Origin of the sequence: Bacillus sp. OK048 (assembly GCF_900103525.1) — a bacterium.
GTDB lineage: Bacteria > Bacillota > Bacilli > Bacillales > Cytobacillaceae > Neobacillus.
This window is the reverse complement of record NZ_FNHN01000003.1, coordinates 346029-461371: the sequence shown is the minus strand read 5'-3', so window position 1 is coordinate 461371 and position 115343 is coordinate 346029. Positions and strand designations below refer to the sequence as shown.

Here is a 115343-nt window from a genome sequence, read left to right as displayed (position 1 = left end):
CAGCATCAGGAAACTGCCTGAACCGATTGTTACGAAACAACTAATCGTTGAAGTACCGGAACGCATTGATTATAAGGGGTCTGTAATTGTTCATCTAGATGAGGCGAAAGCACGAGAAGCTGTAAGAAGCCTTGTCGAACAAGGAGTAGAAGCAATAGCAGTAAGTCTACTTTGGTCTTTTGCCAATCCAGTTCACGAACAATTAATAAAAAAAATTGTGAAAGAAGAAGCACCAAATATTTTTCTTTCTATTTCTTCTGAAACTGCTCCCGTATTAGGAGAATATGAACGTACGGCAACGACAGCCATTAATGCTTATTTAGGACCAAGTATTGACTCTTACGTTACGAATTTAGAAGAGAAATTAAAAGCAAAAGGCTTCCGTGGTATTTTTACAATTATGAATTCAAATGGGGGCGTTATTCCAGCAGACGAAGCACGTGAGGCAGCTGTATCTTTGTTAACATCTGGTCCAGCTGGTGGGGTTTTAGCATCCGCACAGTTAGCAAATCAACTAGGATACCCAAATGTTATCACATCTGATATGGGTGGTACGAGTTTTGATGTAGGCTTGATTATTGATGGAAAGCCAGTAGTTAGCACTAGCTCAGAGGTTGAAAGTTTTCATATCGTACAGCCAATGGTAAAAGTCACAGCAATCGGTGCTGGTGGTGGAAGCATTGCCTATGTTGAAAACGGTTACTTGTATGTAGGACCGCAAAGTGCCGGTTCTGTTCCTGGACCAGTTTGTTATGACCAAGGTGGATCGGAGCCAACGATTACCGATGCAGATGTTGTGTTAGGAATTATTGACCCAGACCACTTCTTAGGTGGGAAAATGAAATTGAATAAACAAAAGGCAGAAGAAGCGATTCGAAAGAAGATTGCAGAACCATTAGGAATGACGGTTATTGAAGCTGCAGCTGGAATTCGAGCGATTTCTGACAATCGAATGGCTGACTTATTAAGACAAGCTACAATTAGTCAAGGCCACGATCCTCGAGAATTTGTACTTTTTGCATATGGAGGAGCCGGACCAGCACATAGTTACAGCTTTGGGGCAGAAAGTGGTGTGAAGTCCATTGTTGTTCCATACACAGCAACAGTTCACTCTGCATACGGAACAGGTACATCGGATATTCTTCGTTCATTTTATATTTCTAAGCGAATGCAAACACCGGCAATGTTCCAAGTGGCATCTGACCATCTTTCAACAGCAGAATTTAATGAAGTAATCCAAGGGTTGGAGGAGACATGTGAAACGGCTTTACTAAATGAGTTTGTTACGAAAGAAAATATACATTTTAGTCGTTTAGTCGATTTACGATATAGAGGTCAATTCAATCAGGTTTCCATAGAAATTCATGGTGGTACATTGACTGCAGACCATATTGATGATTTGATTGCTCGTTTCGAACAAAAATATGAGGACCAATACGGACAAGGGACAGGTTATCGCGAGGCAGGAATAGAAATTACAGGTTTCCGGGTCCATGGAAAGTCTCCTGTTCCAAAAGCAACCATTGCTAAATCCATAAACCAATCTATTAGAAATGCAACACCACGAAGTGAAAGAAAAGTATATTTCCATGAAGTCAATGATTTTGTGACCACTTATATCTATAACGAAGAAGATTTACAGCCAGACATGGAAATAAAAGGTCCATCCATTATTGAACATCCAGGGACAACGATTGTCATTGGTCCAAAACAAACAGCGACAATTGATGAATATTTAAACACGATCATTGTATCCGAAGCAGATCGACTTCAAAAGGAGCAAGTCCAAAAAGAAGGAGAAATCGCACGATGACAAATACGTTGGAAAATAAGGTACAAAGTGTTCATGTTGATCCTGTAACTTTTGAGGTATTACGAAATCGATTGACGGCCATTACGGAAGAAATGTCTATTACATTACGTGCAGTTTCCGGATCTCCTGTCGTTGTTGACGCAGCAGACTTTAATGTTGGAATCTTTACTAAAAATGGAAATATAGTAACGATGGGTAAGACGGTAATCGCCCACACTGGATCTTTGGTCAAAATGCTGGAGCATATAATAGCAGATTGCGGTGAAGATCCAGGAATTGAAGAAGGAGATATGTTTGTAGTTAACAGTCCGTATAAAGGTGCTCTACACGCTCCTGATATGGGCGTTCTCGCTCCTATCTTTTATGAAGGGAAACATATCGGCTGGTCTGGAGCATGTTTACATCAATTAGATGTTGGAGGTATGGTTTTTGGTAGTATGGCTTCTTCCGCGACTGAAGTCTATCAAGAATCAATGATTATCCCTCCAGTAAAAATTATCGAACGTGGTAAGTTGAGAAAAGACGTTTGGAACATGATTTCTGGTATGTCACGATTACCAAGAAGTTTCAGTTTGGATTTTCGAGCGATGACAGGTGCAAATAAAGTAGCAATCAAACAAGTATTGCAGCTAATTAACCGCTATAGTTTGCCAACCATTCATACTGTATTTGAAGAAATCATTCAGATGACAAAGGTAAAAGTCGCATCTCGATTAAGGGAACTGCCAGACGGGGAATATCGTGCTCGAAATTATATTGATCATGATGGTCAAAGCAATAAATTATATCATATTTCACTAAAACTAACCAAAATAGGGGATAAATTGACTTTTGATTTTAGCGAATCTTCTGAACAAAGTCCCGGTTTTGTTAACTGTACAGAAAGTGGGTTAATAGGCGGTATTTTTTCAGGTCTGCTTCCATTACTTGCTTATGATATTCCATGGAATGATGGTGTACTTGATCCTGTTGAAGTGATTGCTCCTGATGGAATTATTTGTAATGCGAAATGGCCTGCAGCAGTTGGACATGCAACATTAAGTGTGATGTGGCTTGTCGAAACGGTTGTTGTCGAGGCAGTTTCAAAAATGCTTGCATGCTCGAATGAATATATATCAGAAGCACAATCGTCTCATAATGGTGGGGCAGATGTATTACATGTTAGCGGATTAAATCAGTATAAAGAGGGGTTTGGAAATACTTTTACAGAACAAATTGCTTCCGGCGGTGGAGCATATATGAATCGGGACGGAATTGATGCGGCCGGATGCCGTCATATTCCTGCATTAAAGATTCCAAATGTTGAATCAATGGAAAGTGGTACACCTGTTTTATATTTGTATCGAAGTTATATAGAGGATACTGCAGGTGCAGGCCGCAATCGCGGAGGTAGGAGTTTGGGTTCTGCTTTTGCGTTGCATGATGCTCCTTTCATGATGGGCATACCGATGGCTCATGGTTTTGAGGTGCCAAATGCGTTTGGATTATGGGGGGGGCAACCAGGATCATGTAATCGTCGCTTTATGTATCGTAAAACCGATATCCAAGAAAATTTCAGCAATCAAGAATGGATTACTGATCCAGGTAAATTAAATGGACAAAAAGAAGAATTATCTGCAAAGCCAGGACCGATTAAGTTTGAACCAGGTGATGTCTTTGAATGGACATGGCAGGGTGGCGGAGGATGGGGTGACCCATTAGAACGCAATCCTGAACAAGTTTTAGTTGATATCCATAATGAAGTCTATCAAAAAGAAACGGCAGAAAGATTGTTCCAGGTTATTATTTCTGATGGCAAAGTGGATCACGAGGCTACTGAAAAAGCACGTGATGAAAAACGACGTCAACGTAGAGAATATTCACCTGCTAAGAGACTATCAAGTTCTTTACTGAATAAAAAGAAGGAAGTACTAGGTCCTATGGGGGATCAAATAGAGCGAGTGCGAGTGGAGGAGGAAGTGTATATTCAATGCGAGTGTCAGACTCTCCTTGCTCCAGCAAATGAGAATATTAAGAATTATCTAGGTGTGAAGCAAATCCACCCAGAAGATATCGGTACAAAGGTGAAGCTTCATGAGGAGTTAGAAATGCATGAATATATGTGTCCTAATTGTGGAAAGAGCCATTTTACAGAAGTAAAACGTAAAGGTACACAGCCATTGCATGATATTAACTTATTTTAATCATGATAAAGGAGGCAATTAGAAATGGATAGTGTATGGGTAGATTTTCTTGGAGGACAAATCAACTATTACAATGCTGGTGGAGTACAAACTCGCTGCTTAGAAGCAGGGCAAGGAGAAACGCTCTTCTTGCTGCACGGCGGTGGCGGTCATGTTGAAGCGTACATTAAAAATGTAGTGCCATTGTCTGAACATTATCATGTTGTTGCGGTTGATATGCTTGGACATGGTTTAACCGAAAAACCAGATGGTGCCTATGAAATTGCGGATTATGTGAAACATATGAAAGATTTAATGAAAGCAATGGGAGTTGAAAAAGCTCATTTTCTAGGAGAGTCGCTTGGTGGATGGGTAGCTTTTTGGCTGGCATACGAGAACCCAGAGTTAGTTTCATCTTTCATTTCGGCAACAGGAGCAGGACTATTAGTGGACGATTTTGATGTGACTCGATCTGATGCCTTGAAAAGCCTTCGAAATTTAAGTAAACGTTCAACAACAGAAGTGACACGTGATTCCGTAAGAGCTCGCTTAAATTGGCTTTTTTATGAACCAGAAAAGTCGATTACAGAAGAGCTGGTAGAAATTCGTTATCGCATTTACTCCAACCCAGATTGGAAGCGGATTGAACCGAATGTTCAGTCTATGATGAGACCAGAAGAAGCAACCAAATGGTATATCAAGCCAGAACACCTTCAAAAATTAAGTGTCCCAACCTTTGTCTTATGGACACGCCATAATCCAAGTACACCATGGCAAACAGGTGAACGTGCAAGCAAGTATATAAAAGGGGCAAAATTCCATGTGATGGAAGATTGTGGACATTGGCCACAATGGGAGAAACCAGAAGAATTTAATGGTTTGGTTCACGAATATATTCAAAGTGTAAAATCTATCGAAGTTCTTTAATACTAAAAAATGTAGACCCCTCGATTAGTAGATTTCTATTTTCCTATTCCGAGGGGTTTTCTAATGAATACTAATACCATTCCGAGGGAGTAGTGGATAGATGGAGAAACGTAAACTTGGGAAATATGAGAACAAACTTTTATTTATTTTGTTTTTAACTTTCGGATTCGTCTTTTTTGATCGACTAGCTATTACTTATTTAATTCCTTTCATTCAGAAAGATATTCCATTGTCAAACACTCAAATTGGACTTTTAATGTCGGGGCTTGCTTTAACCTGGGGAATTTCCAGCCAAATTGTTGGATTTCTATCAGATAAGATAGGAAAGAAACGAATTTTCCTTATTTCCGCCGTTATTTTGTTTTCCATATCCTCTTTTTCAACAGGGCTACCATCGACTTTTATTAGTTTACTAGCCATTCGTATGTTCATGGGGATTTGGGAGGGACCTGTACTTCCACTTACATTATCGATTATGGCAGTGGAGTCTTCAGAAAACCGTCGTGGTTTTAATATGGGTATTTTACAAAATGCTTCGATTGGATTCTGGGGTATGTTGGTAGCACCGATTGTGGTTGTAGCGTTGGCAAATGCATTTGGCTGGCGGCTTGCTTTTTACAGTACGGTTATTCCAGGATTGATCATTGCTCTATTAATCTATAAGTTTGTAAGAGAGCCAAAGACTGTTTCTGAAGATGCTTCAGGCAAAAAAATACCGGTTCGACTTAAGGATGTCTTCAAGTTTCGAAATGTGGTGATATCGATTTTTGCTGGTACATTATTTAATGGTTGGTATATGATGCTTATTGCCTTTGCACCAATGTTTTTAGTTACACAAAAACAGTTTTCTCCAAGCCTGATGAGTATAGCGATGAGTGCTATCGGAGTTGGTGCTGTGTTAAGTTTCTTATTTACAAGTCTTTCTGACCGCTTAGGAAGAAAACCGATTGTACTTTCGATGGCTGTAGTAAACGTAATTTCTCCTTTGCTTCTAGTGTATACGACACCTTCGCTACCAATCATCGTACTAATTTCATTATTATTTGGTTTAGGACTAGGTGCATTTCCTTTAATGCTTTCTGCTATTCCAGCAGAGTCCGTACCAGCCATTTATATTGCCTCTGCAATCGGCATCATTAACGGGATAGCTGAAATTTTTGGCGGGGTAATAACCCCAACGGTAGCTGGAATATTTGCAGACCAATTTGGATTGTCATTCCCAATGTATCTTTGTGCAGCATTTGCCTTTTTAGGTTTGCTTATTAGTTTGATGTATAAAGAAACAGCACCGATAAAATGGAAAAAACAAGAAGGCATTAGTCAAATATTATAGCAAGTTTTCGAAAAAGTGGGATAATGGGTTTAGGTACTTTGATTAAAAATAGGAGGTACAACTCATTGCTAGTATATTTAAATCAACTATCCGAGTCAGATTTCTCCTGTTTAGAAATGATTAAGAAAGAAGGAACGGTTTCCTGCTATTCCAAAAATTCTGTTCTTTTTCAACAAGAAGATTTTGGGGATTGTGCTTACGTTCCCATTAAAGGGATAGCAAAAGTTGGTTTAACATCTATAGCAGGTCAGATGCGAACAATATCTTACTTAACACCTGGTATATTTTTCGGTCAGTCAGCAGCATTTTTAGGTTTTGCTATTCCAAGTTCGTTGACGGTTATGGCTGTAACAGACTTAGAAGTTTTATCTGTACCTAAAGATACTATTTTAGATCTCATGCATCAGTCAACCGACTTTGCAGCTTATATGTTAAAATGCTCAGGTTTAATGATATCTAATCTGCAAAACCATATTGAAGTTATGTCTTTTGGTGATGCTAATTTCCAAGTAGCAACATTATTAAACTCCTTACCGAAACAACTGAAAAAAGGGAAAGAATACGTCAGTATATCCCAAGAAGAAATAGCCTCCATAATAGGTAAATCAAGAGTTACGGTTGGCAATACCATAAAAAGATTACAAGATTTGAAGATAATCAGTTTGGTTGGATATAAAACGATTGTCATTGAAAATAAAGAAGAATTAACTTATTTAGCCAGCGAATTGCAGGCTTCAAACGAATAAATTCTATGTAACTTTGGAAAAAGGCCAAAAACCAGTATGATATGGTTTTTGGTCTTTTTTTAATTCCTAAGATCGGAGAAGATTGTTAAACTTTTAATTGAAAATATTTGTAAAATTTTAATAATTTTTATAAATGTGCAAAGTCCTTTACAGATTTTATTGTCAATGTTCTTTATTATGAGGTTAAGGTTCCAACAGAATTCAAACGATGAAGCCGATTAATATTTTTATCATTATTTTTAATTATAAGGAGGAAATTAGAAATGAATAGTGTATGGGTAGATTTTCTTGGAGGACAAATCAATTATTATAATGCTGGAGGAGTACAAACTCGCTGCTTAGAAGCTGGTCAAGGAGAAACTCTCTTCTTGCTGCACGGTGGTGGCGGTCATGCAGAAGCGTATATTAAAAACGTGGTGCCGTTGTCTAAACATTATCGTGTTGTTGCCGTTGATATGCTTGGTCATGGTTTAACAGAAAAACCAGATGGTGCCTATGAAATTGCGGATTATGTGCAACATTTGAAAGATTTAATGAAAGCAATGGGAATTGAAAAAGCTCATTTTCTAGGAGAGTCCCTTGGTGGATGGGTAGGTTTTTGGCTGGCATACGAGAACCCAGAGTTAGTTTCATCTTTCATTTCTGCAACAGGAGCTGGGCTATTAGTGGACGATTTTGATGTGACTCGATCAGACGCCTTAAAAAACCTTCGTAAATTAAGTAAACGTTCAACAACAGAAGTGACTCGTGATTCCGTAAGAGCTCGCTTAAATTGGCTTTTTTATGAACCAGAAAAATCGATTACAGAAGAGTTGGTAGAAATCCGTTATCGCATTTACTCCAACCCAGATTGGAAGCGGATTGAACCGAATGTCCAGTCGATGATGAGACCAGAAGAAGCAACCAAATGGTATATCAAGCCAGAACACCTTCAAAAATTAAGTGTCCCAACCTTTGTCTTATGGACACGCCATAATCCAAGTACACCATGGCAAACAGGTGAACGTGCAAGCAAGTATATAAAAGGGGCAAAATTCCATGTGATGGAAGATTGTGGACATTGGCCACAATGGGAGAAACCAGAAGAATTTAATGGTTTGGTTCACGAATATATTCAAAGGTAAAATCAATCGAAGTTCAATAATCAAAAGGGGGAATTACGATGGCTCAAATTGTAGCAGCAACAGCAGTGGCACATACTGCGTTCATGATCAGAGCGAAGGACAAAGCGCCAAAAGAAATGGCTGACAACGTTTTTTCCGCCTTTGAAGAAATGGGAAGGCGCCTTAAGGAGCAGAATGTGGACACTATCATTGTTGTCTCATCTGATCATGTAAAAACATTTTTTGATGATAATATGCCTTCGATTTGTGTAGGCATAGGTGATAAGGGAATAGGTTGGGGTGAAGCAGGTGTACCTGCCTATGAGGTACCAATGGATCAATCATTAGCGAAACATCTAGTAAACTATGGTTTAAATAATGATTTTGATCTTTCCTATTCTTATGAGATGAAACTGGATCATGGATTTATCGTTCCACTTCATTATTTACTGCCACAAATGGATATTCCCATTGTTCCAATATTTGTTAACGCGGCATCCATGCCATTATCTCCAATGACAAGGATGTATCGTTTCGGTGAAATGATTTCGCAAGCCGTGAATGAATGGGATTCTGATAAAAGAGTTGCCTTGATTGCAACTGGTGGATTGTCTCATTGGGTGGCTGTACCTCGGATGGGTGATGTAGCCGAAGAATTTGATCGTCTTTTTTTAGAAAAGTTAATCCAGCATCAAGACCAAGAAATCATCCATCAGTGGGGGAATGAGAAGATATTAGCAGAAGGCGGTAACGGAGCATTGGAACTTCGCGCCTGGATGGCTGTTGCAGGTGCCGTATCGAAAAATAATCGTGAAGTTCTTTGCTATGAGCCGATGCATGAATGGTCAACGGGTATCGCCATTGTGGACCTTATGAGGGGTGAATCCTAAATGTATGCCTATCGTATTAATAAATTCCTTTTCGAAATGTTAAAGGATAAAGAAAAGGAAAAAAGATTTATAGAAGGGGATCCCACACTGTTTGAAAACTTTGAGTTGACACAAGAGGAAAGGGAAGCAGTGCAATCTTGCCGGGTCACCAAGCTAAATGAATCAGGCGTTCAACCTTTGCTCTTGATGGGGCTAACTCTTGTTCTAAAAAAAGATATTCGTGAGCTGTATAAGAATGGAATTTAAGTTTTCATTCAAAGATGTGTGAGTGGTCAAGGAAATGATGCAAGACCTCATCTTAGAAAAGTCCATCTATTATTTTAGGTGGGCTTAGCCATTTTTCATACTGCAATTTCGAAAAAATTCAAAAGAAACGTGGAAAAAATTGGTTGGGCGTAAAGGCATATTCGACAATAACCAAGCTCAAAATGTTCAAATAGGCTGTAGCATTTATATGGGCATTTCCATATGTTGGGGGTGAATTAGCCTGATGGAATTAGAAAGTTTCTGTCCAGAATTTGATGTGGCGATTGTTGGTTATGGCCCTATAGGAGCAGCATTTGCCAATTTGCTTGGCCAAGAGGGGTTAAAAGTGGCTATTTTTGAACGTGAAAAATCCGTATATCATATGCCTCGTGCTAGTCATTTGGATGGGGAGTCTATGCGGATTATCCAAGCCATGAACTTAGGTGAAGAATTAGAAGAAGTCATGATAGGTGCCAAAGGCTATGAATATATCAATTCAGAAGGGAAACTTTTACTAGAATTAAAACGGTCCGGGGACAAAGGTCCTCAAGGGTGGAATCAACATTACCGGTTCTATCAGCCAGATTTTGAGAAAGTCCTTCGTACTGGAGTGAAGAGGTTTAGCAATGTTCACGTATTTCTTTTTCATGATGTAATCGGGGTACAAGAATCAAAGGATATGGCTACTCTTAAAGTGGAGAATAAAACAGAAGAAAAGGTATTTAATGTAACCGCTTCTTACGTTATCGGATGTGATGGTGCTAAATCGTTGGTCCGAGAAGTGATGGGTACACCATTGGAAGATCTAGGCCTGCATCAGCCTTGGTTAGTTGTTGATGCAAAGCTAAAACAACCAGTTGATATGCCTAAGAATGGAATTCAATTCTGTAACCCAGCTCGTCCAATTACGTATGTCCCTCAAATTGGCGACTATGATCGCTATCGTTGGGAAATTCGGGTATTGCCTGGAGAAGAAAAAGAAGAGATGGAACGTCCAGAGAAAGTGTGGGATTTCCTTCGTCCATGGATTACACCTGAAAATGCAGAAATAGAGCGTGCTACCGTCTATATTTTCCATTCTTTAATCGCAAGGGGATGGAGGAAAGGAAGATTACTGCTAGCGGGAGATGCAGCACATATGACACCACCTTTTCTTGGGCAAGGATTGTGTGCTGGACTACGAGATGCGGCCAATTTAACATGGAAGTTAAAAATGGTGATCCAGGATGGAGCTAATTCGTCGCTCCTAGATACGTACGAGACGGAAAGGTATCAGCATGTGAAGGAATATATTAAAATGGCGGTTGAATTAGGAAAGATCATTGCAACCCTTGATCCTGTTGAATCTGAAAAAATACATCGTAAGCTGTTGGAATCTCCTCCGTCCATGGAAGAACCTTGTCCGCCATTAGGAGAAGGGCTACATGGGGAATTGCCTTCACCAGCGGGAAATCTATTTCTTCAGCCCAGAATGGATGATGGAAGCCTACTAGATGACAACTTAGGATATAGATTTGCTGTTATTGGTGACCCGAAAGTATTAGAAGCAGTCAAGGAGGAAACAAAGAGACGGTGGGAGAGCATAGGAGTTGTAGTTGTAAGTGACCCTGGCATTGAGATGAATCAATGGCTGAAGGACCAGCATTTATCCGCTATCCTCTTGAGACCGGATCGTTATCTTCTAGGTGCAGCCAGCAACTCTTCTGAGTTAGACGTTGTAAGTCAACATTTGCCATTAGAATTTAGTGAAGTTATATAAAAAAAGAATCATGGAGAGTGACAGATGAAAATAGTTACGTATTCAAAAAATGGGAGTGACCTGCGTTTAGGTATTTTGCTAGATGAGAAGACAATTATCGACCCCCAACAAGCATATGTAGAAAAATTAAATGCCAATGGACAATTGCGATCCGAAGAAATTGCCAAAGCATTACTGCCAGAAGACCCTACAGAATTCCTAGCAAATGGGGAGGTTGCTTTTACAAAAGCGGAAGAAGCAATCGAGTATGGGACTGCTGCCAAAAACACGTCTTCTATTTATAAAATAGAAGACGTGTATATCGGTGCACCCATCCTTAATCCAAAGAAAATCATTTGCGTAGGCTTGAACTATCATGACCATATTAAGGAAATGAATAGAGAGGTTCCGAAGCATCCTGTTATTTTTGCCAAATTTGCGACAGCTATCACAGGACCAAACGATGATTTTCCATTATCAGAGGAATTGACGAAAAAATTAGATTACGAAGCAGAGTTTGCATTTGTCATCGGGAAAAGAGGTAAAAACATTTCCCAAGAAGACGCCCTAGATTATGTGGCAGGTTATACCGTTGTCAATGACATTACGGCAAGAGATATGCAAAAAAGAACTATTCAATGGCTGCAAGGTAAAACGTTAGATAAAAGTCTTCCAATGGGTCCGTATTTAGCTACCAAAGATGAAGTCCCAAATATCGATAACGCTGCGATTACTTCTAAAATAAATGGAGAAATTAGACAGCAATCAAATATCAATCAACTTGTGTTTACAGTTCCATATCTTGTGGAATTCTTGTCCCATATTATGACGTTAGAACCAGGGGATATTATCTGCACCGGTACGCCGGGTGGAGTAGGAGAAGCGCAGAATAAATTCCTAAAAGCTGGGGATGTTGTTCGCGTTGAGATTGAAGGAATTGGAGCAATAGAAAATAAAATTGTAAAAGAATTAGTAAAAGAAACTGTTAATTAAGGAGGAAGAATAAATGGCAGAGAATAGAATGGAATTTACGAAAGATTTAGAGGAATTTCATGAGGAATTAGATAGTGTCAATCTGGGACCATTATGGGCACATATCAATTATCATAATTCAATTGAACCAAGAGCCAAAGCGATTCCATATCTTTGGAAAAGCGAATTAATCCACAATTATTTAAATCGTGCCGAGAAATTGATGCAGGTTGGCATGGGGTCAGCAGAACGGCGCGCGGTGTACTTGGTTAATCCAGGTATGAAGCATTTAAAACCAGTGGCATGGGGTGGTGCCACACAAACTCTTTATGCAGCAGTTCAGGCAGTAAAACCTGGTGAGATTGCTCCTCCGCATCGTCACACTGCAACGGCATTACGCTTTGTCATGGAAGGAAAAGGGGGGTATGGCAGGGTAGATGGCGAGAAGCTAACTTTCAACCCTGGTGATTATTTGATAACGCCTAGCTGGTCCTGGCATGACCATACCAATCTGGGAGATGAAACCGTTTATTGGATGGATTGTCTTGATACCCCCTTCATGATGGCAATGGATGTATCCTTTACGGAATTCCATCCGGATAAGCAGCAACCATTGCTTGTGCCTGATGATTACAGTACGATTCGGTATGCAGGTGGGATGGTAAGACCCATTACGGATCGTCAGCCAAAATCGGTTGCACTAGGACGTTATAAATGGGAGTTATCAAAAAATAGTTTAGATGGTATGTCTATGTTTGAACCGGACCCAAATGACGGGTACACGATTGAATATATTAATCCTTCCAATGGAAAGGATGCTAATAACCGAATCGGTGCACGGATGACAAAGATTCCTCCTAAGTTCCACGGTAGAGCACATCGACATGTTCATAGCAATGTATACCATGTGTATAAAGGAAACGGATACACTGTGATGAACGGCGTTCGTTTCGATTGGTCAGAAGGTGACTTTTTCGTGGTTCCACCTTGGGCTTGGCATGAGCATGTGAATACTTCAGAAAACGAGGAAGTCTATTTGTTCTCGACAAACGATCTTCCAATAATGGAAGTTTTTGATTTCGAACGTAAAGAAGAATACTTGTTAAATGATGGCCATCAGGAGATTACAGACGTTTTTAAACCCATCATGGTGAAAAAATTAGTTTCTGAAAATTGATGGTGGTGAATTAGTTTAATGGATAATTATGTGCTTAAAAAGATTACTAGACCTGAACAGCATATAATCGAAGAGTTTGAAAGATTAGATGTTTCAACAGTTTACGAAGCTCAAGGGAAAGTTGGTCTTATGAATTATCATTTAAGGCCAATCATCAAAGGAAGTTTGATTTGCGGCCCGGCAGTTACTGTCATATGCCCTGCAGGTGATAATTTAATGATTCATGCAGCAGTGGAAGTGTGTCAACCCGGTGATATTCTTGTGATTACAACCATTGGCGATGGAATATCGGGGATGATTGGAGAATTGATTGTTACCGCATTAATGAAACGCGGAGTTAAAGGAGTTATTATAGATTCTGGCATTCGTGATGTAGCCAGAATTCGAGAGCTTGGATTCCCGATATGGACAAAAGCTATATTTTCTCAAGGGAATACAAAGGTCAAAGGTGGCAGTGTGAATGCCCCAGCTGTTTGCGGAGGTGTTACTGTTTATCCCGGCGACATTATTAAGGCCGATGATGACGGTGTCGTTGTTGTGAGAAAAGAAGATACTCAGTTTGCCATTGAAACATCTAAGAAAAGAATGCTAAAAGAAGAAGGAACGAAAGAAAAAATCGAAAATGGTGAAATTAGTATTGATTTTTACAATTTAAGACCTGTTTTAGAATCGCAAAATGTTCATTACTATGAGAACGAAGAGGCAATGCCATAATAGAAAGGCCGGCACGTGTGCCAGCCTTTCTTAACGATGATCTTTATAAACATTAGCTTTTGATAATTTTTTTATGAAAGAAAGTTCTTCTTTTGTTAGCGTTTTGCTAGTAACAGCACGGGCATTGCTTCTTACTTGTTCCGGACTGCTGGCACCTGCAATGACCGAGGCAACAGCAGGATGGGCCAAATTATATTGGAGCGCAATTTCGGTAAACGAGCGGTCCGATGCCAGCTTGTCTTTCAGTACCGGTAATACTTCAAGCAACTCTTTTTGACTATAGTCCTGGTACCCTTTTTGAAACACCTTTTCTAGCATTTTATCACTTAGTAGCCCTTTTGCGAGCGGACCGCGGGTCACCACGCTAATTCCATGCTCATGTAGCAAGGGCAATGCTTCTTCTTCTGGGCGTCTGTCTAAAATACTGTATTGCATCATCACAGAATCAATATTAGACTTCTTTACATATTCACGAATAACATTAGGTCGAATCGATGAAATTCCATAACAGCGGATATAGCCTGCTGACTTTAATTCCTCAAAGGCTTCTATCGTTTCATCGATATGATCCTCGATTGTCCCGCCATGCAGCTGATAAAGGTCAATATAATCTGTTCCGAGTCGTTTCAGGCTTTGTTTGACTGCTTCCATTATATGCGATTTGGATGGATCCCAAGACCACCCTGTTTTATCGGGCATCCAACGGTTACCTACCTTTGTGGCAAGAATGACCTGTTCACGGACTTCCTTCAATGCAACCCCGACAATTTTTTCATTCACACCAAAATCATACAAATCTGCTGTATCAAAATAATTGATTCCCTCATCCAATGCAGTCTCAATAATCTCTCTTGCTGCTTTCTCCTCTGTGCCAATCGACATACAGCCTAAACCTAACTCTGTCACCCATAAATCTGAATTTCCCAGTTTTCTTTTTTTCAAAACAAATCACCCCGTCCTTTCCTATAATTTTACGAGAGTCCGGGGAAGACTACAAATGGAAAGACTATTTCGGGGCGATTTTTTCTACCCATTCGGATACGGTAGAATATTCTTTAGTGTATTCTTTTAGTTTTTGAGTAATCTCCCAACCCTTACCTACAAGGATAATTCCTTTATCATGAACGTACACCTTCATCCATACCCCTCCAAATCATGTATGGTAAAATGTATGAGGTGCACTTGCCGAATTAGAACAGGAGTTGACATAGATGAGTAATCTTAATGAAAAAACGATACATAGTGAAGAAATTTTTTCAGGTAAAGTAATCAGCCTTCACCTTCAGGACGTTGAACTTCCAAATGGAAAACAGTCAAAAAGGGAAATTATTAAACATCCAGGTGCAGTCGCTATTTTGGCGATTACTGATAACAATAAAATTGTGATGGTCGAGCAATTTCGTAAAGCACTAGAAAGGACGATTGTTGAAATACCAGCAGGTAAGCTTGAAAAAGGCGAAGAGCCTGCTCTTTGTGCACGTCGGGAATTAGAGGAAGAGACAGGATATGAATGTGAGAGTCTAGAGCTACTCGTCTCGTTTTATACATCACCTGGATTTGCAGATGAGATTGTTCATTTATTTGTCGCTAAAGGACTAACAAAGAAGGAAAATGCTGCTGCACTAGATGAAGATGAGTTTGTAAACATCGAAGAATTAACACTTGATGAAGCAGTACAATATATTAAGGAACAAAAAATCTATGATGCCAAAACTGCCTATGCAGTTCAATACTTGCAACTAAAAGAGGCGTTAGCAAAAAAATGAAACGATATTATGTAGATCTACACATCCATATTGGTAGAACATGGACGGGAAAGCCTGTGAAAATAACAGGTGCCAAATCTTTAACGTTTACCAATATTATTGAGCATGCACGGCATGAAAAAGGGCTGAATATGGTTGGAATTATTGATAGCCACTCACCAGAAGTAATCCTAGAAATGGAAAGTCTCGTTTCGAGTGGTGACATTGTTGAACATCCAGATGGCGGCTTGGCATTCGGTGATTTAACGGTTATTCCCGGTTCCGAGTTAGAAATCTATGATGAACAATGTAAAGGACCGATTCATGTCCTATGTTATTTTCCAACTATAGCGGTTATGAGAGTGTTCTCTAATTGGTTATCTGGTCATTTAAAAAATGTTCAATTGAGTTCGCAGCGGATATATGCATCAGGTCTAGAATTGCAAAGAAAAGTGAAAGGACTTGGCGGATTATTTATTCCTGCCCACGTGTTTACGCCTTTTAAAAGTCTTTATGGGAAAGGTGTCCATACATCGTTAACTGAAGTATTTGATCCTGATTTGATCGATGGGATTGAGCTTGGGTTGAGTTCTGATACATCAATGGCAGACCAAATAAAGGAATTGCACGACTATACATTTGTGACGAATTCTGATGCTCACTCGTTAGCGAAAATTGCCCGTGAATATCAGGTAATATCGATGAAGGAACCTTCATTTAAAGAATTGGGAAAAGCATTAAAAAAGGAAGATGGCAGGCAGATTGTCGCAAACTATGGTCTCGATCCACTTCTGGGGAAATACCACAAAACTGTCTGTGCAGACTGTTTGCATCCTGCTGGCGAGGAAGACCAAATTTGCAGTCAGTGTGGTCACAAAAAGATTATTAAAGGTGTTGCCGATCGAATCCTTGAATTGAAGACAGTCGATCAGAGTCCAGAAGGACGTCCACCTTATGTCCATCAAGTCCCGCTTGAATTTATCCCAGGATTAGGACCAAAAGTGCTTGATAAGCTAGTTAATCATTTTGGATCAGAAATGGCGATATTGCATGAAGTTCCAGGTGAGGCATTGCACGAAGTAGTTCCACCTAAGATTGCTGACATGATTATGAAAGCCCGAGAAGGAAAAGTTACGTTATCGGCTGGTGGCGGCGGAAAATACGGAAAAATAGCCGACTAATTAAATATTTCTATTGAAAAAACTGACGGATTCTCTAATGCTGTCAGTTTTTTTATTCCTATTTGGCAAATTTTGACCAGAAAATAAATATATCTGCGTTAAATGGAATATATCTGCGATAAACCAAATATATCTGCGTAAATGGAATTATATCTGCGATAAATCAAATATATCTGCGATGGCCTAATTCTCCCTCATTTAAAATTCAATTCTACTAATTTATCGTCATAGAAATACTAGAAAGGCATAAAATGTATTAACTGATTAGGAGAAATAGGAGGAACCGCAGATGAAGAAACGATTGTACCAGACCGATGCCGCCAGTTATTTCCGTGAACATTCCTCAATTTTTTTATTTATTGTTATTTTATTTTTAATGGGTGTTATTTTTGGAGCTATTGTTGTGAATAGCATGAGTATCACCCAAAAGGAAGATTTATTTTACTACCTATCACAATTCTTTGGTCAAATTCTAAATGGAAAAGTGGCAGAAAATAGTGATTTATTTGCACAAAGCTTTCTTCATAATAGCAAGTTTATCGGGCTGATTTGGATCTTAGGAATCTCAATCATTGGCCTGCCGGTAATTCTCATTGTATTATTCATAAAAGGTTTGGTGGTTGGTTTTACTGTAGGTTTTCTAGTTAGCCAATTAGGTATTAAAGGATTTTTGCTTGCAATTGTGTCGATTTTGCCACAAAATTTGATTATCATTCCCGTTTTCATTATGATGGCTGCTTTATCCGTTATATTCTCATTGAGAATGATAAAAAAGCAATTTTTGAAGAAATATGGACAACCTATTCTGCCATTTTTTAAAAACTATATCATAACCTTCATTATAGCTGTAGTTCTTATTTCTGCTGCTTCTGGAGTTGAGGCATACGTATCTCCGTGGTTAATGAAAACAATGATGGGCTCACTTAATTTATAATAAGAATTAAGTGATATTAATTATAATCACTTGTTTATAATAATTTTATTTTGACACCTCTTTCTCATCTGTTATAATGAGAATAGCAGCGGCGAGGGAGGGACTTCGGGATGGAAACTAGAATTGAGAGAATTAAAAAGCAGTTGCATTCATCAAGCTATAAGCTAACACCTCAACGTGAAGCAACCGTTCGGGTATTGTTAGAGCATGAAGAGGATCATTTAAGTGCAGAAGATGTATACCTCCTGGTTAAGGAAAAATCGCCTGAAATCGGATTAGCAACTGTGTATCGTACACTTGAATTACTAACAGAATTGAAAATTGTTGATAAAATTAACTTTGGTGATGGAGTATCTCGTTATGACCTTCGGCAAGAAGGAGCAGCACATTTTCATCATCACCTCGTATGTATTGAATGCGGGGCAGTTGATGAAATTCAAGAGGATCTTCTTGAAGATGTTGAGGCAACAGTTGAACGCAGATGGAATTTCATAATTAAAGATCACCGCCTGACATTCCATGGCATTTGTTATCGATGCAAAGATAAAGGAAAAGTTGAAGAATAGTAATAAGTCCTTTTTAAGTAAAAGGGCTTTTTCTATTTCTAGCTTCCCTTAAAAATTTATTCTCCTAAAACAGGTACGTTAGGTATAAAAATTGGACAAATTGGCATATCTTTAAGTAGGAAAACTGTTTGGGGGAAGGTAAATGTTCTCTTTTATTAAAGTAATACTGCAAACCTTAAAGGTTTTTATTCTATTCACTGGATGCACGGTCCTCTTTTATTATGGTATTATGTGGGTAAATGAGGAGTATCAAAATTATCATCGCTATGATTCACCAGAAGGGTCTGCTTTAAAGGTTGCCAATTTAAATAAGGATGAGGGCCCAGCTTGGATGGATCGGTTGATTTTGTTTTACTTAAATGGGGAGTAATCGTAAATGGATGATTATTTAGAAAAGTTTATCGAGTTTTTAATGATAGAAAAAAGAATGGCAAAAAATACGTTGCTTTCCTATGAACGCGATTTGAAAAGCTATCTTCAATATATTAAACATGTTGAAGCAATCGAATCATTGGATCAGGTACAGCGGGTTCATATTGTCCAATTCTTGTTCTTCTTAAAGGAGCAAGGGAAATCCGCGAAAACGATAGCAAGGCACGTTGCTTCTATTCGCGCTTTTCATCAATATTTATTACGTGAGCATGCAACTAATCAGGATCCGACTGTCCTAATTGAACCACCTAAATCAGAAAGATCAATACCTGCTGTATTAAGCTTAGAGGAAGTAGAAAAACTTTTAGATATATCCTATGGACAAGGACATTTTGGTTTAAGGGATAAGGCGATGCTGGAACTTCTTTATGCAACCGGTATTCGAGTAAGTGAACTTATTCAATTCAATATCGAGCATATAAATTTAACAATGGGATTTGTCCATGTCTTCGGGAAAAAGAATAAAGAGCGAATTATTCCGATTGGAAAAACAGCAGCAGAATCATTAAAACGATACATAGAAGATGGTAGAATAAATTTTATTGCAAAAAATCATACTTCCGACGCCTTATTTTTAAACCATCAAGGAAAGAGACTAACACGACAAGGTTTTTGGAAAATCCTGAAAAAGCTGGCAATAGAAGCTGGAATTGAGAATGAATTAACTCCTCATACATTACGGCACTCATTTGCAACACATCTCTTGGAAAATGGGGCTGACTTAAAGGCGGTTCAAGAAATGCTTGGACATGCTGACATCTCTACCACCCAAATATATACACATGTAACGAAGTCGAGGTTGAAGGATGTCTATAGTAAATTCCATCCGAGAGCTTAATAGGATGATAGTTTTTATGAGAATTAGGTAAATGTCGAAAAGCTGCCCCATTTATGGGAAGCTTTTTCTTGTAATTCTATCAGAATTTAGTAAAATAAAGAAGTCAGACTTCTGACGTTAGAAATAATATATTTGTTCATAATCCTAATTATAAAAGGGCAATCTATTTTTAAGAATATATGTAATTAAAGGAGGAAAAACAATGGCATTACCTACATATAAACGTATATTTTTAGTCGTTATGGATTCAGTAGGAATTGGAGAATCACCTGATGCAGAAAAGTTTGGTGACAAAGGTGCAGATACGCTTGGACATATTGCTGAAAGAATGAACGGGCTAAACATGCCAAATATGGGGAAATTGGGTTTGAGTAATATTCGCGAAATTAAGGGAATCGAAAAAGCAGAAAAACCATTGGCATACTATACAAAAATGATGGAAGCGTCAAACGGTAAGGATACGATGACAGGTCACTGGGAAATCATGGGTTTGAATATTCAAACACCTTTTCGTGTTTTCCCTGAAGGATTCCCAGATGAACTTCTTTCTGTAATAGAGGAACGCACAGGAAGAAAGATTATAGGCAATAAACCCGCTAGTGGAACAGAAATACTTGATGAACTAGGGGAAGAGCATTTGAAAACCGGTGCATTGATTGTTTATACATCTGCAGATTCTGTACTTCAAATTGCAGCACATGAAGAAATTGTCCCACTGGATGAACTATATAAGATTTGTAAAATTGCACGCGAGTTAACTCTTGATGAAAAATACATGGTTGGCCGTGTGATTGCTCGACCATTCTTGGGTGAACCAGGTAATTTTAAAAGAACATCAAACCGTCATGACTATGCATTAAAACCTTTTGATAGAACGGTTATGAGTGAGATGAAAGACGCTGGATTAGATGTCATTGCAATTGGAAAAATTTCCGATATATACGATGGTGAAGGAGTAACCCAGTCGCTAAGAACGGTTTCTAATATGGACGGCATGGATAAACTTGTCCAAACTCTTGATATGGACTTTACCGGTATGAGTTTCTTAAATTTGGTTGATTTTGATGCGCTTTACGGACACCGCCGCGACCCAGAGGGATATGGTAAAGCACTTGAAGAATATGATGCACGTTTACCAGAAGTTTTCGCAAAAATGAAGGAAGATGATTTGTTAATTATTACGGCTGATCATGGAAATGACCCAGTTGCACCAGGTACCGACCACACACGTGAATATGTACCGTTAGTTGTTTATTCTAAGAACTTGCCAGCAGGTAAAGAATTGCCAATAAGAGAAACATTTGCAGATATTGGAGCAACGGTTGCAGAGAACTTCAATGTAAAAAAGCCTAACTTCGGAACAAGCTTTTTAAATGAACTATCCTAAAGGGGAATGACTATGGACATCAATAAAATTCAAAATGCTTCAGATTTTTTAAAACAGAAATATGCTAAGACGCCAAAGATCGGACTCATATTAGGCTCTGGTCTTGGTGTTCTAGCCGATGAAATTGAAAATCCTGTCAAAATCCCTTATAATGAGATCCCTGAATTTCCAATTTCAACAGTAGAAGGGCATGCTGGCCAATTGGTTTTTGGAATTTTAGAGGGAGTAGAAGTGGTAGCTATGCAAGGTCGTTTCCACTTTTATGAAGGGTACGGTATGGACAAAGTAACCTTCCCAGTACGTGTTATGAAAGAATTAGGGGTTGACTTGTTAATCGTAACAAATGCGGCTGGCGGAGTGAATGAAAGCTTCGTAGCCGGAGATCTGATGATTATTACTGATCATATTAATTTTACAGGTACAAATCCATTGATTGGTCCGAATGATTCGAAATTTGGTCCGAGGTTCCCAGATATGTCAGAAGCCTATTCAAAAGATTTAAGGATTGCTGCGAAAGAAATTGCCGCCCGCTTAAAAATTGATGTAAAAGAAGGAGTCTATTTTGGTTTTTCGGGACCAGTTTATGAAACTCCTGCTGAAATTAGAATGGTTCGAACACTTGGCGGAGATGCTGTAGGGATGTCAACAGTCCCTGAAGTAATTGTGGCTCGACATAGTGGTTTGAAGGTTCTTGGAATTTCATGTATTACCAATATGGCTGCAGGGATTCTTGACCAGCCTTTATCACATGAAGAAGTAATCGAAACAACGGAAAGAGTAAAAGCAAATTTCCTTTCCTATATAAAAGAAATTGTTAAAACGATAGGAAAATAACCAGCAATGGTAATCTAAGTAAAGTGGTGATATCGATGAGAATGGTTGACTTAATAGAGAAAAAAAGAGACGGTAATGAACTGACTGCAGAAGAAATAAAATTTATTATTAATGGGTACACAGATGGTTCGATTCCTGATTACCAAGTAAGTGCATTTGCGATGGCTGTCTTTTTTCAAGGAATGACCGAAAAAGAACGAGCAGATTTAACGATGGCAATGGTCGAATCAGGCGATCAAATAGATTTATCGGCAATAGAAGGTATAAAGGTAGATAAGCATTCTACTGGCGGAGTTGGGGATACCACAACGCTAGTGCTTGGTCCGCTTGTTGCGGCACTTGATGTTCCTGTTGCAAAGATGTCAGGACGCGGTTTAGGTCATACTGGTGGTACTATTGACAAATTAGAAGCTGTAAAAGGCTTCCATGTGGAAATTGAGAACGAAGAATTTATTGAGCTGGTAAACAAAAATAAGATTGCTGTAATTGGTCAAAGTGGTAATCTTACTCCTGCTGATAAAAAATTATATTCATTACGTGATGTAACGGCGACTGTAAATAGTATTCCATTAATTGCTAGCTCGATCATGAGTAAGAAAATTGCCGCTGGTGCTGATGCTATTGTCTTAGATGTTAAAACCGGCGCTGGAGCATTCATGAAGACAATTGATGACTCACGTGAATTGGCAAAAGCAATGGTAGGGATCGGAAACAATGTTGGCAGAAGAACGATGGCAGTTATTTCTGACATGAGTCAGCCGCTCGGGTTTGCAATTGGAAATGCACTTGAAGTGAAGGAAGCGATTGATACCCTAAAAGGGGAAGGTCCAGAGGACTTAACCGAGCTTTGTTTGACTCTCGGAAGTCATATGGTTTACCTAGCTGAAAAAGCTAGTTCATTATCGGAAGCCCGCACAATGCTCGAGAATGTCATTAAAGATGGCTCTGCACTTGAAAAGTTTAAGGTCTTCCTGAGCTCACAAGGTGGAGATGCATCGATTGTTGATGATCCTTCTAAAATGCCTCAAGCTCAATTTACATTCGAGCTAGAAGCCAAAGAAGATGGTTATGTTTCTGAAATTGTTGCAGATGAAGTAGGGACGGCTGCAATGAAATTAGGAGCAGGAAGAGCGACAAAAGAGTCCGTAATTGATTTAGCTGTAGGGCTTGTCTTAAGAAAGAAAATCGGCGATCAAGTGAAAAAAGGCGAATCATTAGTAACGATTTACAGTAATTTTGAAAATGTAAGTGAAGTAAAAACAATGCTTTATGAAAATATTATCGTTTCGTCTGAAAAAGTGGAGGCGCCAATCCTAATTCATGAAGAAATAACAGAATAGTTATTGAAACTTAAAGTTCAGGAATAGTTCCTGGACTTTTTTTTATTTTATATCAGGAAAATACTGTATAAAGTTGTTGAATTTGGAAAAAATGGAATCTATATAAAGAATGGAGGGTTATGCGTATGAAACGATATATTTCTTTACTCGTAATAGTCTTGTTATTAACAAGTTTATGGATACCATCCGTATCTGCAGAAGAAAAAACGAGTACTGATATCACAGAAAATGTAAGATCAGCGATTTTAATTGAGCGTGATACAGGTCAGATTCTTTACGAGAAAAATAGTAATGAGGAGCTGCCACCAGCAAGCATGACAAAAATTATGACCATGCTGCTGATTATGGAAGCAATGGACCAAGGAAAACTAAAATGGGATGAAAAAGTTCGAACCAGTGAGTATGCTGCCTCCATGGGCGGTTCGCAAATCTTCCTTGAAGCTGGAGAAGAAATGACGGTAAAGCAAATGCTCCAAGGGATTGCGATTGGTTCTGGAAATGATGCTTCTGTAGCGATGGCTGAGAAAATTGCCGGGTCAGAAGAAGCCTTTGTTGACATGATGAATAACAAAGTAAAAGAACTTGGGCTAAAGAATACAATCTTTAAAAACACTACAGGTCTACCAGGAAGCGGTCATTATAGTTCCGCACATGATATGGCGATAATGGCCAAGGAACTATTAAAATATGAAGACATAACAAAGTTTACTGGAATGTATGAAGCGTATCTCCGTGAGAATACAGATAAAAAGTTCTGGCTTGTTAATACCAATAAATTAGTTCGCTTTTACCCAGGAGTGGATGGACTTAAAACAGGCTTTACCGCGGAGGCGAAGTATTGTTTAACCGCAACTGCACAAAAGGATGGAATGCGTGTAATTGCTGTCGTTTTTGGGGCACCAACTTCAAAAGAAAGAAATGCCCAAGTTACAAAAATGCTTAATTATGCGTTCGCCCAATATCAAACGCACCCAATGTTCAAGCGAAATCAAGTAATTGGCAATGCTCATGTTAATAAGGGAAAAGACAAGAAAGTCGAAGCAGTAACTAGTGAACCTCTTTCTTTACTCACCAAGAAAGGTGAAAAAACAGAGGATGTAAAACAAAAAATTTCTCTAGATAAAAATCTTGATGCTCCAATTAAAAAAGGAGAAAAAGTTGGGACCATAAAACTAGTGAAAGATGGAAAAGTAGTCCTTGAAAGTGAATTAGTTGCGAAAAACGATGTAAAAGAAGCAACCTGGTGGACACTTTATAAACGTTCATTCGGAATGTTTACAAAGGCAGGTAAATAGTATTGATGTCTAGCTGCAGCGCCTAGGGGCTCGGGATCATAAGCCAATCCGTCAAGAAGGTTAAAGGGCAACCTTCATGCCGGCTCGTCTTATGCCTGTCGCCCCTGCCCAAGGCGCTTCCGCTTTTCGTTGTCGAATTCCAACTTTTTTTAGCAAAAATCAACTAGTTTTGTCTTGATAGAAGGAGATTACTCTAACGATAACGAATTGACTCACTATACCAGATGAAGGAGGCTAGGGATAGTGAGTCTTAACATTGAAATGGAAATAAAACATGATGTTTTATGCTTGCGATTAAGTGGTGAACTTGATCATCATACGGCGGACGAATTACGAGAACAAGCTACTAAAGCAATTGAAAAGAATGATATTCGTCATATAGTTTTAAATCTAGAACAGCTTTCTTTTATGGATAGCTCTGGATTAGGTGTCATTTTAGGGCGATATAAGCAAATAAAGCAGGTGCATGGTGAAATGGTCGTATGTGCGATTTCCCCTGCAATACAACGATTATTCGATATGTCGGGGATCTTCAAAATCATTAAACTGGAACCGACTGAAGAGTTTGCATTGCAAAGATTGGGGGTGGCCTAAAGATGAAGAATCAGATGAATCTTCAATTTAGTGCTTTAAGTCAAAATGAATCATTTGCACGCGTCACTGTTGCTGCTTTTATCGCGCAGCTTGACCCCACTATGGATGAATTGACTGAAATTAAAACTGTTGTTTCAGAAGCTGTAACCAACTCCATCATACATGGTTATGAAAATGACCCAAATGGAATTGTTTATATTCAGGTAACCATTGAAGAAAATATGGTAGACATTTCGATTAAAGATATCGGACTAGGAATTGTAGATGTGGAAGAAGCTCGACAACCATTATTTACAACGAAACCAGATTTGGAGAGATCTGGTATGGGATTCACAATCATGGAAAATTTCATGGATGAGGTTGAGGTTCTCACACAGCCAGGTAAAGGAACCGAAGTAAGATTAAAAAAGCATTTACAGACAAGCAAAATGCTATGCAATTAAGGAGACTTGCCAATGGATGTGGAGGTCAAAAAAGATAAAGCGCAAACGTATTTAAAGGACCATGAAGTGAAGGAACTTATTAAGAAAAGCCAAGACGGAGACCAAGCAGCAAGAGACCTTATTGCTGAAAAAAATATGCGTCTTGTTTGGTCCGTTGTCCAGCGGTTTCTTAACAGGGGATATGATCCAGATGATCTTTTCCAAATTGGATGTATCGGACTGCTTAAATCTGTAGATAAGTTTGATCTTTCCTATGATGTGAAATTTTCTACCTATGCGGTACCAATGATCATTGGTGAAATCCAAAGATTCATTCGTGATGACGGAACAGTAAAGGTTAGCCGTTCATTAAAGGAAATGGGTAACAAAATTAGAAAAGCAAAGGATGAATTATCAAAGAACTTTGGAAGGATTCCAACTGTTAATGAAATTTCAGAGCATCTACAGCTATCCCCAGAGGATGTAATTCTTGCACAAGATGCAAGCAGAACGCCTTCTTCCATTCATGAAACAGTTTATGAAAATGATGGCGACCCTATTACATTATTAGATCAAATTGATGATGGAAATGAAGGTAAATGGTTTGATAAAATTGCTTTAAAAGAAGCAATCCGTGAATTGGATGAACGTGAGCGGCTAATTGTTTATTTGCGTTACTATAAGGATCAAACTCAATCAGAAGTAGCATTGAGGCTGGGAATATCACAGGTTCAAGTTTCGAGACTTGAGAAAAAAATACTATCACAAATGAAAGACCGCATGGATCCATGATCTATGCGGTCTTTTTTTGCATTATTAAAGGTATTGATGAAGTATCAAAATTAAAGTTTACCAGCTTTTTTTAGTAAAGTAAGAAATTTTGCTCATACTATTTATACAAAGAAATTAATGTGTGGGGAGTGAGTGTTTTGGAAAAAACAGTCTACATCCGCATGCGGAATCGTGTTCTAGCGAAACCGGAAGAAAGTATCTATTTAATGGATATTGCACAAATTATTGCTCCAGAATCAGTAATCCCTGAATTGAAAAAATTGAAAGTGTACCAAATAACGGAAAGGGACAAAAATATTATTGTCATTGATGTGATGAAAATAATTAGGTTGATTTCAGGTTTGATCGAGGATGCAGAAGTCCAAACCATTGGACCAGCACAAACCATTATAGAAGTGATTTTGAAGAAAAAGCAAATGTCGAAGCCTTTGTTTATTTTAATTTGGTTTTTGTTATTTTTTGGTTCAGCTATGGCCATTATGAACTTTCATGACGATGTCAGTATGCGGAGTGTTCAGGAAAAGATGTACAGAATCATTACTGGAGTCGAAGATTCAAAACCTTGGATTTTTCAAATTCCCTATTCTATTGGTTTAGGCTTAGGGATGATCTTATTCTTCAATCATGTTTTTCAAAAAAGGATCAACGAAGAACCTAGTCCCCTGGAAGTGGAGATGTTTAACTATCAATTGGATTTAGATAACTATGTGATTATTCATGAGAATAAGGAAAGTATGAAAGATACAGATGACGATTAAAGTAATTGCTGTCATGTTTATTGGTCTTGCAGGTGGATTAGCCGTTGGTTCAGGTTTTGTAGCTTTTCTAACAGTCCTGGGTATTATCCCTAGACTTACGCAGCTGACAAAAACAATGAAGATGATTCGACATTATGAATGGGCTGTAGTTATGGGTGCTTTAACAGGAGTAGTGGGGAGTCTTAGAGACCCGATACTAGGGATTTCCCCCTATTTTATGCTGCCCCTTGGTCTATGCGGTGGTGTCTTTGTTGGAATGTTAGCAGCTGGGCTTACAGAGGCATTAAATGTATTTCCTGTCCTCGCAAAAAGACTAGGGATTGATGGGAAAATTATTATCTTAATTATGGCGATTGTCTTAGGAAAAATTGTTGGATCAATATTTCAATGGGTCTATTATGTTCATCTTTAAAGTCAGCCTAGAAAGGACAACCTAATATGAGTAATCGGAGGCGGGTTATATTAATTACTGATGGTGATGAGTATGCAAAGAGGGCAATCGAACATGTCGCCCATGAAGTAGGAGGGCGATGTATTTCGCTGTCTCAAGGAAACCCCTCCCTTCTTACAGGGGAGGAGCTCGTAAAATTAATTAAAAAGGCTGCTAATGATCCAGTATTTGTAATGTTTGATGACAGTGGACTTGTTGGTGAAGGTGCAGGTGAAAGGGCATTAAAGTATGTTGCCACACATAAGGAAATTGAAGTCTTAGGAATTATTGCGGTTGCAGCAAAGACCCATCAGGCCGAGTGGACAAGAATTGATGTCAGTATCGATCGTGATGGTGAATTAACGCCTTATGGTGTAGACAAACACGGTATCCCCGAGCTTGAAATAGGAAGATTAAATGGAGATACCGTATACTGCCTCGATGAATTAGATGTTCCAATCATTGTTGGAATCGGAGATGTGGGAAAAATGGCACGCCGTGACCACTATGAGCGAGGGGCGCCAATTACGAAAAAAGCGGTTGAGCTAATTCTCGAAAGGAGTGGGTTTCGTGACGAAAGAGAACGAACAAATATGGCCGATACCTGAGTCGCTGCAAGAAATTGAACACTACATGAAACAGCGTGTCGGTTTAGGAGTAAGTTTTGACTTCGGTGTCAGAAAGTTAAAAATTCTGAAAAGAGAAGTACACTTTTACTGGGTAACTGGTTTATGTGATACTGGTTTTATTACAGATATAGTGGAAGAACTAGTCGATATTAATGATCATGAAAAATTATCGGCAGATCTTGTTAAAATCGTAGAAAACCGGATCGTCAATCAATCGGTTAGCCCAATTAAAACACTTGAAGAAATGGTCACCCAGGTTTTATCGGGATTAATTGTTATTGTCGTTGAGGGCGCGGATACGGCTTATGCTGTTGACGTACGAAACTATCCAGGTCGTACACCTCAAGAACCAGACACAGAAAAAGTAGTTAGAGGTTCCCGCGATGGTTTTGTCGAGAATATTGCTATGAATACTGCTTTAACAAGAAGAAGAATACGTGATGAGAAACTGCGCTTTGAGATTGTTAAGGTTGGAGAACGTTCAAAAACGGATGTTGCTATTGGTTACATTTTAGATATTGCCGATCCAGACTTAGTTAATATTATTCGAAAAGAGCTTAATGCCATTAAAATTGATGGGATTCCGATGGCGGATAAAACAATTGAAGAGTTTATTTTAAAACAAGGATATAATCCTTATCCACTGGTAAGGTATACAGAACGTCCAGATGTAGCCGCGGCGCATCTTCTAGAAGGACATGTGATCATATATGTTGATACGTCACCAAGTGTAATCATAACACCAACTACTTATTTTCATCATGTCCAGCATGCTGAGGAGTTTCGTGAAGCACCCGTAATGGGAACTTTCGTACGATGGTCAAGGTTTTTAGGTATTTTGACATCGATATTTTTACTTCCTTTATGGCTATTGTTTGTTTTAGAACCTTCATTACTTCCAGATAGGCTCTCGTTTATCGGACCAAATGAACAAACCAATATTCCCATCGTGGTCCAGATTCTATTAGCAGATTTTGGACTGGAATTTTTAAAAATAGCAGCCATACATACCCCTACACCACTATCAACAGCCATGGGTTTGATAGCAGCGGTGTTGATTGGTCAGATTGCAATTGAAGTTGGATTATTTGTTCATGAAGTAATTCTATATGTTGCAATATCTGGTATTGGGACATTTACCACACCAAGCTATGAGTTAAGTGTTGCAAACAAAATAGGCCGAATAACCCTGCTCATTCTCGTATCCTTGTTCCATACACCAGGATTTGTAATTGGCGGTACCTTGCTGTTTATTCATTTAGTTACGACAAGGACATTTAATACCCCGTACTTTTGGCCTTTTCTGCCTTTTGAACCAAAGGGATTCCTACAAATTATTTTCCGAAGGGCGATTCCAGGATCAATCCTGCGTCCAAGTATTGTTCATCCGAGGAACCGATACCGTCAGCCGCCGGCTGGAGAATAAATTATTGCGGAAAGCAAAAGGTTATGCTAAAGTATTTTTAATTATGAAAAAGGATAAAAAGCTCATAAAAATAGGCAGTATCCTTTATGGATTCTGCCTATTTATTTTATTACTTTTTTCAAGCTTGAAAATAGACTGGTACTAAGACTTTTATAAGATTAGAGCCATTAGTAAAGAGACTATACGAAAGAGAGGGAAAGGCATGTATTTTTATGGAACAACAGGCGTAAACGGCAATGGGAATTTGGAAATAGGCGGAGTAGATGCAGTTGAATTAGCCGAGCAATTTGGAACTCCTCTCTATGTTTATGACGTGGCATTGATGAGAGAAAGGGCAAGAGGATTTAAAAAAACCTTTGATGAGCAAAATGTGAAAGCCCAGGTTGCATATGCTAGTAAAGCATTTTCGACGATTGCTATGCTGCAGCTTGCTGAAGAGGAAGGTTTATCGCTTGACGTAGTATCAGGTGGAGAGTTATTCACAGCCATTGCAGCGGGTTTTCCAGTAGAAAACATACATTTTCATGGTAACAATAAAAGTCGAGATGAACTAGAAATGGCACTAGAAAACAAAATTGGTTGTATTGTAGTTGATAATTTTTATGAATTAGAACTTTTAAAAACTATTTGTCTTGAAAAAAGTGAATCCATCAGTATCCTACTGCGGGTTACACCTGGAATTGAAGCACATACACATGATTACATCTTAACAGGCCAGGAAGATTCCAAATTTGGATTTGATTTGCAAAATGGACAAGCGGAAGAAGCCTTACTTTCTGCCCTTAGTTTTAATAACTTTAATGTTTTAGGACTACATTGTCATATTGGCTCGCAAATCTTTGAAACAACTGGATTTTTGCTTGCTGCTGAAAAAATTGTTGGAAAAATGAATCAATGGAAAAATAATCATAACTTTGTAGCCAAAGTATTAAATCTAGGTGGCGGTTTCGGAATCCGTTATACGAGTGAAGATGAACCACTATTGCCTTCTCAATATGTTAGTGAAATTATTAAAGAAGTAAAGAATTTAATTCAGCAATATTCTATGGATATGCCTGAAATTTGGATCGAACCAGGACGGTCACTCGTAGGTGATGCTGGAACAACACTTTATCAAATTGGGTCTTCAAAAGAGGTTCCAGGAGTTAGAAAATATTTAGCAGTAGATGGTGGAATGAGTGATAATATTAGACCTGCTCTCTATCAGGCGAAGTATGAAGCGGTACTTGCTAAAAAACCTTTAGCGAAAAGCGCGCAAAAGGTTTCAATAGCAGGGAAATGCTGTGAATCAGGTGATATGCTGATTTGGGATTTACCACTCCCGGAGACAGAGGCTGATGACCTTCTTGCTGTATTTTGTACCGGAGCTTATGGATATTCGATGGCAAACAATTATAATCGAATACCACGTCCGGCAGTAGTGTTTGTTGAAAATGGGATAGCATCACTTGTTGTAAAAAGAGAAACGTATGAAGATCTACTTCGGTTGGACCTTCCTTTAAGATAAATGGACTGCCGTGTAATGCGGCGGTTTATTTGTTTTGCGAAAGAACATGGATTATTTTATAGATATAGTGTAGAATGACAACATGTACGCTATCTTCAAATTGTTTTTGGAGGTTTATTGTGAAGAAAAACAATTGGGCCGTTTTTAGTATCCTTTTAGGACTAGCTCTTATTTGGGGGATTATCTATTGGGTTTTTATTGTACCAAAATAATAATATTATTGGGATTGATAGAAAAACATTTATTATGTATGATTGACAATAATGATACACTTTAAAAATATGACTACATATTATAATGAAAACTGTTTATTTATGAGTTTGTTGGAAAAAATATACTATCCCGAACTGGGTTTATTTATATAATGAGGGAGCTATTATGTTAATTCGTTATAAGAAAACTTTTGAAAAAATTGCCATGGGTTTATTGTCCTTTATGCCTACAGAAAAGGACCTGAAGAAACTCCAATTTACCATTAAGGAGTATGAAACAGTTGAGAGCTTGCAACTTTTCCTTTGGAAGGAAGAAGATATAATCGGCCTTATTGGTGTTCAGATGAACGACAGTGATTCTTCACTACTGATTCAACATATCTCTGTCAATCCATCACATCGTCATCAAGGTATAGGTAAAAAAATGGTTAAATCTTTGAAGGACATGTTTCCAGAAAAGCAAATAACAGCAAATGACACCACTTCACCATTTGTTGAAAAATGTGATTTTTGCTAATAGAAAAGACAACGGATATTATCTGTTGTCTTTTCTATTCTTTAGTGCTTCTATTCGTTCTTCCGTAACATATGTTCTGTCGCGTAATTTATGCCGATGCACAATAGATTCATCCCCTAGGTCGCTCTCTTGTCCCCAGATAAATCCTTTGGACCTACATTCCTTTATACAGGCATCTAATAGTATGGGGTCCGCTATCTGTAAATTTATGCTCTGATAACTTTCCTCATGATTGATTTGATCCAGAAGTTTTGAAAGCAAGGGAAATAAACTACCTGAATCCAAACCCTGTATGTTTGGTCTACTTTCCTGTATGGATAAAATCTTAATGGCTTTTTCCAATGTTCGTTTGGCACCAATGAAATTTTTCCTTCGCTGATGATACCTCGATACCGCTAAAAGAATAAAGCCTACCCAGATTGAATTTTTTTTTCTTTCATTAGATTCCTTCCAATACTCTTCTAGAATTTCATGGCATTCAAAATAATCGCGGTCCCCATGAAAATGGGCCAAAAATTGAATATACGCTTTCGGGTACAAAAGATCACCCCTAATTAATAAGATATGTACAGTTTAGCATATAAACACCGTTTGTTCAGAGAACAATTATTGAAAAAAGTCCGCCATCGAAGACGGACTTCCTTGTGCTTATCCCTTTAGCTTAAAACCAAGAAGCACCAACGATAATTAACAGAATGAATAAAACCACGATTAATGCAAATCCGCCACCAAAACCGTAACCACCATCAGACATGTTCAAATACCTCCTATACTGTTTTGTTGTTCTTTTCATTCTCATAATATGTAGGGGGCTTGCCCAGTGTTATGGGCAAACATAACTTTTTCAATAAATGATGATTCCAATAAATTTTTTATTGGATAACATAAATTAATACTCTATACTAATAAGAGGCATAACGATTGAAAATTACTCCAAGGATTCTGGTGAAAGATGATACACTATAATGTAAAAATTGATGCGTTTGAAGGTCCATTAGACCTGCTTCTCCATTTAATAAATCGACTTGAAATTGATATATATGATATTCCTGTTGCTCAAATTACTGAGCAATACTTAATCTATATAAAAACAATGACAGAACTTAAATTGGATATTGCCAGCGAGTTTTTAGTAATGGCGGCTAGCCTTTTGGCGATTAAAAGTAAAATGTTACTGCCAAAACATGAAGAGGAACTGGATGAATTAAATTCAGAAATGGGTTATGAGGAAGACCCAAGAGACGAGCTGGTTGAAAGACTGATTGAGTATCGAAAGTACAAAGAGGCTGCACATGACTTAAAGTCACTTGAGAAAGAACGAGGACTAATGTTTACCAAACCTCCTAGTGATCTTTCAGATTTTGCAAAGGAAAACCAGCCGGAAAAAACAGAATTAAATGTCACACTATATGATATGTTGGCAGCATTTCAGAAACTGTTAAGAAGGAAAAAGCTGCAACGCCCTATGTCCACAAAGATTGCTAGACAAGAAATATCGATTGAAGTCAGAATGGCAGAAATTATGAGTGAATTAAAGAAAATAACAGGTCGTAAGAACTTTAATGATTTGTTCTCAATTCCTGCAAAGGAACATATTGTAGTTACGTTTTTGGCTGTTTTAGAGTTAATTAAAAGAAAAGAAATTGATGTTGAACAACATGAAAACTTTGGTGATATCTTTGTTCATGCAGTAAAGAAGGGAGCACAAGAACTTGGATATAATTAACTGGCAGAGTATTTTGGAGAGTCTTTTATTTGCTGCAGGCGATGAGGGACTTACTTTAAAACATGTAGCAGAAGTCCTAGATGTAGAGGAATTGAAAGCAGGAGAAATTATTAATGAATTGAAACAGGTATATGAAAAAGATACCACCCGTGGGATTATGATTGTCCAGCTGGCTGGTTCTTATCAGCTAGCGACAAAAAAGGAAAATGCAACCTATCTAAAAAGACTTGTAGACTCACCTAATACTTCGGCCCTGTCACAGGCAGCTTTAGAGACATTGGCTATTATTGCTTATAAACAACCGATTACACGAGCTGAAATTGAAGAAATACGCGGAGTAAAAACAGAAAGACCACTACATACCTTAATGTCAAAAGCACTGATTAACGAAGTGGGAAGAGCTGAAGGTTCAGGACGGGCTTACCTTTATGGTACTACTAAAGAATTTCTAGACTATTTTGGTTTAAAAAACATTGAAGAACTGCCCAAGCTTCCCGATAGAGTCGAAGAAGAATTTGTTCAGGAAGAAGCAGATTTATTCTTTGAAAAATTTCAAGACACTATAAATTCTTAAAAACCTCTAATTGTGATAAGATAGAAGGGATTTTATAAGGAATTCCGAAAATTCAACTTTTTAGTAATGAAAAAAGGGGATTGATTTATTTGTTTATAAAAGAATGTATCGGGTACGAATTAGAAAAGGAAAAATCCAATACTTCAGAAGACTTTTTTAATAGAAGTGAAGTAACATTTATGGAAGGTTCTGTGGAAAAGACACTACATGTTTTATATGTGAGATACTTTGATGAATCTTTCCAAGAATTCACCCCTTATCAGCAAAACCCAATTTTAACAAAAGGTGATATCCAAGTTACTTTTAAGGATATTGTTGCTTTAGTATGTTTAATTAAGAACCCAGGTTTGCGTAATCGAAAGCGGTTATATATCAACTCAAAACATGAATTTGCATCTTATTTCCAAGATATTGACTTTGAAAAGCTACCAGAAATCGTGCTAACTGTTAAGCAAAATAATAACTTTGAAATTAGTTCTCCGCTCGATTTTATTAAACAGCCGAAATAACAATGTAAAAAAGAATTTAAGGGGTGCTAAGATGGGAAATTCATTAGTTAAAACACAGCTACAAGATGTGGCGGGATTTTTAACTTCTTCTATTAGTACATTTGAAAATTTTTTAAATGAAACAACTATTTCACAAATGGAACAACAGCTATCAGGCGATGAGGCCTATTATAAATTAATTCTATCAAATCTAAGAAAACTGCTTGTGTACTGTGAGGAAGGCTTAGATGCATGTTCAGTCATTTTACTGAGTGAACCGTTTCAGAAAGCGACTGCTGAAAAAACTCTTTATCGAATTTTCCATCAGTGTATTGAGGAATTTTTCTCACCTAAAAAAGACGCATGGTTTGAAGATAGTCGATCTGCCTATACTGGAAAGAATTCGATTAAGTTTTTTAATCACGTACCTGAAAGTGTTCAGAATTTATTTAAAGGACTCGAAGGTGAGTTTCAAAGACTAAGAGAAGAACTTGAATACTATGAAACAGATTATCGTACAAAAATGATTCAATCTAAATAATGTTTAACGGGAAACTGTCCATATGGGCAGTTTTTTCGCTTGGAATAGATTCAGTTGTTCATAATCTCGAATATTTTTCATACCTTTTAGTTAGATTCAAATTAAAAGGTGGGATTAGAATGAACCGCTTTAGTCAGTATGTTCACGATCTCTTTGATTGGAATGAGGAAATGAAACAATTTCTTGAATCAGAAGAAGTGAATGATAACGTAGAGTTATGGGAGCAGCTTGAACATTTCACTGAGTTGATAGAAAATACAAGCCAATCATTATCAGATCATGACATGTTAAACCTTCAGACAAAGGCCGAAGAAATTCATGGGCAAATGGAAGATTATTTTTCTCGAAAACAAGGGGTCGGAAATATCTGGGTTGAGAATAAGTCTGTTGCCCCAGGTGGACATCAGCTGCCAGAGCTTCCATACGCCTACAATGCACTTGAACCATATATTTCGGTAGAAATCATGAAGTTGCATCATGATAAGCATCATCGCTCTTATGTTGAAGGATTAAACAAAGCAGAGTTAAACCTAAAGAAGGCTAGAGATAATAATGATTTTTCCCTAATAAAACATTGGTCAAGAGAATTAGCCTTTCATGGATCAGGACATTACTTGCATACAATTTTTTGGAAAAACATGATTCCTAAAGGGGGAGGAAGTCCCCAAGGACACCTGAAGCGGGAAATAGACGATTATTTTGGCAGTTTCGATAAATTTAAGAAACAGTTCTCAGAAGCAGCCAAACAGGTAGAAGGTGTTGGGTGGGCAATTCTTGTATGGTCACCAAGGGCAAGGCATCTAGAGATATTGCAATCGGAAAGACATATGTTGTTAACGCAATGGGACACCATTCCACTGCTAGTTCTTGATGTCTGGGAGCATGCTTATTATCTGCAGTATAAGAATAACCGGGCTGGCTATGTTGATAATTGGTGGAAACTGGTAAATTGGAATGATGTAGAAATGAGATTTGATAAAGCTTCAGAGATCAAATGGCCAGCATTTTAAACCTTTGACAATCGGCATGATGCTGGTTGTCTTTTTCATTTTTAAAGACAAGTTGTCATATCAAGCCTTGTCCTGCATAAAATTTTAGAGAACAAGTATCGTAAAAAGAAGCAAAGAAGGGGACGAGGTAAACTTATGAGAATGATTTGGAAGCTAGTCATTTTTGCCCTCATGGTCTCACTATTCATTACAAACATTCCTCAAAAGGTGGATGCTTCCGTTTCCGTAAGTGCACGTGGTGCAGTTCTAATGGAGCAAGAATCAGGGCGTGTCCTATTTGAGAAAGATGCCCACACAAAAAGAAGGATCGCGAGTATTACAAAAATAATGACAGCGATTCTTGCTATCGAATCGGGTAAAATGAATGAACTAGTGACAGTAAGTGAACAAGCTACCCGAGCGGAAGGGTCGACTGTGTACTTAAAACCGGGGGAAAAAATCAAGCTCAAGCATTTAGTATATGGCTTAATGCTAAGGTCTGGAAATGACACAGCCATTGCCATTGCTGAACATGTAGGGGGGAGCTTAGATGGGTTTGTTTATCTGATGAACCAAAAAGCAAATGAGATTGGCATGTTAAATACACATTTTTCTAATCCTCATGGTCTAGATGACCATGAAGACCACTTTTCAACTGCCTATGATATGGCTTTGTTAACCCGGTATGCAATGCAAAATAAAACATATCAAAAAATCGCTGGAACCAAGAAATATAAAGCACCAAATCCCACTGAAAATTGGGACCGTGAGTGGAAGAACAAAAACCGCTTATTAACAAAATACAAATATACAACCGGCGGGAAAACGGGCTATACAAAACGTGCAAAAAGAACTCTTGTTACAACTGCAAACAGGGGGGACATGAGTTTAATTGCTGTTACATTGAATGCTTCAGATGATTGGAATGACCACATTGCGATGTATGAAAATGGTTTTAAAACCTATGATATGGCAGAAGTGTTGTCAAAAGGAAAAATAGATATAAAAACAAATAAAATTTATCAAAAACATCTTTATTTAAAAAGAACCATTGTTTACCCGGCCACAAATGAGGAAATGGACTTGTTCTCTATTAAATATAAATTGAATAAACCGGGAGAGGATTGGGACCACACCGAGCATAACGGAGAAGCTGTTGGTAAAGCCCAGGTTTTCCTTGATGGAAAAGTGGTAAGAGAAACACCTATTTATTATCAGGGAGGTCCCGAGAAGAAGAAGGGACTATTTGATTCATTAAAAGATATTTTTCTATCCGTTATAGGCGTGAAACTAAATGGTTAATTATATTTGGGTTTTTATGACGATCGTTGGCTTTATTTTTGCAATGTTTAATGGGACATTGGAAGAGGTGAATAAGGCGATATTTGATGGAGCAAAGGAAGCTGTGACTCTTTGTATCGGATTGATCAGCATTCTAGTGTTTTGGTTGGGAATGATGCGGATTGCTGAGGAATCCGGATTACTTGATAAATTGTCAAAGCTATTTCGTCCATTAGTAAAACGGTTATTTCCTGATGTGCCATCGAATCACCCTGCCATGGGCTATATATTGTCAAATATGATTGCCAATATGTTTGGATTAGGTAATGCAGCTACACCACTTGGGATAAAAGCCATGGAAGAATTAAAACAATTAAATGGCGGAAAGAATTCAGCAAGCAGGTCGATGGTTACTTTTTTGGCGATTAATACTGCAAGCATTACGATTATCCCAACAACGGTTATTGCAATCCGAATGAATTACAACTCTGCCTCCCCAACAGAAATTGTTGTCCCAACATTAATTGCAACGATTATTTCAATGCTCGGAGCAGTTATGATAGACCGTTATTTTTATAAACGAAGAAGTCGTAAAGGATGAAAACAATGGAATTTCTTTCGCTTATTTCACTAAGTTTTATTCCTATACTAATCGGTTTTATCCTTCTATATGGAACCATTAAACAAGTTCCAACTTATGAGAGCTTTGTTGAAGGGGGAAAAGAAGGAATCAAAATCGCTGTTTCGATTATTCCATTTCTTGTAGGGATGCTTGTTGCGATTACCGTCTTTCGGGCTTCGGGTGCCCTTGACGCATTAATGAATTGGATTAGACCAGCGATGGAGGCGATCGGTGTCCCGGCAGAAATTGTTCCTCTCATCTTTATTAGACCAATATCCGGAACAGCTGCACTTGGGATGACAAGTGATTTAATTGCGGTATATGGTCCTGATTCTTTTATTGGGAGGCTTGCATCGGTTTTGCAGGGAAGTACAGATACTACCTTTTATGTGTTAACTGTTTATTTTGGAGCTGTCGGGATCAAAAAAATGGGGGATGCACTCAAGGTGGGACTTCTTGCTGACGTTGTTGGAATCATAGTGGCTATTACAGTAGTGGTACTAATATTCGGTGCAAATTAAACTAATTTGAGTGGCTAGAATCGTAAATAGTAAGCAGGTTCCTGAAGAGCTAAACATAAATGGGAGCCTGTTTTTTTATTTTTATTTAGATAGAATAGCCGTTACTTTGAAAAAGGTCGGTTTTGTGTCATAATTCATTAGGTAAGAATAACAAATTTGTTTCCTAGTAAACTGCGGTGCCAGGCACCCGGTATTCAAAATAAAGGCAAACAGCTGAGGTGGATCATATTGGAAAGATTGCAAAAGGTAATTGCTCGGGCAGGAATCGCATCGAGAAGGAAGTCTGAAGAATTGATTAAAGAAGGAAAAGTAAAAGTAAATGGGAAAGTTGTTACGGAGCTGGGGGTGAAAGTAACACCTTCTGACAGAGTTGAAGTGAATGGTATTCAAATTGAGAAGGAGGAACCGGTATATTTTCTTCTATACAAACCTCGTGGCGTTATTTCGAGTGTTAGTGATGATAAAGGAAGAAAGGTTGTAACGGATTTCTTTCCATATATTCAAGAAAGAATTTTCCCTGTAGGACGACTTGATTATGATACTTCCGGATTATTACTGTTAACAAATGACGGGGAGTTCGCTAATTTACTAATGCATCCTCGCAATCAAATTGATAAAGTTTATGTCGCAAAAACAAAGGGAATCCCTTCAAAGGAGAACCTTAGAAAGTTAGAAAGAGGGATCCATCTTGAAGATGGAAAAACTGCACCGGCTAAAGTTAAGATGCTTTCAGTAGATAAGCAAAAGCAAACTTCTATCATTGAAATTATCATTCATGAAGGCCGTAATCGTCAGGTTAGAAGGATGTTTGAAGCAATCGGACATGAAGTTCTGAAATTAAAACGTGAACGCTATGGTTTTTTAACTTTACATGGCCTCTCTGCTGGGGATGCAAGAGAGCTAACACATCATGAGGTAAAGTTATTAAGGGGATTATCGTTAGAGTCAACTAAAAAAAATTCATAAATATGTCACAATTGTACCAGTGAGTAATTACTATAAACACAGTGAAAAATGATATAATTTAGACTAATTGTGTCTAGAAATTGTGATTTACAGGGGGGAGAAATATGAAAAAACGGCGATTAATTATGAGAACTATCATTCTAGTCATTCTTGGTTCTGCCGTTGTTTACACGTTGTATGCCAACCTGACGAAGGATAACCGTATAAAAGTTGCAGTGGGAAAACAAGCACCAGATTTTGTATTGGTTGATATGAACGGTGAAAAGCATAAGCTTTCTGATTATAAGGGGCAGGGGGTATTTTTAAATTTCTGGGGAACTTGGTGTAAGCCGTGTGAAGCAGAAATGCCTTATATTAATAATCAATATAACCATTTCAAGGACAGCGGGGTACAAGTGCTGGCGGTTAATGTTAGTGAGTCAGAATTAGCTGTTAATCAATTTGCAGAACGCAAGAAGTTAGATTTCCCAATCGTAATCGATACAAAAGACGGACAGGTTCAAACGGCATATGGTATTAACCCGCTTCCGGCTACATTTTTAATTGATAAAGATGGGAAAGTGGTTAAATATCATACAGGTACACTAACAGAAAGAACGGTCAGGGAGTTTATGGAGAAAATTAAACCTTAAGGGGTTGTAGGGAGTTTTTAGCAATGAAAGATGTCAAATGTGAATGCGGTCATGTTAATCCACATGGGACCGTATTGTGTGAGGCATGTGGAAAGGTATTAGATGAACAGTCTCAAGATAAACCACTGCTCGATATGCGTTATGAAGGTAGTGCGCGCCGCTCACAAACATATAATAAGTCCATCGTTGATAAAATATGGAACTTTTTTTCATCCGTTAAAGTAGGTGTGTGGCTAATTGTTATCACATTAGTTGCTTCTGCAGCTGGGACGATTCTTCCACAAGAAATGTACATACCTCCTACGCTGCCTGCCGCAGAATACTACAAAGAAGAGTATGGTTGGTTTGGAAAACTATACTATGAATTAGGCCTTAATAATTTGTACAGTTCCTGGTGGTATCTAGTTTTAATAGCCATGATTGGTATTTCCCTGGTGATTTGTAGTCTAGACAGGGTGGTACCCCTATATAAGGCACTAAAAGCACAAAAAGTAACAAGACATGAAGGGTTTTTAAAGCGGCAACGTGTGTTTGGAATAAGCGAAAATGTTGATGAAAAGGACATAGACGCAGTTAAACAACGATTAAAGTCTAAACGTTATCATGTAAGGGAAGAAAACGGAGATTTGCTTGCTGAAAAAGGTCGTTTTTCTCGTTGGGGACCATACGTGAATCATGTTGGATTAATCATTTTCCTAATTGGTGGTATGCTGCGTTTTGTTCCCGGAATGTATATTGATAAGGTTCTATGGCTTCGTGAAGGTGAAACAAAGGTCGTCCCTGAAACGGATGGTCAATATTATGTAGCGAATGAAAAGTTTATTTTAGAAAACTATGACAAAGATAAAGAAAACAAAGCATTCGAAGCTGCAATTGACCGAGCAGGGATGGTTGTTAAAAATTATCAGACAAATGCAGTTCTTTATAAAAGAGTTGGGCCTGCTATTCCAGGGGAACAGCCAGAGTTAGAAAAAGTAAAAGAACACAAAATTCGCGTAAATCAGCCATTGAAATTTGAAAAATTTGCTTTATATCAAGTAGACTACAAACTCGATGAACTAAATACAATGACTTTTTCATTAACCAATAAGGAATCTGGGAAAACATTTGGTGATGTAAAAATAAGTCTGTATGATCCACAGGAAAAATATGACCTTGGAAATGGATATGGGGTTGAAGTGTTAAGCTTTTTCCCAGACTTTGAATTTGCGGATAATGGGGAGCCTACAACAAAATCAAGAATTCCCAATAATCCTGCCTTTGTTTTTAAAATGACATCACCAGAAGTGCCGAATGGGGAAACAAGTTTTGTTGCCATTCAACAAACCATTGAACCATTAGGTGATAATCAATTTAAAATGGCTTTTAAAGGAATCGAAACCAAAAACGTTACTGCTTTAACCGTTCGTAAAGACTTGACGATTTGGATTATTGCCATGGGTGGTATTCTCTTTATGATTGGTGTTATGCAAGGAGCATACTGGAATCATCGAAGAATTTGGGTGCAAAACAAAAATGGTGAAATATGGATTGCTGCTCATACAAATAAAAATTGGTACGGTTTAAAAAGGGAAATTGAATCAGCACTTTCAGAAACAAAAATAAATATACCTGATGATCAAGTTCAAAGGGAAAAAGTGGATAAGGAGGGTGTCTAGTTGGTAACAATAAGTAGTAATTTACTTTATATTGCATTTATTCTATATTTAGTTGCGACTCTCTTCTTTGGTGGAGCCATTAAGGCTAAGAAGGATATTGGAGAAAAGAAGGGCACAAATCGCTGGGGAAAAATTGCTGTTTTTTTAACAATAATTGGCTTTATTGCCCAAGTTGGTTATTTTATCACTAGATGGATTGCCGCAGGACATGCCCCTGTTAGTAATTTATTTGAATTTACAACTTTCTTTGGAATGTGTCTGGTTGGTGCATTCATTGTTATATATTTTATTTATCGGACCCCACTTCTTGGGTTGTTCACCATGCCTGTTGCCATACTTGTCATTGCATACGCAAGTATGTTTCCAAGAGACATCTCTCCATTAATACCTGCGCTGCAAAGTGACTGGCTTCATATCCATGTTACGACTGCAGCTTTAGGAGAAGCTATTTTAGCTATAAGCTTCGCTGCTGGATTAATTTATCTAGTAAAGGTAATAGACCAGTCTAAATCCAGTAAGAGAACCTTTTGGCTGGAAACGGTGATGTTTGGGTTAGTGACCACATTAGGTTTTGTCCTTGTATCCACATTATTTTCATCTATGGACTATAAAGCAGAATTTAATTGGATCAATAAGAACGAACTAGAGGCTAAAATTGAATACACAATGCCAGCGATTACCGGGCCTCATAAAGGGGAGTTACTAACGGAAGGAAAGTTTGAACCTCTTGTTGAAATGCCTGCGATCATAAATGCAAAGAAAATGAATTCTGTTATTTGGTCATTTATTGGTGGTTTCATCCTTTACGGATTAATAAGATTAATATTAAGAAAGCGTATTTCTGCAGCACTACAACCTTTAGTTAAAAATATAAACCTAGATTTTGTTGATGAAATAAGTTATCGTTCAGTGTTGATTGGATTCCCGGTCTTTACTTTAGGTGCATTAATATTTGCAATGATATGGGCTCAAATTGCCTGGACCAGGTTCTGGGGCTGGGATCCTAAAGAGGTTTGGGCATTAGTTACATGGTTATTTTACGCAGCCTTTTTACACCTTCGTCTTTCAAAGGGGTGGCACGGTGAAAAATCCGCATGGCTTGCAGTAATTGGTTTTGTCATCATTATGTTTAACTTGGTGGCGGTAAACCTAGTAATTGCAGGACTTCATTCCTACGCTGGGTAAAAAATGTGAATTTTATAGCCTTTACTTTCTATTAAGTAAAGGCCATTTTTGCAACTCTTTAGCTTGATAGAAGTTAAGTTGTCAAAAATTCGACACTTTTTTCAAGGACTTTCCTATTATGTATAGAAGAAAGTGTGCATATTTTGTAAAATAACTGCATGGGGGGATTAATAATGGATAAAGACGTGAGGATTTTAGTAGTAGATGATGAGGAAAGAATTCGTCGTTTATTAAAAATGTACTTAGAGCGTGAAGAATATTCAATTGATGAAGCAGAAGATGGTAATGAAGCATTAGCGAAAGCGATTGCAAATGACTATGATGTAATCCTTTTAGATTTGATGATGCCTGGTAAAGATGGTATCGAGGTTTGTCGTGAGTTAAGAGAAAAGAAAGCTACTCCAGTAATTATGTTAACGGCTAAAGGTGAAGAGGTTAATCGTGTACAAGGATTTGAAGTTGGTACGGATGATTATATTGTTAAACCATTCAGCCCAAGGGAAGTTGTGTTGCGTGTAAAAGCTCTATTAAGGAGATCTTCTCAAACTAGTTATCTTCAAACAGAAACAACGACTAAGGACGTAATTGTTTTCCCACATTTAACAATTGATAATGATGCACATAGGGTTATGGCTGATGGTAAGGAAGTAAGTTTAACTCCAAAAGAATACGAATTACTCTATTTCCTTGCTAAATCACCTGACAAGGTATTTGACCGCGAGCAATTACTGAAAGAAGTTTGGCATTACGAATTTTTTGGTGATTTGCGTACGGTTGATACCCATGTTAAACGCCTTCGTGAGAAATTAAATAAAGTCTCTGAACAAGCTGCGAGAATGATTGTAACAGTTTGGGGAGTCGGCTACAAATTTGAGGTAGTTAATGAATGACCTTTTTACGAAGTGTAGTTGGTAAGCTCTGGCTTACCATCATATTTTTGGTTGCCTTTATCCTTTTCATTTTAACTGTCATGCTCTTAGAATTTTTCGAGAATAACAATCTTATGGAAACCAAAAATGATTTAACTCACCAGGCTGAAAAAATTGCTAAAGTATTGGTAAATCATCCTGGTGAGCAATTTCCTTTAGGATTAGAAATCTCTTGGGAAATTATTGATGATGTTACAAATGTGGTCATCATTAAAAATGACCAAGAGGTTTATTACTCTCCTAATTCGGAAAAATCAGTAAAGTTATCAATTGAAGATATACGAAATGATGTCGAATTGTCCACTGTTTTTAAAGAAAATATAAAAGTTGAAAAAGTCTCAAAGCTTTCATCTAAGGATTCAGAGAACGACATTGCAAAATATTCCATTATTGGTGTACCGCTACTCATGGATGAAGGACAAAGTGGCGCTGTTTTTATCTATCAATCCCTAGAGGTGGTCCAAGAAACTACTCATTCAACAACTAATTTTATTTTACTTGTAGCGGGTGTCGCTATTATCCTAACAACTATTTTTGCCTTCTTCCTCTCTACTAGAATTACTGCACCATTAAGAAAAATGAGGGAAGCAGCCTTCGAAGTGGCAAGAGGGAAGTTTGATACGAAAGTACCAATTCTTACTCATGATGAAATTGGGGAACTTGCAACTGCATTTAATCAAATGGGGCGGCAGTTAAAGTTCAATATGAATGCCCTTAGCCAGGAAAAAGAGCAGCTAGCCAGTATTCTAAGTAGTATGGCAGATGGAGTTATTACCTTCAATCGAGATGGAACCATCTTGATAACGAATCCTCCTGCGGACCGTTTTTTGCAATATTGGTACTATGAAAAAGGTAGTTCCGGCGCTACTTCAGACGAAATACCAACAGAAGCAATGGATCTTTTTCAAAAAGCAGTTGATACGGAGAAAGAGCAAATAGGGGAAATAACGCTTCAAGGTCGCCATTGGGTTGTTCTAGTCAGCCCACTTTATAGTAATCGCTTCATCCGTGGGGCTGTTGCTGTTCTAAGAGATATGACAGATGAACGAGTATTAGAAAAGATGAGAAAAGACTTTATTGCAAATGTTTCTCATGAGCTAAGAACACCGATTTCCATGTTACAGGGCTATAGTGAAGCCATTGTAGATGATATAGCCGAGTCTCAAGAAGAGAAAAAGGAAATGGCTAAAGTTATCTATGATGAATCATTGAGGATGGGGCGCCTTGTTAATGAGCTGCTTGATCTCGCAAGAATGGAAGCAGGGCATATTCAATTAAACTTAGATGTGGTTAACCTAGATTCATTTATGAATAGAATCGTTCATAAATTTCAAGGGTTTGCAAGAGACAATGAAATCACGATAAGTGCTGACCTAGAACATGACATTCCTAACTTACTATTCGATCCTGATCGTATCGAACAAGTACTGACCAATTTAATTGATAATGCCATTAGACATACACCTCAAGGCGGTTCTGTAAAGTTACGTGTAAAAACCGATGATTTCGGAATAAAAGTGGAAGTGTCTGATTCGGGGTCTGGAATACCTGAAGAAGATTTACCATTCGTTTTTGATCGCTTTTATAAAGCTGATAAAGCACGTACTAGAGGCAGAGCTGGAACTGGATTGGGACTGGCAATTGTAAAAAATATTATTGATGCTCATCGTGGTCATATTTCTGTACAAAGTAAAATTGGACAGGGAACGACATTTACCTTCTTGCTTCCTCGAAAATAAGAAAATAATGGCGATTTCTCTTGATTCACGGGAAACATTAAAAGCAGAAACACCCTGTTTAGCGATGTAGACTTGAAGCTAAACACGGCGATTAAGCGGGAACCATGGTATCGGTTTAAATTCATTCCTCTATACTTTCTAAACTCACCTTAAATGGTGGGTTTTTTGTTTAATATTGTTTACCTGCCTTCACAATTTTCTATAAACAGTCTATAGTTAATATGTGAAACTTTTTGTACATAAATAACGACTAATTCTATGAACGGGGAGGGGAATGGATGGACTCCGTTTTCGATGAGCTATATCAAAAATATCATCATGATGTTTTTCAATTTTTATTTTATATGGTTAGAAACAAAGAACAGGCAGAGGACCTAGTTCAAGAAGTTTATATTAGAGTTTTTAAATCCTACCAGCGCTTTGAAGGAAAAAGCAGTGAAAAAACATGGCTTTTTTCTATCGCACGAAATGTTGCGATTGATTCATTTCGGAAGCAAAAGGGCTGGAAGGGCAGATTGCTAGAAAAATTTGATTGGTCGGAAAGTCAAGTAAAGGATGAGTATCCAATTCCAGAAGAAATAACCATTCAAAAAGAAGAAATCAAGTGGATTTATCAATGTTTGAATCATTGCACGGTTGACCAACGTTCTGTTATCATTTTTCGTTTTTTAAATGATTTATCGATAACTGAAACTGCCGAGGCACTTGGCTGGACAGAAAGTAAAGTGAAAACAACGCAACACCGAGCATTGAAAATATTAAAGAAGCATATGGAAATAGTAAATGAAAAGGAGGGATTAGAAAGTGAAAAAGTCAGAGTGGAGCGATAAGCAGCTCGAAGAATTACTCAGGCAAATGCCCAGAATACAAGATAATCGCAATCCTCGTGACATTTATCAAAATCTTTCTATTAAACAGAGAAAAAAACCTGCATGGGTAGTACCAGGATTGGCTACAGCTGCAGCTCTACTCCTTATTATCTTATTAGTTCCTAATCTGTTAGGTGGAACAGAATATTCCTTTGATAGTCTGAAACAGGAGAACTCGTCCAGTGAAGAGAAGATAAGCCTCTCTGATGAAAATTCAGCGAATCTGTTGAAAAAAGCAGACACAGCTGACCGTGGGCAAGAGATATCAGAGCCGGAACTGAAAATGATGACCGGTAGTAATAAATCAGCTATATATGATGACGAAATTGGGAATGGGACCGTAATAACGTATTGGATTCCTGATTCGCAAGTACAAATGTTAGTGCCTATTTCTACAGTTGTAAATCCAGACACTAGTAAGGATTGGCTGACAGTTTTTACTGAATCAATGGGCTTATTAAAAGAAGAGGAATGGGGATTAACCGACTATTACCCTTTAAACGCAACTTTTAAATGGGATAGTAATACGAATACCGTCACTGTAGACGTACCTAGTGATCATAAATATGGGCAAGGTTCTACAGCTGAAACAATTTTTATTCATTCTTTGAATAATAACATAGCTTCGAATAGTAAAGTAAATAAAATTATTTTTACCACAAACGGTCAGCCGGGAATAGAACTTGGGAATCATGGTTTTATTAAAGAAATGAAAGTTGAGCCAGTAGGAAAACATGCATACTTTTCTTATACACCAGATGGAATGGATAGCATCTACTTGGTTCCATCGACAGAAAAATATCAAAATCTTAACGAGGCATTTGAGGCAATGAAGGCAGGTCAACAAGAACTTGGCTTAACAGCCTCAATAGGTCCTTCATTCACATTTAAGGAATTTTCGATTAAAGAAAATAGATTAATAATCAACATGGATGAAAATTCAAAAATGGAAAATAACCTTGCAACAGTAATTTCCTTCGAAGCAATTTTATTAACTGCAAAGGAGTTTGGGATAGAGACAATAGCGATAGTAAATCCACCAATCCAACTTTTAGGACCTTTTGATCTTTCTAAGGAAATAAAGGTTCCGTTAGCAGCAAATCTACGTCTAATCCAATAATGTGAGAAAAAAAGATTAACCAGCGAATCGGTTAATCTTTTTTTATGAATAAAAAACCATTTCTCTCCAAATTATAACAAGTATGCTTAACCTCACATACCTTACTATATGTTCTAAACACCAGCAGATAAACATATGGTGTGGAGGAGAGGAAAAGATTAAGGAGGAAAAAAATCAAATGCGAGACTACATAAGGCGGCTCCTTATCGCCGCAATTATGGCGCTTTGTGTGAGTTTATTGTTTTTAGGCGGTAAACAGGCAGAGGCGAGTATGCAAGAAGCAACAGAAATAAATACAGGATGGATATGGCCTACAGATGGGGTCATATCTGATACATATGGAACAAGGCACGGAACACATAAGGGAATTGATATAGCGGGTAACCTTAATTCTCCTATCATCGCTGTGGAGGATGGGGTAGTGGGTAAATCCTATTATTCGAATACGTATGGAAATGTCATATTTATTAATCACCCCAATAATTTGGTTACCGTGTATGCCCACTTAAATAATCGTCTAGTTAATGAAGGACAAGCGATTAAACAGGGTGATAGAATCGGGACTATGGGCAGAACTGGTGAATCAACAGGTGTTCATCTGCATTTTGAGAGTCATCAAATTGAATGGACATTTGATAAGAAAAATGCCATTGATCCGGAAAAGCTACTTGGTCATGCCGAGGTAGGTGTGGCAGTAAAGGAAGGGATGGCAGGTAATACGGAAAGTTTAGTTGCCAGTACGACTGTAAAAGGTGAAAAGGCCCGTTATATTGTACAAGCCGGAGACACTCTAACTGCCATCTCAAAGAAAAGTAATCTTACCGTTGCTGAATTAATTGAAGTCAATCAACTAAAATCTGATCTCATCAAACCGGAACAAGTTTTAGTGATTGATAAATAATAACATGAACCTGCTTGCCATTATTGGTCAGCAGGTTTTATTCAAATTGTACTTGTCAACATTGCCTAAGCGATTTTCCTTTTCAAAACTAAATATTATTAGTATAATAAAGTCGTAATTAAATATCGATCTATCTTCGGGGCAGGGTGAAATTCCCGATCGGCGGTATTGAGAGTTATCTCTCTAAGCCCGCGAGCCTTATGGCAGGATTTGGTGCGATTCCAAAGCCGACAGTATAGTCTGGATGGGAGAAGATGGAGGTTCTGCGACGTTCAAAAAATGCTGATTTGCTGAACGTTTATTAAGAGTGCCTTTGTAAACTCCCTCAAGATATCTTTCTTGAGGTTTTTTATTTTCCAAGGACACCTTAAACGCTGCTGAACCTCTCTTCCTAACGCGATGGATCCAAAAGGAGAGAGGAAAATGAAGAAAAAGTTAAGTGTCAAAGCAATTGTGTCAATTGGAATGCTGAGCAGTATCGCATATCTTTTAATGCTGATAAACTTCCCGCTTCCGCTATTTCCAAATTTTTTATTTATTGATTTCAGCGATATTCCAGCATTAATCGCAGCATTAATTTTTGGTCCTGTAGCAGGTGTTTTAGTCGAGTTTTTCAAAAATGCACTCAATTATTTTGCTACTGGGAGCGCAACAGGAGTTCCTGTCGGTCATATTGCAAATTTTTTAGCTGGTATTTTGTTTGTATTACCTACTTATTATGTATATAACAAAATGAGAACCAGAAAAGGAATGACACTTGCACTTATAGTCGGAACCGTTTTTATGGCGGTAATGATGAGCATATTAAATTACCTATTTATTTTACCGGCTTACACATCGCTGTTAAAGTTTCCTGATATGCGTAATTTAGTCGTACCTGCTATCTTACCTTTTAATATTCTAAAAGGCATAATCATGTCTTCCATATTTATGCTGCTATTCATTAGAATGCAGACATGGATAAATAAATTAACTACTGTAAAAAGTGCATAAATGAAAAAGGAAACTAGGCTATCCTGGTTTCTTTTCATATTAATTAACACACAACCCCTGCCAATACTGGCAGGGGTTGTGTGTTAATTAATATTTTAATGACAAAATTTTATTCGAATTTTGTTGGGTTGCCATCGAATGATTCGTCAGCAACTTTAATTGAATCTGTTGGACAGCCTTCGAATGCATCCATCATATCGTCAATTAAAACATCAGGGATTTCAACAATACCTTCGTTATCATCAAGAGTAACGAATGCAATGCCTTCATCATCATAATCATAAATATCTGGTGCAGCTGCCCCACATGCTCCGCATGCAATGCAAGTTTCTTTGTCAACAATCGTATACTTTGCCATGAAAAAAAAACCTCCCAATAAAATAACTTACTAACGTTTCCATCATAATAATGGAAACGCATTACTCATTCCTATTGTAAAACTGAATGGGTAACTTTTCAATAGAAAAATGCGCAATAGAATTTGGATTCCCTAATCTTCCACATTTTATAGCAACACTAGTCCTAGTTTCATGATAGAATAGGGATAGAAAATTAGGTGATTTTGTCGATTATCAGCAAAAAGTGGTGGAAAGAATGGGTTATATTGAAAACATACTATTATATTGTGTAGGACAATTAAATGGTGAAAGAACTATTTATTCCATCTATCATCTTTTAAATGGAAAAAAATCATCACAAACACTTCAGGATGCTCATTTATTTTCACTTCAGAAGTATTTTCGAATTCTGGAACCATTACCGAGAGAAACTTTTGATAAGATTTTTAACAGCTTAGTTGAAAATAAATTAGTTGCACCATTAGGGGAACAAAAATTTCTCCTTACCGTATCAGGCAGAGATTACTTATTAAATCAACCCCAGCCAATCTATATGAATGGATGGAGATATCAGCAATATGCAACTCTAGTATGGGAAAGATTGTCCCTGCTAACTCAAGTAGCTTCCAACATAACATTTCGAGAAACAAAATACATCCCCATTCAGAAAAATACTGATGTTCATAACTGGTTAAAAGATTTCTTAAAGTATTCCTCATTACCAAAACAGAAGTTGGGAGAATTTCTATTCTCTGAATTAATTGATTGTCTTGAACAGGCAAAGGATATCAATCCTGCAATCCTGGTTTTTCGATTAACAGGATATCAGCAAATTGGATTGACCTCTGCTCAAACTGCGAAAATGTTGAACATAGATTCTATCCAATATCATCTAGAATTTAACAATATCCTTCATTTTTTGATTCAAACGATTGAAGAAAAGCCTTCTCGTTTTTCCGTATTATCATCGCTTGTCGCAAATTTAGAACAAAAGGATTCGTTAACTCTTTCTTCTCGTAAAACCTGGACACTTTTAAAACAGGGTTTTTCGCTTGATGAAATTGCAAGCATTCGAAACTTAAAATTAAGTACTATTGAAGACCATCTTGTAGAATTTGCTATCAATATTAAGGATTTTTCTATTAACATGTTTGTAGAGGAAGAAGTCCAACATAAGATTTTAGAAATTTCTCGTAAAGAAGCTACCAGGCAGCTTAAAGTAATTAGAAATAGTTTAAAAAAAACAGCTTCCTATTTTCAGATTAGGCTCGTTCTTGCAAAGTATGGTGATAGACAATGGAATTAGAAAAAATTTTATATAAATATTTTGGATATAAGACATTTAAAACAGGTCAAAAGGAAGTAATTTTGTCTCTGCTCGGAGGGAACGATACAATCGCTATGCTTCCGACTGGTACCGGAAAATCATTATGTTACCAACTTCCCGGTTATTGTCTTGATGGTCAAATCCTAATCATTTCTCCGCTTTTATCTCTTATGCAGGATCAAGTGGAACAATTAATGAAGTTTGGTGAGAAACGAGTGATTGCATTGAACTCTTTTCTTGATTCTGAAAAGAGAGGCTATGTTTTAGGGAATTTATCAAAATATAAATATATTTTTGTCTCACCAGAAATGTTAAGTATACCTGCAATAATCAAAAGGCTGCAATCCCTAACCATAGCCTTATTTGTAGTGGATGAAGCCCATTGTATTTCACAATGGGGATATGACTTTCGTCCAGATTATTCAAAATTGGGGGAATTTAGAAACAAACTGGGGAATCCCTTAACTTTAGCTCTGACCGCAACCGCAACCAAAAAAGTAAGGGAAGATATTATTCAATCTCTTGGCTTACAGGAATTTAATAAAATTGAGTCAACGATTGACCGGCCAAATATTGCTTTTTTTATTGAAGAGGTACCAAATTATCATGATAAACAATCCCGGTTGATAGAATTAGTTCTTCAGCTGCAAAAGCCTGGAATTATTTATTTTTCGAGTAAAAAGGTTGCTGAACAAATGGCTACCCTAATCGCAGAGAAGGGAATTAACAGGGTCATGGCCTACCATGGAGGATTAGAGCAGGAACAAAGAATCTTAATCCAACAACAATTTATCCATGGGCAACTAGACGTAATTTGTGCAACGAGTGCTTTTGGGATGGGTGTTAACAAGGAAAATATCCGATTTATTATCCATTACCATATGCCGATGCAAATTGAATCTTACCTACAAGAGATTGGCAGAGCTGGACGGGATGGTAAGGATAGCATTGCGATCATGCTCTATTCACCTGGGGATGAACAGCTTCCTGTACAACTCGCTGAGGGAGAGTTGCCATCAGAATTACAAATTGATTGGCTATTTTCCCAATTATCCGGTAATAACCTTCTTGAGAAAAATCAACACTTCAGGGAAAATGGAGGTTTTTCAGAGGTCCAATGGCGGATAATCCAGGAATTTATCCAACATCCACAAACTCCTTCTAATCTTGAACAAATAAGGCAAAGCTTGAAGGAATTTGTAAAAGAAAGGGTAACGATAAAGAAAAATAATATCCATTATTTGAAAAAGTGGATAAAGTCAAATTTATGTAGAAGAGAACTGATTTTAGATTATTTTAATGAAGAGGCTGCTAAAGAAAAAGTAAGAAATTGCTGTGATATTTGTGGTGTAAGGCTAGATCAATATCAAGCTGCTGAACGGTTAAATACAAATCCTGCTAATGAAGGAATGTGGAAGGATTATTTAGCCAATATTCTACTAAATAGTGAGTTGAGTGAATGAAAAATAAATATCGTGACTTAATCAATGGATTATCAGATAAAGAACTGCTCCTTCAATTATACCTGACCCAAATTATTATGCTTGTGATTACGTTTATATTAGGTGTTCTTTTATTTGATCAATTTTCATTTATGCAGTCGATTGATTTTTTTGATTATCAAATTTGGTTGATTGGTGTTCCTGCAGGGGTTGTGGTAGTTATTGCAGATATATTTTTAATGAAATGGCTTCCGTCTTCTTTTTACGATGATGGCGGTTTGAATCATAGAATTTTTAAGAATAGAAGTGTCATTCACATCGCGTGGATTGCAGCATTTGTAGCACTAAGTGAAGAATTACTTTTCCGTGGTGTCATCCAAACTAAGGTTGGACTTATTCTAGCAAGCTTAATTTTTGCCATCATCCATTATCGATACCTTTTTAATTGGTTTTTATTTTCAAATATTGTCATCCTTAGTTTTCTTATAGGATTCATTTATGATTGGACAAACAATTTAGCCGTTACAATGATCATGCACTTTACAATTGATTTTTTATTAGGGCTTTATATTAAATTTAAAAACCCCATAGATGTCGGTGAAGAGGAGGGACTACTACATGAATAAAGAAGAACCATTTAGACACCAGGCCGAACGGCTTAAACAGCGAATTGAAAAAATAAATGAGGAAACAGTTGAACCACGCGAGCAATTACCTCCAAGAGAACAAATTCATAGGGAAAAAAGAAAGAAAACGAAATGGAAAATAAAGTATCCCATTATTCGAATCTTGGTATTATTTTTTATCCTTCTTCCAATCGCTATTTTTAGTGCCTACTCCTATCTTGAAGGCGGGAAAAGTAAAGGACCTGAAAAAGTTTCTGGAGATTCTTCTGGCTACGAAGTCATTAATTTTGAGAAATCGGAAACAGATAGCAATAATGAAAAAAAGGCAGAAAATGAAAAAGATATATCAACAGAGGTAGAGCCAGAGGAGAAAATAGAAGTCTTACAGCCTGACAGTTCGGATACTCAAGTTGAGAGTCCAGCTTCAGAACAAGGCGCAGAGGAAAATAGTGGTATTTCGACTGAAACAACTGAATCAGCTGCCCCACAGTCGAATTCAATCATTGGTTCTGAAACCGTTATTTTTCATACCGTTAAAAAAGGCGAAAACCTCTATCGGATTTCATTGAAATATTTTCAATCGAAAAATGGGGAAGAAATCATTCGAAAAGCAAATAATTTAAAAGGGAATGAAATATTCTTGGGGCAAGTCTTGGAAATCCCATTAAGTAAGTAACCGATCAATTTTGATCGGTATTTTTTTTGGAAATTTTTCATAATGTAGCGGACAAGTTCATATTTATGTTAAAGAGGTGGTACAAAAATGGATAAACAGATCCGCTTACTTGAACATACAGATGATGCAACAAAACAAATGCTAGAAAACGTTCGCAAAAGAAAGATTAAGTTTGATACAGCTAAAAAATGGCATTATCTATCTATTTATACTATGCTGCTTTTTGCTTTTCTATTTTTTAGTTATTTCTATTATATGATTGCCAAACAGTATTCTTATTCTTTTTTCGCTATGTTTTCTGCTTCGGTTAGTGATGCTTTAAACGTTGGGTTATTGGCTATTACTGCCATTTCGTATGGAGCAATGAATGTATTAAGGCAGCAAAAGGATAAAAAGGAGAAGGAATATCAAGAATTAAGATGTGAAATTGTAAACCGCAGTAAAGATCTATGGAAAAAGGAAGACCATTGGAAAAATCGTCATATTGATTTTGAAGTAATGAAAAAAACGTATGACATTAATCTTTATCATGAAAAAAAATAAGAAGCAGCCCGGGGTCTGCTTCTAAGATCTTTAAAAGAATATTTTCTTACCTTGCTCCTCTTTAAGTATTTCAACTGCTTCCCGGAACCGCTGTGAATGGATAATCTCTCGCTCTCGAAGGAAGCGTAGTCCATCATTTAAATCAGGATCATCACTTAAGTTGATGATCCATTGATAAGTAGCCCTTGCCTTTTCTTCGGCTGCTATATCTTCGTAGAGGTCAGCAATGGGGTCACCCTTTGCTTGTATATAGGACGCTGTCCATGGCGCGCCAGAGGAATTTGCATAATAAAGCGCATTATCATGTATGGCGTAGTGATCCCCTAAACCGGCTGCCTTCATCATTTCGGGAGTGGCGTCTTTTGTGAGTTTATAGACCATTGTGGCAATCATTTCCAGGTGTGCGAATTCCTCCGTACCAATATCCGTTAATAATCCAATTACTTTATCCGGTATGGAATATCTCTGATTTAAATATCGTAATGCAGCTGAAAGTTCACCATCAGCCCCACCGTATTGTTCAACTAGATATTTTGCTAATGTTGGATTACAAGTACTAACGCGAACGGGATATTGGAGCTTCTTTTCGTATATCCACATAAATAGCAAACCCTCCTTTGGTTTTTAGAAATCCACTAAACCTGCCAAGGCCAGGGGGTATCGTTCCAATTCCATGGGTGTCCAGAGTAGCTGTTGCCATATTGCAATAGAGGACCGAATTGACTTTCAAATGCTTTTTTTATTGTCTTTCTTTCTTTTGCATAATGATTAAATTGCTTAATAGCTTCAAGGTCGTCTGGGTGTGTATCTAAATACAACGTTAATTCAACTAAGACAAAGTCAACGGTTTGAAGCTGCTCCATCAATTGATAATATTCTGGTGGGATTTGCTTCATCTAGGAATCCCCCCTTTTCTCAAATGGGTTGAAATAGGGGTCGTAAAAGGCTTTCCATAGTGTACCTGCTCTTAGTGCTTCCTGTGGTGAAAATTGTGGCAGGTTTGGTGGTTGAAATCCCATATATAGATTTGGGGGAGTGGAAAAGGTTTTTTCTTGAATTGGCTTGCAGGGGTCAAATGGACTAGCGATAGGGTGCCAATTTTTATATAGGGTAAACATAGTAGCCCTCCCTTAATTAACATCATTAATAAGTATGAAAATTTTCATTAATCATGACATAAAAATGAAATAAGAAGGATTAATCCAACGTTATGTTGAAGTATAATGGGATTGGCAGGATAATTTCATTGAGGTGATGTAAGTGTTTGTAAAAAATATGATGATTCCAAGACATGACTGTGTGACTGTTCAGGCGGACACAACTTTAGCAGCTGCATTAGAACAACTGGAGAAAAATCAAATTGATGGTGTACCAGTTTTGCAAGGAGAAAGATATATAGGGGTTGCCACACGTTTTAATATTTATGAGAAATATTTTTTATCTGGAAAACAAAAAGATGAATTTTTAAGTTCCATCACAGTGAAAGACATCGCTACACATCAGGATAAATTTTTACTTGGTGAAGAAGTATTTGAAAAAACGCTATTAGATTTAAAAGACTTCCCATTGTTAGCGGTAGTTGATGCAAATCGAAAATTTCTAGGTGTTGTAACACGCGCCGACGTACTTTCCACTTTTCAGAGCGCTTTCGGTGTAAATCGCCCTGGTGTAAGAATCGCTTTTACATCCGTTGAAACAGAAGGGCGTATTGCTCGCCTATCTGAGATTGCTCATCACTTCCATGAACATATTATTTCACTCGTAACATTTGATGAGACGGATAAATTAGTTCGAAGAATTGTCATGAAGGTTGAAAAGAAAGATAATATTGATCGGTTTACAAAGAAACTTGAAGATCAAGGGTTCCGTATCTTGAGTATTCAAGAAGACTAGTAAATCTAAACGGAAAGAATTTAAATCCTTCTCATACAATGTATGGGAGGGATTTTCATGTTAAGAATCATTTGGCGACTACTTTTTATTCTTGTGTGTGTATATTTACTAATTGAATGGTTTCCAATTACATACCCATTTCATTTTGCTGATATTTTGGTTCGGCCGATTATTTATCCATTGGAATTTTTTGCTGCCTCATTGGCTTTTTTCTTTGGGCTAATCGTCAGTCTACAACTATTTCAAGAAATTCTTCAACAAACTATAAAGATAGTAAAGAAAAAACAGCGCAAATGTTAGTCCTGTTTGGTTTTTGTCTCCCTTATGGTATGATTTTAAGTAGAACATTTACAATAGAAAAGGGGAAAATATGGTTTATATTATCGTATTGCTTTTGTTTGGGGGAGCAGGTCTTATCTTATACATGCTAAAAGAAGCTTTCTTAAATCGTGTAGTACTTCACGAAATGACCTTCGAGGATTTTCCTAGCTCATTTGGTGAGGTTTCAATATTTTTTATCTCTGATATACATAAACGCCTAATCTCCAATGATATTATCGAAAAAGTTAAGGGGAAGGCTGATATCGTCATAATTGGCGGGGATTTAACTGAGAGAAAAGTCCCGTTTGAAAGGGTTAAGGAAAACTTAGAAAAACTAAAACAATTAGGACCCGTGTATTTTGTTTGGGGAAATAATGATTATGAAACGGACTACCACAAATTAGATGCCATTCTTTTGAGTTATAGCGTAAAAATATTGGATAATACGGCGGCAATTTTTGAATCTGGAAACGGTGATAAACTTTCCTTGCTTGGCGTAGATGCATTAGATCAAGGACGCGACAGACTTGATTTAGCGTTATTAGATGCAGGCGATGATAGCTTTAAGATTTTGGTCAGCCATTACCCAACTATTACCAAAAAAATAGTTCCAGAACATGATATAAGGCTTGTATTAAGTGGACATACGCATGGCGGACAAATACATATTTTGGGCTATAGTCCATATGAAAAAGGAAAAGTAGAAAAATTAGAGAATACTACATTATTGATTAGTAATGGCTATGGTACAACAGGAGTTCCCCTGAGATTAGGTGCACCTGCAGAGTGTCATTTAATTACTATTAAGCATGGTTAGGTGGAAGCATGGTTTGTTTAAATATCGGAGGAATCAGGATGGCGGACCAAGAAGGTAAGTATAATATAAAAGCGGCTGCATTAATGCTGGGGATTCAACCTGGAACGCTAAGAGCATGGGAAAGACGTTATCAGATGATAGCACCCGTCAGAAATGATGCTGGCCATCGATTATATACAGATGAGCATATAAGAATTCTAAAGTGGTTGATTAAGAAGGTGAATCAAGGATTTACTATTAGTCAAGCTATTTCTTTAATGGGCCACGCCCATTCACAAATAGATGCTGAAACGATAAATCTTAAGCAAGGGAATCCATTAACGAGCCTATCCGACGCACTTTATGATGCCTTAGTCCACTTTGAGTATGACAAGATTCACGAAGTAATCAATAAATTGTTTAGTATTTTTACAATGGAAAAAGTTATTGGAGATATTTTCAGCCAAGTCGTTTTGAACATTGAGACATCTTTTAAGACTGGAAACATTACCAATGGGCAACGGAATTTTTCAGTATCATTTTTAAAAGCGAGGATAACAGCTATCATTCACAGTTTGCCAAATAATGCTCACCAAAACAAAGCTGTATTTCTCTCTTGCTCTCAAGAAGAGGACCATTTTAGTATTTTAATGTTCACCTTTTATTTAAGAACAAAGGGCATAGAAATAATAAATATAGGTACATATTCTTCAGAAGAAGATATTCAATTAACTTTGGAGATCATTCATCCAGATTTATTTATCCTTACATGTGAAGAACAAAAAGATGTTAAACAAGCACTTTCGCTTGTGAATCAGCTATCCCGCAACCACAAGGATCTTAAGATTGGATTAGGCGGGGAGGCAATAACTGAAATGAACCGCTCTGAAAAGGGACATATTTCAACTTACATATTTGGTCAAACCATAAAAGAATGGGAAATGTGGCTAATGGAACGGATGATATTTTAGAGATAGAAAAGAATTAGTTTTAAACTTTGGTTACTGTCTAGCTCCAGTGCCCTAGCGGCTAGTGTCCTTCGCTCTCCGCCCTACGATAAGTCAACATCGAATCGCCTCCGGCTCTTCGTGTTTCCTTTATCTCGGTTGGAGCGCTCCAGGCCATACGCCGCTGACCAGGGCACTTACGCTTTTCTTAGACAAAGCACCAACCAACGCCATTGACATACACTAGGGTTAAGAGTTATGTCACGGCAGGGGGCAAAAGAACATGCGCTTAGAACGCTTAACAGTCAATAAAATTAAAATTTTTTTAACCTCTGATGATTTACTTGATAGGGGCCTTTCCAAAGATGATATTTGGAAAGATTCAATAAAATGGCATCAACTTTTCCACGACATGCTGGAAGAGGCAAGCGAAGAATTTGATGTTGAAATTCAGGGTTCTGTAGCAGTTGAAATATTCTCCTTGCAAGCACAAGGTATGATTATGATCATTACGGTGGACGAATATATTGACGAAGATGAAGATGAAATATTATTTGATGGCTTTGTTGAAATGCAAGTTCGAGTTGAAGGCCGTGAAAACTTACTTTATCAGTTCGAATGCATAGAAGATATCATAGATCTTTCACACAGGCTGTTTACTTTACAAATTTATGGCGGCAGTTTGTTTTCTTATAACCATCATTATTACCTACTTATGAATAATATCGAGCCTTCCGTTGTAGAAAGTATTGCAGCATTTTTATCAGAATACGGAAATCCCTCCATTCTTAGTACGCACGTGCTTGCTGAATATGGCAACCTAATTATTGAAAATAAAGCGGTAGAAACGATCAAAAAGTATTTTAAATAGAGGATACAAATTTGATGAAGGAGTGTGTTGCTCCTTTTTTGTTTATATAAAATTTTTGTAATGATTACGGTTTCAAACTATTTTCAAATGTAAGTGAAATCTATATTTACCGTCTTGCATAAATCCATCAAACGTGTATACTTGTCTCTGAAAGCGACAACATTAGATAAAGTGATTTTCTAGGAGGTTTACAGATGGTAGCCGAAAAAGGAAATGAAAAAACTAATCAAGAGGAAGAAAATAATGTGTTAACTTCAACACAGACAGTTATACATAAAGCTCTTGAAAAGTTAGGTTATCCTGAAGAAGTATATGAACTATTAAAAGAGCCGTTACGTATGATGACAGTAAAAATTCCAATTAGAATGGATGACGGTTCAGTAAAGATATTTACCGGCTATCGTGCACAGCATAACGATGCAGTGGGTCCAACCAAGGGCGGAATCAGGTTTCATCCCAATGTTTCTGAAACTGAAGTAAAGGCACTTTCTATTTGGATGAGCTTGAAGTGTGGAATTGTTGATCTTCCATATGGCGGCGGTAAAGGCGGAATCATTTGTGATCCGCGTGATATGTCTTTTAGAGAGCTTGAGAGATTAAGCCGTGGTTATGTACGAGCAATAAGTCAAATTGTCGGACCGACTAAAGATATTCCAGCACCGGATGTATTTACAAATTCTCAAATAATGGCTTGGATGATGGATGAATATAGTCGTATCGATGAATTTAACTCTCCTGGATTTATCACAGGCAAGCCACTTGTTTTAGGGGGCTCTCACGGTCGTGAATCTGCTACAGCAAAAGGTGTAACGATTTGTATACGTGAAGCCGCTAAAAAGAAGGGCATTCAAATTGAAGGCGCAAGGGTTGTCGTACAAGGCTTTGGAAATGCGGGAAGCTTCTTATCGAAATTTATGCATGATGCAGGCGCAAAGGTTGTTGGTATTTCTGATGCCTATGGTGCATTATATGATCCGGACGGACTTGATATTGATTACTTGCTAGATCGACGTGACAGCTTTGGTACGGTAACGAAATTATTTAATAATACGATTACTAACAAAGAACTATTAGAACTTGAGTGTGATATTCTCGTTCCAGCGGCAATTGAAAATCAAATTACCGCTGAAAATGCACATAATATTCGTGCAGGTATTGTGGTAGAGGCTGCCAACGGACCGACGACGCTTGAGGCAACTGATATATTAACAGAGCGTGGTATTTTACTTGTTCCTGATGTTCTAGCATCTGCTGGCGGTGTTACCGTTTCATACTTTGAATGGGTTCAAAACAATCAAGGTTATTATTGGTCAGAGGAAGAAGTAGAAGAGAAACTTGAAAAAGTTATGGTCAAATCTTTTAATAATATATTTGATACAGCACAAACTCGCCGTGTGGATATGCGCCTAGCAGCGTATATGGTTGGGGTAAGAAAAATGGCTGAAGCAAGTCGATTTAGAGGCTGGATTTAAAAACATTATTATTGAAACATAATAAAAAAACTCCTATCATTATTCAGGTAGGAGTTTTTTTATGGAAAGGGGCTAATCAATTTGCAAATTGAAGATATTATTATTATCGGCGGGGGGCCATGCGGTTTAGCTGCTGCTATAGCCTTTAAGGAAATTGGAATGTCCCCACTCGTTATTGAAAAAGAGAATGTTGTAAATGCCATTTATCAATATCCCACCCATCAAACATTTTTTAGTACAAGTGAAAAGCTAGAAATCGGCGATGTTCCATTTATTACTGAAAGCTATAAACCAAAACGAAACCAAGCCCTTGTTTATTATCGGGATGTGGTGAAACGAAAACAATTGCGAGTAAATTCATTTGAAAATGTTTTAGAGGTGCATAAAGAAGAAAAAGGCTTCCAGATTATAACCAATAAACAGACCTATCAAGCTATGTTTGTTGTGATTGCAACGGGTTACTTTGACCAACCTAACTTTATGAATGTCCCTGGAGAAGATTTGCCGAAGGTGTCTCATTATTTTAAAGAAGCTCATCCTTTTTTTGACAAAGATGTTTGCGTAATAGGTGGAAAGAATTCAAGTGTGGACGCCGCCCTTGAACTGGTTAAAGCAGGTGCTAGAGTAACGGTCCTATACCGTGGTAAAGAATATTCACCTAGTATAAAGCCTTGGATTCTCCCAGAATTTGAATCCTTGGTACGAAATGGAACCATTAAGATGGAATTCAATTCCCAAATAATAGAAATAACGGAGGATCAAGTACGCTATACCAAAGATGAAGAAGAAAAGTCCATCTATAATCAGTTTGTTTTTGCCATGACTGGTTATCATCCCGATCATGAATTCCTAAAAAATATGGGAATAGTTATTGATGGTGAATCGGGAAGACCATTCTTTCATCCTCATTCGATGGAAACGAATGTTGAGGGGATTTATATTGCAGGAGTTATCGCTGCAGGAAATAATGCCAATGAAATATTTATTGAAAATGGCAGGTTTCATGGTGACCTCATTGCACAATCAATTCTAGAAAAAGGAATAATAGGTGAAAAGTAAATGAAAAAAGTGGTACTGTTAACGACTGGCGGAACCATTGCCAGTAAACCAAATAAGGATTCAGGAAAATTAGCTTCAGGAGAATTAACAGGGGAAGAGCTTGTTGCATTATGCAATCTGCCTAATGATATTGAAGTTGTCATCGAATCGGTGTTTCAAAAGGCTAGTATCCATATAACATTTGATGATTTAGTTGTATTAAAGAATAAAATTGAAAAGTATTATGAGGATGATAAGGTTTCTGGAGTGGTTATAACCCATGGTACAGATACCCTTGAGGAATCCGCTTATTTTCTTGATTTAACGATTAGTGACCCAAGACCAGTGGTCATAACTGGATCCCAACGCTCACCAGAGGAATTAGGAAGTGATGTTTTCATAAACCTAAGGCATGCTATTTATTCAGCTTGTTCTGAGGATCTATGGAATGCAGGCGCTGTTGTCGTGTTCAATGAACGAATATTTGCTGCGAGATATGTTAAAAAAGAACATGCCTCCAATATCCAGGGATTTAATGTTTTTGGATTTGGCTATCTTGGCATTATCGATAATGATGTGGTGCAAATCTTTCAAAAGCCAATAAGGCGAGAATATTTTGCTATTCAATCACCCATACCTCAAGTAGAAATCATCAAATGCTATATTGGTGCTGATGGGAAATTTATCAAGGCTGCTAGAGAGTCAGGGGTAAAAGGAATCGTACTTGAAGGTGTAGGGCGTGGTCAAGTAGCGCCTGAAATGATGGAAGAAATAGAAAAATCACTTAAAGAAGGTATCGCCTTGGTTATAACAACCAGTGCGGAAGAAGGGTCAGTATACACTACATATGATTATAAAGGTAGTGCTTATGACTTATATAAAAAGGGTGTAATTCTAGGCAGTGATAATGATTCAAAAAAAGCGAGAATAAAATTAGCGGTAGCACTGGCCAGTGGCGTAAAGAAAATTATTTTTTAATGGCCAAATGATAAAATGGATATAATCTTTCATTTAATTAATGACAATATCATGATAGGATAAAGTATATGAATTGATGGGAAATGAGGATTATCCATGCTGGGAATATTATCAGCCGGTATTGCCCCCGGACTGGCCTTGTTAAGTTATTTTTATTTAAAAGATGAATATGAATCAGAACCTGTATTTGTAGTACTCCGAACATTTATGTTTGGTGCTCTCTTGGTGTTTCCGATTATGTTTATTCAGCATGTACTTGATACCGAGAATATTATTAAATCTGGGTTTATTGATGCATTTCTTGCTTCTAGCCTCCTCGAAGAGTTTTTCAAATGGTTTATTCTCTTCTATGCAATTTACCAGCATGTCGAATTTGATGAGCCATTTGATGGTATTGTATATGGTGTTGCAGTATCACTTGGTTTTGCCACCGTTGAAAATATTTTTTATTTGATTGCCAATGGGATAGAACATGCAATGGCAAGAGCGCTTCTTCCTGTATCTAGTCATGCGCTTTTTGGAGTGATTATGGGATTTTACATTGGTAAAGCAAAATTTACCGAAGGAAAAAAAGCAAAATGGGTGATCGTTTCTTTAACTTTACCTTTCATCCTTCACGGTTCTTATGATTATATTTTAATTTCACAAGAAAACTGGTTATATATTATTTTACCTTTTATGATCTTTCTTTGGTGGTTTGGCTTAAGAAAGGTTAAAGTGGCTAGAATATTAACCATGAACCATAAGAAAAAACAGTATTCAACTCAAAATTCCTTTCATTCTTAATGAAGAAAATCTCTTCATTTTAAATGAAAGGGATTTTTTTTGAATAAATTTCCCATTTAAACAAAAAATAGGCTTAAATCTAAAATGATTTACAACTGGGGGTACTTTACCATGAAGAAGAAAATAGTAAAAATTACTTTTCCAATCTTGCTCTCCCTTTGTATCACGCCATTTACTTTTATGGAAGATAACAGGGCATTTGCTTTTTCAAACCAGGTTATTCAGCAAGGGGCGGTTGGGGATGATGTCATCGAGCTTCAATCAAGACTCCAGTATTTGGGGTTTTACAACAAGAAAATTGATGGGGTATTCGGCTGGAGCACCTATTGGGCACTAAGGAATTTCCAATATGAATTTGGACTATCTATCGATGGCCTTGCGGGAAATGAGACTAAAGCAAAACTAGTTAAAGCGAGTAAATATGATAAGCAATTCGTAAAGGAACAAATCAATAAAGGAAATAAATTTACTCATTATGGTGGGGTTGAGAAAAAAAAGCAGACTGCACCAGCACCAAAAGCTCCTTCTAATACGGCAAAACCAAAACCAGGAGCACCTGCTCCAGCAGCGCCGGCTCCGGCAGCCCCAAAAGCAACGCCACAGAAACCAACTGCTGCTAATACTCCAGGAGGGTTCTCAAGTAATGACATACAATTAATGGCAAATGCTGTTTATGGAGAAGCAAGAGGGGAGCCCTATACTGGTCAAGTGGCAGTAGCTGCTGTTATCCTAAACCGGGTAAATAGCGCATCTTTTCCAAACACGGTTTCAGGAGTTATTTTCGAACCAGGTGCGTTCACTGCTGTTGCGGATGGTCAAATTTGGCTTACTCCGAATGAACAAGCGAAGAAAGCAGTATTAGATGCGATTAATGGAATAGATCCTACGGGTGAAGCCCTTTACTATTTTAACCCAGTAACTGCTACAAGTAAGTGGATATGGTCAAGACCACAAATTAAACGAATTGGTAAACATATTTTTTGCGAATAGAGGGGTGATGATTGGATGATTAGAGGAATAATTATCGGTGTTCTAGCTGTAGGTGTTGCGGGTACAGCCTACTGGGGATATCAAGAACATCGGGAGAAAAATGCGATTTTGATAAATGCTGAAAATAATTATCAACGAGCCTTTCATGATCTTACCTATCAAGTGGACCTACTTAACGATAAAATTGGAACAACCCTTGCGATGAACTCAAGGCATTCTTTGTCACCCTCGTTAGTAGAGGTTTGGAGATTAACATCAGAGGCCCATGGCAATGTTGGACAGCTACCGCTAACATTGCTTCCATTTAATAAAACTGAAGAGTTTTTGGCTAAGATTGGTAAGTTTAGTTATCAAACTGCAGTGAGAGATTTAGATAAAGAGCCTTTATCAGAGGAAGAATATGAAACATTAAAGGTTTTATACAAGCAATCTGGTGATATTCAGAAAGAGCTGCGAAAAGTGCAGCATATGGCTTTAAAAAATAATCTACGTTGGATGGATGTTGAACTAGCGTTAGCTTCAGGAAAAGAAACAACAGATAATACGATTATTGATGGTTTTAAAACAGTTGAAAAAACCGTGACAGGCTATGATGAAAGTGATTTTGGGCCAACTTTTGCTAACATGCAAAAAAAGGATGATAATTTCAAAAAAATTAAAGGAAAAGCTATTTCTGAAAAAGAAGCGATTAGCATTGCGAAAAAGTATATGAAATTCGATTCTAATGCAGAAGTAAAAGTAACAGAAAGTGGTAAGGGTTCTGATTATGGTTTTTATAGTGTTTCCATAAGAAACAAGGATACTGGTCAAGAAGGAAGTATGGATATTACGAAAAAAGCAGGGTATCCTATTTGGTTTATTAATTACCGAGAAGTAAACGAGCAAAAGCTTAGCTTAAACGATGCCAACCTTAAGGCTGCAACATTTCTAAAAGATAATGGATACAAAAATCTAGAGCTTTTTGAAAGTAGTCAATATGATAACACAGGTGTCTTTAATTTTGTCACCAGTGAGAACAATATAAGAATTTATTCTGAGGCGATAAAAGTAGAAGTAGCTCTGGATAATGGAAATATTATTGGATTCTCGGCGGAGGAATATTTAAAATCGTTAAACGATACAAGGGAAGTTGAAAAACCAGTGTTAACAAGTGAACAAGCCCGTGAAAAGATAAATCCGAATTTTAAAATTATGGAAGAGAGACAATCGATTATCGTTAATGATCTAAACAAGGAAGTTTTATGCTATGAATTCTTAGGAACCATTAATGATGATACCTATAGAATCTTTATCAATGCTGTCGATGGAGTCGAAGAGGAAGTAGAAAAGTTAAAGAATGCTGAGGAAGTTTACGACGCAGTAATTTAGGGTTGAAGAATAAAACAATCCCATCACTCCAATAATAGTAATAATTGGTAAATTGGAGTGATGGTTAAAGATGAAGATGATAGAAAGAATATTAATAAAGTTAATTTTGATCCAATTTGTCTTTCTATTTTTGGCACAGCTATTTTTACATCAGTTAGATATTTTTCCGAAATTAGAGCAGCTAACGAAATATGAGGGAGTAAATGAGAATACATTTACTGAAATCCTTCAAACATTTAACGGTAATTAAGAAAAGCGCAAGCGCCCTGATCAGCGGCGTATGGCCTGGAGCGCTCCAACCGAGATAAAGGAAACACGAAGAGCCGTAGGCGATTCGATGTTGACTTATCGTAGGGCGGAGAGCGAAGGACACTAGCCGTTAGGGCGCTGGAGCTGGACAGTAATCTAAGTTCAAAAACTTATACTTTAATATCTTTTAAAAAAGCAGAGTTTCTGCTTTTTTTTTCTTATTGGGGAAAGTATCTATGGTAAAATAAAATGAAGGATGTACGAGACTACCATGAGTAAACATTAGGAGGATTTATGAAGAAAAAATTATCAATTGCCATTGATGGTCCGGCTGCAGCCGGCAAAAGTACAGTAGCAAAAGTTGTGGCGGAAAGGTTATCCTACATATATATAGATACTGGGGCAATGTATCGTGCTTTAACCTATAAAGCAATTGTAAACAACCTTAATCTAGAAGATGAGAATTCTTTATTAGAAACGCTGCTAGTAACAAAATTAGAACTATTCCCTTCACCAAAGGGTCAATTGGTTTTTCTTGATAGTCAAGAAGTAACTGAAGCCATTCGTTCTTCTGAAGTGACAAATTCGGTTTCGTTTGTTGCTAGACACCAAAAAGTCCGTGAAGAAATGGTAAGGATGCAACAATCCTTTGCTCGTAACGGAGGTGTTGTAATGGATGGAAGGGATATAGGGACACATGTGCTTCCTAATGCGGAAGTAAAGATCTTCTTGCTTGCAAGTGTTGAGGAAAGAGCGGTCAGACGCCATACGGAAAATCTTCAGAAAGGCTATTCTTCTAACCTAGAACAATTAATGGAAGAAATAGCCCGTCGAGATAAAATAGATTCTGAACGAGAGTATGCACCTTTAAAAAAGGCCGACGATGCAATTGAAATTGACACCACAACTTTGAAAATCCCAGAAGTAGTAGAAAAAATAATGGCTCTCGTACATGAAAGGATTGGAGAAGTGTGACGTTTTATTCGTTTGCTAGATCAGTTGTTTCAACAATTTTTAAACCTTGGTATCGAGTCGAAGTAAGTGGTTTAGAGAATTTTCCAAAAGATGGAGGGGTCCTCCTTTGCACAAATCATATTCATAATTTTGATCCCCTAATAGTCGGTATAACTGCTCCAAGACCTGTCCATTTTATGGCTAAGGAAGAAATATTCAAAGTTCCTGTCTTAGGTAACATCGTTAGAAAATGCAATGCTTTCCCAGTAAAAAGGGGTAAGGGGGACAGGGAATCATTAAGGGCTGGATTAAAGGTATTAAAAGACGGAAATGTTTTTGGGCTTTTTCCTGAAGGAACAAGAAGTAAAACCGGTGAAATTGGAAAAGGACTTTCGGGGGCAGGTTTTTTTGCATTAAGAACTGATGCAGTTGTTCTTCCTTGCGCCATCATTGGACCATACAAAAGTTTGAGTAAACTGAGAGTTGTTTATGGGAAACCAATCTCAATGGAAGAAATGAGAAGCAAGAAAGCGTCTGCCGAAGAGGTAACCGAATTAATTATGTCAGAAATCCATAAACTTATTAAAGAACAACGATAGGTTTCTGCTTGACAAAATAACCTATTTGTAAGAAGTTTATAAAAAGAGACTTTATTAGAATATTCATTCGTTTTGTAAATGTATATTTAATTTGTAACACATGGATTAAGGAGGAATACATAATGACGGAAGAAATGAATCAAATTGAAGTTAAAAATTATACTATTGGAGATAAAGTCACTGGACAAGTTACCAAGGTAGAAGAAAAACAGGTAATTGTTACTGTTCAAGACAGTAAACATGATGGGATTATCCCAATTAGTGAGCTTTCCAGCTTGCATATCGAAAAAGCGTCAGATGTTGTTTCTGAAGGTGATCAATTAGATCTTGAAGTAACGAAAGTCGAAGAGGATACCCTGATTCTTTCCAAAAAGAGGGTAGATGCTCAAAAAGCTTGGGTACACCTCGAGAACCTCTTCAATAGTGGCGAAGTAATTGAAACTGAAGTAAAAGATGTAGTAAAAGGCGGTCTTGTTGTTGATCTTGGGGTGCGTGGATTTGTCCCGGCATCTCTCGTAGAAGCACATTTTGTGGAAGATTTTTCTGATTATAAAGGAAAAAATTTAACTTTTAAAATTGTTGAACTTGATAAAGAAAAGAATCGTTTAATACTATCACACCGTGCAGTGGTAGAGGAAGAAAAAGGAAAATACAAGAAAAATCTCCTAAGCACAATCAACCCTGGGCAGGTTATTGATGGTACTGTCCAAAGAATTACAGATTTTGGAGCTTTTGTTGATATTGGTGGTATTGATGGACTTGTTCATATTTCCCAATTATCCTATCAACATATTGATAAACCATCGGATGTAGTTCAAGAAGGTCAAAAAGTACAAGTAAAAGTGCTTAGTGTGGATCATGATAATGAAAGAATATCTCTTTCAATAAAAGAAACACAGCCAGGACCATGGTCTAATATAGCTGAAAAAGCACCAAAGGGCAGTTCGTTAACTGGAACCGTAAAAAGATTAGTTTCCTATGGTGCCTTTGTGGAAGTTTTCCCTGGCGTTGAAGGCCTTGTTCATATCTCTCAAATTGCTCACAAGCACATTGGAACTCCTCATGAGGTATTGAAGGAAGGACAGGAAGTACTAGTTAAAGTTCTTGATGCTAATGAACAGGAACAGAGAATTTCTCTAAGCATAAAGGATCTTTTAGAAAAGGATGTAGAAGAAAACTTTGATTACGAACTTCCTGAAGAATCTAAAGGATTTCAACTTGGGGAAATGATTGGCGATAAATTAAAGAATTTAGGAAAATAATGGTGATAATTAGTGTCTAGATCTGAACGGAAATGGGACCATATTCGTTATGCCTTGGAAACAGGGCAAAAACGATCAACTTCATTAGATGATATCCAATTTATTCATCAATGTTTACCAAACATGAATGTTTCAGATGTAACCTTTCACCAAAAAATCGGCGAACTTTCTTTAAGTTCGCCAATTTTTATCAATGCGATGACAGGTGGCGGAGGCGAGAAAACTTATACTCTTAATAAGCAACTTGCACAGGTAGCAAGGGAAACTGGACTTGCCATGGCAGTAGGGTCACAAATGTCAGCACTGAAAGATAAATCTGAACGTTATACATATGAAATTGTTAGAAAAGAAAACCCTTCTGGTGTATTGATTGCCAACTTAGGAAGCGAAGCAACCCCAGAACAAGCCAATAGAGCCGTTGAAATGATAGAAGCCAATGCACTGCAGGTACACTTAAATGTGATACAAGAACTGACAATGCCTGAAGGAGACAGGGAATTTTCTGGTGCTCTAAAGAGAATAGAAGGGATTATCAAAACAATAAACATCCCTGTAATTGTTAAAGAGGTTGGATTTGGTATGTCCAAAGAAACGGTAGAATCTCTCTTATCTGTCGGGGTTTCTGCTGTAGATGTTGGTGGTTTTGGAGGCACAAATTTTGCGGAAATAGAGAACAAGCGCAGTGAAAAATCACAAGCGTTTTTTAATCAATGGGGAATTCCTACAGCAATTTCTATTTCAGAAGCAGCTCATGCGTCTACAACTGTCCCCATCATTGGATCTGGGGGATTTACCTCAAGTTATGATATTGCTAAAGGCATTGCAATAGGGGCGAATGCCATCGGCTTTGCTGGTTACTTTCTTAATATCCTTGTTGAAGAGGGGATGGATTCTCTATACGAAGAAATATCGTCACTTCATTATGGATTGAAAATTATTATGACTGCTTTAGGTGCTAAATCTATTGAAGAACTACAAAGAGCTCCTTTAATCATTTCTGGCCATATGCATCATTGGCTAACGCAAAGGGGTATAGATACTAAGTCATACAGTCAGCGTAGTATAAAATAAAGCTCTCGCAGCCAGCGAGAGCTTATTTTTTTAGCTGTGTTAAACTAGGCTGTTGATTTGTGCTCCAGGCCATACGCCGCTGACCAGGGCGCTTGCGCTTTTCTTAACTATACTTACCATCATTTAATCGTCTAGCTTCTTCAGGGCTTTGAAGCTTAGCTGCGCCAGGGTAATGCAGTGCTTGGTCTCGATCAGATTCAACTCTTCTACTTGCTTTTAACTTTTTTTCTTGACGGTCCTTTCCCATTAATCTACACCTCCTCCTACTATTAACATGATTTTGTTGACTAAAGATTATTCGGGAAGTATGAAACTACATAAAGTATACCGATAATGGAAATAGTAGGAGGTGTGTAATAATGGAGGGGTCATTGTTTTATTGGATTTTATGGTCATTTTGGGTGTATATTACTTTTGTTATGGATAAGTCAAATCGACATCGTTCTGCATTAGCGGCATGTATTTTAGTGGTGATCATACTTTCAAATACACATTTTATGGTTGCGGGTTTTGAATATTATGCAGGCGGGCTATTTTTACTGATATTATCTTATATTATTTTAAGTAAGAAAAAGCTGGGATCTTTGCTTTATGCCTTTATTTGTTCATTTATTCTAACCATTTCATACGTCACATTTAACTTATTTGTCATTTATGATCCCATTTGGGTGATTTTTGAAAAGGAATGGATGATGGGAATTTGCTTTAGCTGCCTTGCCATATTTTTGCAAACGTCACTCAAGGAAAGAATGCTGATCTTTGTTAGTGGTACCATGCAAGGAGAGATACTATATGCCTATTACTTACGTAAATTTGAGCTTTCTTATCCAATAGGGACGGTAGCTTATTTAGATGTCTCTGCATTAACAATTCTGTTGCTTGTAAGCTGGAGTATTCTTGAAAATGCTGGACCATTCTTTCAGAATCATTTTCACTTTTTTGAGAAGGGTAAGCAAAAATCATCTTAAAATAATTCTTTCCATGTTATGGATTGCTACATTGGATTATCATTGCTAAAATAATATGGTTAGACCCTTCTGTTTGAAAGAAGGGTTTCTTTATCATTAGTACACAATAACGATAAAAATAACAAAGTATTGATAAATATAAGAATAGAAAGGATGGCGATGATAATGGTAAAACCTGTTATAGCCATTGTAGGACGGCCAAATGTCGGGAAGTCGACCATTTTCAACAGAATTGTAGGAGAAAGAATTTCCATCGTTGAGGATATCCCAGGAGTAACACGGGATCGAATTTATAGTTCTGGAGAATGGTTAACACATGATTTTAATGTAATTGATACGGGTGGTATTGATATTGGAGATGAACCATTCCTAGAGCAAATCAGGCAGCAAGCTGAAGTGGCAATAGATGAAGCTGATGTTATTATCTTTTTAACAAATGGAAGAGAAGGTGTAACGGCTGCTGATGAAGAAGTAGCAAAGATCCTATATAAATCTAAAAAGCCTGTTGTTTTAGCTGTTAATAAAATTGATAATCCTGAAATGCGAGAGCAAATTTATGATTTTTATTCTTTAGGATTTGGTGAACCCATTCCAGTTTCAGGCTCGCATGGACTTGGATTGGGAGACTTGTTGGATGAGGCTGCTAAACATTTTCCAAAGGATAAGGGTCAGGATTATGATGAAGATACGATTAAATTTTCCTTAATAGGTCGACCAAATGTTGGAAAATCATCACTTGTCAATGCGATCCTGGGAGAAGACCGCGTTATTGTAAGTGATATTGCCGGAACAACAAGGGATGCAGTGGATTCCCCCTATACGTATAATGGTGGAAAATATGTCATCATCGATACGGCAGGAATGCGGAAAAAAGGTAAAGTTTATGAGAGTACAGAGAAATATAGTGTACTACGTGCATTAAGGGCAATAGAACGGTCAGATGTCGTTTTAGTTGTTATTAATGCAGAAGAAGGAATCATCGAACAAGATAAGAAAATTGCTGGATACGCACATGAAGCTGGCCGGGCGATTGTCATTGTAGTCAACAAATGGGATGCTGTAGAAAAAGATGAAAAAACGATGAAGGAACTTGAACAAAAAATTAGGGAACATTTTCTTTTCTTAAGTTATGCCCCAATTGTTTTCTTATCTGCAAAAACCAAAAAACGGATTCATACCCTTTTGCCAATGATTAATACGGCTAGTGAAAACCATTCAATGCGTGTCGAAACGAGCGTTTTAAATGATATCATCATGGATGCAGTGGCTATGAATCCGACACCTACCGATAAAGGCCGGAGATTAAAGATTTATTACACTACACAAGTAGCTGTGAAGCCGCCAACCTTTGTTGTTTTTGTAAATGAACCAGAATTACTGCATTTCTCATATGAACGCTTCTTAGAAAATCGAATCCGAGAGGCTTTTGGATTTGAGGGAACCCCAATTAAAATTTACGCAAGAGAAAGAAAATAATTTTACGGTGGGAGTGATCTTGATGCAGGAAAATAAAGAAGCTGTTGCAGTAGTTGGGGCTGGCAGCTGGGGAACTGCGCTTGCGATGGTTCTAGCTGACAATGGACATGAAGTCAGGTTATGGAGTCATAATGAACACCAAGTTCAAGAAATTAATCAATTCCATACGAATCAAAAATACTTGCCAGAAATAACACTTCCAGAGTTGATTATTGGATATGGTTCTTTACGTGATGCTTTGTCAGGTATAAAAACGATAATTTTAGCCGTACCAACAAAAGCCATTCGCGAGGTAATTGGAAAACTAAGGACTGTTCAAAATTCACCTCTGGTGATTGCGCATGTTAGTAAAGGAATTGAGCCAGATTCACTTTTGAGAATATCTGAATTGATTAAGGAAGAAATGCCAAGTGAACTATTGAAAGCAGTTGTAGTACTATCAGGGCCAAGTCATGCAGAGGAAGTTAGTAAAAGGCACCCTACTACCGTAACGGTTTCATCTGAAGATATGGGTGCTGCAGAAGAAATTCAAGATTTGTTCATTAATCATAATTTTCGGGTCTATACGAATCCAGATGTCATTGGAGTCGAAATTGGTGGGGCTTTGAAGAATATCATTGCCTTGGCTGCAGGAATAACGGACGGGCTGGGGTATGGTGATAACGCGAAAGCGGCATTAATGACAAGAGGATTAGCTGAAATAGCACGACTTGGAACCAAAATGGGTGCCAATCCATTAACCTTTTCTGGATTAGCGGGAATAGGTGACTTAATTGTAACCTGTACGAGCGTCCATTCAAGGAACTGGAGAGCTGGAAATCTGCTTGGTAAAGGGAAAAACCTTGATGAGGTTCTTGAAAACATGGGAATGGTTGTTGAGGGAGTAAGGACGACGAAAGCAGCCTATCAGCTTTCTAAGAAATTTAATGTCAGCATGCCAATCACATGTGCACTTTATGATGTATTGTTTAATGGCAAAATGGCGAAGGATGCAGTAGATGTTTTAATGGCACGTGGAAAAACTCACGAAATGGAAGATTTAGTTAACATTCTTGAAGAAAGAAACCTCGAAGATTAATAATTGTGCATTTTTCATTGGAAAATAGGCATTCTCCCGATGCGCATCTGTACCTGATTGCATACTATGCAAACGAAGCACACGTGTAGTATGAACCAGTGTGTATGGGTTGATTAGTCACTAAGACTGAAGTAAGGAATTCGCCCCCTTTACTTCAGTTTTTTTTTATAAACAAAACTTTTTATGAAAACATCTACCTTATGTTATAATAGCTTTCGGAATGAGGGGGAGTGTCTTATGTCACCAGGTATGTTAAAAATGTGGATATCAATTGCAGGGATGGGACTAATGTTCCTTGCTATTAGTACAATATATCTTAGCCGTTATAAGTTAAAAGGTGTGCTAAAATTTGTTTCTGCGTTCCTTGCTTACATTTTTTTAGTTATTTCAGGAATAACGTTGTTTATTGTCCTATTTACATAATAAAGAAAATTAGGTGATTGTAGTGTATCGGAAAGTCATTTGCTCTTTACTAGTTTTAACTTCTTTGTTTTTGACCGGTTGTATGTATCCATCAGGGAAGTTAGCAGAGAATCAAATTCCCTATTTAGACCAAATACAAGCAGTTCAACAAGCAGTTAATACTTTTAAGGAGGACAATGGGGGAATCCTGCCGATAAAAACAAGAGACGCGGTGACTCCAATCTATCAAAAATATCCAATTGAATTTAAAAAAATTGCGCCGAAATATCTAGCTGAGCCACCAGGAAATGCGTTTGAAAGTGGCGGGATTTTTCAATATGTCCTCGTGGATGTGGAAACGAATCCGACTGTAAAACTTTTAGACTTAAGAATGGCTGATATTATTCGGGATGTTCAGATTAGAATTAAATCCAATGGGTATCCGCCATATAATGAAAAACTAGCGGATAATGTTTACACGATTGATTATAAAAAATTGGGGTATAAGCAAGATCCATACGCTATTAGTCCATATTCAAATCAAAATCTCCCGTTAGTTGTTACAACAAATGCTGAAGTTTATGTGGATTATCGCCAAGATTTATTTCAAGAGCTTAAAAAAACGGACAAGCAAATAAAATCGGGCGAGGATATCCGTTATATTCTTGTAGAGGATTCAATGTTTGTTCCTGCCTATTCTTTGCCATATACTGTTGACCCAGAGAACAAAGAACCAGTTTTTTTAATGCAATAAGAATGTCAATTAGTCATAACCCTTCTTCTACGAAATATATTGTAGGAGTAGGGTTTTTTTTTGCACCAAGGTAGTCGTAGTTCTTACCAGAAACCCTCATTCGATTAACTGTTCAGACACATCAGATACTAGTATATCCAAGGATTATTAATTAAGGGGGTAAAAAAATTTAATAAAAGTGTCATAACAATATAGGACAACGTCATAAATATATATTGTCCAAAAAATATCTTGATGGATAATATTATCCCACTTTACTCTATGATCGGGAGGGGATCACTTGGAAAAGGTTGATATTTTCAAAGATATTGCCGAGAGAACAGGCGGTGATATTTATTTAGGAGTAGTAGGTGCAGTAAGAACAGGAAAATCCACATTTATTAAAAAATTTATGGAGCTAGTGGTTTTACCGAATATAGACAATGAGGCAGAGAGATCTAGAACAGTGGATGAACTTCCACAGAGTGCTGCAGGGAAAACAATCATGACAACGGAGCCTAAGTTCGTTCCAAATCAAGCAGCTACCGTTCATGTTGACGATGGGCTAAATGTAAATATTAGGCTGGTGGATTGTGTCGGTTACACCGTTCCAGGTGCTAAAGGATATGAGGATGAAAATGGTCCAAGGATGATTACTACTCCTTGGTACGAAGAGCCAATTCCATTCCATGAAGCGGCTGAAATTGGGACTAGGAAGGTTATTCAAGAGCACTCTACAATTGGAGTAGTGGTTACTACTGATGGAACCATTGGTGAAATACCAAGAAGTAATTATATTGAAGCTGAAGAGAGAGTCATTAACGAGTTGAAGGAAGTTGGCAAACCATTTATTATTGTCGTCAATAGCGCCCAGCCATATCACCCAAGCACAGAAACACTTAGATCTAGTCTAGCTGAAAAGTATGACATTCCTGTGCTTGCAATGAGTGTGGAAAGCATGCGTGACAGTGATGTACTCAATGTCCTTAGAGAGGCTCTTTACGAATTTCCAGTCCTTGAGGTTAATGTTAATCTCCCTAGCTGGGTAATGGTGTTAAGAGAGAATCACTGGCTGCGTGAAAGCTATCAAGAAGCAGTAAAAGAAACCGTTAAAGATATCAAGAGACTAAGAGATGTTGATAGGGTTGTACAACAATTTAGCGACTTTGACTATATTGAGCGAGCTGGATTAGCTGGTATTGAAATGGGTCAAGGTGTAGCAGAAATTGATTTATTTGCACCAGATGAACTTTATGATGATATTCTAAAAGAAATCGTTGGCGTAGAAATTAGAGGAAAAGATCATCTCCTTGAGCTAATGCAGGATTTTGCCCATGCAAAGGCTGAGTACGATCATATTTCAGACGCATTAAGAATGGTGAAACAGACTGGATACGGTATTGCCTCCCCATCACTTTCAGATATGAGTCTTGAAGAACCGGAAATTATCCGTCAGGGTGCAAGGTTCGGGGTAAGGCTGCGAGCAGTTGCCCCATCCATTCATATGATCAAGGTTGATGTTGAATCTGAGTTTGCACCAATTATTGGGACAGAAAAGCAAAGTGAAGAGCTTGTCCGCTATTTAATGCAGGACTTTGAGGATGATCCATTATCGATCTGGAATTCTGATATTTTTGGACGATCATTAAGTTCAATTGTTAGGGAGGGTATTCAAGCAAAACTCTCCTTAATGCCAGAGAATGCAAGATATAAACTAAAAGAAACATTAGAGCGAATTATTAACGAGGGATCAGGCGGATTGATTGCAATAATCCTTTAATCAGAGAAGACTCCTATTTGGAGTCTTTTTCATATTTAACAAAAAACAACATCCAAAATTGTGGAATTTAGTAGAATTTTGTAGAAATGAAGAAAAGATTACCATTATTTCATGAAATATTCTTGATATGCGTAAATGATTGTGATAATCTTTTAACAGACTTACATTTGGCGTTTAAAACCTTTATATAATAAGGTTTTTTATTAATAAAGTAGATTAAAATTACAAAAGTAGTATCTTTTAATTACTTTGCCAATAAAACCGCGCTATGACGTATAGAAATAAGAAAAATTGTTTAGAAATGTAGATAAGTACTCTTATTTATGGTTCTTAACTTACATTATTGGGAGGAGGTGAATGGCATGAACAAGACAGAACTAATTAACGCAGTTGCAGAAGCTAGTGAACTTTCTAAAAAGGACGCTACAAAAGCAGTTGATGCTGTTTTTGAGTCGATTTTAGAAGCTTTAAAAAATGGTGATAAAGTCCAATTAATCGGTTTTGGTAACTTTGAAGTACGTGAACGTGCAGCACGTAAAGGTCGCAATCCTCAAACTGGTGAGGAAATCGAAATTGGTGCAAGTAAAGTTCCTGCTTTCAAACCAGGTAAACAATTAAAAGACGCAGTAAAATAATTACATAAATTTATTGCCTCGGCAAAAAGGTCATGGTAACCTCCATGGCCTTTTTTCTATGCCCCTAGTAACTTTGAACATCACTGTGGTTGTGCTAATATGTAATTGTCATATATACTTGTTTGATATATAGTAGGGGGAATATTCATGTCTAAAGTCGATCGTACCCAGATTGAAGAGGCGGTACGTTTAATATTAACTGCGATAGGGGAAGATCCCGCTAGAGAAGGTCTGCTTGATACACCGAAACGTGTAGCTAAAATGTACGAAGAAGTTTTTAGCGGTCTAAATGAAGATCCTAAAAAACATTTTGAAACTATTTTCAGTGAAGACCATGAGGAACTAGTTCTAGTGAAGGATATTTCATTCTATTCTATGTGTGAACATCATCTTGTCCCGTTCTTTGGTAAAGCTCATATTGCTTATATCCCTAGAAATGGTCGTGTAACGGGATTAAGTAAATTGGCAAGAGCTGTGGAAGCCGTTGCAAAAAGACCGCAGCTCCAAGAGAGAATTACCACAACCATTGCTGATAGTATGATGGAAAAACTAGATCCGCTCGGTGTAATGGTTGTTGTCGATGCAGAGCACATGTGTATGACGATGCGAGGGGTAAAAAAACCAGGGTCTAAGACTGTAACGACAGCAGTTCGGGGTAATCTTGTAAATGATCCAATTGCTCGTTCGGAAATATTATCGTTAATTAAGAATTAGTGGGGTGATACTATGGAAAAACGACAGCCACAGAACAGTGATTTTGTTGTAATAAAAGCAAAAGAGGATGGAGTTAGTGTGATTGGATTAACGAGGGGAACCGACACAAAATTTCATCATTCCGAAAAGCTTGATAAAGGGGAAGTATTAATCGCCCAATTTACAGAACATACATCTGCAATTAAAATCAGGGGAAATGCAAAAATACAGACCCAATTTGGTGAAATTGAAAGCGAACTAAAAAAATAATGATAAAATTGTTTTAGCAGCACTAATTATTTTCATATTTCTTATCAGTGGAAATGTATTTATTTTGTGAATTTCTGCCCATACATAAGCTTTTATGATATAATTGTCACTGCCTTGTTTACATAAAAGGATCGTAATATATATATTAATTCGGGGAAGCAAGGGTGATTAAATTGCCAGACATTCGACAAAAGTTTACAGACATAAAGAAGCAAGTTGAGCAAACTGTTTTTCATCCTTACTTGCTTAAATATATTGAAACACCTGTAATTGATGAAGATAAGCTGCTTATTCTCGTTTCCATTATGGATCGACTCGAATTGTCTGACAATAAGATGAAGAATTATGCCACAACCATGATGCTAATCCAAATTGCTCTTGATACCCATGAACATATATCAAATGCAGCTGTTGATGAAATAAGTAGACAATTAACGGTCCTTGCTGGAGATTATTATAGCGGCTTATATTATAAACTGTTGGCAGAGTCTGAAGAAATTGTCATGATCAAGGAACTCTCCAAAGGAATAAAAGAGATCAATGAACATAAAGTTTTTGTTTATCAAAAAGAACTTGATGGAATTGAAAATTTAATGAAGAGCATAAAGAAAATTGAAAGTTCCTTACTTGTGAAATTCTCTAATTGTTTTAAAGTAGACTTATGGAATGAGTTTATAGCTAATTTATTTTTTTTCAAGCGCTTGCTTTTGGAGAAAAAACTTTTTCTAGAAGCTGGAAGCAGCCATCTGTTCGAATCCATAAAAGAATTGACAATTCTAAATAAAAATCTTTCAATTAAAAATCTATCAGTTAAGCAACAAAGAGATTTGCTTGTGATTTGTGATCGTTATCTTGATTCGTCAAAACAATTCCTACTAAAAGGAATAGATCAGCTGCCATATTTAAATGATATGCTTGAAGCTAGAATTACTTCGATCATTAATGAACATCAACCTATTGCGAAAACTTTAGTGGAAGAAGGGTAAGCTTATGCAGCAATCTAAGGAACAACGAGTTCATAAGGTATTTGAAAAGATATCTGATAACTACGATAAAATGAACTCGGTTATTAGTTTTCAGCAGCACATTAAGTGGCGGAAAGATACGATGAAAAGAATGAATGTCAAGCCAGGGTCTAAAGCACTGGATGTATGTTGCGGAACTGGTGATTGGACGATTGCACTAGCAGAGGCCGTTGGTCCTTCCGGTGAGGTTACTGGACTTGACTTTAGTCAGAATATGTTAAATGTTGGGGTTGAAAAGGTAAAGAGCATGGGCTTAAAGCATGTTACCTTACTCCATGGTAATGCCATGGAGCTTCCTTTCCCAGATAATAGCTTCGATTATATAACAATTGGATTTGGTTTAAGGAATGTGCCAGATTATCTTCAGGTCTTAAAAGAAATGAATCGTGTGGTTAAACCTGGAGGGATTGCTGTCTGCCTTGAAACCTCTCAACCAACCTTAATCGGGTATAAACAGCTTTATTATTTTTATTTTCGTTATATCATGCCATTGTTTGGCAAGCTATTTGCGAAAAGCTATAAAGAATATTCCTGGCTCCATGAATCTGCGCGTAATTTCCCAGGAATGAAAGAATTAGCGCGAATGTTTGAGACTGCAGGCTTTAAAGATGTTTATTATAAGCCATATAGTGGTGGCGCAGCAGCAGTTCATATAGGATATAAAAAGTAATTCTATTGATATGTAAACAGGATGAAAAGCTGGTGAATACAAATGAAATTAAAGATGATGTATTCATTTTTGAATTCAGATATTAATATAATCGAAAAAAATTTAGAAGAGACCATCCAGGCAGACTCTCTTTTGTTGAAACGGGCTTCTTTGCACACCTTACAAGCAGGAGGTAAAAGAATTCGGCCCGTTTTTGTTTTATTGGCTGGAAAGTTTGGCCGTTATGATATTAACGTAATGAAAAACGTAGCAGTAGCTCTTGAGCTTATTCATATGGCTTCCCTTGTCCATGATGATGTGATTGATGATGCAGATTTACGACGAGGCCAGCCTACGGTTAAAGCGAAATGGGACAATAAGACTGCCATGTATACGGGAGATTTTATCTTCGCACTTTCTTTAGAATTAATGAGTGAAATTAATAAACCCCTAGCACATCAAATATTGGCGAATACAATCCTTGAAGTGTCTGTTGGTGAAATTCAACAAATTAAAGATAAGTATCGTTTTGATCAAAATCTTAGGGATTATTTGCGGAGAATTAAAAGAAAGACAGCATTATTAATTTCTGCAAGCTGTCAGCTGGGTGCAATTACTGCGGATGTTGAAGAGTCCACACATAAAAAATTATACCGATTTGGATATTACGTAGGAATGGCATTTCAAATCACAGATGATATTTTGGATTTTACGTCGACAGAAGAGGAACTAGGTAAGCCAGCCGGAAGTGACCTTCTCCAAGGGAATATCACTGCTCCCGCCCTCTATGCAATGGAAAATGATCGGATCCGCGAGAAGATTGAAAAGGTTCATGTGGCTATGGAGCCTGCACTTATAGGGGAACTTATTAAGCTAATTAAAGAGTCTGGTGCGATTGAAAGGTCCATTGCATTAAGTGACATGTACCTAAATAAAGCATTAGCCGTATTAGAGGAGCTACCGGCAAATAAAGCGAAAAAGACACTGCGAGATATCGCTAAATTTATTGGACGGCGTAAATACTAAGGAAAGAGAGTAACCAAATGGTTCCTCTTTTTTTGTTCGCAATTTATAGTGAACGCGCTTTCTACTTGCGAAATATTCTAAAAAGTGATAACATTTTCATGGATTGTCCCACTATGACAATTATTATACATACTATTTTAGGAGTGGAATTCATGGAAAAAACATTTTTAATGGTGAAGCCTGATGGTGTTCAACGTAATTTAATCGGGGAAATCGTTGCCCGTTTTGAAAAAAAAGGCTTCCAATTAGTTGGAGCTAAATTAATGAGCATTCCGACTGAACTTGCCAAGGAGCACTATGGTGAGCATAAAGAACGTCCATTCTTTGGTGAATTAGTAGATTTCATCACATCTGGTCCGGTTTTTGCTATGGTGTGGCAAGGTGAGAATGTTATTGCAACTGCACGTCAAATGATGGGATCAACAAATCCTAAGGATGCAGCACCTGGAACAATCCGTGGAGATTTTGGCTTAACAGTTGGAAAGAATGTTATTCACGGGTCAGATTCTCCTACTAGCGCAGAGCGTGAAATTGGCCTGTTTTTTAAAGAAGGCGGCGTTGTAGAATACTCTAAACAAATAAACGAATGGATTTACTAATTTAACGATAAAAAGGCACTTGTATCCTAGATACAGGTGCCTTTTTTGTATGCGCATTCACCAGAATTGAAAAAATATTTCAGCAACAATAGTGTACAAAAGAGGGAAACGTGTTTATCATTAATTAAATAATCATCTATCAATTTATGCTATTTTCAGATAATTAAACTAGGTTTATTGGTGTTAATATGGTATATTGATAAAAATCCTTTAATGAGTTGAAGGGGGAAAGAGAAATGGGAATGAGATATTTAACAGCAGGGGAATCACATGGTCCACAATTAACGACCATTCTTGAAGGACTGCCGGCAGGTATGCCTTTATTAGCAGAAGATATAAATACTGAACTGGCAAGACGGCAGCAAGGATATGGCCGGGGAAGAAGAATGCAAATAGAAAAAGATACCGTTCAAATCACTTCTGGAGTTCGACACGGTCAAACACTAGGATCACCAATTGCCTTAGTTGTGGAGAACAATGACTGGAAGCATTGGACCAAAATTATGGGTGCAGATCCATTAATCGAAGGACAAGAGGATGAAGTTAAACGGAAAATTACGCGTCCAAGACCTGGTCATGCAGATCTAAATGGTGCAATAAAATACGGTCATCGCGATATGAGAAATGTTCTTGAGCGTTCATCCGCTCGAGAAACAACTGTACGAGTAGCTGCTGGTGCTGTTGCTAAGAAACTTTTATCTTTAGTTGGGGTTAAACTCGTTTCACATGTCGTTGAAATTGGTGGTATTAAAGCGAACACCAATGCCAATTTAACCATTGATGAGTTAAAAGAAAGAACAGAGCTATCACCTGTACGATGTGCAGATCCAGAAGTAGAACAGGATATGATGGATGCGATTGACAATGCTAAGAAAAATGGAGATTCAATTGGCGGAGTTGTTGAAGTAATAGCTTCTGGAATGCCAGCTGGGGTAGGCAGCTATGTTCAATATGATAGGAAAATAGATGCTAAACTTGCAGCAGCAATTATTAGTATTAATGCATTTAAAGGAGTAGAGTTTGGGATTGGCTTTGAAGCAGCAAGAAAGCCTGGCAGTGAAGTACATGATGAGATTCTTTGGGATCAAGAACATGGGTATACACGGAAGACTAATCGTCTAGGCGGTCTTGAAGGCGGAATGACCAATGGGATGCCTATTGTTGTTCGCGGAGTAATGAAGCCAATTCCAACACTTTATAAGCCATTAATGAGTGTTGATATTGATACGAAGGAGCCATTTTCCGCAAGTGTTGAGCGATCTGACAGCTGTGCAGTTCCTGCTGCCGCTGTTGTAGCTGAAAATGTTGTCGCATGGGAATTAGCTAATTCTCTTATTGATCAATTTTATAGTGACCGTTTCGATACATTCGCTGCTGAAATTAAGCGTCAGCGTGATTACGCGAGGGAATTTTAATGGAAGCTATCAAAATTCAAACGACCTCCAAAAACTATGAGGTGTTTATTGGCGAAGGTGTACGAAATGAAATCAGCACTTTTTTAAGCAATCATTTTACAAACCTGACTCGAATATTAATTATTACAGATGAAACAGTTGGTAAAATACATTTGGATAAATTAGTACCACTTGTATCTAAATGGGACCCCGTTATTTTTACTGCTCCTAGTGGTGAAAAAGCAAAAACGTTCGAAGTATTCTATGACGCCTTATCAATCGCATTAGAAAGCCGTTTAGATCGAAAATCCGTTATTCTTGCATTTGGCGGTGGGGCAGTGGGTGACTTAACAGGTTTTGTTGCGGCGTCCTTTATGAGGGGAATACCGTTTATCCAAATACCAACCACCATCCTTGCTCATGATAGTGCTGTTGGTGGGAAAGTGGCGATTAATCATCCTTTAGGTAAAAATATGATTGGAGCTTTCCATCAACCAGAGGCTGTTTTCTATGATCTTGAACTCCTCAACACATTACCGGAGCAAGAAATCCGATCTGGTTTTGCGGAGGTTATTAAACATGCTCTTATTTATGATGTTAACTTTTATGAATGGCTAAAAACCGATATTCACCATCTTGACTCTTTAACATCCGACCAATTATTTGAATCACTATTAAAAGGAATTAAAATCAAGAATGAATTTGTTTCGAAAGACGAAAAAGAGACTGGAATTCGCGCCTACTTAAATTTTGGTCATACACTAGGACATGCAATTGAATCAGAAATGGGCTATGGTAATTTCACACATGGTGAAGCAGTCATGATTGGGATGATTTTTGCCTTAAAGCTAAGCAAAGAGGTATTAGGGTTATCCTTTGAAACAGAAGAATTTGTTAAATGGGTTCAAGAACTTGGGTATCAAACAGAGATTCCAGCCCATTTATCGGCTGAGCGTTTGCTGGCAAAAATGAAGCAAGATAAAAAATCAGCAGGTGGTTCGGTTAAATTTGTACTATTAGAACAGGTAGGGAAATCAAAGCTTCAGGAGCTTTCAGATGACTTTTTACTAAATCAAATCAAAAATTTTTTATAATAAGGAGGGACTTGTCATGATTAGAGGGATGAGGGGAGCAATCACTGTAGATAGCAATTCAGAAGATGCAATCATATCCGCAACAGAAGAACTTTTAAAACAACTAATCGAGGGAAACAATATCCTTCCAGAACAGGTTGCTTCTGTTTTTATTTCAACAACTGAGGAGCTAAACGCAGCCTTCCCCGCAAGAGCATTACGTAAATTTGCTGGTTGGACCTATGTTCCTGTTATGTGTATGAGAGAATTGCCTGTGCCGAGTGCTTTACCAATGTGCGTAAGAGTCATGTTGCATGTGAATACAGCTGTTACACAGGAAGAAGTCGTTCATGTTTATTTAGGCGGGGCAACGGTTTTGCGACCTGATTTAGGCAATACTTTAGCTCAATAGGTTTATATTATTATCTTACGGATGGAGTGAAGAGAAATTGAGATGGAAAAAGCAGTTATTAACCCTGACTCCGTATCAGCCAGGAAAATCAATAGAATCTGTGAAAAAACAATATAATTTAGACAAGATCGTTAAGCTAGCCTCAAATGAAAATCCCTTAGGATGTTCTAATAAAGTGCATTCTGCACTACAACATAATCAACCCGGCTTTGCTATATACCCAGATGGCTATATGACCAGCTTAAGGGAAACAGTTGCATCTTTTTTAAAGGTGAGCCAAGATGAACTTATTTTTGGGAATGGATCAGATAATCTTATCCAAATCATTTCAAGGTCATTACTACATCCGGGTGCAAATACTGTAATGGCGACACCATCTTTTTCACAATACAAACATAATGCTGTGCTTGAAGGCGCAGAGATAAGGGAAATACCTTTACTTGATGGTCAACATGATTTAGAGAAAATGTATGCTTCCATTGATGACAAAACCAATGTTGTCTGGGTATGCAGTCCTAATAATCCAACCGGTACATATGTATCAGATAGTAATTTAATTTCTTTCTTAAATAGGGTTCCTTCCCATGTTTTGGTTGTACTGGATGAGGCGTATTATGAATATGTAGTTGCCGATGATTACTATGATTCAATTGAATTAACACGGACGTATCCCAATTTAATCGTTTTACGGACCTTCTCGAAAATATATGGGCTTGCTTCACTAAGGGTAGGCTATGGTGTTGCCAATAAAGAGATTATTCAAGCACTGGAACCTGCAAGAGAACCGTTCAATGTTAATTCATTTGGACAAGTTGCAGCACAAGCTGCCATTCTTGACCAGGAGTTTGTTCAAGATTGTAAAGAGAAGAACCGACAAGGTTTAACTCAATTTTATAACTTTTGTGAGCAGTACAAACTAAGCTATTATCCTTCTCAAACTAATTTTATTTTAATTGACATAAATGCTGACGCAGATCAAGGGTTTCAATTTCTTTTAGAAAAAGGCTATATCGTACGATCAGGAAAAGCTTTAGGATTCCCTACATCATTAAGAATTACCGTTGGCACTGTAGAGCAAAATTATGGTGTACTTAAAGCATTAGGTGAATTTCTAGCTGAACAACATTCCGTACAGCACTTTGAAAACTAGGGGGACTACCAATGAAAGGCCGAGTGTTTGTAATTGGACTTGGGTTAATTGGCGGTTCTTTAGCTTTATGTATTAAAAAAGAACATAAAGCTGCTATCATAATGGGCTATGATATTAATCAAGAACAAGCTAGGCTAGCTAAAATGCTAGGTGTTATTGATGAAGTGGCTGATGATATAGCTGAAGGTGCTAAAACCGCAGATTTAATTATCATCTCCGCACCAGTAATGGAAACGGAAGCGATTATTCACTTATTGTCGGAGCAATCGTTAAAATCCGATGTAATCATTACTGACACAGGAAGTACAAAAGGTAAAATTGTTGCAAAAGCTGCAACCTTAAAGAAAGAAGGATATACCTTTATTGGGGGTCATCCAATGGCTGGCTCCCATAAAAGCGGTGTTTCGGCTGCAAAAGAAATTCTATTTGAGAATGCTTTTTATCTCTTAACACCAGAGGAACATATTGATAATTCAAAAGTAGAAAAATTAATGGCTTGGCTCAAAGGGACAAATGCAAAATTCTTAAGTGTTACACCTAATACCCATGATTATTTAACTGGAATTGTTAGTCATTTCCCCCATATCGTTGCTGCATCGATTGTCCGTCAAACGGAAAGGTTAGCAGATGAAGAGAGTCTTATTCCACGACTAGCAGCAGGTGGGTTTAGAGATATTACAAGGATTGCTTCTAGCAGTCCTGCAATGTGGAAGGATATATTACTTCATAATCGCGAGGTTTTAATAGAGTTAATCGATAAATGGAAGGAAGAAATGGATGAGGTGAAGGAGTTACTCGAACAAGAAAATAGTGATGAAATTTTCCACTATTTTCAGCAGGCAAAGCAATACCGTGATGGCCTGCCGGTTAGAGAAAAGGGAGCAATTCCTTCATTTTACGATTTATTTGTTGATGTTCCGGATTATCCTGGTAGTGTTTCTGAGGTTACAGGATACTTAGCAAAAGAAAATATTAGTATTACAAATATTCGTATATTAGAAACGCGTGAAGACGAGATATACGGAGTTCTAGTTATTAGTTTTCAAACTGAAGAGGATCGCGAGCGGGCAGAAAAGTGTATTCATAACCGCTCAAGCTATGCTACCTCAATGGGAACATAAATTGATTTGAATATAGGTGATGAAATGGAATTAATAGAATTACTGCCAACAATGAATGGTTTGAAGGGTGTTATCGTAATACCTGGGGATAAATCAATTTCACATCGATCCGTTATGTTTGGCTCCATTGCCCAAGGTGTAACGAAGGTGAAGAATTTTCTGCCTGGTGATGATTGTTTAAGTACGATTTCCTGTTTCCGCAAGTTAGGGGTCGTTATTGAAGAAAATGAAAAGGAATTAATCATTTATGGAAATGGCTTTGAAGGTTTGAAGGAACCTAATGAGCTTTTGGATGTAGGTAATTCCGGGACGACTATTCGACTATTATTAGGTATTTTAGCGGGGAGACCATTCCACTCTTCACTTATAGGTGACGATTCAATTGGTAAAAGACCAATGACTAGGGTAACAGAGCCGCTAAAAACGATGGGGGCACAAATAGACGGCCGCAAGAATGGAGAATTCACTCCACTTAGTATGCGCGGTGGCAGCTTACAACCGATACAGTATAAAATGCCTGTGGCAAGTGCGCAGGTAAAATCAGCGCTTATTCTTGCCGGCCTGCAAGCCGATGGAGAATCAATTATTATCGAAAAAGCTGAGTCACGCGATCATACGGAAAGGATGATCCGAAAATTTGGCGGTCAAGTTCAAACGGATAATCGTATGATCAAGGTAAAGGGCGGTCAAAAGCTTATAGCTTCTGATATTCTTGTCCCAGGCGATATTTCTTCAGCTGCGTTTTTCTTAGTTGCTGGTGCGATTGTTCCTGATAGTGAAATCGTCCTTAAGAATGTTGGTCTAAACCCAACCAGAACGGGTATTATTGAAATTATGAATAAAATGGGAGCTAATTTGGAGATTCATCAAAATGACGCCGATTCCTTTGAACCAGCAGGGGATATTACAATTAAAACCTCTAATCTGCGAGGTACCGTCATTGAAGGTGATGTAATTCCAAGATTAATTGACGAAATCCCGATTATTGCATTATTAGCGACACAAGCGGAAGGGAAAACGATTATTAAGGATGCAGCAGAACTTAAGGTCAAAGAAACCAATCGAATTGATACCGTTGTTAATGAATTAAAAAAACTTGGTGCCTCTATAGAAGCTACAGAAGATGGAATGGTTATTCATGGCGGATCAACTCTAAGTGGTGGAACGGTATCCAGTCATGGTGATCACAGGATTGGGATGATGCTTGCAATCGCATCTCTGCTTTGTAAGGATCAGGTCAACCTAGAAAATCCAGAAGCTATCTCAGTTTCATATCCAAATTTCTTTAGTCATTTGAATAGTTTAAAAAACTAAAGCTGCCATCAGGTGGCTTTTGTTTTGGTTATTTTTTCCTGTCATAGTTTTTAAGTCTTGCACATAGCTTGTCTTAAAGAGGATTGCTTGCGAAAAGGGTGGTAGGATGGGATATATTATTGAAAATGCCAATATACTAAAGGAGACGAAACTTACAAAATCATCGCTGCTGATCAAGGGAAACCAGATTGTTGCAAAGCAAAATCACATTCGTCATAATAAATTTATGAAAATGAATGCAGATTCTTTTATTATGACCCCTTCTTATGTTCTGTTAGATACTAAGATACCTCTTAATACCTCATTTCAAGAATTTCGGAAATACATGATTGAGAATTTCCTTTTGAAAGGTTGTACCACATTCATTACTTCAATTTCGATTTCATACGAAAGTGAATTAGAAGATAAAATTAAAGAAACAAAAACCCGGCTTATTAACAGTTCAATTGATTTTCTTATTTGTGTAACGATTCCACTTAGGATGTTAACTCCCTCATTTATTAGGAAATGCAAGAAAGTAAGAGTTCCGGCAATTTTTATTGAGATTGTCGATCTAGATGAATTAAGTAAAATTCCCTGGGGGTGGATTAGAGAGGCACTCTTCCCATATAATTGTCCCCTTGTTCCGATAATTTCTAACGAATTAAAGAAGGAAGCAAGGAGGGCTATGTCGAAATGGAAAGTAATAATGGAAAATGGGAAAATCCCTTCAATTCTTGAGGAATTGACAGAAAATCAGCCAATATCAATAAAAGTGTTAAACAAACTAGGGTTATATCCACAAAAAGCTAGTCTACTACATGGTTCGGAAGTAAGTTATAATTTATTTCTTAAAGCAAGAGAAATCTTGAACGTTGATGAAGTTGGATTATTTCATTATCATAGTGATAGACTTGTAGTAACCGTAAACAAGGGAAAAGTAGTCCGAGCAGGGGAAGAAGTTTTATTTAAACCAGGATTTGGAGAATATGTTAGGGTACGAACCCCATCTTATTTCGCATTATAGTCAATCAAGGGGACCGAGAGGATAGAGATAATGGATAGAGTGAATAAAATTATTACCATGTTGGAAAATGGCCAACATAATGAAGCTATAAATGAATATAATGTTGTATTAACCAAAGGTAAACCCGATGAAAAATTCCTGCTTGCAGAAGAAATGTTACAATATGGATTTTTAGCTGAAGCCAAGGCGCTGGTAGAAAACTTATTAGTGATCTATCCAGAAGAAGGCGAGTTACTTGTCTTGCTGGGAGAAATTTTGGTTGAATCTGGAGATGAGGAACAAGCAATTCTTGTATTAGAAAAGATCTCCAAAAACGACCCTAGCTTTGGACAATCTCTCTTGCTGTTAGCAGACTTGTATCAAGTTCAAGGATTATATGAGGTTTGTGAGAGGAAACTGCTTAAAGCAAAGGATCTATTACCTGAAGAGGTCATTATTGATTTTGCTCTTGGTGAACTCTATAGTGAACAAGGAGAGGTTACAAAGGCATTAAAATCATATGAAGTGGTCTTGAAGGAGCATCATGAAATTGCTGGTGTAAGCATTTATCAACGTATGGCCGAGCTTCTAAGTGCCTCTGGAGAATTTGAAGAAGCACTATTCTATTATGACAAAGCAATAGATGATAAATTAGAAATTAATACACTATTTGGTTATGCCTTTACAGCACTACAAGCAGGATACAATCGGACTTCCATCGAGAGGTTCGAGGAATTAAAAGAGCTAGACCCAGAATACCATTCCCTTTATCTACATCTTGCAAAGGCATACGAACGGGAAGAAGAACTTGAAAATAGCTTAAAGGTAATTCAAGAAGGTATTAGGCAAGATGAATTTAATAAGGACGTATTTTTCTATGGTGGAAAAATCGCTATTAAGCTCGGTAATCCGGAACTGGCTGAACAGTATTTCCGAGAAGCACTTGCATTAGATCCAGGTTTTACAGAGGCTGCACTCACGATAAATAAACTCTTTTTTCAACAAGAGAGGTATGAAGCAGTTATTGATTTGATTTCACAGTTAGACTATGTAGAAGATGAGGAGCCACAACTCCTATGGGACTCTGCCCTTGCTTATGAAAAGTTAGAGGATTATTCCTATGCATTAGACAAATATGAAAATGCATATACTTTTTTTAAGAATAATGAAGCATTTTTGAATGATTATGGATATTTTTTAATTGAGGAAGGAAAAACCGACCTTGCTGCCGAAATTTTTAAACAGTTACAAAAAGGTGATCCAACAAATGGAGAGTATGCTGATTTGCTTGACCGTCTAATTAGTAGAGAGAATTAATAAAAAGCTGAATATACAGAGGAGGGAAACTATCAGATGGCAACCCCTGTTTCTGTCAACGAGAAAAAGGACTTTATTCGCTGGTTTTTAAATCATTATCAATTAAAACGTCGAGAGTGTGTATGGATTCTTAATTATTTAATGAGTCACGACCAATTAATGGAGAAGGTTCATTTTGTAGAGCAAGCTCAGTATTGTCCGCGTGGGTTGATCATGTCAACCCATTGCGTAGATAAAGTACCATTTCGTTTTTATAAAGAAAATGTAATGACTACTGATGCTGAAAAATCCTTTCATGATATTCGGTTAAATCGTGACGAAGAAATTTTTATTCAATTAAACTTTCATGCTTCCAATCAAGCGCACCAATATGCAGCAGTACTAGAGGAAAATCCATTTGTCCCTAAACACCTTCAAGTAAATGAAAAAGACGGAGTTGTAGCAGAACAATTTTTACAAAATAGTATTGAAAGGTTTCAACGAGAGAAATTGCTTCAATTAATTGATGAAGCACTAGATAAGCAGGATAAAACAGCCTTTCGATCATTAACAGAAAAATTAAACCAACTAAAAGAAGTAGAGAAAAATGGAAGCTTGCGCTAAGCATGCTTCTATTTTTATGTTATCCAATGCTTTTAATTTTTCAATAGTAAATGATATGATAGTGGTATCGAATAAAGAGGGCTGGTGTCAAAAATGAAGTGGGTTTCAAAAGATATAGAAACATATTTTTCTGCAAAAGAATACGTAGATACAGCAGTTATTCCCATGTTTTCACTTTCATTTGGAAATGAAATGAAGCAGTCTGCCTCTAATGCAGAGTTTATTACCTTGATAACGAATTATTTAGAACGGCAATTTACAGGTAGATTATTGTTGTTGCCGCCATTTACATATATAAAGAATAATGACCCTGTGGAGGTTCTTAGTGAGCTTAAGAACTGGGAAGAGAACATTGAAGGAAATGAATTTAAACATATTTTCTACATAACCTCGGAGAGTGATTGGAAAATGGTTGAAAATCAGCTTGCAGGTTCATTAATCTGGCTTCCGGCTCTGCCACTCGCACATTTGAATGATTCTCAAAAAATTTCAATGATTGAAAGTCAGGTAAAACAACTATTAAATCTGTTTACTCAAAAATGGCAAGAAAATTTGTAAATCTTTTGGCTTTAACATGTTTTTAAAATAGTATGATATTGACCTAGGATAAAGATTGATATATCATGGTTATGTCCTAGTTTTATATGTGTTTAATTTATGTCCGATGGACTTAACTTGTGAATAGAGGGGGGATAAGCATGAGTAAGCATCGCGTATCAAGAAGACAATTTTTAAGCTACACTTTAACAGGTGTAGGGGGGTTTATGGCAGCAGGAATGTTAATGCCAATGGTTCGTTTTGCAATTGATCCAGTTTTAACCGCGGAAGCAGGTGGCGATTTTATTGCAACTCCATTGAAAATATCTGACATTACCGCTGAGCCACAACGGGTTGATTTCACGTTTAAACAAAAGGATGCATGGCATACTGCAGACGTTACCAATACTGCCTGGGTTTATAAGGATGAACAAGATAATATTGTTGCCTTATCACCTGTATGTAAACACTTAGGTTGTACGGTTGCTTGGGGAACGGATAAGGAACATCCAGAGGAATTTTTCTGTCCATGTCATTTTGGGCGATATACAAAGGATGGAACGAACGTTAAGGGTACTCCACCAATCGCACCGCTAGATGTATATCCATTACAAGAAAAAGACGGTTTACTTTATTTAGGAAAAGCTGAACCGCGGACAAAGGAGGCGTAATCATTGTTAAACAAAATTTACGATTGGGTAGATGAACGTTTAGATATTACGCCTTTGTGGCGCGATATCGCTGATCATGAAGTACCAGAGCATGTAAATCCTGCGCATCATTTTTCTGCGTTTGTTTATTGTTTTGGTGGTTTGACATTTTTTGTTACAGTAATTCAAATTCTTTCTGGTATGTTCTTAACGATGTACTATGTACCAGATATTAAGAATGCGTGGGAATCTGTTTTCTATCTTCAAAACGAAGTAGCATTCGGACAAATCGTACGCGGTATGCATCACTGGGGTGCAAGTTTAGTTATTGTAATGATGTTCTTACATACATTACGCGTTTTCTTCCAAGGCGCATATAAAAAACCACGTGAACTTAACTGGATTGTCGGGGTATTGATTTTCTTCGTTATGCTGGCATTAGGTTTAACAGGTTATTTATTACCTTGGGATATGAAAGCGTTGTTCGCAACAAAGGTTACACTGCAAATTATTGAAGCAGTACCATTTATTGGTGTTTATCTGAAAACTTTACTTTCGGGGCATGAGACAATTGTAGGAGCTCAAACCTTAACTCGTTTCTTTGCGATTCACGTGTTCTTCTTACCTGCTGCATTATTTGGATTAATGGCAGCTCATTTCATGATGATTCGTAAACAGGGTATTTCAGGACCACTATAATACTCTTAAATCTGATTCCGAAATATTATTAATTTTAATTTACGAATAAAGGAGGGGGATTGTTCGATGCATCGCGGTAAAGGAATGAAGTTCGTAGGCGACTCTCGTGTAGTTGCACCAGAAGCCCGTACGAGTAAAAATATTCCGAAAGATTACTCAGAATACCCTGGTAAAACAGAGGCGTTTTGGCCTAACTTCCTTTTGAAAGAATGGTTGGTAGGAGCAGTATTTCTAGTCGGCTTTTTATGTTTAACAGTTGCACATCCGAGTCCACTTGAAAGGATTGCAGATCCATCTGATACAGGTTACACTCCGATGCCAGACTGGTACTTCTTGTTCTTATATCAATTACTGAAGTATGAGTTTGCTGCGGGACCTTATACTGTAGTTGGTGCAATGGTTATCCCTGGACTAGCTTTTGGAGCATTGTTATTAGCTCCATTTTTAGACCGTGGACCAGAACGCCGTCCGAGCAAGCGTCCATTAGCAACTGGCTTTATGCTGTTAGCGATCGCTGCTATTACATTTTTAACATGGCAGTCCGCTTCAACCCATAATTGGGAAGCGGCAAAAGAGTATGGTAAGATTGTTGCTGATGTTGAGATTGATAAGACATCAGAAGAATATACAATTGCTTCAGATAATACTTGTATCACTTGTCATGGAGATAGCTTCCAGGGTGGTGCGGGTGCACCGACTTTAATTGACACTGGACTTTCTGCCGATGAAATTGCAAAAATTGCAAAAGAAGGTATTGGCACTATGCCGCCAGGAGTTTTTAAAGGTGATGATGAACAGCTTAAAAAGCTTTCAGAATTTATCGCTAACTTAGGTAAATAATTATAGTTTGAAAAAAGCTGACGGTTTATCGTCAGCTTTTATTATTCGTAAAAAAGAAAAGAGGAAAAGTAGTGAAGTGGATTTATCCCCTCCTGGCCAATAGGTCATTTTTACTGTTATTGCTTGTAATCAATTTTGCAGGAACGGTCTATGGGTATGTATGGTATGGGTGGCAGTTAAAAGAAACACCGCCAATTTTCCTCATATTTGTTCCTGATAGCCCAACTGCAAGTTTGTTTTTTGTCTTTGTGCTTGTTGCCTTTTTATTAAAAAAGAACTGGCCGCTTATGGAATCTCTTGCGATGGTAACGTTATTTAAATACGGAATTTGGGCTGTAGTAATGAATTCTCTTGTGTTTATTATCCAGGGTGAATTGGACTGGATTGGATTGATGCTGGCACTTTCTCATTTCGCCATGGCTGTTCAAGCATTGCTTTATGCACCTTTTTATCGTTTTAAGTGGTGGCACTTGTTGATAACCGCTATTTGGACCTTACATAATGATGTTATTGATTACGTCTTCTTCATGCTCCCAAGGTACCATATGTTAGATAATTTTATCCCGCAAATTGGTTATTTTACTTTTTGGCTTTCAATCGTGTCGGTAGGAATTGGTTATTATTTTGTCATTCGTCCAAAACGCTTTAAACTGGATCTATATTAACTAGAACAAAATTGTTTTTTTGATAGGATAAAAGATGGTCTAACCTTGTCCACCTCTTCATACATTTTAATAGTGATGATAGGGGGGACAAGGTTTGAAGGTTAAATGGTTACTACTATTCTTAATTGTCATTATGCTCACTCCCATGACGGTTTTTGCGAATTCGCAAAAACCGATAGAGAAGCTAGATAATATCTCTGATGAAGCACTTCAAATGATCAAATTTCAGAGATATGAAGATGGCAAAAAGCTGTTAGATTATTTTTCAGAACAGTTTACAGTCATCTCGAGTAAAGAACATCCATTTACGGTGGATCAACATAGGATTATTTCTGTTTCGCATGATGAAGCGTTGGAAGCTGCAGTGAGCGCAAATATGGAATATGAAGAAAGGGTTCAAAGACTCACAAAGTTCCGTCTTGTTGTTGATGCTATCGCTACTAGCCATCAACCGCTATGGACTGAGATGGAGAATCCAATTATGACCGCTTTCAAAGATGCTAGAGAAGCTGCCAGCACTGGTGATTCAGCACATTTTCACTCGAATTTTAATACTTTTATGTCATTATACAACGTTATTTATCCAAGTATGAAAATTGATGTTTCAGCAGAAAGCATTCAGAAAATAGACGCACGAATCAATTTTATTGATGAATATCGTTCAGAGGTTGTCAATAATATAAAGAGCCAACAGGAATTAGAAGGCTTAGAAATGGACTTGAAAAATCTATTTGAAAACATGGATGAGGATGAGGCAGACCCCTCATTATGGTGGGTAATTATTTCAACTGGCAGTATTATTATCTTAACTTTATCTTATGTAGGCTGGAGAAAATATCAAGGTGAAAAGAATATGAGAAAAAACCGTACTAGAGTTCATAAAGATTGAGAACTCTTGCGGGCAAAAAAAGCAATGTCCGTACTGGACATTGCTTTTCTATATGTCTAGCGCAAGCGGCCCTAGCGGCCCTTCCGCTTTTCTATATTTCAATAGGTTTTTTATTTTCATCGAGTGTGAATCCTTCTCCGTGCACATCATGGACAATTGTAACAGAAATAAAGGCATGTGGGTCAACAGAGGTAATTAAATTTTTTAAGCGAACAAGTTCATTTTTAGCAACAACACAATATAAAACTTCCCGCTCTATTTTTGTAAAAGAACCATACCCCTTTAGAACAGTAACGCCTCGATCCATTTCCTCCATAATCTTTTTTGCAATAGCTTCATTTCTCTCTGAAACAATCATCGCACCCCTAGCTGAATAGGCACCTTCTTGGATAAAATCAATTACTCTTGCACTAATAAAAACGGCAACAAGGGTGTACATCGCTTCTTTATAATTTAAATAAGTAAGTACAGAGACAGCTATGACACAAATATCGAAGATAAACATGGTTTTCCCCATGCCCCAACCTATATACTTCTGAACTAGCCTTGCGATAATGTCGACTCCCCCGGTTGTGCCGCCATACCGAAAAATAATTCCTAATCCAATTCCCAAAAAGACACCAGCAAATAATGCAGCCAGGGTTAAGTCATCCTTTAGCGGCATGTCAATAGAATAACGCTGGAATATCCATAAGAACACAGAGAGACCTACTGTCCCAAGTATGGTATAGAAAAAGGCATTTCTTCCAAGTAGCTTCCATCCGACAAAAAACAGCGGTATATTTAATATCAAGTTGGTATAAGATGGGTCCCATTTGAACATGAAGTAAAGAAGAAGAGTTATACCTGTAAAACCGCCTTCGGCAAGTTTATTTTGCATATTAAAATTGACAAGTCCAAAACCCATTATGGCTGTCCCAATTAAGATAAATAAAACATTTTTCATTTTTAGTCCAAATATCATGATTTTTCCACCTTTACCATAATTTCATGTCATCAGCGGCTTTTATTATAGCGAATTAACTATAGAAGAGCAATTTTAGAATAGGAAACCTTAAGCCTAAGATAAAAACATTTGTAAAACCAACTAATTTTAGCTAATGTATTTTATAGATGTTTGCAATTTAAAATGAGGTGAATGTGTTTGGTCAATGGGAAATCAATCAAAGACCTGCAAAATGAAGTCGATACATACATAGGTCAATTTAAAGAGGGGTATTTTAGTCCCTTAGCAATGGTAGCACGGCTAACGGAAGAACTTGGCGAGCTTGCTAGGGAAGTAAATCATTATTATGGCGAGAAACCAAAAAAATCCAGCGAAACCGAAAAGGCTATTGAGGAGGAGCTGGGAGATCTTCTTTTTGTCCTGATTTGCTTGGCCAATTCCTTAAATATAGACTTGGAAGAGGCACATGACTATGTCATGAATAAATTTAATACTAGGGACAAGGACCGTTGGACTAGGATTGATCATAAGGATGAGGAGTGAGCGAAATTGAGTAGGGTTAAAATTATTATTGCGGGGCCGCGGGGACGGATGGGAAGTGAAGCCGTCAAAATGGTTACAAATACTGATCAGTTTGAGTTAAAGGCAGTTATTGATCATAAATACGATGGTCATATGTTAAGTGATATTGAAGGGTTCCAAGCGATAAAAAATATCCCAATTTTTACAAACATTGAATCTTGCCTTCAAAAGGTGGAGTGTGATGTACTAATTGATCTAACAACGCCAGAGGTAGGAATGCATCATGCCAAAACGGCACTTCTTCATAATGTGAGACCAGTTGTGGGTACAACTGGGTTTTCAAAAGCTGACCTAGAAGAATTGGATGGTATTTGCAGGGAAAAGAACCTTGGTTGTATTATTGCCCCGAATTTTGCCCTAGGTGCAGTGCTGATGATGAAGTTTTCACAAATGGCAGCAAAATATTTTAATGATGTTGAAATCATTGAATTGCACCATGACAAAAAACTTGACGCTCCTTCAGGAACTGCTGTAAAGACTGCAGAGATGATTTCCGCTGTAAGGGAATTAAAGCAACAGGGGCATCCTGATGAGAAAGAAACGATTAGTGGTGCAAGGGGAGCAAACTTTGATGGAATGCACATTCATTCAGTAAGACTGCCTGGTCTAGTCGCACATCAACAGGTTTTATTTGGGTCAGATGGCCAAACTTTAACCATTCGTCATGATTCCTATAATCGTGCGTCGTTTATGTCAGGTGTTAAAATAGCAGTAGAGACAGTAATGAACCAAGATTTGTTTGTATATGGACTTGAAAATATTCTAGAATAGGAGAACTACCATGAACATAGCCTTAATCGCACATGATAATAAAAAGAATGACCTAGTTCAATTTGCAACAGCTTATCAAATTATTTTTTCAAAGCATACTCTTTTTGCAACAGGAACAACAGGGCTTAGAATTCAGGAGGCAACTGGATTACCGATTACGAGATTTCAATCGGGCCCTTTAGGGGGAGATCAAGAAATCGGTGCGATGATCGCAAAAAATAAGATGGACGCTATATTCTTTTTTCGCGACCCGCTAACAGCACAGCCCCATGAACCTGATGTAACAGCACTCGTTCGTCTTTGTGACGTGTATGCTATACCCCTTGCAACAAATATGGGGACAGCGGAATTGTTGATAAGAGGCCTAGAAGAGGGCTTCCTAGAATGGAGAAATATTGTCCATGAGAACGATCAAAGTGTTGAACGATAAACCCTTACATATTTTAGCTTTTGGTGCCCATGCTGATGATGTGGAAATCGGTATGGGAGGCAGTATCGCTAAATGGTCAGCAAGTGGGAAAAGAATTGGAATTTGTGATTTGACGGATGCAGATTTATCTTCAAATGGGACGATAGAGATAAGGAAAGAGGAAGCAAAACAAGCAGCTACAATCTTAGGTGTCACAGAAAGATGGTCACTTGCATTTCCAGATAGAGGACTGCTTCTGCAGGAAGAATTTATTAGACAGATTGCTTTCGTTATTAGAAAGTATCAGCCACAAATTGTCTTTGCTCCCTATTTTGATGACCGCCACCCTGATCATGGAAACTGCGCCCGCCTTGTTGAAGAGGCGGTCTTTTCTGCGGGAATAAGGAAATACCAAACAGACAATTCCCAAGCTGCCCACAAGGTTGCCAACGTGTATTTTTATATGATAAATGGGTTTCATAAGCCAGATTTCGTAATTGATATCTCGGAAACAATGAAGCGGAAAATTGCAGCCTTGAAGGCGTATAAAAGCCAATTTGAACAATCAGAAAATAGTGTCGAAACACCACTTGTAAATGGGTATATCGAAACCGTTGAGGCAAGAGAAAGATTATTCGGTCAACAAGTCGGTGTTCAATTTGCAGAAGGTTTTAAATCAAAAGTACCAATCCTCTTGAATTGTGACTTGATAGGAGATTAACGATGAGGAAACTTAAAATTGGAATTACCTGTTATCCTACTGTTGGCGGCTCAGGTGTAGTGGCAACGGAATTAGGTAAAATGCTAGCAGAAAAAGGACATGAGATCCATTTTATCTCATCTAGTATCCCTTTTAGACTAAATAGAATTTATCATAATATTTTTTATCATCAGGTGGAAGTGAATCAATACTCTGTTTTCCAATATCCACCCTATGATATTGCTTTAGCTAGTAAAATGGCAGAGGTTGCAAATCGAGAGAATCTGGACATTCTCCATGTTCACTATGCCATTCCTCATGCAGTTTGTGCAATCTTGGCCAAACAAATGAGTAAGGTTGACGTAAAGGTTGTCACCACCCTTCATGGAACAGACATAACGGTTCTGGGATACGATCCATCACTAACTGAAGCAATTAAATTCGGCATTGAAAAATCAGACATCGTAACGGCTGTTTCAAGGTCTTTAATTGAGCAAACTCACGAACTTATTCAGCCGGACAAGGAAATTGAAACTGTTTATAACTTTATTGATGCTCGAATCTATCAAAAAAGAGATGCAAAACATCTGAAGAAGGAATTCGGGATTAAAGAAGATGAAAAGGTTGTCATCCATGTTTCTAATTTTCGACCGGTTAAACGGGTACAGGATATTGTAAAAACGTTCGCGAAAATTTCCGAAGCAATGCCAGCAAAACTATTGCTGGTCGGAGATGGTCCGGAAATGACCCCGGTATGCAGGCTGGTAAAGAAATTAGGATTGACAGATAGAGTTCATCTTCTCGGAAAACAGGAAAACCTAGATGAACTGTACTCAATAAGTGATTTAAAGCTGTTATTATCGGAAAAAGAAAGCTTTGGTCTTGTGGCCCTTGAGGCAATGGCATGTGGGGTTCCATGTATTGGCACGAATGTAGGGGGAATGCCTGAAGTCATCCAACATGGTCAGACAGGCTATATTTGTGAATTAGGAGATATTGACGATATTTCTTCAAAAGCAATTTTTTTATTGAGTAACCCACAAATTCATCAACAATTTGCTAGTAATGGAGTATCTGTTGTTAATACAAAATTTAGAGCCGAACAAATTGTCGGGGAATATGAGCAATTATATTTTAAGCTCTTATACAAAGGGTGATAAGTATGAAAGAGCCTTTTTTATCAGCTGTACCAGTTTTAGAAAAATTAGAGTCTGCGGGCTTTGAGGCTTATTTTGTTGGGGGGTCTGTCAGAGATTTACTTTTAGAAAAGGAAATAAACGATGTTGATATAGCCACTTCAGCAACACCGGAAGAAGTAAAGCAACTATTTTCAAAAACAGTTGATGTAGGCATTGAGCATGGGACCGTTCTAGTTTTATTTCAAAATAAATCGTATGAGATTACAACCTTCCGTACTGAAGCTGAATACGAGGATTACCGCAGACCGAAAGAAGTCTCTTTTATTAGAAACCTGCGTGAGGATTTACAACGTAGAGATTTTACCATGAATGCAATTGCAATGGATAAAGACGGAAATCGAATTGATCCCTATCACGGACAAGAATCAATAACGAGTAAGGTTATTCAAACAGTTGGAAAAGCAGCAGATCGTTTTCAAGAGGATGCGCTAAGAATGATGCGGGCAATTCGTTTTGTAAGTCAGTTGTCATTCCGAATTGAAGAAGAAACACTTCATGCTTTAATAGATTTAGTGCACTTACTTGAACATATTGCTGTCGAACGAAAACAAGCAGAGTTCGATAAATTACTATTTGGTGATAATCGAAAACAAGCCTTACAACTAACTCTTCAAACCAATATATACTCCTATTTACCAGGTCTACCGGGTAAAGAGAACAGCCTGAAATTAATGTTGGAGTACAATCTTGACCGATTAAATACTCGGGGAATGTGGGCATTACTCGTTTTCTGTTTGAAAATCGATAAAAAAGAAATCGAAGAATTTTTAAGAGGCTGGCGAATCCCATTAAAGGAAATTAGAGAGATTCAGCTTATTTTACATTACGTTAATAAGAGATTCGAAGCTGGCTGGTCTTCCTATGATTTGTATGTAGCAACAAAGAAAATTTTTGTATCTGCGGAAATGCTCTATCTGGTAATAAAAGGTATTGAGTCTAATGATACGATTGAGCACTATCTACATATATATGAGGGACTACCGATAAAAGATCGAACAGAAATGGATTTAACGGGTAATGACTTAATTGGTTGGTTTAACAAAAGCGGCGGACCATGGGTGAAAGAGATCCTGTTAAAAGTGGAAGAAGCTATTGTTGAAGGAAACGTTGGCAATCATAAAAAAATTATAAAGGAGTGGCTGATGGAGTGCAATCACAACTAAGGAAAGATTTGCTTGATGCCTTTACAAATGCGGGCGAAAACTTCTTATCGGGACAGCATATAGCAGAGTTAATCGGCTGCTCTAGAACGGCGGTGTGGAAGCATATTGAGGAGCTCCGGAAAGAAGGATTTGAATTAGAAGCAATACGCCGAAAAGGTTATCGGATTGTTAAGACTCCTGAGCAAATAACTGCCGATGAATTAAGACTTGGATTAACAACAAAGTTCATTGGAAAAAACCTTCACTATGAAGAAACAGTAGAGTCTACTCAAAAGATTGCTCACCGGTTAGCGTATGAACAGGCACCTGAAGGAACAGTAATCATTGCGGAGGAACAGCTGTCTGGGCGTGGTAGAATGGATCGCAGATGGCATTCTCCCAAATATACTGGTATTTGGATGAGTATTATTCTTAGACCCAGCATCCCGCTCCCAAAGGCTCCACAATTAACGTTATTAACAGCTGTGGCAATTGTTCGGGCGATTGAGGAACTCACGGGTCTGATGCCAGAAATAAAATGGCCAAATGATATCTTATTGAATGGAAAAAAGGTCACCGGAATACTAACGGAACTTGAAGCAGAAGCGGATCGGATTAATTCGATTATTATTGGAATTGGAATAAATGTTAATCAAACCAAAACAGACTTCCCTAGCGAGCTAGAGCAGATAGCTACCTCACTTCTGCTTGAAAAAGGGGAAAAGGTATCTCGAGCAGACTTAATAAAAGGTATTTTCACAAATCTTGAAAAATTGTATTTACTTTATTTAGACGAGGGATTCCATCCCATTAAACTGCTATGGGAAAGTTATGCAATTAGTATTGGCAGAATGATTACTGCACGAACCCTCTCAAACTCAATAATTGGTAAAGCACAAGGGATTACAGATGATGGTGTATTAATGATTGAAGATGAACTAGGCAAAATCCATCATGTTTATTCTGCTGATATAGAGATCTAAAATTGCAGCCGTGATGAAAAAATAAATCTTGCGGTTTATTCGATTTTTTCTTATAATTCAAATAATGGGCGGTATCCTTGCGAGCTGCACCGGAAACTATTTTTTACAACTTAAAAGGTTTCTGCCTAGATCCGTATAGCGGACCGGGACAGAGGGATAGAAAATGCGAAAGAGTCCAAGATCCTCTGCCTTTTAGATGGATCTTTTTATTTGTGCTCTTTTTGACTCCCTCTTCCTATAAAAAAGGAGGGAATAGGAATGAAGCAAACTACTGATTTTTTAAAAATGAAAGAAAGTAATGAGAAAATCGTTATGCTCACCGCGTATGATTATCCTTCTGCAAAGCAAGCAGAACAGGCTGGTGTCGATATCATATTAGTGGGAGACTCTCTTGGTATGGTGGTGCTTGGATATGATTCAACAGTACCCGTGACACTAGACGTTATGATCCATCATACTAAAGCAGTAAAACGTGGAGCTAAGGATACGTACATTGTTGCTGATATGCCGTTTCTAACCTATCATCTATCCATTCAGGATACCTTACAAAACGCAGGTAGATTGATTCAAGAAACGGGTGCGCATGCTGTTAAGCTAGAGGGAGCAGATGATGTAATTGAAAAAATTTCAGCTCTTACAAAGGCTGGAATTCCAGTTTGTGGACATCTTGGATTAACCCCTCAATCCGTTGGCGTACTAGGGGGCTATAAAGTTCAAGGCAAAGACGTCAAAGGTGCAATGAAATTGCTGGAAGACGCGAAGAGATGTGAAGAAGCAGGGGCGTTTGCGGTTGTTCTAGAATGTGTTCCGAAGCAATTGGCCGATGAAGTTTCCAAAGTTTTAACCATTCCAGTTATCGGTATTGGAGCAGGAGTTTATGTTGACGGCCAAGTGCTAGTCTATCATGATATTTTAGGATATGGTGTGGAACGGGTACCAAAGTTTGTAAAGCAATACTACTCCCTTAATCCGTTCATTAATGAATCTATTCAAGCCTATGTAAAGGAAGTAAAGGCAGAACAGTTTCCTGAAGATAAGCACTCTTTTACGATGAAAGAACAAGAGCTCAGTGGACTTTATGGAGGAATAAAATGAGAGTCATCACCACTATTCAAGATATGCAAACGGAAATAAGTAAACAGAAATCTCTATCCAAATCAATCGGATTTGTCCCTACAATGGGATTTTTGCATGAAGGCCATTTAACTCTTATAAAAAAATCGAGAAAAGAAAATGATATTGTTGTGTTAAGTATATTCGTAAATCCATTGCAGTTTGGTCCAACAGAGGACTTTTCTACCTATCCTAGAGACTTTGCAAGAGACCAATCATTAGCTGAATGTGAAGGGGTAGACATCCTGTTTTATCCTGGCGTGGAAGAAATGTATCCAAATCCTAGCTCAGTTAAGGTGATTGCACAGGAGCGAACCGATGTCTTATGTGGTAAATCGAGACCAGGTCATTTTGATGGTGTTGCTACAGTCTTAACGAAGTTATTTAATATTGTAATGCCAACAAGAGCTTATTTTGGGAAAAAAGATGCCCAGCAAGTCGCAGTCGTAGAAGGATTAATTTCTGATTTTAACTTTCCGATTGAACTAATACCAGTGGATATTGTTCGTGAAGAAGATGGCCTTGCAAAAAGCTCTCGTAACGTCAATCTTCTGCCGGAAGAGCGGTCACAAGCAAGCGTGCTTTATAAAAGCTTATCAGCTGCTAAGGAAGCTGTTAACTCGGGAGCTCGGGATCCAGAGGTTATTAAGACAATCGTATCTAAGAGAATTACTTCCGAAACCGATGGGGAAATTGATTATGTGGACATCTATTCGTATCCCCAACTTAAATCTGTAGAGTATTTAACAGATACCTTTATCATTGCCCTGGCAGTAAGATTTTCCAAGGTGCGTTTAATTGATAATATTATTATAGATTTAAGGCAAGATATTGGAGGAGAAAAGTAATGTTTCGTCACCTGATGAATGGAAAAATCCACCGTGCTACGGTAACGGAAGCGAATCTTAATTATGTTGGCAGTATTACGATCGATGAAAATTTATTAGATGCTGTCGGTATGGTTGCAAATGAAAAGGTTCAAATTGTCAACAATAACAATGGAGCAAGACTTGAGACTTATATCATTCCTGGTGAAAGAGGCAGTGGCGTCATTTGCTTAAATGGTGCAGCTGCTCGTCTTGTCCAAAAAGGTGATATTGTTATTATCATTTCCTATTGTTTGGTATCCGAAGAAAAAGTCCAAAGCCATCAGCCTAAAGTGGCAATTATGGGTGAAGGTAACAGGATAAAAGAACTAATATACGCAGAGCCAGCATTAACGATTATGTAAAGAATCCCCGCCTTTTCGGGGATTTTTTCCTTTTTTATGATAATTTTATATACTGTAGAGTAAGGTTTACTTTTTCTTTTACCATATTTGTGATACCGTTTGAATGAAGGTTTGAGGTGTAATATAAAATGTTAAATAAATTTGTTGTAGTAGATTTAGAAACTACAGGAAATAATCCCAAAAAAGGGGATAAAATTATCCAATTTGCTGCAGTGGTTATTGAAGATGGAAAAATCACAGAAAAATTCTCCTCACTCATTAATCCCCAAAGGTCTATTCCAGCTTTTATTGAGGAATTGACTGGTTTAGAGGATGAAATGGTAAAGGATGCACCATTATTTATCGAAATAGCCCCAAGAGTAAAATCTTTATTAGAAGGTGCCTATTTCGTTGCTCATAATGTATTATTTGATTTGTCCTTTTTACAAGAAGAATTAATTCAAGCAGGATTTGAAGGCTTTTATGGGTCAGTACTAGATACAGTAGAAATGGCGAGGATCATTTTTCCAACTGCAGATGGCTATAAGCTATCTGATCTAGCAGTTCGAGAGGAGCTAAAGCATGATCGGCCACATCAGGCAGATAGTGACGCTCAAGTGACGGCAGAGCTCTTCCTTATCCTTGTAAACCGCCTTTCACAATTACCGACAATGACACTCCGCCAGCTTTCGCAGCTTTCAGAAGGATTAAAAAGCGATTTACAACAATTAATTGATGAAATCAGTTTAGACATAGACCATAGTAGTGAGAGTTGGCATGAATCGCTTGAAATATGCAATATGCTTGCCTTAAAAAAGCTTCCTATCGGTTCCACGACCACCAATGGATTGAATGAGGATCATTTCCACTATCCAACACGAGAAGAAGATAAAATAGCTATGGTTACAAAGGGTTTTTCGTCATATGAAAAAAGAATCGGTCAATTTCAAATGATGGATGGCGTCTACGAAGCATTTAATACTGGAAAGCATACTCTTATTGAAGCAGGAACAGGTGTAGGTAAATCTCTTGCCTACCTTTTGCCTGTTGCTTATTTTGCTAAACAGAACAAGCTTAGGGTAGTTGTAAGTACACATACGATTCAACTTCAAGAGCAAATCATTCAAAATGAAGTTCCCTTATTAGCAAAAATTCTCCCTTTTGAGGTAAAAACGGTTTTGTTAAAAGGAAGAAATCATTATATAAGTTTAGAAAAATTTGCAGTATCTTTACTTGAGGAAAATGATAATTACGATACCACATTAACTAAAATGCAAATTCTAGTATGGCTTACTGAGACAAACACTGGCGATCGCGACGAATTGAATCTATCAAGTGGTGGAAATATCTTTTGGAATAGAATTAAGAATGAACATTCAATCTTTGCGATGAGTAAAGTATGGCAGGAGAAGGATTTTTATTTACGGGCCAAAAATGAGGCACAAAATGCAGATATTATTATAACCAATCATTCACTGCTATTAAGTAATCTATCTGCTGAAAAATCTTTTCTGCCAGACTTTGACTATGCAATCATCGACGAAGGACATCATTTTGAAAAGGTAGCAAGTCAATACTTTGGGCGTTCATTAGATTACTTTTCAACCCGTTTATTATTAAGTCAATTTGGTCAATATGAGCAACATCTTCTTTATTATGAGCTAGAATCAATCATGGAAACGCTGAGAGCTAAAAAGGAATATTCAACGGTAACTGAAAAAGTGAATCAACTAGCAGCTGACCTTTCTTATGAAATGGACGAATTTTTTAAGCTGACTGCCCTTTATGCAAAAGCAAATTCTGCAGAAAGAAGAGGTTTAAACCGGGCTAAAGTCCGTTTCTCACGTGACAAGGGCGGAAAAGAAAGAAATGCTCTCGTACATAGTGCGGAGAGGTTTGCTTTCTTATTAAAGGATTTACAAAATGAAATAACTGATCGTTTAGATTTTGTAAAGAAGAGTAATGATTCATTGTCAAGCAGACAAAAAGGAAAACTGGAAGAGATCATTTCCTTCAGAAACGATATAGAAGAACTGAAAAATACGGTACAAGATTGCTTTATTAAAGAATCTAATGATGTAAAATGGATAGAAATTGACTTCCGTTCGCAACAGAATGTAACCACCTTCTATGCCCAGCCAGCATTTGTGGCAGCTTCTTTAAAAGAAAGATTCTTTAATCTTAAAAAGGGAATTGTCTTAACTTCTGCTACGCTAACGGTAAATGGTTCGTTTGATTACTTGCTAAATGAAATTGGGCTAGATAAAGACAACACACTGGCAATGTCCATCACATCTCCATTTGATTACAAAAAACAGGTACAGCTATTAATACCTGTGGATTTACCAGAGGTTAATGCATCAAGTCTTGATGATTATGTCATTGCGATTACAGAGCATATTATTACGATTGCGGAAGCTACAAATGGAAGGATGCTGATTCTTTTTACAGCTCATGACATGTTAAAGAAAACCTATGAGCTTATTAAAGAAAGTGGCTTCCTAAATGACTTTGCAATGATTGCACAAGGGATTACCAGCGGCAGTCGATCAAGACTAACAAGGAATTTCCAGCGGTATGAAAAAGCAATTTTGCTAGGTACAAGCAGCTTCTGGGAAGGAGTGGACATCCCAGGTGAAGATTTATCCTGTTTGGTTATTGTCAGATTGCCTTTTAGTCCGCCTGATGAACCACTGACAGAAGCAAAGTGTCAAGTAATCAAACAAAAGGGTGGAAATGCCTTTATGGAGTATTCATTACCTGAAGCGATTCTCAGATTTAAGCAGGGATTTGGCCGACTTATTCGCACGGAAAAAGATCGAGGCATTCTGATGGTATTTGATAAAAGAATAATTACCACTAAATATGGTAAGGACTTTTTGCAATCCATACCGCCTGTTCCAATGAAAAAAGGAAATATTGACGAATTAGTTGAAATAATTAATAAATGGTTATAATGAAAAATGGAAAAATTACACATCCTAATAATAAAGGAGGTATGTGTATGAGAGTGTTACTATTAATGACAGCAATCTTTTTACAATTGACTTCGATTGGAAGTGCCTCTTCAATTGAGAATGGGAATATAGAAAGTATTAATTTAAAATTGAAAAATCATGAGATTGCTGTCACCTTTTTAGGCTTAGACGACGGTGAAGCTACCCTTATACAAGGGTCGAATGGAGAAAATATTCTGGTCAATATGGGTGGGGAAGAAACAAGTGCCAAATTAAGTGAAATGCTCAAAACATTTGGTGTTAAAGAAATTTCAACTCTTGTTATTACTAACCATCAAAATCTTTTTATTGATCAACTTAACCAAATGGTTTCTAAATATAAGATAAAGCAAGTGATTTCTACACCTGAAATAGCAGATGAAATAACTAATACTGCGCCTCCCTTTACTCAAGTTGAAGCGATTCCTTGGAAAGAAGGAATCACACAAATTCTTTTACCAGATTTGACAGCAGAAGTTCTGTTTGCAGGAAAAGGTGAAAATGAAGGGTTAGATTTTACGTTGCAGTTTTTTAAGCATCGTCTATTTCTAATGACTTCATCCGGTGATAATGTGGAAGAGCAATTATTAAAGAAAAATTTAGATGATGTCAGTATTTTTAAGATCCCTAACTGGGCAATGGAAGATTCATTATCTGAGAAATTGATTCAATATGTTAACCCGCAAATATCCATTTTATTTGAGTCAGAACAACATCATCCTGACCCTGATATTATACATGAATTGCAGGATACATGGTCTGAGGTCTTTTATACCAAAAAACATGGTACCATTACAATAAAATTCACGGAAAATAACTACGAAGTATTCACCTTTCCAGTAGAAAAGAAAGACCATAGCTGATATTATTGCTTTAGAGAGATAAAGGAGGAGTAGAATGAAAGCAAAAATCGAAGTCCTCTTCACTGGAAAGAACAATGTAAAGCTGTTTTTACCATTTATCGTACATAAAGAGATGGAGTAAAATGAAAAAAATTATCTTATTTTTAGTACTGTTTATCGTCATTGGTGTTGGAGTGTTTATTAAAGTATATGTAAGTGCGCAGGAACCATTAAATGCTGCAAAAGAAAAAGCAGTTTCCTTGGCCAAAGAAAAGGTTGATCTAAGTGAAGTTGAGGATTTCCATATCTATCATGGAACAGAAACCGTAAGTGTGCTCGAGGGGAAAAATAAAAAAGGTGAAGATATCATCGTCTGGATTCCAGAAAAAAGTAAAAAGGTAATGGTTGATAAAAGGAAAAATGGAATATCCAAAGAGGATGCAGTAAACAGGCTACTCGATGAAAAAAGTCCGAAAAAGATTATTTCTGTGAAATTAGGAATGGAAAATAATATCCCTTTATGGGAAATTCATTACCGTTCTGAAAATAATTTAATAAATTATTACTATGTACACTTTACAACAGGTGAATGGCTAAAAAAAATTGAAAATCTATAGTTTGGATGGAGCAGGAGGAATTGGAATGGCAGTAAATTTAGCAAATAGGGTAATGGCGCTCACACCTTCAACAACATTAGCAATTACAGCAAAGGCTAAAGAATTAAAGGAAAAAGGTGTGGATGTAATTGGGTTAGGTGCAGGAGAACCCGATTACAATACTCCACAGCATATCTTGGATGCTGCAGCTCGATCGATGAATGAAGGGCATACGAAGTATACCCCATCTGCAGGCTTACCAGCTTTAAAAAAGGCGATCATCGAGAAATTTGCCAGAGACCAAGGCCTTACCTATAAATCCAATGAGATTATTGTCGCGAACGGAGCAAAGCATGCTTTGTATACGCTTTTTCAGGTACTCTTAAATGATGGAGATGAGGTCATTATCCCAACGCCTTATTGGGTAAGCTACCCTGAACAAGTTAAATTAGCTGGTGGCGTACCGATTTACGTAGATGGATTAGAGTCCCAACAATTTAAGATTACCCCTGAACAATTAAAAACAGCCATTACGGAAAAGACAAAAGCAGTAATCATCAATTCTCCTAGTAATCCAACAGGCGTCATTTATACAGCCGAAGAACTGCAGGAATTAGGCAAAGTATGTCTTGAGAGAAATATAGTAATCGTTTCAGACGAAATTTATGAAAAGCTTATTTATGGCAACCATAGACATGTATCAATAGCTCAGCTTTCTCCAGAGTTGAAGGAGCAAACAATCGTAATTAATGGTGTATCGAAATCTCACTCCATGACAGGATGGAGAATTGGGTATGCAGCAGGTAACAGGGAGATTATTGAGGCGATGACAAACCTTGCGAGTCATAGCACTTCTAACCCAACAACAACCGCTCAGTATGCTTCGATTGCAGCCTATAATGGTCCACAAGAGCCAGTTGAAGAAATGCGTCAGGCATTTGAACATCGTTTAGAAGTAATTTATGATAAATTAGTTTCAATTCCAGGATTCACATGTGTGAAGCCCCAAGGTGCATTTTATTTATATCCAAATGTAAAGGGTGCTGCTGAAATTACCGGATACCAAGATGTTGACGCCTTTGTTGAAGCATTGCTTGTTGAAGCAAAGGTAGCAGTAATTCCTGGCTCCGGGTTCGGTACCCCGGAAAATATCCGTCTATCTTATGCAACCTCTCTAGACTTACTAGAAGAAGCTGTGGTGAGAATGAAGGATTTTGTTGAATCAAAACGCCAAGCGTAGCTTATGGATGTATTTTAAAAAGCCATTCTCTCAAGGAATGGCTTTTTAAACAGGTGAAAAAAACGGAATTTTTGGAAAATCGATTGACTGCTATGATTGAAAAGTGATATAAACACAGTAAGGATTTTAGCGCTTTAAAGTCAAAGACTAATAAATATCATAAAATAAGATATACAGGAGGCATTACAATCATGGGACATAGCAGCAAAATTTTAGACTGCACGATTCGAGATGGTGGCTTGATTAACAATTGGGATTTCAGTGTGGAATTTGTTCAAGACTTGTATAATGGCCTAAGTGCAGCTGGTGTTGAGTACATGGAAATTGGCTACAAAAACTCTCCAAAACTACTGAATGCAACCGAGCCAAATCCATGGAGATTTCTAGATGATAACTTCCTGAAAGAAATTTTCCCTGTGAAAAAGTTTACCAAGTTTTCTGCATTAGTAGATATTGGACGTGTCGACCCAAATGATATCCTGCCGCGCGAGCAAAGTGTTTTGGACATGATTCGAGTGGCATGCTATATCCGCGAGGTTGATAAAGGGTTAGAGCTGGTACAAATGTTTCATGATTTGGGCTATGAGACTTCACTTAATATTATGGCTTTATCTAGTGTACCTGAAAAGCAGCTTACAAAAGCATTTGAAATGGTGAAGGAAAGTCCTGTAGATGTTGTCTATATTGTCGATTCCTTCGGAAGCTTAGATCCAACGGATATTGCGCACCAAGTTCAAAAGTTTCAGGAGTTAATTCCTAACAAACAGCTTGGAATCCATACCCATAACAACATGCAGTTAGCATTTGCCAATACATTAACGGCGATGCAAAACGGTGTTACATTCCTGGATTCGTCTGTATTTGGCATGGGTCGTGCTGCAGGTAACTGTAACACAGAACTTCTCGTTAGCTACATACAAAAACCAAGTTATGAACTTAAGCCAGTACTTGAAGTGATTGAAAAGCATATGCTCGAAATGCGTCAAAAGTGGGAGTGGGGTTATATCATTCCATATATGATTTCTGGTGTATTGAATGAACATCCACGTGTGGCCATGGCGTACCGTGATAGCGCAGATCGTGATAAATTTGTAGATTTTTATGATAAAGTAACATCACCTGAGGCCAATATTGCTGCATCAACGAAATAGGTTAGTTTGTAAAAAAGTACATCTCTAAATAGAGGTGTACTTTTTGCGCTTTTGATAGATTTATAACTGGGTGACAATAGGAAATGAGAGCCTGGTACTCGCAAATAGAAGTGGAAGCTACGGATTTGGTCATCATGAAGGTATGATGACAAAATCCGGGGTTGAGGGCAGAGGAAAAGGTCATCATGAAGGGGATGATGACCAAATCCAGAATTGAGGGCTGAAGAAAAGGTCATCATGAAGTGGATGATGACCAAATCGGGGATTGAGGGCAGAGGAAAAGGTCATCATGAAGGGGATGATAACCAAATCCCGGATTGAGGGCTGAAGAAAAGGTCATCATGAAGTGACTGATGACCAAATCCGGGATTGGGAGCTGAAGAAAAGGTCATCATGAAGTGGATGATGACCCAAACCGGGGTTGAAAGCCGAAGAAAAGGTCATCATGAAGTGGATGATAACCCAATCCGGGATTGGGAGCTGAAGAAAAGGTCATCATGAAGTGGATGATAACCAAATCCGTGGCTGAAATCCGAAGAAAAGGTCATCATGAAGGATGATGACCCAAACTGGGGTTGAAAGCTGAAGAAAAGGTCATCATGAAGTGGCTGATGACCAAATCGGGGATTGAGGGGAGAGGAAAAGGTCATCATGAAGGGGATGATGACCCAAACCGGGGTTGAAATCCGAAGAAAAGGTCATCATGAAGTGGCTGATGACCAAATCCCGGATTGGGTTCAGAGAAAAAGGTCATCATAAAGCAGATGATGACCCAAAATCCGGATTGATAGCCAAAGAAAGGTCATCATCCACCAGACAATGACCAACATTCAAATTATATAGGATGATTATTCATAATATGTCCATTGCCGTACTCCAAACTGTTTATAATTCTTTACTAATATTTTCTTTATTGTCCTTTTTAACACTTTCTGCATGCACCATTCATTAATTAGATTTGTGGTAATCTTCATTTTAGGAAAAAGAAGCTTTATTTCATTTACATTACGCAAGACTGCCGCTGAAACCAATTCTTCATGTCCGCATTCACCACATACACATAGCTTCCCTTGCACAGAAATTGAAAATGAGTAACACACTTCACATGTAAAACCTTTTTGCAACTGATTAAATTCATATTGAGGCAGGTTGGTATAGGGGTTTTCCTCCATATGAAGGGAAATTAATTTGTCTGCAAGCAATTTATCTTTTCCGTTTAATTTAGAATGTGTTGTATCTAATTTTTTCATATAGCTACTTAATTGTGTTGGAAAAATAATAGGACTGTCGAGGGGTGCTTGGTATAAGGTGAATTCGGGATTGATAAAAACGACCTGGGCGTCAATTGAAAAGTTAAGCCCAATATTCTGGAGTAATTGACGGAGCAAAGAATTGGAGCGACTCATTTGGAGAAGTGGATTAATATATTCTTTTTTGGGTTTTTTATAGAAACTATTTGTACTGGAATCAATATAATAATCACCTTCTAAATTTTTCACTTCATAAAAGTGGATTTTTCCAGAAAAAATAATCAAAGAGTCTATTTGAAATGTAGTATTGTTTACCTTAAATAGTAAATCATTCAAAATATAGCATTCACATTGAAGTTTTTCGGTTAATGTATCAAACAAGAGTTCTCCCTCATATCCCTTTCTTAAACTGAAAAAGTGCTGCTTATCATTTTCTGATAATATCGTTCGTATATGTAATACCCTCAATACCTTTAATTCCATTGATTCAGTACGATTTCTATATGCCATATTCCACAACCTTTCTCCTATTCAACTTCTATTTTATATAAAAAGAAGCTGTTCGGTACTAGTAAGTGTGAATATTTAGTTAATCTTGCCGCAGCTTCTTTACATTCCCAAAAATAGTCTGTTAAAAAATTCGTTTACCAACAATCTCGTAACTAGTTTATAATCTAAGGATGCCCTAAATGGGTATTACATGTCTTATTCAAGACTTTAAGAAGATGTAAGTAGGTGATTACAATCGATATCATAGAAACACGGGTGAGAGGTTTTATTGCTGATATTCAGCACCCTAAACAGAAAAAGAAGATTAATATGAATGATTTAGAAGTGCAACTGCGAAGGTTACTAGCGGATTATTTTGAAATGGAAGGTTACTCGTTGTTTTATCGGGCAATCGAAACTTTGCAGGCAGAAGGACAGCTGACACCTATCCAAAATAATCAATTCAATGGAAAAATACCTGCACTTCCGTTATTTTTCTGGGTAAATATTAAAGTTCAGACAGATAAATGGGATCGCCTTGAGATGATGAAACTAAGTGATCAATTGTTTTTTTCTTATTATGAACGGCATCCCGAATGGCAGACGAAGGATGAATGGGAACACATCCTGAATGTATATGCGTTTCTCCAATCGGGTCAGGAACGGAAAATCGTGTCGGTCGAAGAGAGAAGCTTGGAGCTTTTTGGCCATGAAAAATTCTTACTAGACGGTGATAGTTTTCCGGAGGGTAAGGGATTCTTAGCTAGAATAGGAGTATCTGAAGAAGAGCTTAAAATGGTGAACTACGGTGAACCATTTGTATTCTGGATGAAACAAGGGAAAGAAATAAAAGATATCCAGAGAGTACTAATTGTTGAGAATCTATCTTTCTTTCATACTTCCGTTAAGTTATTGGAAGCAAATCAGCTTGATTATGAACCTGAACTGATTATTTATGGTGAAGGGACAAAAATTGAACGAAGCTTTTCCTTTTTCTTCCGAATGTTTCCAGCAAAAAACTATCTTTTCTATTACACAGGAGATCTTGACGCCGCCACGTACGGTATTATTTTCAGACTAATAGAAAAATACCCTGATTGCTGTATTCAGCCTGCCTTGAAAATGTATCGTAAAATGCTTGAATGTATAGATCAGCGGAATGACCAAAAGCAAGGCCAAACACAAAATCTCAAATACCGTGATGCCTTCTTTCAATGGTTTACTGAAGAGGAGCAAAATCGATTAATGCAATTATGGCAGGAAAATAAACGGATTCCGCAAGAAGTCTTAAACATAGAAACATGGAGGAAATGGCTGTGAAAGAATCATGGAAGTGTTTGGCAACCGTTTTGTAATGATTAAATCCACTATTTGAGCTAAGCAAGGGAGTAAACTTAAAAAGGGTTTATGTCCTTGGGAATTTGCCTAAGCCTGTCTCATCCCTGTGAATACACTAAGTTAGTAAGTGAATTAGACAAGGAGTGGGTTTACATGTACAGAAGAGAATTCGATAAGTTTGGAAATCAAACATCCCTATGTTTTACTGTCAAAGGCATTGATGGTGATAATGACTGCGAACATGAAATAGAATCGTCTTGTCAAAGACATACGAATTTTGATGGTGTTAATGAGTGCGAAGATGAAATAGAATCGTCTTGTCAAGGACATACGAGTTTTGATGGTGATAATGAGTGCGAACATGAAATAGAATCGTCTAGTCACAGACATACAAGTTTTGAAGGTGTTAATGAGTGCGAACATGAAATAGAATCGTCTAGTCACAGACATACGAGTTTTGATGGTGTAAATGAGTGCGAACACGAGTTAGAATCGTCTTGCGAAAAACAGCATGTACCAACCGAGATAGAGAGAATCCTTTCCATGTACCTACCATCCAAACGCAAATGTAATAGGCGCAAGCGTAATAATAAGCATAGACACTGTCGCAGTTGAAAATATTGATCTACCCGCCCCTGTTTCCTGGTTCAAAAATGAGCTTAAGACAAAAAAATTAAAGGGTCATAGGGTCTCCCTTATGATCTTTTAATTAGAATCCCTGTTTTACAGCATTGTACTACTTAAAAAAAAGTAAAATGGCACAAGTCTAGTCAAAAGCGGAATACTTTTCATAAATTATAAGGGACATCAACAGGCAGAGCAAAAGTATATATCAACATGGAAGGGGTGATACCTTGTCACGGAAAAAACAAAGACATATTGGTGTTCCTATTAGAAAACCCAAGAAACATAAATATTTTGATGAACCCAAGAAACAAAACTCCTCCGAAGAACCTGTACCAATGCCTAAGGAAAAAAAAAGCACTAGCAGTTCGGCAGACTGGAGGAGTAAATACACCAGAAGGACATTAGATAGAAATAAAAACACCAGAAATTCATTAGACAACAAACTTAAAGAAACGGATCGTCCACTGGATAAGGACCAAAATATTGAGGTAAGTGTTATTATCCCCTCTTATAATCGGTACCCTCTTAATTTATTTTCTCTCTATGCTCTTGAAAAACAAACTTTCTCTCTCTCCAAGATGGAAGTAATCTTCATTGATGATGCCTCAACAGACGAAACAGAAAAGAGACTAAAAAACTACAACCCTCCATATCATTTTAAATACATTAGAAATATGCAGAATTTAGGACGAGCAAAGGTACGGAATTTAGGTATTCAGGCATCAAGAGGCAAAATCCTAATCTTTTTAGACGCTGAAATGATTTGTGAACCTGATTTCGTTTATAATCATTATAAATTCCACCAGGCAAATCAAAATGCAATTTTATCGGGTGT

The 115343-nt window shown here is 37.5% G+C and carries 129 protein-coding genes and 1 riboswitch (2 of these 130 cut by a window edge); of the genes, 118 read left to right on the top strand and 11 right to left on the bottom strand.

Going from position 1 to position 115343, the window contains the following annotated elements; translation table 11 throughout:
* The 12 genes from BLR86_RS08560 to BLR86_RS08505 all read left to right on the top strand — a co-directional run.
* Positions 1–1813, top strand: the 3' portion of a protein-coding gene (locus BLR86_RS08560; protein WP_090760292.1) for a hydantoinase/oxoprolinase family protein. It extends 347 nt beyond the left edge of the window; only the last 1813 of its 2160 coding nucleotides appear in the window; its start codon lies beyond the left edge, outside the window; its stop codon occupies positions 1811–1813.
* Positions 1810–3996: a hydantoinase B/oxoprolinase family protein gene (locus BLR86_RS08555; protein WP_090760291.1), complete on the top strand. Its 2187-nt coding sequence runs from the start codon at positions 1810–1812 to the stop codon at positions 3994–3996. Before BLR86_RS08560 ends, BLR86_RS08555 begins: the two co-directional genes overlap by 4 nt.
* A 24-nt stretch (positions 3997–4020) precedes the next feature.
* Positions 4021–4902, top strand: coding sequence for an alpha/beta fold hydrolase (locus BLR86_RS08550; RefSeq protein WP_090760289.1), 882 nt, complete (start codon positions 4021–4023; stop codon positions 4900–4902).
* 100 nt (positions 4903–5002) lie between these two features.
* Positions 5003–6235 carry an MFS transporter gene (locus tag BLR86_RS08545; protein ID WP_090760287.1) on the top strand — a complete coding sequence of 411 codons (1233 nt, stop codon included), beginning with the start codon at positions 5003–5005 and terminating at the stop codon, positions 6233–6235.
* Between the two features lie 65 nt (positions 6236–6300).
* On the top strand, positions 6301–6981 hold the full coding sequence (locus BLR86_RS08540) for a Crp/Fnr family transcriptional regulator (protein WP_175492826.1): 681 nt from the start codon (positions 6301–6303) through the stop codon (positions 6979–6981).
* 263 nt (positions 6982–7244) lie between these two features.
* Positions 7245–8105, top strand: coding sequence for an alpha/beta fold hydrolase (locus tag BLR86_RS08535; protein WP_090760284.1), 861 nt, complete (start codon positions 7245–7247; stop codon positions 8103–8105).
* 38 nt (positions 8106–8143) lie between these two features.
* The gene (locus tag BLR86_RS08530) at positions 8144–8974 is read left to right on the top strand and encodes a DODA-type extradiol aromatic ring-opening family dioxygenase (RefSeq protein ID WP_090760281.1); all 831 of its coding nucleotides are present in this window, start codon (positions 8144–8146) and stop codon (positions 8972–8974) included.
* Positions 8975–9220, top strand: a complete 246-nt coding sequence (locus BLR86_RS08525) for a hypothetical protein (RefSeq protein ID WP_090760279.1) — start codon at positions 8975–8977, stop codon at positions 9218–9220.
* 244 nt (positions 9221–9464) lie between these two features.
* Positions 9465–10979, top strand: a complete 1515-nt coding sequence (locus BLR86_RS08520) for a bifunctional 3-(3-hydroxy-phenyl)propionate/3-hydroxycinnamic acid hydroxylase MhpA (RefSeq protein WP_090760277.1) — start codon at positions 9465–9467, stop codon at positions 10977–10979.
* 24 nt (positions 10980–11003) lie between these two features.
* Positions 11004–11951, top strand: coding sequence for a fumarylacetoacetate hydrolase family protein (locus BLR86_RS08515; protein ID WP_090760275.1), 948 nt, complete (start codon positions 11004–11006; stop codon positions 11949–11951).
* A 13-nt stretch (positions 11952–11964) separates the two neighbouring features.
* Positions 11965–13107 (top strand): cupin domain-containing protein, encoded by a 1143-nt coding sequence (locus BLR86_RS08510; RefSeq protein WP_090760273.1) that lies wholly within the window; start codon positions 11965–11967, stop codon positions 13105–13107.
* An 18-nt stretch (positions 13108–13125) separates the two neighbouring features.
* Entirely contained in the window at positions 13126–13821 is a 696-nt protein-coding gene (locus tag BLR86_RS08505) for a 4-carboxy-4-hydroxy-2-oxoadipate aldolase/oxaloacetate decarboxylase (RefSeq protein ID WP_090760271.1), read from the top strand.
* Positions 13822–13851: 30 nt separating this feature from the next.
* Here BLR86_RS08505 and BLR86_RS08500 read toward each other — a convergent pair whose 3' ends face one another.
* Both BLR86_RS08500 and mciZ read right to left on the bottom strand, forming a co-directional pair.
* Positions 13852–14763 carry an aldo/keto reductase gene (locus tag BLR86_RS08500; protein WP_090760269.1) on the bottom strand — a complete coding sequence of 304 codons (912 nt, stop codon included), beginning with the start codon at positions 14761–14763 and terminating at the stop codon, positions 13852–13854.
* 64 nt (positions 14764–14827) lie between these two features.
* A complete protein-coding gene (gene mciZ / locus BLR86_RS08495; protein WP_090760267.1) occupies positions 14828–14959 on the bottom strand; it encodes a Z-ring formation inhibitor MciZ in 132 nt (43 codons plus the stop codon).
* Positions 14960–15032: 73 nt separating this feature from the next.
* Between mciZ and BLR86_RS08490 the strand changes: the two genes are divergently transcribed.
* From BLR86_RS08490 to BLR86_RS08400, 19 genes are all read left to right on the top strand, one after another.
* On the top strand, positions 15033–15587 hold the full coding sequence (locus tag BLR86_RS08490; protein ID WP_090760265.1) for an NUDIX hydrolase: 555 nt from the start codon (positions 15033–15035) through the stop codon (positions 15585–15587).
* Positions 15584–16747 carry an endonuclease Q family protein gene (locus tag BLR86_RS08485; protein WP_090760263.1) on the top strand — a complete coding sequence of 388 codons (1164 nt, stop codon included), beginning with the start codon at positions 15584–15586 and terminating at the stop codon, positions 16745–16747. Before BLR86_RS08490 ends, BLR86_RS08485 begins: the two co-directional genes overlap by 4 nt.
* 289 nt (positions 16748–17036) lie before the next feature.
* Positions 17037–17681 carry a stage II sporulation protein M gene (gene spoIIM, locus BLR86_RS08480; protein ID WP_090760261.1) on the top strand — a complete coding sequence of 215 codons (645 nt, stop codon included), beginning with the start codon at positions 17037–17039 and terminating at the stop codon, positions 17679–17681.
* A gap of 110 nt (positions 17682–17791) precedes the next feature.
* Positions 17792–18247 carry a ferric iron uptake transcriptional regulator gene (locus tag BLR86_RS08475; protein ID WP_090760258.1) on the top strand — a complete coding sequence of 152 codons (456 nt, stop codon included), beginning with the start codon at positions 17792–17794 and terminating at the stop codon, positions 18245–18247.
* A gap of 142 nt (positions 18248–18389) precedes the next feature.
* Positions 18390–18617, top strand: coding sequence for a YqzK family protein (locus BLR86_RS08470; RefSeq protein ID WP_090760256.1), 228 nt, complete (start codon positions 18390–18392; stop codon positions 18615–18617).
* Positions 18618–18623: 6 nt separating this feature from the next.
* Positions 18624–19517, top strand: a complete 894-nt coding sequence (gene xerD / locus BLR86_RS08465) for a site-specific tyrosine recombinase XerD (RefSeq protein ID WP_090760254.1) — start codon at positions 18624–18626, stop codon at positions 19515–19517.
* Positions 19518–19719: 202 nt separating this feature from the next.
* Entirely contained in the window at positions 19720–20904 is a 1185-nt protein-coding gene (deoB, locus tag BLR86_RS08460) for a phosphopentomutase (protein WP_090760252.1), read from the top strand.
* 12 nt (positions 20905–20916) lie between these two features.
* Positions 20917–21738 (top strand): purine-nucleoside phosphorylase, encoded by an 822-nt coding sequence (locus BLR86_RS08455; RefSeq protein ID WP_090760250.1) that lies wholly within the window; start codon positions 20917–20919, stop codon positions 21736–21738.
* Positions 21739–21773: 35 nt separating this feature from the next.
* A complete protein-coding gene (locus tag BLR86_RS08450) occupies positions 21774–23078 on the top strand; it encodes a pyrimidine-nucleoside phosphorylase (protein WP_090760248.1) in 1305 nt (434 codons plus the stop codon).
* A 125-nt stretch (positions 23079–23203) separates the two neighbouring features.
* Positions 23204–24373 (top strand): D-alanyl-D-alanine carboxypeptidase family protein, encoded by a 1170-nt coding sequence (locus BLR86_RS08445; RefSeq protein ID WP_090760246.1) that lies wholly within the window; start codon positions 23204–23206, stop codon positions 24371–24373.
* 243 nt (positions 24374–24616) lie between these two features.
* Positions 24617–24967, top strand: coding sequence for an anti-sigma F factor antagonist (gene spoIIAA / locus BLR86_RS08440; protein WP_090760244.1), 351 nt, complete (start codon positions 24617–24619; stop codon positions 24965–24967).
* A gap of 2 nt (positions 24968–24969) precedes the next feature.
* Entirely contained in the window at positions 24970–25410 is a 441-nt protein-coding gene (gene spoIIAB, locus BLR86_RS08435; RefSeq protein ID WP_090760242.1) for an anti-sigma F factor, read from the top strand.
* Positions 25411–25422: 12 nt separating this feature from the next.
* Complete coding sequence (gene sigF, locus BLR86_RS08430) at positions 25423–26181, top strand: RNA polymerase sporulation sigma factor SigF (RefSeq protein WP_090760240.1); 759 nt, start codon at positions 25423–25425, stop codon at positions 26179–26181.
* Positions 26182–26318: 137 nt separating this feature from the next.
* Positions 26319–26939 (top strand): stage V sporulation protein AA, encoded by a 621-nt coding sequence (locus BLR86_RS08425; protein ID WP_090760238.1) that lies wholly within the window; start codon positions 26319–26321, stop codon positions 26937–26939.
* On the top strand, positions 26929–27351 hold the full coding sequence (locus BLR86_RS08420; protein WP_090760236.1) for a stage V sporulation protein AB: 423 nt from the start codon (positions 26929–26931) through the stop codon (positions 27349–27351). The genes BLR86_RS08425 and BLR86_RS08420 overlap by 11 nt, the downstream gene beginning before the upstream one ends.
* Positions 27352–27377: 26 nt before the next feature.
* A complete protein-coding gene (locus BLR86_RS08415; protein WP_090760234.1) occupies positions 27378–27977 on the top strand; it encodes a stage V sporulation protein SpoVABEA in 600 nt (199 codons plus the stop codon).
* Positions 27940–29424 (top strand): spore germination protein, encoded by a 1485-nt coding sequence (locus tag BLR86_RS08410; protein ID WP_254782268.1) that lies wholly within the window; start codon positions 27940–27942, stop codon positions 29422–29424. Before BLR86_RS08415 ends, BLR86_RS08410 begins: the two co-directional genes overlap by 38 nt.
* 202 nt (positions 29425–29626) lie before the next feature.
* On the top strand, positions 29627–30931 hold the full coding sequence (gene lysA, locus BLR86_RS08405; protein WP_090760232.1) for a diaminopimelate decarboxylase: 1305 nt from the start codon (positions 29627–29629) through the stop codon (positions 30929–30931).
* A 378-nt stretch (positions 30932–31309) separates the two neighbouring features.
* Positions 31310–31660, top strand: coding sequence for a GNAT family N-acetyltransferase (locus tag BLR86_RS08400; protein WP_090760230.1), 351 nt, complete (start codon positions 31310–31312; stop codon positions 31658–31660).
* Between the two features lie 18 nt (positions 31661–31678).
* Here BLR86_RS08400 and BLR86_RS08395 read toward each other — a convergent pair whose 3' ends face one another.
* Positions 31679–32200, bottom strand: coding sequence for a DUF309 domain-containing protein (locus BLR86_RS08395; protein ID WP_090760228.1), 522 nt, complete (start codon positions 32198–32200; stop codon positions 31679–31681).
* Between the two features lie 121 nt (positions 32201–32321).
* Positions 32322–32414 carry a YjcZ family sporulation protein gene (locus BLR86_RS08390; RefSeq protein ID WP_090760226.1) on the bottom strand — a complete coding sequence of 31 codons (93 nt, stop codon included), beginning with the start codon at positions 32412–32414 and terminating at the stop codon, positions 32322–32324.
* Positions 32415–32612: 198 nt separating this feature from the next.
* Between BLR86_RS08390 and BLR86_RS08385 the strand changes: the two genes are divergently transcribed.
* The 18 genes from BLR86_RS08385 to BLR86_RS08300 all read left to right on the top strand — a co-directional run bounded on the left by BLR86_RS08385 (position 32613) and on the right by BLR86_RS08300 (position 49394).
* Complete coding sequence (locus BLR86_RS08385; protein WP_090760224.1) at positions 32613–33386, top strand: segregation/condensation protein A; 774 nt, start codon at positions 32613–32615, stop codon at positions 33384–33386.
* Positions 33373–33960, top strand: coding sequence for an SMC-Scp complex subunit ScpB (scpB, locus tag BLR86_RS08380; RefSeq protein WP_090760222.1), 588 nt, complete (start codon positions 33373–33375; stop codon positions 33958–33960). Before BLR86_RS08385 ends, scpB begins: the two co-directional genes overlap by 14 nt.
* 89 nt (positions 33961–34049) lie before the next feature.
* On the top strand, positions 34050–34469 hold the full coding sequence (locus BLR86_RS08375) for a hypothetical protein (protein WP_090760220.1): 420 nt from the start codon (positions 34050–34052) through the stop codon (positions 34467–34469).
* 31 nt (positions 34470–34500) lie between these two features.
* Entirely contained in the window at positions 34501–34989 is a 489-nt protein-coding gene (locus BLR86_RS08370; protein WP_090760218.1) for a YpuI family protein, read from the top strand.
* 119 nt (positions 34990–35108) lie between these two features.
* On the top strand, positions 35109–35999 hold the full coding sequence (locus BLR86_RS08365) for a superoxide dismutase (RefSeq protein WP_090760217.1): 891 nt from the start codon (positions 35109–35111) through the stop codon (positions 35997–35999).
* 135 nt (positions 36000–36134) lie between these two features.
* Positions 36135–37280: a D-alanyl-D-alanine carboxypeptidase family protein gene (locus BLR86_RS08360; RefSeq protein ID WP_175492825.1), complete on the top strand. Its 1146-nt coding sequence runs from the start codon at positions 36135–36137 to the stop codon at positions 37278–37280.
* The gene (locus BLR86_RS08355; protein WP_090760215.1) at positions 37273–37860 is read left to right on the top strand and encodes a nucleoside recognition domain-containing protein; all 588 of its coding nucleotides are present in this window, start codon (positions 37273–37275) and stop codon (positions 37858–37860) included. Before BLR86_RS08360 ends, BLR86_RS08355 begins: the two co-directional genes overlap by 8 nt.
* 5 nt (positions 37861–37865) lie before the next feature.
* The gene (locus BLR86_RS08350) at positions 37866–38402 is read left to right on the top strand and encodes a spore maturation protein (RefSeq protein WP_090760213.1); all 537 of its coding nucleotides are present in this window, start codon (positions 37866–37868) and stop codon (positions 38400–38402) included.
* Positions 38403–38630: 228 nt separating this feature from the next.
* A complete protein-coding gene (gene rluB / locus BLR86_RS08345) occupies positions 38631–39368 on the top strand; it encodes a 23S rRNA pseudouridine(2605) synthase RluB (RefSeq protein ID WP_090760211.1) in 738 nt (245 codons plus the stop codon).
* A gap of 104 nt (positions 39369–39472) precedes the next feature.
* On the top strand, positions 39473–40000 hold the full coding sequence (gene resA, locus BLR86_RS08340) for a thiol-disulfide oxidoreductase ResA (protein ID WP_090760210.1): 528 nt from the start codon (positions 39473–39475) through the stop codon (positions 39998–40000).
* Between the two features lie 23 nt (positions 40001–40023).
* Positions 40024–41658 carry a cytochrome c biogenesis protein ResB gene (locus BLR86_RS08335; protein ID WP_090760208.1) on the top strand — a complete coding sequence of 545 codons (1635 nt, stop codon included), beginning with the start codon at positions 40024–40026 and terminating at the stop codon, positions 41656–41658.
* The gene (ccsB, locus tag BLR86_RS08330; protein ID WP_090760206.1) at positions 41659–42843 is read left to right on the top strand and encodes a c-type cytochrome biogenesis protein CcsB; all 1185 of its coding nucleotides are present in this window, start codon (positions 41659–41661) and stop codon (positions 42841–42843) included. It begins immediately after the preceding gene.
* 173 nt (positions 42844–43016) lie between these two features.
* Complete coding sequence (locus BLR86_RS08325; protein ID WP_090760204.1) at positions 43017–43733, top strand: response regulator transcription factor; 717 nt, start codon at positions 43017–43019, stop codon at positions 43731–43733.
* Positions 43730–45511, top strand: coding sequence for an ATP-binding protein (locus tag BLR86_RS08320; RefSeq protein ID WP_090760202.1), 1782 nt, complete (start codon positions 43730–43732; stop codon positions 45509–45511). Before BLR86_RS08325 ends, BLR86_RS08320 begins: the two co-directional genes overlap by 4 nt.
* Before the next feature lie 278 nt (positions 45512–45789).
* On the top strand, positions 45790–46341 hold the full coding sequence (gene sigX / locus BLR86_RS08315) for an RNA polymerase sigma factor SigX (RefSeq protein ID WP_090760200.1): 552 nt from the start codon (positions 45790–45792) through the stop codon (positions 46339–46341).
* Positions 46316–47500, top strand: coding sequence for a GerMN domain-containing protein (locus BLR86_RS08310; RefSeq protein ID WP_090760198.1), 1185 nt, complete (start codon positions 46316–46318; stop codon positions 47498–47500). The genes sigX and BLR86_RS08310 overlap by 26 nt, the downstream gene beginning before the upstream one ends.
* 178 nt (positions 47501–47678) lie before the next feature.
* The gene (locus BLR86_RS08305) at positions 47679–48401 is read left to right on the top strand and encodes a peptidoglycan DD-metalloendopeptidase family protein (protein WP_090760196.1); all 723 of its coding nucleotides are present in this window, start codon (positions 47679–47681) and stop codon (positions 48399–48401) included.
* Between the two features lie 128 nt (positions 48402–48529).
* A riboswitch (FMN riboswitch) is annotated at positions 48530–48661 on the top strand.
* Between the two features lie 163 nt (positions 48662–48824).
* The gene (locus BLR86_RS08300; protein WP_090760194.1) at positions 48825–49394 is read left to right on the top strand and encodes an ECF transporter S component; all 570 of its coding nucleotides are present in this window, start codon (positions 48825–48827) and stop codon (positions 49392–49394) included.
* Positions 49395–49503: 109 nt separating this feature from the next.
* On the opposite strand, the gene BLR86_RS08295 is transcribed toward BLR86_RS08300, so the two are convergent.
* A complete protein-coding gene (locus BLR86_RS08295; protein ID WP_066060880.1) occupies positions 49504–49752 on the bottom strand; it encodes a ferredoxin in 249 nt (82 codons plus the stop codon).
* A gap of 236 nt (positions 49753–49988) precedes the next feature.
* On the opposite strand from BLR86_RS08295, the gene BLR86_RS08290 reads away from it, so the two are divergent.
* The 5 genes from BLR86_RS08290 (at position 49989) to BLR86_RS08270 (ending at position 54346) form a co-directional block, all read left to right on the top strand.
* Positions 49989–51038, top strand: coding sequence for a YpbB family protein (locus BLR86_RS08290; protein ID WP_090760192.1), 1050 nt, complete (start codon positions 49989–49991; stop codon positions 51036–51038).
* Complete coding sequence (locus BLR86_RS08285) at positions 51029–52522, top strand: RecQ family ATP-dependent DNA helicase (RefSeq protein WP_090760190.1); 1494 nt, start codon at positions 51029–51031, stop codon at positions 52520–52522. The genes BLR86_RS08290 and BLR86_RS08285 overlap by 10 nt, the downstream gene beginning before the upstream one ends.
* Positions 52519–53127 carry a CPBP family intramembrane glutamic endopeptidase gene (locus BLR86_RS08280; protein WP_090760188.1) on the top strand — a complete coding sequence of 203 codons (609 nt, stop codon included), beginning with the start codon at positions 52519–52521 and terminating at the stop codon, positions 53125–53127. Before BLR86_RS08285 ends, BLR86_RS08280 begins: the two co-directional genes overlap by 4 nt.
* Positions 53120–53803 carry a LysM peptidoglycan-binding domain-containing protein gene (locus BLR86_RS08275; protein WP_090760186.1) on the top strand — a complete coding sequence of 228 codons (684 nt, stop codon included), beginning with the start codon at positions 53120–53122 and terminating at the stop codon, positions 53801–53803. Before BLR86_RS08280 ends, BLR86_RS08275 begins: the two co-directional genes overlap by 8 nt.
* Positions 53804–53890: 87 nt before the next feature.
* A complete protein-coding gene (locus BLR86_RS08270; protein WP_090760183.1) occupies positions 53891–54346 on the top strand; it encodes a DUF2663 family protein in 456 nt (151 codons plus the stop codon).
* Positions 54347–54376: 30 nt separating this feature from the next.
* On the opposite strand, the gene BLR86_RS08265 is transcribed toward BLR86_RS08270, so the two are convergent.
* The 3 genes from BLR86_RS08265 to BLR86_RS08255 are packed head-to-tail and all read right to left on the bottom strand — an operon-like array spanning position 54377 to position 55464.
* Positions 54377–54946: a manganese catalase family protein gene (locus tag BLR86_RS08265; protein WP_090760181.1), complete on the bottom strand. Its 570-nt coding sequence runs from the start codon at positions 54944–54946 to the stop codon at positions 54377–54379.
* 35 nt (positions 54947–54981) lie between these two features.
* The gene (locus BLR86_RS08260; RefSeq protein ID WP_090760179.1) at positions 54982–55242 is read right to left on the bottom strand and encodes a spore coat protein CotJB; all 261 of its coding nucleotides are present in this window, start codon (positions 55240–55242) and stop codon (positions 54982–54984) included.
* Complete coding sequence (locus BLR86_RS08255; RefSeq protein ID WP_090760177.1) at positions 55243–55464, bottom strand: spore coat associated protein CotJA; 222 nt, start codon at positions 55462–55464, stop codon at positions 55243–55245.
* 142 nt (positions 55465–55606) lie between these two features.
* Between BLR86_RS08255 and BLR86_RS08250 the strand changes: the two genes are divergently transcribed.
* The 16 genes from BLR86_RS08250 to fni all read left to right on the top strand — a co-directional run bounded on the left by BLR86_RS08250 (position 55607) and on the right by fni (position 69941).
* Positions 55607–56239, top strand: a complete 633-nt coding sequence (locus BLR86_RS08250; protein WP_090760175.1) for a CBS domain-containing protein — start codon at positions 55607–55609, stop codon at positions 56237–56239.
* 57 nt (positions 56240–56296) lie between these two features.
* On the top strand, positions 56297–56539 hold the full coding sequence (locus tag BLR86_RS08245; protein WP_090760173.1) for a hypothetical protein: 243 nt from the start codon (positions 56297–56299) through the stop codon (positions 56537–56539).
* Positions 56540–56609: 70 nt separating this feature from the next.
* Positions 56610–57377, top strand: coding sequence for a metallophosphoesterase (locus BLR86_RS08240; RefSeq protein ID WP_090760171.1), 768 nt, complete (start codon positions 56610–56612; stop codon positions 57375–57377).
* Between the two features lie 38 nt (positions 57378–57415).
* Positions 57416–58327, top strand: a complete 912-nt coding sequence (locus BLR86_RS08235; protein ID WP_175492824.1) for a MerR family transcriptional regulator — start codon at positions 57416–57418, stop codon at positions 58325–58327.
* Between the two features lie 259 nt (positions 58328–58586).
* Entirely contained in the window at positions 58587–59174 is a 588-nt protein-coding gene (locus BLR86_RS08230) for a genetic competence negative regulator (RefSeq protein ID WP_090760167.1), read from the top strand.
* 194 nt (positions 59175–59368) lie between these two features.
* Positions 59369–60646, top strand: a complete 1278-nt coding sequence (locus tag BLR86_RS08225; RefSeq protein WP_090760165.1) for a Glu/Leu/Phe/Val family dehydrogenase — start codon at positions 59369–59371, stop codon at positions 60644–60646.
* Between the two features lie 81 nt (positions 60647–60727).
* On the top strand, positions 60728–61705 hold the full coding sequence (locus BLR86_RS08220) for a YpdA family putative bacillithiol disulfide reductase (protein WP_175492823.1): 978 nt from the start codon (positions 60728–60730) through the stop codon (positions 61703–61705).
* On the top strand, positions 61706–62662 hold the full coding sequence (locus BLR86_RS08215) for an asparaginase (protein WP_090760161.1): 957 nt from the start codon (positions 61706–61708) through the stop codon (positions 62660–62662).
* Positions 62663–62758: 96 nt separating this feature from the next.
* Complete coding sequence (prsW, locus tag BLR86_RS08210) at positions 62759–63448, top strand: glutamic-type intramembrane protease PrsW (protein WP_090760159.1); 690 nt, start codon at positions 62759–62761, stop codon at positions 63446–63448.
* A gap of 111 nt (positions 63449–63559) precedes the next feature.
* Positions 63560–64438, top strand: a complete 879-nt coding sequence (sleB, locus tag BLR86_RS08205; protein WP_090760157.1) for a spore cortex-lytic enzyme — start codon at positions 63560–63562, stop codon at positions 64436–64438.
* Between the two features lie 15 nt (positions 64439–64453).
* Positions 64454–65806: a germination protein YpeB gene (gene ypeB, locus BLR86_RS08200; RefSeq protein ID WP_090760155.1), complete on the top strand. Its 1353-nt coding sequence runs from the start codon at positions 64454–64456 to the stop codon at positions 65804–65806.
* A gap of 70 nt (positions 65807–65876) precedes the next feature.
* Positions 65877–66056: a YpfB family protein gene (locus BLR86_RS08195; protein WP_090760153.1), complete on the top strand. Its 180-nt coding sequence runs from the start codon at positions 65877–65879 to the stop codon at positions 66054–66056.
* Positions 66057–66349: 293 nt separating this feature from the next.
* On the top strand, positions 66350–67030 hold the full coding sequence (gene cmk, locus BLR86_RS08190) for a (d)CMP kinase (RefSeq protein WP_090760152.1): 681 nt from the start codon (positions 66350–66352) through the stop codon (positions 67028–67030).
* Positions 67027–67608, top strand: coding sequence for a lysophospholipid acyltransferase family protein (locus BLR86_RS08185; protein ID WP_090760150.1), 582 nt, complete (start codon positions 67027–67029; stop codon positions 67606–67608). Before cmk ends, BLR86_RS08185 begins: the two co-directional genes overlap by 4 nt.
* A 122-nt stretch (positions 67609–67730) precedes the next feature.
* Positions 67731–68870: a 30S ribosomal protein S1 gene (rpsA, locus tag BLR86_RS08180; RefSeq protein WP_090760148.1), complete on the top strand. Its 1140-nt coding sequence runs from the start codon at positions 67731–67733 to the stop codon at positions 68868–68870.
* Positions 68871–68882: 12 nt separating this feature from the next.
* A complete protein-coding gene (gene fni / locus BLR86_RS08175) occupies positions 68883–69941 on the top strand; it encodes a type 2 isopentenyl-diphosphate Delta-isomerase (protein WP_090760146.1) in 1059 nt (352 codons plus the stop codon).
* Positions 69942–70044: 103 nt separating this feature from the next.
* Here the strand turns inward: fni and BLR86_RS08170 are convergent, their stop codons facing one another.
* Entirely contained in the window at positions 70045–70188 is a 144-nt protein-coding gene (locus BLR86_RS08170; protein WP_090760144.1) for a YpzI family protein, read from the bottom strand.
* Between the two features lie 112 nt (positions 70189–70300).
* Here BLR86_RS08170 and BLR86_RS08165 point away from each other — a divergent pair, with 112 nt between their 5' ends.
* The 28 genes from BLR86_RS08165 to ypjB all read left to right on the top strand — a co-directional run bounded on the left by BLR86_RS08165 (position 70301) and on the right by ypjB (position 94924).
* Positions 70301–70909 carry a YphA family membrane protein gene (locus BLR86_RS08165; RefSeq protein WP_090760142.1) on the top strand — a complete coding sequence of 203 codons (609 nt, stop codon included), beginning with the start codon at positions 70301–70303 and terminating at the stop codon, positions 70907–70909.
* A gap of 165 nt (positions 70910–71074) precedes the next feature.
* Positions 71075–72385, top strand: a complete 1311-nt coding sequence (gene der, locus BLR86_RS08160) for a ribosome biogenesis GTPase Der (RefSeq protein WP_090760140.1) — start codon at positions 71075–71077, stop codon at positions 72383–72385.
* Between the two features lie 22 nt (positions 72386–72407).
* Positions 72408–73463: an NAD(P)H-dependent glycerol-3-phosphate dehydrogenase gene (locus tag BLR86_RS08155; RefSeq protein WP_090760374.1), complete on the top strand. Its 1056-nt coding sequence runs from the start codon at positions 72408–72410 to the stop codon at positions 73461–73463.
* 237 nt (positions 73464–73700) lie between these two features.
* Entirely contained in the window at positions 73701–73886 is a 186-nt protein-coding gene (locus BLR86_RS08150) for a DUF2768 domain-containing protein (RefSeq protein WP_090760138.1), read from the top strand.
* 22 nt (positions 73887–73908) lie between these two features.
* Complete coding sequence (locus tag BLR86_RS08145) at positions 73909–74619, top strand: hypothetical protein (protein WP_254782267.1); 711 nt, start codon at positions 73909–73911, stop codon at positions 74617–74619.
* A gap of 280 nt (positions 74620–74899) precedes the next feature.
* Positions 74900–76378 (top strand): stage IV sporulation protein A, encoded by a 1479-nt coding sequence (spoIVA, locus tag BLR86_RS08140; protein WP_090760136.1) that lies wholly within the window; start codon positions 74900–74902, stop codon positions 76376–76378.
* 362 nt (positions 76379–76740) lie between these two features.
* Positions 76741–77013, top strand: coding sequence for an HU family DNA-binding protein (locus BLR86_RS08135; RefSeq protein ID WP_175492822.1), 273 nt, complete (start codon positions 76741–76743; stop codon positions 77011–77013).
* A gap of 147 nt (positions 77014–77160) precedes the next feature.
* Positions 77161–77727, top strand: a complete 567-nt coding sequence (gene folE / locus BLR86_RS08130) for a GTP cyclohydrolase I FolE (protein WP_090760132.1) — start codon at positions 77161–77163, stop codon at positions 77725–77727.
* 12 nt (positions 77728–77739) lie between these two features.
* The gene (mtrB, locus tag BLR86_RS08125; protein WP_090760130.1) at positions 77740–77976 is read left to right on the top strand and encodes a trp RNA-binding attenuation protein MtrB; all 237 of its coding nucleotides are present in this window, start codon (positions 77740–77742) and stop codon (positions 77974–77976) included.
* A gap of 164 nt (positions 77977–78140) precedes the next feature.
* Positions 78141–78962, top strand: coding sequence for a heptaprenyl diphosphate synthase component 1 (locus BLR86_RS08120; protein ID WP_254782266.1), 822 nt, complete (start codon positions 78141–78143; stop codon positions 78960–78962).
* Between the two features lie 4 nt (positions 78963–78966).
* On the top strand, positions 78967–79671 hold the full coding sequence (locus BLR86_RS08115; RefSeq protein WP_090760126.1) for a demethylmenaquinone methyltransferase: 705 nt from the start codon (positions 78967–78969) through the stop codon (positions 79669–79671).
* Positions 79672–79713: 42 nt separating this feature from the next.
* Positions 79714–80676, top strand: a complete 963-nt coding sequence (hepT, locus tag BLR86_RS08110) for a heptaprenyl diphosphate synthase component II (RefSeq protein WP_090760124.1) — start codon at positions 79714–79716, stop codon at positions 80674–80676.
* Between the two features lie 152 nt (positions 80677–80828).
* Complete coding sequence (gene ndk / locus BLR86_RS08105; RefSeq protein WP_090760122.1) at positions 80829–81275, top strand: nucleoside-diphosphate kinase; 447 nt, start codon at positions 80829–80831, stop codon at positions 81273–81275.
* 242 nt (positions 81276–81517) lie between these two features.
* A complete protein-coding gene (gene aroC, locus BLR86_RS08100; RefSeq protein WP_090760370.1) occupies positions 81518–82690 on the top strand; it encodes a chorismate synthase in 1173 nt (390 codons plus the stop codon).
* Positions 82690–83763, top strand: a complete 1074-nt coding sequence (gene aroB, locus BLR86_RS08095) for a 3-dehydroquinate synthase (RefSeq protein ID WP_090760120.1) — start codon at positions 82690–82692, stop codon at positions 83761–83763. Before aroC ends, aroB begins: the two co-directional genes overlap by 1 nt.
* A 16-nt stretch (positions 83764–83779) precedes the next feature.
* Positions 83780–84154, top strand: a complete 375-nt coding sequence (gene aroH / locus BLR86_RS08090) for a chorismate mutase (protein WP_090760118.1) — start codon at positions 83780–83782, stop codon at positions 84152–84154.
* A gap of 37 nt (positions 84155–84191) precedes the next feature.
* Positions 84192–85304: a histidinol-phosphate transaminase gene (gene hisC / locus BLR86_RS08085; protein ID WP_090760116.1), complete on the top strand. Its 1113-nt coding sequence runs from the start codon at positions 84192–84194 to the stop codon at positions 85302–85304.
* An 11-nt stretch (positions 85305–85315) separates the two neighbouring features.
* Positions 85316–86425 (top strand): prephenate dehydrogenase, encoded by a 1110-nt coding sequence (locus BLR86_RS08080; RefSeq protein WP_090760114.1) that lies wholly within the window; start codon positions 85316–85318, stop codon positions 86423–86425.
* Positions 86426–86449: 24 nt separating this feature from the next.
* Positions 86450–87739, top strand: coding sequence for a 3-phosphoshikimate 1-carboxyvinyltransferase (aroA, locus tag BLR86_RS08075; protein ID WP_090760112.1), 1290 nt, complete (start codon positions 86450–86452; stop codon positions 87737–87739).
* Positions 87740–87845: 106 nt separating this feature from the next.
* Positions 87846–88745 (top strand): hypothetical protein, encoded by a 900-nt coding sequence (locus tag BLR86_RS08070; protein WP_090760110.1) that lies wholly within the window; start codon positions 87846–87848, stop codon positions 88743–88745.
* 30 nt (positions 88746–88775) lie between these two features.
* Entirely contained in the window at positions 88776–90041 is a 1266-nt protein-coding gene (locus BLR86_RS08065) for a tetratricopeptide repeat protein (RefSeq protein WP_090760108.1), read from the top strand.
* Between the two features lie 36 nt (positions 90042–90077).
* Positions 90078–90644, top strand: coding sequence for a ReoY family proteolytic degradation factor (locus BLR86_RS08060; RefSeq protein ID WP_090760106.1), 567 nt, complete (start codon positions 90078–90080; stop codon positions 90642–90644).
* Between the two features lie 93 nt (positions 90645–90737).
* On the top strand, positions 90738–91202 hold the full coding sequence (locus BLR86_RS08055) for a YpiF family protein (RefSeq protein ID WP_090760104.1): 465 nt from the start codon (positions 90738–90740) through the stop codon (positions 91200–91202).
* A gap of 140 nt (positions 91203–91342) precedes the next feature.
* Positions 91343–91852, top strand: a complete 510-nt coding sequence (locus tag BLR86_RS08050) for a QcrA and Rieske domain-containing protein (protein WP_090760103.1) — start codon at positions 91343–91345, stop codon at positions 91850–91852.
* A 3-nt stretch (positions 91853–91855) separates the two neighbouring features.
* Entirely contained in the window at positions 91856–92530 is a 675-nt protein-coding gene (qcrB, locus tag BLR86_RS08045; protein ID WP_090760101.1) for a menaquinol-cytochrome c reductase cytochrome b subunit, read from the top strand.
* Positions 92531–92596: 66 nt separating this feature from the next.
* Entirely contained in the window at positions 92597–93370 is a 774-nt protein-coding gene (locus BLR86_RS08040; RefSeq protein ID WP_090760099.1) for a menaquinol-cytochrome c reductase cytochrome b/c subunit, read from the top strand.
* Positions 93371–93441: 71 nt separating this feature from the next.
* Complete coding sequence (locus BLR86_RS08035) at positions 93442–94035, top strand: lipoprotein heptaprenylglyceryl N-acetyltransferase LhaT (protein WP_090760096.1); 594 nt, start codon at positions 93442–93444, stop codon at positions 94033–94035.
* Positions 94036–94129: 94 nt separating this feature from the next.
* Positions 94130–94924 (top strand): sporulation protein YpjB, encoded by a 795-nt coding sequence (gene ypjB, locus BLR86_RS08030; protein WP_254782265.1) that lies wholly within the window; start codon positions 94130–94132, stop codon positions 94922–94924.
* A 91-nt stretch (positions 94925–95015) separates the two neighbouring features.
* On the opposite strand, the gene BLR86_RS08025 is transcribed toward ypjB, so the two are convergent.
* Positions 95016–95888 (bottom strand): YitT family protein, encoded by an 873-nt coding sequence (locus BLR86_RS08025; RefSeq protein WP_090760094.1) that lies wholly within the window; start codon positions 95886–95888, stop codon positions 95016–95018.
* 180 nt (positions 95889–96068) lie between these two features.
* Between BLR86_RS08025 and BLR86_RS08020 the strand changes: the two genes are divergently transcribed.
* From BLR86_RS08020 to BLR86_RS26775, 18 genes are all read left to right on the top strand, one after another.
* Positions 96069–96413 (top strand): nucleotide pyrophosphohydrolase, encoded by a 345-nt coding sequence (locus BLR86_RS08020; RefSeq protein WP_254782264.1) that lies wholly within the window; start codon positions 96069–96071, stop codon positions 96411–96413.
* Between the two features lie 6 nt (positions 96414–96419).
* The gene (gene dapB, locus BLR86_RS08015; RefSeq protein ID WP_090760090.1) at positions 96420–97223 is read left to right on the top strand and encodes a 4-hydroxy-tetrahydrodipicolinate reductase; all 804 of its coding nucleotides are present in this window, start codon (positions 96420–96422) and stop codon (positions 97221–97223) included.
* A 10-nt stretch (positions 97224–97233) separates the two neighbouring features.
* A complete protein-coding gene (gene mgsA, locus BLR86_RS08010; RefSeq protein ID WP_090760087.1) occupies positions 97234–97653 on the top strand; it encodes a methylglyoxal synthase in 420 nt (139 codons plus the stop codon).
* Positions 97625–98353 carry a bacillithiol biosynthesis deacetylase BshB1 gene (gene bshB1 / locus BLR86_RS08005; protein ID WP_090760085.1) on the top strand — a complete coding sequence of 243 codons (729 nt, stop codon included), beginning with the start codon at positions 97625–97627 and terminating at the stop codon, positions 98351–98353. Before mgsA ends, bshB1 begins: the two co-directional genes overlap by 29 nt.
* Positions 98354–98355: 2 nt before the next feature.
* Complete coding sequence (bshA, locus tag BLR86_RS08000; protein WP_090760083.1) at positions 98356–99489, top strand: N-acetyl-alpha-D-glucosaminyl L-malate synthase BshA; 1134 nt, start codon at positions 98356–98358, stop codon at positions 99487–99489.
* A 5-nt stretch (positions 99490–99494) separates the two neighbouring features.
* Complete coding sequence (locus BLR86_RS07995; protein WP_090760081.1) at positions 99495–100694, top strand: CCA tRNA nucleotidyltransferase; 1200 nt, start codon at positions 99495–99497, stop codon at positions 100692–100694.
* Positions 100667–101656 (top strand): biotin--[acetyl-CoA-carboxylase] ligase, encoded by a 990-nt coding sequence (locus BLR86_RS07990; protein WP_254782263.1) that lies wholly within the window; start codon positions 100667–100669, stop codon positions 101654–101656. Before BLR86_RS07995 ends, BLR86_RS07990 begins: the two co-directional genes overlap by 28 nt.
* A gap of 258 nt (positions 101657–101914) precedes the next feature.
* Positions 101915–102751: a 3-methyl-2-oxobutanoate hydroxymethyltransferase gene (panB, locus tag BLR86_RS07985; RefSeq protein ID WP_090760078.1), complete on the top strand. Its 837-nt coding sequence runs from the start codon at positions 101915–101917 to the stop codon at positions 102749–102751.
* The gene (gene panC, locus BLR86_RS07980) at positions 102748–103617 is read left to right on the top strand and encodes a pantoate--beta-alanine ligase (protein ID WP_090760076.1); all 870 of its coding nucleotides are present in this window, start codon (positions 102748–102750) and stop codon (positions 103615–103617) included. The genes panB and panC overlap by 4 nt, the downstream gene beginning before the upstream one ends.
* Complete coding sequence (gene panD, locus BLR86_RS07975; protein WP_090760074.1) at positions 103617–104000, top strand: aspartate 1-decarboxylase; 384 nt, start codon at positions 103617–103619, stop codon at positions 103998–104000. Before panC ends, panD begins: the two co-directional genes overlap by 1 nt.
* Positions 104001–104128: 128 nt before the next feature.
* Positions 104129–106936 carry an ATP-dependent DNA helicase DinG gene (gene dinG, locus BLR86_RS07970; protein WP_090760072.1) on the top strand — a complete coding sequence of 936 codons (2808 nt, stop codon included), beginning with the start codon at positions 104129–104131 and terminating at the stop codon, positions 106934–106936.
* Positions 106927–107838, top strand: coding sequence for a ComEC/Rec2 family competence protein (locus tag BLR86_RS07965; RefSeq protein WP_217642370.1), 912 nt, complete (start codon positions 106927–106929; stop codon positions 107836–107838). The genes dinG and BLR86_RS07965 overlap by 10 nt, the downstream gene beginning before the upstream one ends.
* 122 nt (positions 107839–107960) lie before the next feature.
* Entirely contained in the window at positions 107961–108434 is a 474-nt protein-coding gene (locus BLR86_RS07960; RefSeq protein WP_090760068.1) for a cell wall elongation regulator TseB-like domain-containing protein, read from the top strand.
* Positions 108435–108459: 25 nt separating this feature from the next.
* A complete protein-coding gene (locus BLR86_RS07955; RefSeq protein WP_090760066.1) occupies positions 108460–109653 on the top strand; it encodes a pyridoxal phosphate-dependent aminotransferase in 1194 nt (397 codons plus the stop codon).
* Positions 109654–109844: 191 nt separating this feature from the next.
* Positions 109845–110804 carry an aldolase catalytic domain-containing protein gene (locus BLR86_RS07950; protein WP_090760064.1) on the top strand — a complete coding sequence of 320 codons (960 nt, stop codon included), beginning with the start codon at positions 109845–109847 and terminating at the stop codon, positions 110802–110804.
* Between the two features lie 70 nt (positions 110805–110874).
* Entirely contained in the window at positions 110875–111021 is a 147-nt protein-coding gene (locus BLR86_RS26400; RefSeq protein ID WP_217642369.1) for a hypothetical protein, read from the top strand.
* Positions 111022–111173: 152 nt separating this feature from the next.
* Positions 111174–111305: a hypothetical protein gene (locus BLR86_RS26780; RefSeq protein WP_302847210.1), complete on the top strand. Its 132-nt coding sequence runs from the start codon at positions 111174–111176 to the stop codon at positions 111303–111305.
* Between the two features lie 126 nt (positions 111306–111431).
* Positions 111432–111563: a hypothetical protein gene (locus BLR86_RS26775; protein WP_302847209.1), complete on the top strand. Its 132-nt coding sequence runs from the start codon at positions 111432–111434 to the stop codon at positions 111561–111563.
* 89 nt (positions 111564–111652) lie between these two features.
* Here BLR86_RS26775 and BLR86_RS07945 read toward each other — a convergent pair whose 3' ends face one another.
* The gene (locus BLR86_RS07945; protein WP_090760063.1) at positions 111653–112564 is read right to left on the bottom strand and encodes a nuclease-related domain-containing protein; all 912 of its coding nucleotides are present in this window, start codon (positions 112562–112564) and stop codon (positions 111653–111655) included.
* 225 nt (positions 112565–112789) lie between these two features.
* Between BLR86_RS07945 and BLR86_RS07940 the strand changes: the two genes are divergently transcribed.
* Positions 112790–113863, top strand: a complete 1074-nt coding sequence (locus tag BLR86_RS07940; RefSeq protein ID WP_254782262.1) for a Wadjet anti-phage system protein JetD domain-containing protein — start codon at positions 112790–112792, stop codon at positions 113861–113863.
* Positions 113864–114735: 872 nt separating this feature from the next.
* Positions 114736–115343, top strand: the beginning of a protein-coding gene (locus BLR86_RS07930) for a glycosyltransferase (protein ID WP_090760057.1). Its footprint extends 817 nt past the window's final position; 608 of the gene's 1425 nt are visible here — the first part of the coding sequence; the start codon lies at positions 114736–114738; the stop codon falls past the right edge of the window.

Bases quoted from the DNA above. Each gene is read 5' to 3' on its own strand.
- BLR86_RS08555 (WP_090760291.1), top strand. From the start codon at position 1,810: ATGACAAATACGTTGGAAAATAAGGTACAAAGTGTTCATGTTGATCCT.
- BLR86_RS08550 (WP_090760289.1), top strand. From the start codon at position 4,021: ATGGATAGTGTATGGGTAGATTTTCTTGGAGGACAAATCAACTATTAC.
- BLR86_RS08545 (WP_090760287.1), top strand. From the start codon at position 5,003: ATGGAGAAACGTAAACTTGGGAAATATGAGAACAAACTTTTATTTATT.
- BLR86_RS08535 (WP_090760284.1), top strand. From the start codon at position 7,245: ATGAATAGTGTATGGGTAGATTTTCTTGGAGGACAAATCAATTATTAT.
- BLR86_RS08530 (WP_090760281.1), top strand. From the start codon at position 8,144: ATGGCTCAAATTGTAGCAGCAACAGCAGTGGCACATACTGCGTTCATG.
- BLR86_RS08525 (WP_090760279.1), top strand. From the start codon at position 8,975: ATGTATGCCTATCGTATTAATAAATTCCTTTTCGAAATGTTAAAGGAT.
- BLR86_RS08520 (WP_090760277.1), top strand. From the start codon at position 9,465: ATGGAATTAGAAAGTTTCTGTCCAGAATTTGATGTGGCGATTGTTGGT.
- BLR86_RS08515 (WP_090760275.1), top strand. From the start codon at position 11,004: ATGAAAATAGTTACGTATTCAAAAAATGGGAGTGACCTGCGTTTAGGT.
- BLR86_RS08510 (WP_090760273.1), top strand. From the start codon at position 11,965: ATGGCAGAGAATAGAATGGAATTTACGAAAGATTTAGAGGAATTTCAT.
- BLR86_RS08505 (WP_090760271.1), top strand. From the start codon at position 13,126: ATGGATAATTATGTGCTTAAAAAGATTACTAGACCTGAACAGCATATA.
- mciZ (WP_090760267.1), bottom strand. From the start codon at position 14,959: ATGAAGGTGTACGTTCATGATAAAGGAATTATCCTTGTAGGTAAGGGT.
- BLR86_RS08490 (WP_090760265.1), top strand. From the start codon at position 15,033: ATGAGTAATCTTAATGAAAAAACGATACATAGTGAAGAAATTTTTTCA.
- BLR86_RS08485 (WP_090760263.1), top strand. From the start codon at position 15,584: ATGAAACGATATTATGTAGATCTACACATCCATATTGGTAGAACATGG.
- spoIIM (WP_090760261.1), top strand. From the start codon at position 17,037: ATGAAGAAACGATTGTACCAGACCGATGCCGCCAGTTATTTCCGTGAA.
- BLR86_RS08475 (WP_090760258.1), top strand. From the start codon at position 17,792: ATGGAAACTAGAATTGAGAGAATTAAAAAGCAGTTGCATTCATCAAGC.
- BLR86_RS08470 (WP_090760256.1), top strand. From the start codon at position 18,390: ATGTTCTCTTTTATTAAAGTAATACTGCAAACCTTAAAGGTTTTTATT.
- xerD (WP_090760254.1), top strand. From the start codon at position 18,624: ATGGATGATTATTTAGAAAAGTTTATCGAGTTTTTAATGATAGAAAAA.
- deoB (WP_090760252.1), top strand. From the start codon at position 19,720: ATGGCATTACCTACATATAAACGTATATTTTTAGTCGTTATGGATTCA.
- BLR86_RS08455 (WP_090760250.1), top strand. From the start codon at position 20,917: ATGGACATCAATAAAATTCAAAATGCTTCAGATTTTTTAAAACAGAAA.
- BLR86_RS08450 (WP_090760248.1), top strand. From the start codon at position 21,774: ATGAGAATGGTTGACTTAATAGAGAAAAAAAGAGACGGTAATGAACTG.
- BLR86_RS08445 (WP_090760246.1), top strand. From the start codon at position 23,204: ATGAAACGATATATTTCTTTACTCGTAATAGTCTTGTTATTAACAAGT.
- spoIIAB (WP_090760242.1), top strand. From the start codon at position 24,970: ATGAAGAATCAGATGAATCTTCAATTTAGTGCTTTAAGTCAAAATGAA.
- sigF (WP_090760240.1), top strand. From the start codon at position 25,423: ATGGATGTGGAGGTCAAAAAAGATAAAGCGCAAACGTATTTAAAGGAC.
- BLR86_RS08420 (WP_090760236.1), top strand. From the start codon at position 26,929: ATGACGATTAAAGTAATTGCTGTCATGTTTATTGGTCTTGCAGGTGGA.
- BLR86_RS08415 (WP_090760234.1), top strand. From the start codon at position 27,378: ATGAGTAATCGGAGGCGGGTTATATTAATTACTGATGGTGATGAGTAT.
- lysA (WP_090760232.1), top strand. From the start codon at position 29,627: ATGTATTTTTATGGAACAACAGGCGTAAACGGCAATGGGAATTTGGAA.
- BLR86_RS08400 (WP_090760230.1), top strand. From the start codon at position 31,310: ATGTTAATTCGTTATAAGAAAACTTTTGAAAAAATTGCCATGGGTTTA.
- BLR86_RS08390 (WP_090760226.1), bottom strand. From the start codon at position 32,414: ATGTCTGATGGTGGTTACGGTTTTGGTGGCGGATTTGCATTAATCGTG.
- BLR86_RS08385 (WP_090760224.1), top strand. From the start codon at position 32,613: ATGATACACTATAATGTAAAAATTGATGCGTTTGAAGGTCCATTAGAC.
- BLR86_RS08370 (WP_090760218.1), top strand. From the start codon at position 34,501: ATGGGAAATTCATTAGTTAAAACACAGCTACAAGATGTGGCGGGATTT.
- BLR86_RS08365 (WP_090760217.1), top strand. From the start codon at position 35,109: ATGAACCGCTTTAGTCAGTATGTTCACGATCTCTTTGATTGGAATGAG.
- BLR86_RS08360 (WP_175492825.1), top strand. From the start codon at position 36,135: ATGAGAATGATTTGGAAGCTAGTCATTTTTGCCCTCATGGTCTCACTA.
- BLR86_RS08355 (WP_090760215.1), top strand. From the start codon at position 37,273: ATGGTTAATTATATTTGGGTTTTTATGACGATCGTTGGCTTTATTTTT.
- BLR86_RS08350 (WP_090760213.1), top strand. From the start codon at position 37,866: ATGGAATTTCTTTCGCTTATTTCACTAAGTTTTATTCCTATACTAATC.
- resA (WP_090760210.1), top strand. From the start codon at position 39,473: ATGAAAAAACGGCGATTAATTATGAGAACTATCATTCTAGTCATTCTT.
- BLR86_RS08335 (WP_090760208.1), top strand. From the start codon at position 40,024: ATGAAAGATGTCAAATGTGAATGCGGTCATGTTAATCCACATGGGACC.
- BLR86_RS08325 (WP_090760204.1), top strand. From the start codon at position 43,017: ATGGATAAAGACGTGAGGATTTTAGTAGTAGATGATGAGGAAAGAATT.
- BLR86_RS08320 (WP_090760202.1), top strand. From the start codon at position 43,730: ATGACCTTTTTACGAAGTGTAGTTGGTAAGCTCTGGCTTACCATCATA.
- sigX (WP_090760200.1), top strand. From the start codon at position 45,790: ATGGACTCCGTTTTCGATGAGCTATATCAAAAATATCATCATGATGTT.
- BLR86_RS08305 (WP_090760196.1), top strand. From the start codon at position 47,679: ATGCGAGACTACATAAGGCGGCTCCTTATCGCCGCAATTATGGCGCTT.
- BLR86_RS08300 (WP_090760194.1), top strand. From the start codon at position 48,825: ATGAAGAAAAAGTTAAGTGTCAAAGCAATTGTGTCAATTGGAATGCTG.
- BLR86_RS08295 (WP_066060880.1), bottom strand. From the start codon at position 49,752: ATGGCAAAGTATACGATTGTTGACAAAGAAACTTGCATTGCATGCGGA.
- BLR86_RS08290 (WP_090760192.1), top strand. From the start codon at position 49,989: ATGGGTTATATTGAAAACATACTATTATATTGTGTAGGACAATTAAAT.
- BLR86_RS08285 (WP_090760190.1), top strand. From the start codon at position 51,029: ATGGAATTAGAAAAAATTTTATATAAATATTTTGGATATAAGACATTT.
- BLR86_RS08280 (WP_090760188.1), top strand. From the start codon at position 52,519: ATGAAAAATAAATATCGTGACTTAATCAATGGATTATCAGATAAAGAA.
- BLR86_RS08275 (WP_090760186.1), top strand. From the start codon at position 53,120: ATGAATAAAGAAGAACCATTTAGACACCAGGCCGAACGGCTTAAACAG.
- BLR86_RS08270 (WP_090760183.1), top strand. From the start codon at position 53,891: ATGGATAAACAGATCCGCTTACTTGAACATACAGATGATGCAACAAAA.
- BLR86_RS08265 (WP_090760181.1), bottom strand. From the start codon at position 54,946: ATGTGGATATACGAAAAGAAGCTCCAATATCCCGTTCGCGTTAGTACT.
- BLR86_RS08260 (WP_090760179.1), bottom strand. From the start codon at position 55,242: ATGAAGCAAATCCCACCAGAATATTATCAATTGATGGAGCAGCTTCAA.
- BLR86_RS08255 (WP_090760177.1), bottom strand. From the start codon at position 55,464: ATGTTTACCCTATATAAAAATTGGCACCCTATCGCTAGTCCATTTGAC.
- BLR86_RS08245 (WP_090760173.1), top strand. From the start codon at position 56,297: ATGTTAAGAATCATTTGGCGACTACTTTTTATTCTTGTGTGTGTATAT.
- BLR86_RS08240 (WP_090760171.1), top strand. From the start codon at position 56,610: ATGGTTTATATTATCGTATTGCTTTTGTTTGGGGGAGCAGGTCTTATC.
- BLR86_RS08235 (WP_175492824.1), top strand. From the start codon at position 57,416: ATGGCGGACCAAGAAGGTAAGTATAATATAAAAGCGGCTGCATTAATG.
- BLR86_RS08230 (WP_090760167.1), top strand. From the start codon at position 58,587: ATGCGCTTAGAACGCTTAACAGTCAATAAAATTAAAATTTTTTTAACC.
- BLR86_RS08225 (WP_090760165.1), top strand. From the start codon at position 59,369: ATGGTAGCCGAAAAAGGAAATGAAAAAACTAATCAAGAGGAAGAAAAT.
- BLR86_RS08215 (WP_090760161.1), top strand. From the start codon at position 61,706: ATGAAAAAAGTGGTACTGTTAACGACTGGCGGAACCATTGCCAGTAAA.
- prsW (WP_090760159.1), top strand. From the start codon at position 62,759: ATGCTGGGAATATTATCAGCCGGTATTGCCCCCGGACTGGCCTTGTTA.
- sleB (WP_090760157.1), top strand. From the start codon at position 63,560: ATGAAGAAGAAAATAGTAAAAATTACTTTTCCAATCTTGCTCTCCCTT.
- ypeB (WP_090760155.1), top strand. From the start codon at position 64,454: ATGATTAGAGGAATAATTATCGGTGTTCTAGCTGTAGGTGTTGCGGGT.
- BLR86_RS08195 (WP_090760153.1), top strand. From the start codon at position 65,877: ATGAAGATGATAGAAAGAATATTAATAAAGTTAATTTTGATCCAATTT.
- cmk (WP_090760152.1), top strand. From the start codon at position 66,350: ATGAAGAAAAAATTATCAATTGCCATTGATGGTCCGGCTGCAGCCGGC.
- rpsA (WP_090760148.1), top strand. From the start codon at position 67,731: ATGACGGAAGAAATGAATCAAATTGAAGTTAAAAATTATACTATTGGA.
- BLR86_RS08170 (WP_090760144.1), bottom strand. From the start codon at position 70,188: ATGGGAAAGGACCGTCAAGAAAAAAAGTTAAAAGCAAGTAGAAGAGTT.
- BLR86_RS08165 (WP_090760142.1), top strand. From the start codon at position 70,301: ATGGAGGGGTCATTGTTTTATTGGATTTTATGGTCATTTTGGGTGTAT.
- der (WP_090760140.1), top strand. From the start codon at position 71,075: ATGGTAAAACCTGTTATAGCCATTGTAGGACGGCCAAATGTCGGGAAG.
- BLR86_RS08155 (WP_090760374.1), top strand. From the start codon at position 72,408: ATGCAGGAAAATAAAGAAGCTGTTGCAGTAGTTGGGGCTGGCAGCTGG.
- BLR86_RS08150 (WP_090760138.1), top strand. From the start codon at position 73,701: ATGTCACCAGGTATGTTAAAAATGTGGATATCAATTGCAGGGATGGGA.
- BLR86_RS08135 (WP_175492822.1), top strand. From the start codon at position 76,741: ATGAACAAGACAGAACTAATTAACGCAGTTGCAGAAGCTAGTGAACTT.
- folE (WP_090760132.1), top strand. From the start codon at position 77,161: ATGTCTAAAGTCGATCGTACCCAGATTGAAGAGGCGGTACGTTTAATA.
- mtrB (WP_090760130.1), top strand. From the start codon at position 77,740: ATGGAAAAACGACAGCCACAGAACAGTGATTTTGTTGTAATAAAAGCA.
- BLR86_RS08115 (WP_090760126.1), top strand. From the start codon at position 78,967: ATGCAGCAATCTAAGGAACAACGAGTTCATAAGGTATTTGAAAAGATA.
- hepT (WP_090760124.1), top strand. From the start codon at position 79,714: ATGAAATTAAAGATGATGTATTCATTTTTGAATTCAGATATTAATATA.
- ndk (WP_090760122.1), top strand. From the start codon at position 80,829: ATGGAAAAAACATTTTTAATGGTGAAGCCTGATGGTGTTCAACGTAAT.
- aroC (WP_090760370.1), top strand. From the start codon at position 81,518: ATGAGATATTTAACAGCAGGGGAATCACATGGTCCACAATTAACGACC.
- aroB (WP_090760120.1), top strand. From the start codon at position 82,690: ATGGAAGCTATCAAAATTCAAACGACCTCCAAAAACTATGAGGTGTTT.
- aroH (WP_090760118.1), top strand. From the start codon at position 83,780: ATGATTAGAGGGATGAGGGGAGCAATCACTGTAGATAGCAATTCAGAA.
- BLR86_RS08080 (WP_090760114.1), top strand. From the start codon at position 85,316: ATGAAAGGCCGAGTGTTTGTAATTGGACTTGGGTTAATTGGCGGTTCT.
- aroA (WP_090760112.1), top strand. From the start codon at position 86,450: ATGGAATTAATAGAATTACTGCCAACAATGAATGGTTTGAAGGGTGTT.
- BLR86_RS08070 (WP_090760110.1), top strand. From the start codon at position 87,846: ATGGGATATATTATTGAAAATGCCAATATACTAAAGGAGACGAAACTT.
- BLR86_RS08065 (WP_090760108.1), top strand. From the start codon at position 88,776: ATGGATAGAGTGAATAAAATTATTACCATGTTGGAAAATGGCCAACAT.
- BLR86_RS08060 (WP_090760106.1), top strand. From the start codon at position 90,078: ATGGCAACCCCTGTTTCTGTCAACGAGAAAAAGGACTTTATTCGCTGG.
- BLR86_RS08055 (WP_090760104.1), top strand. From the start codon at position 90,738: ATGAAGTGGGTTTCAAAAGATATAGAAACATATTTTTCTGCAAAAGAA.
- BLR86_RS08050 (WP_090760103.1), top strand. From the start codon at position 91,343: ATGAGTAAGCATCGCGTATCAAGAAGACAATTTTTAAGCTACACTTTA.
- BLR86_RS08040 (WP_090760099.1), top strand. From the start codon at position 92,597: ATGCATCGCGGTAAAGGAATGAAGTTCGTAGGCGACTCTCGTGTAGTT.
- BLR86_RS08025 (WP_090760094.1), bottom strand. From the start codon at position 95,888: ATGATATTTGGACTAAAAATGAAAAATGTTTTATTTATCTTAATTGGG.
- mgsA (WP_090760087.1), top strand. From the start codon at position 97,234: ATGAACATAGCCTTAATCGCACATGATAATAAAAAGAATGACCTAGTT.
- bshB1 (WP_090760085.1), top strand. From the start codon at position 97,625: ATGAGAACGATCAAAGTGTTGAACGATAAACCCTTACATATTTTAGCT.
- bshA (WP_090760083.1), top strand. From the start codon at position 98,356: ATGAGGAAACTTAAAATTGGAATTACCTGTTATCCTACTGTTGGCGGC.
- BLR86_RS07995 (WP_090760081.1), top strand. From the start codon at position 99,495: ATGAAAGAGCCTTTTTTATCAGCTGTACCAGTTTTAGAAAAATTAGAG.
- panB (WP_090760078.1), top strand. From the start codon at position 101,915: ATGAAGCAAACTACTGATTTTTTAAAAATGAAAGAAAGTAATGAGAAA.
- panC (WP_090760076.1), top strand. From the start codon at position 102,748: ATGAGAGTCATCACCACTATTCAAGATATGCAAACGGAAATAAGTAAA.
- panD (WP_090760074.1), top strand. From the start codon at position 103,617: ATGTTTCGTCACCTGATGAATGGAAAAATCCACCGTGCTACGGTAACG.
- dinG (WP_090760072.1), top strand. From the start codon at position 104,129: ATGTTAAATAAATTTGTTGTAGTAGATTTAGAAACTACAGGAAATAAT.
- BLR86_RS07965 (WP_217642370.1), top strand. From the start codon at position 106,927: ATGGTTATAATGAAAAATGGAAAAATTACACATCCTAATAATAAAGGA.
- BLR86_RS07960 (WP_090760068.1), top strand. From the start codon at position 107,961: ATGAAAAAAATTATCTTATTTTTAGTACTGTTTATCGTCATTGGTGTT.
- BLR86_RS07955 (WP_090760066.1), top strand. From the start codon at position 108,460: ATGGCAGTAAATTTAGCAAATAGGGTAATGGCGCTCACACCTTCAACA.
- BLR86_RS07950 (WP_090760064.1), top strand. From the start codon at position 109,845: ATGGGACATAGCAGCAAAATTTTAGACTGCACGATTCGAGATGGTGGC.
- BLR86_RS07945 (WP_090760063.1), bottom strand. From the start codon at position 112,564: ATGGCATATAGAAATCGTACTGAATCAATGGAATTAAAGGTATTGAGG.